A 115,343-nucleotide genomic window follows, 5' to 3' on the forward strand; every position below is an offset into this window, starting at 1 on the left:
TGAACAGGATCAGGTTCTTTATCTCCTAAAATCCCTGCTAATAATATAGGTCCATAAAACACTGCTCTCCGATCTGGATTATCAGGCATTGATTCAGTATATAAATATTCAGTGGTTAAATACGATATTTTGTCGTTGTTTTTCCAAGTTCTGGTTAGGTTCAAATAGCCATATTCATCTTGAATAAGTTGTTGTGGAACACCATTAACTAAGACTTTTGTGTCTTTAGCCCATTTTGGTTTCCGTAAGTTAATGGTAAAATAAGAAGGTTTGTTAAGACTTAAAACAAATGTAGTTTCATTACCAGAGGGTAAACTAGTTCCTTGTGTTAATTTTAACCCTTTTTCTTTCCAATTTAAAACTGATGGAATAAACAAGTTAACATATAAACTGCCATTTTCTCCTTTAAAATAAATACTCTCATTGTACTTTACATGATTTTCCATTCCAGTACCCACACAACAGGTAAAAGTGTTAAATTTATCACTGTATTCTTTTTTACCACCCATTCTCAATGGCACAAAATAACAAGTCATGCCATTTTCATGGTTTTGAGATGCCAAGATATGATTGTATAGCGCTCTTTCATAATAATCGAAAAACGCTGCCGAAGGGTTTTGTGTAAATAAATGACCTGTAAGTTTTAACATATTATAAGTGTTACAGGTCTCTGTGGTATTTTCTGTGAGCTTATCATTTAATTGATTAGGTTCACTCAAATACTCGTAATTACTATTTCCACCAGTTACATAAGAATGTTCGTATACTACGGTTTTCCAAAAGAAATCGGCAATAGCCTTATCATTTTTATCACCAGTAAGCTCATATCTTCTTGCGCTTGCAATAATTTTAGGAATTTGTGTGTTGGAATGCTTTCCTGGTAGTATATCTTTTTGCTCAGACAAAGGATCAAGAATACGTTTATCATAAAACTTATACGATAAATTGAGGAACTTCTGATTTGCAGTAATTGCATAAAGATTGGTTAAAGTTTCAGCCATACCACCATATTCGCAAATGAGCATCTTCTGTAAAAGTTCATCGTTTAATCCCTTGATTGTAGTTTCTGTCCAATTAGCTAGACCGATGCATTCAGCAAGTGCCTTTTTGTTGTTGGTATATAAATAGGCATCAAGCAGGCCAGCCATTATTTTGTGTACAGTATACCAAGGCGCCCAACCACCATTTAAGTCAAAGCCACCTGTTTTGATATTGCCCTTAGCTACTTCGCCCCAAATCTTGTCTTCATTGGCAAATGCTCCCAAGTAGCCATTTCCCCTTGCTTTCTGGCATTCTTCTAACTGATTGATAATGTAATTTACTTTCTGTAGTAAAACAGGATTCCTACTAGACGAAAATTGCATCGAGAGCGCCGAGAGATAATGACCTAAAGAATGTCCAGCTAAACCTCCGTCTTCCCAACCCCCATATATTTTCGCCTTAGGAGTCAAACCCGCATTCGCTCTGAAACCAGACAATAAGCGATCTGGATCGATTGTAAGCAAATAAGCCTCATCTGCTTTCATCGCTGTTTTGAAAATGCTTTCAGATAACGTTACCTCCGAAAGGTCAAATGCATACGTTTTAATAGGTATGCTAGGCTTAACCTTCATCCTAGAATCATTAAGCTGTGGTAAGTAATTTTGAGCATTGCCATTCAAACTAACGAATAATGCGCTGCTTAAAATGTATACAAATACTGTTTTCTTCATTAATAGATTTACTTTATTTTCCATTCATGTATTCCAGATGATTGTTCAACAGGTAGTTGGATTTCAAGCTTAATGCCCTTAGCTGAAACAGGCTTAAAGTCAACGATGTTAAACTTATCTTTAGCAATTCTAGTATCGTTAATCACCTCAACTGGGATCCATTTTTCACCTTTAAGATAGAAGATTTTATAAGAGAGTGGAATTCTACATCCACCCCAAGGACCATCATCATACCAATATACATTAGATTGGCTTATTGTTTCTTCATTAGCAAAATCATATTGAACAAATTCTGTAGAATTTTTCTTTGGCCACCAGTGCAGATATGGATAATTAGTATCCTTTGAATCTGCTGGCTCATACTGATCATTGATGGATTGTAGCAGTTTAGGATTATTCAAAGATGAACTAACCTTACTTTTGGAAGCAATGGTTGGTGCGGCTTGTGGTCTTGCTGCAGAAACTTCATAAGGTATCCACACAGCCATGTCGCTTGATCCGCGATTGGCCCAAGCATAATAAGGAATAGCCACTACTTTTTGATTTGTTTGTATCAATTCATCAGTGTTTACCTGCCTTTTAGTTCCTATTCCATCTACCAATATCTCTTCAATTCCATTCAATTTAGCATTATTCATATATGCATTAGGATTGGCATCTTTAGAAACCATAATATTTTGAACTTGACCATCTTTATTGTCTGGTCCTTCCAAGCAATAAACTATTGGTCCCTTTTGAAAAGCAAATCGCCCAATATCATCTTTAACCTTTTGGTTAGCCACCACTTTGTGAATATCCATTGGCAATTCTAATGTAATTTGATCATCTTTCTGCCATCTACGCTCTATAACTGCATAGCCTTTCACTAGCTGATAGTTTATAGGTTTACCGTTGAGTAATAATTTAAAGGGAGCATCCTTTGCCTTAAGGTAGCTATATAAATCTCCTGGTACTGGAGTGTTTGTAGCCCATCCTGGAATACGTAGGTGAACCTTAAAAGTAGCAGACTTGACAGGATTAATTGCTATTTTGATATTTCCTTTCCAAGGATATTCGGTGAATTGAGTAACATTTACCTCCGTTGAATTCAATTTGATATCAGCTTTATTTGCCATAAACAAGTTCACATACAAATTATTCCCATCGTGTGCATAAACATATCCAGGTAGTGACGGCAAAAATCGAGTCATATTGGAAATACAACAAGCACAAGCAAACCATCCACTACGTTGATGTTGATGCATGGAGGCTAACGGATTGGGATAGAAAAACCGATCTCCGCTTAATGAAACTCCAGATAGTAAACCATTGTAAAGAGTTCTCTCCAATATATCGATATATTTAGAATCACCATGGAGTTGGAACATTCTACTATTCCAATAAATATTTGCGATTGCGGCACATGTTTCTGCGTAGGCAGACATGTTAGGTAGTTGATAAGCATCTCCAAAAGCTTCACCATTGCCAGTAGCGCCAATACCTCCAGTAATATAAAGTTTCTTACCTACAACATCTTCCCAAATATTATCTATTGCGTTTAAATAAGCAGCATCGCCTGTAAGCGCAGCAACATCTGCCATTCCAGTGTACATATAAGTTGCACGTACAGCATGTCCAACTGCAGTTTTTTGATCTACTACTTTTGCATGCGCTTGATTGTATTGATCTCCATTTGGACCTCTTACATCAAGAAAAAACTTTGCTAAGTCAAGATATTTTTGGTTACCGGTAACACGATATAACTTAACCAACCCAATCTCTACAATTTGATGACCTGGATAAATCTGTAGTTTACCTGGCCCGAAGACTGTTGCCAATAAATCGGCATTTTTAATAGCGATATTAAGAAAATTACGCTTTCCAGTAGCTTCATAATGCGCTACGGCAGCTTCAAATAGATGTCCAGAATTATAAAGTTCATGGCTAAGTTCTTCTTCTTTCTCCCATCGTTTAGCTCCTACCCATTCATGTAACGGCTTAATGTTTGCCGTACGAAAGGTGTACAAATAACCATCTTTTTCTTGGGCATTCGCAATCATACTAATCAGTGAATCGATATACATTTCCAATTTGAAATCTCGCTCTACCTGCAAAGCATACGAAGCGCCTTCTATTGCCTTGTAAACATCAGTGTCATCAAAAGTAAACTGCGTAAGTTTACCCCCAGTTACTGTGTGCGCTGCTAGTAAAAAATTATTCATCCTACCATTTTCTTTGCACATTCGGAAAATATATGGAATAGTTACCTTAGCATTTACCATTAATTTCGGAGCCCAAAATTTATCATTGATATGGACATGAGTAAATGGAACAGGCACAATTGGATAGTCTTTCCTTTTTTGTGCTTTTACCTGTAAAGCTGCTATAGTTGCTAAGCAAAAAAAAGACAGAATAATTTTTATTCGTTTCATTGGATTAGGTTAGTCATTATTCATTATTCATGGTTATTTATTTGGCAGGAGTTAACCAGTTCAATCTTACAATTGACAAATCATATATCGAATGTATAAAAAGAATATTAAACGTCAAAATAACGTTTATAATTAATAAAATAATTAACTTTAATTTTCTATTCTTCCAAATTATAAACTTTATGAAATTAAATCGTGTGTATACTTACACTTGTCTCCTATTAGCGCTTTCATCTCAAACTTTTGCGCAAACTGCAAAAATATTAAAGGTTAAAACAGATCAATCAATTGCAAAAGTTGAACCCAACATGTGGGGTGTGTTTTTTGAGGATATTAATTTTGGAGCCGATGGTGGTATTTATGCTGAATTAATTAAAAATAGATCATTCGAGTTTACAAAGCCTTTGATGGGATGGAGTATCCAACAAAATAAATCAAATGAAGGTGAAGTGTTGGTCGTTAATCGCAAAGAAGTAAATGAGACCAACCCAAGATATTTACAAATAAAAAAAGAAGGAGACAATTTAGAACTTGCTAACGAAGGTTTTAAAGGAATGGGAATTAAAAAAGGGCTGCGCTATGATTTTTCGATGCTTTATCGCATGCCTGTATCTGGAATTAAATTGGTGCTCAACTTAAAAAACTCTCAAAATAAGGTAATTGGACAAACAACTTTAACACCAAAGCAAACCGATAACAGTTGGCAAAAACAAGCAATAAGTTTCACTGCAACAGAGACTGACCTTAAAGCTAAGTTTACGATACAATTTGAAGGTAAGGGAAATATTGATTTAGATATGATTTCTTTGTTCCCTCAAGATACCTGGAAAAATAGACCACAGGGATTAAGAGCCGATATGGTTCAGATGCTGGCTGATATGAAGCCTGGTTTTATTCGTTTTCCTGGAGGATGCATTGTTGAAGGAACAGATTTAGCGAACCGCTATCAATGGAAAAATACAATCGGCCCAATCGAAAACAGAAAACTGATTATGAACCGATGGAATATCGAGTTCGCTCATCGCCCTGCGCCAGATTATTTCCAAAGTTTCGGATTAGGCTTTTTCGAATATTTTCAACTTGCAGAAGATATTGGATCAGATGCATTACCCATTTTAAATTGTGGCATGGCTTGCCAATATAACAGTGGTGAAGTTGTTGCTTTAAACGAATTAGATCCTTATGTGCAGGATGCTTTAGATTTAATCGAATTTGCAAATGGAGATATAACCACCAAATGGGGAAAAAAAAGAGCTGAATTAGGCCATCCAAAACCTTTTAACCTAAAAATGATGGGCATTGGAAATGAAAACTGGGGTCCACAATATTTAGAACGTTTAGCAATTTTTACGAAAGCGATTAAAGCGAAATATCCCGATTTTAAACTCATTACTAGCTCTGGTACCGCTCCAGATGGTGATCGATTCGATTTATTAAATACTTCCCTTAGAAAAAGTAAAGCCGATTTTATAGACGAGCATTATTACCGGTCAGCTGATTGGTTTTTAAAAAACGCTGGGCATTACGATAACTACCCAAGAAATGAATCAAAGGTTTTTGTAGGTGAATATGCTGTTCATGCTGATTCGAAAATTATAGGTGCGAACAGAAATAATTGGCAAAGTGCCTTAGCTGCTGCTGCTTTAATGACAGGCTTAGAACGCAATGCGGATGTAGTTCAAATGGCGTCCTACGCTCCTCTTTTTGCTCATGTTGATGCTTGGCAATGGGCTCCAGATATGATTTGGGTCGATAATCTAAAAGTATATGGCACACCCGATTATTACGTTCAAAAGCTATTCGCTACCAATAAAGGAACGGATGTGGTTTTGATAACTGCCAACCAAAAGAATTTAATTGGACAAGATGGTTTATATGCATCAGCGGTAGTAGATAAAGCCACTAATGAATTGATTATTAAGATTGTAAACACCGAAAATAAGGCTCAAACCATTGACTTAGATCTTGATGGGAAGAAAAAAATTAAATCAACAGGATTTATCGATGAGTTAGAAAACGGCAATTTAAATCAGCTTAACTCTATAGAAAATCCTCAAACAGTAGCGCCTAAAAGGACAACCATTTCAATAAAAGGAAAAAAAGTAAACTTGGTTTTAAAACCCTATTCATTTAATGTAATCAGGATACCTTTTAGCGCCTAACGAAATAGAAAAACCTTACTTGCATGTGGCTCAATTTGCTGAGAAAAATTACTGTTTGTGCCTTTAAAAGTTTCACCTGTCCATAATTCTTTAACTTTATATTTTGTATTAACCCCAAGTTCTTTTAGATTAACAGAAATCGTTGCCGCATCTTTATCTCCGATATTAAATAATGCAAGATAACGTTCACCTGTTTTGCTATTTCTGGAAGTTACCGCAACTTTTCCATTCTCCATAAATAACTGACGTACTTCTGTCCCTTCCCTATGCATTTTTAGGATGTCTTTATTATTGAGCAAGGAAAGTGTAAATGCATCATTGGAAGGCATATCGCCACCAAACATCAAGGGCGACCGAAAAATAGTAAAAAAGGTCATTAATGAAACTTGTTCTTCTTTTTTTAAGCGTGTCATACGGTCTACTCCGCGTTCTCCACGAATCGCTATCCTTCCTAGCGGAATCATATCACAATCAGGCCAAGTGCCTGGAGCCGAATACGCATACCATCCTTTAGCCACATTCATTAAATGTATTAAATCCTTCCAAACATCCCATACATCATCAACCATACGCCACATATTGGCATGTTCTTTTACATGTTCTGCATCTTTAATGGGTGTTTCGCCAGGGGAAGTACTTAAAACGATTGGTCTTCCGGTGCGATCAATTGCTTTTCTTATGAGTTCGATTTCCCCTTGATGATAAGGGCGTGAAAGATCATCAACTTTAATAAAATCTACCCCCCATGAAGCATATAATTCCAAAATAGAGTTATAGTATTCCTGTGCACCTGGTTTATTGGCCACAACAGTATAATTATCCGTAAGCCACTTGCATTGCAAATCTGTGGTATACACCTGATCGGCAGTGATTCCATTTGTACCTTTAATAGGAAGTTTTCGTTTTACTGCTTCAACTGGGATACCTCGCATAATATGAATACCGAATTTTAAACCTTTACTATGAATATAATCGGCAAGTGCCTTAAAACCCTTTCCGCCTGCGGCTGATGGAAAACGTCCACTATAAGGTAAATATCTTCCATACTCATCCATCACATAGCGTGGATCGGTTTGGTTATATCCCCCAGCTTTATCATTTTCTACAAACCAACGAATATCGACCACAATATACTGCCACCCTACTTTTTTAAGATTAGTCGCCATATAATCGGCATTGGCTTTCACTTCGGCCTCGGTAACTGTAGAACCATAACAATCCCAACTATTCCAACCCATTGGAGGGGTTTGCGCCCAGTTTTTGAAAGAAGTTTGGCCTTGTGCAGTATGTATAATCGTAAGTAATACAATACAGATAAATGCTTTTTTTAACATAACTATTTGGTTTTTAATCTTAATACTGTAAATGAATAGGCAGGCAAATCGAGAGGAGTTTCTGCACTTATATTTATTTCTGATACTATTGGCTTAGTATTTTTATCAACTGGATTTCCTGTAATTACTGTTTTAGCTGCTTTTACATTCAATACACCAATTTCATTAAAGTTAAAGCTTGTATTTACAGTTACCGGAAGTAGGTTAACTAGTTTAATAATTAAATCATTGGTTTTACTATCTCTTACAATGGAATAAGCAATTCGTTTCGATACATTTTCTTCCGTAGTAGAAAGGTTTATTTGTGAAGGAATATATGTATCGCCAGCATTTTGCCCGTAAAGCTGTTGAACAAAATAGCCAGTGGTTGGCATCACTTCACTGTTATTAAAATAGATCAGATCCGGATTCCATTGGGTATGACCTACTTTAGCGATTAATGGTGCATAAGATGCCATGCTTACTACATCTCCGTTTCGCTCTAAGGAAGTTAAGTACAGTGCTTCTGCCAATGCCGTTTCTAAATTTGTTTTATTGCCGCCGGGCAAGCTTGCAGCATATTCGCCCAAATAAATTTTAGATTTATTACGGTCGTAATTATCGTAAAAATCTTGATTATTAATGAACCATCCGGGCGATTGATAATAATGTTCATCGATTAGTGGCACCTGCAAATCGGACGCAATTTTCCAGCCCTCTACATAATCCGTTCCTTCGAAGAATGGACCTGCAGATCCTATTATTGTTATTTCTGGATGCGCTTTCTTTAAAGCATGATAAATCAGAGTAAACCTTTCTTTAAATACTTCAGTAATCTGGTCTTCGTTGCCAATACCAATATATTTAAGGTTAAAAGGTTTTGGATGGCCAGCTTCCGCTCGTTTCTTTCCCCAAGTAGACGTTACTGGTCCATTTGCATATTCAACCAAGTCGATAATATCTTGAATGTACTTCTCCATTTCGGCCATAGGTATTCCACCTTGTTGACCACCGCCTCCAGTTGATGAATTTTGACAAGGTACTCCGGCAGCAATTACCGGAACAGGTGCTGCACCAATATCTTCACAAAACTGAAAATATTCGAAATAGCCCAATCCCATCGTTTGATGATAGCCCCATAAGTTGCGATCTGGCTTACGGGATTCTAAAGGTCCAATTGAATTTTTCCATTTATAAATATTCTCGATTCCATCACCATGTGCTACACAACCACCCGGAAAACGTACAAAGCGTGGATGAATAGCTGCAATTGCTTGTGCAAGATCGGGCCTCAATCCATTTTTATGCCCATTAAATGTTTTTTGAGGGAATAAAGACACCATATCGAAAGCAATTTTACCTGCATTAATCAATCGTATCTCTAGTTTAGCATCTACAGCATCGGCTGATGAAATTAATTGTGTGGTTAATTGTTTCCAGTTTTGCACAGAAATTTTGAGTTTTGATTTGGCAATGACGCCAATTTTATCGCTCACTAAGCATACTTCGAGTTCTGTAGCTTTCCCTTTAAAATTTTTCAAGAATGCCGAAAAATTGTAGGAATCTCCCTTTTTAATCGCAATTCCATCAAAGCCAGCATTAATTAAAGCTGCACCAGGCAATCTGGTCTCAATTACGGCATAATGCAAATTATTAGGATGTATTGGTGCAAGCGAATCGATAGTAATTGAGGCTTTTTCTCCTTTTAACGCCCAAGAATGCATACTGTTCCAGTTTTTATCGTTATCGCTTTTATCACTTGTTTTATACTCAAAGTCCCGGTTTTGGATCATTTCGGCATATAAACCACCATCAGCTGCATAATTTATATCTTCGAAAAATACACCTGTTAAGAGGGTGCTAATTGGTTTCGATTTTTTAGGTTGCAGTGTAATTTTTGCAGTTACATTCTTCAATCCAGCAAAACGATTTACATCCTCTTTTGTAGTTTCACTACTTAATATGGATCTGTATTTTTGAACCTCGTAGGCATTTTTAAGTTTAGTGATCATCGTCCATGGCACACGTTGCAGGTTCCCTTTAGCATCTCCACCGATATTAATTTTTATACTTTCATTAGCGTATTCAGAGACCTTTACTTCAACAGCATTAGTATAGTTTTTAAAGTCTTTTGTGACAACTTGAAAGTATTTACCATCTGAATCGGTGTAGGTTACTTTATAGTCGTCTGTAACCTTATTATAGGTTATAATTGGTAGTAACACATTTTTTCCTTGGTTTACATACGGATAACTTTGCGGACCCCAGTTCACTAAATCGGTTGAGGTTGCCAAGGCAAATTGCGGCGTACGATTATTTAATTCCCATACACATACCCATTGCCCCTTTCGTCCTTGAATTAAGTATGGGGCATACATTTTTTTTTCAGTCCCCCATCTTCCATAATCGCACTTTAAATAAATGTGTCCGTTAGCAATTGAGGTATAATTTTGTTTATCTACACTCCAGGCAAAACGTAAGCCATTAGCACCATGTGCAAAAAGATAAACTGAATCAGGCTCGTTTGTAGATTTGATAGTACTTGCATCGATATTGCCAATTTGTAAGAATATACATACTGCAAATAATATAAATTTTCTGGCCATACGTTTAAGCTGGGTATTTGGTTAAATCAAAAATAAAAAAATAAACGTTAAACAAACGCTTATTTTAGAAAAAATATAACTCTTATCTATTATGATTATATTGGGCTTCCAAATTTTTAAAAGATGAATTCGAATAGGTATCAAAATATGCAATACAACCGATGCGGAAATAGCGGTTTAAAATTGCCTGCAATTTCTTTAGGTTTATGGCATAATTTCGGGGATGTAGACGATCCATCTAATTTTCGTGATATTCTTTTACATGCATTTGATAGTGGAATAACACATTTTGATTTGGCTAATAATTATGGTCCACCTCCTGGATCAGCCGAAACAAATTTTGGAAATTTATTAGCTACCGATTTAAAATCTCATCGAGATGAATTAATTATTTCAACTAAAGCAGGCTATACCATGTGGGATGGCCCTTATGGTGATTGGGGTTCAAAAAAATACTTAGTTTCGAGTTTAGATCAAAGTTTAAAGCGAATGGGAATTTCGTATGTGGATATATTTTATCACCACAGACCAGATCCTGATACACCTTTAGAAGAAACGATGAGCGCATTAGACCTTATCGTAAGACAAGGGAAAGCGCTTTATGTTGGTCTTTCTAATTATAAGCCAAAAGAAGCTAAAGAAGCTATCGGAATATTAAAGCAATTAGGTACGCCTTGTATCATTCATCAGCCTAAATATTCAATGTTTGAACGTAGCCCAGAAGAAGGCTTATTTTCGGCACTGGAGGATGAAAAAGTAGGCTGTATTCCTTTTTCTCCTTTGGCGCAAGGAATGTTAACGAATAAATATTTAAAAGGCATTCCTGAAACTTCGAGAGCTGCTAAAGCAACTGGTTTTCTTCAAACAACGGCAATTACATCAGAAAAATTAAGTCAAATTAATCGATTAAATGAAATTGCAATTACTCGTAATCAATCTTTGGCGCAAATGGCTTTAGCTTGGGTTTTACGACAAAAATGTGTAACCTCGGTATTAGTTGGAGCTAGTAGTGCAGCTCAGTTGGCCGATTCAATCAAAACATTGGAAAACTTGGAATTTTCTGCTGAAGAACTTTTACAAGTTGAAGATATTTTGAGAATTTAATAGAAATCTATAAAATCAACTTCGTTCCATCACCTGTTTCTACCTCGTATGCATCTAATTTTATGAGGAATTCTTTTTGATATGCTTTTTGTAATTTTTCAATAAACTCTTCGACCTTTTTAGTTGCTACAATATTTAATGTACAACCTCCAAAACCTCCACCCATCATCCTAGCTCCTAACACATAAGGTAGTTTTTTCACAGAATCGACTAAAAAATCGAGTTCTTCACAACTTACACGATAGGCTCTACTTAATCCATAATGGGTTTGAAACATCGCTAGACCAAGGTTTTTTAAATCGCCATTTTTCAATTGTTCAGCTGCTTGAAGTACGCGATCGTTTTCCTCTATTACAAATCTGCATTTTTGATACACATCAATATCTTTCGGTTTAACATATTTATCAAGCATTTTCAAGTCAACATCACGCAATGTATTTACTTTGCTCACTTTTGCTTTTACCCAAGCAACCCCTTGTTCACACTGCTGCCTCCTTCGGTTATAGGCCGAATCAACAAGAGCATGTTTAACATTTGTATTCAACAAAACCAATGTATATCCATCAAGTTTTAGTGGAATATACTCGTGCTTCATACTTTTACAATCGAGCAGCAAAGCATGATTTTTTTTCCCAAAAACAGAAGTAAACTGATCCATAATTCCACAGTTAACTCCCGCAAAAGTTTGTTCAGCTTTTTGTGCAATTTTGGCGATATCTAATTTTGGAACTGATAAAGAAAAAAGTTCGATTAATGCATAAGCTGTCGCACATTCTACAGCTGCTGATGATGAAAGACCAGCACCCAAAGGTACATCTCCATCAATATAAAGATTAAATCCACCAATGTTATAACCCCATTTCTGCAATTGATCTGCAACGCCAAGAATATAATTAGCCCAGCTTTTTTCAGATTTAATTAAATTACAAATAGTAGTTTGAACACTTTCGCTATAACTTTCAGCATAAAGATGAATTTCATTATCGCTTCGTCTGGAAACCGCTGCATAAATGGCTTTATTTATTGCTGCAGGCATTACATATCCATCATTGTAATCAGTATGTTCGCCAATAATATTAATTCTCCCTGGCGCTTTTACGATGATGGGTTCATGATTGAACTGTTTTATAAATGCTAATTTGATAGATTCGGTATTCATCTTATTTTTTCTGATAAACCCTTACATAATCTACTTCCATTCTATTTGGAAACTTAGTTTCTGCTAAATCACCACCATTTAATCCGCCAATAGCTAGGTCAAAAAGTAGATAGTGTTTCTGTTTAAATGGATTTAAGCCTTGTTGATCTTCATTTTGCAATTCGCTTAATGGCACTTTTAGGTAAAGTCTATCATCCACAAAAAGGCTAATATTTTCAACATCCCAATCCATTCGCCAAACATGAAATTGCTTAGCCCAAACGGCATCAACTTTTTTTGCAGTACTAAACCATTTCGGTTTACGGTTATTTCCCATACAGGCGATATTTGAAAGAATTTTCCCTTTGTAATACTCCATAATATCTATTTCGCCATTTGCTGGCCATCCACCCTTCTCGCCCAAGGTCCAAAATGCAGGCCATAACCCTGCACTTATATCTATTTTTCCACGCATTTCAAAACGTCCATATTGCCAACTTTGCAATCCTCTGCTAATTAAGCAAGCACTAGTGTATTCGATATTCCTTCTGTTTTTACGCCAATCTTTACTTCCTTCTACATAAAATGGATTTACACGTTGCTCTTTTCTTGCTTCGATTATCAGCAATCCATCTTTACAAAATGCATTTTCAGGTTGATACCATTGCAGTTCTTCATTGCGTACAAATCCCTTCTCATAAGTCCAATTTTTCGGATTTGGAATGCCATCTTGTTCAAATTCATCAGCCCAAACGAGTTGATAACCTTCGGTACTATAGTCTATTTTCTTATCACCCCTTTGGTTTTGAGCATAACAAGATTGCAAGCAAATTAAACCTAGTATAAAAATTACACAACTATTTTGCCTCAACTTCAACATTCTCCTTATCTACTAATTTTATGATATAACTGTAGCTGTATTTTTTATCCAACAATCGATATTGACGATGTGGATAAGCACCCCAGCTATCGTCGCCACCAACACCACGTTGCTTAAGATCGATGTTTAAGAACACATTTCTCCTTACGGGAAGATCAGTTGGATGTTGTTGTTTTTTGGTTAATCCTGGATCCAAATCTTCAGTAGAGTGATTAATAGCAGTGAATGATATTGGTTGTAAACCTTCAATTTTAATACCTTTTCCTTGCTCGTCTGTTAAGCTTAACCATCTTACATCGGTCTTATTCCCACTTTCTTGTGGTCTGATGTATCCTTTGTAATATTGATTTTCTACTTTGTCGGTGTATACGCCAATAAGAGAACCAAAATTTCTATCACTGTAATTTTCGTGTGGACCTCGACCGTAATAAGTCAAATTATCATATTGCTGTGGTAATTCTGTACGCATACCAAATCGTGGTAATTCTGGTAAATCTCTACCTGTCATATCTATAGAAGCTGTAACTTTTACTGCTCCATTAGCTGTAATTAAATAATCTACGGTGTAGGGTACAGTTACATTACTTAACTCGTATTTAACTCGAATAAATTGTCCACTATCTGCTTGTTTTGCAACATTAACGCTAATTAGTTTTCTGTTTTCATGAGCTGCTCGCCAAATCCCTAATCTCGATGGCATTTCATTTCCAAAGTCATTATCAGTTGGAGCTCTCCAAAAATAAGGTTCTGGAAAACTGTTCAACCTACCGCCTTCATTTTGGTTATAGCGAGTAAATCGTCCTGCTTTGATATCAAATTCACCATGTACATTACCTGCATCAAATGTTAATTTATAACCCTGTGTATTCACTTTAAGTGTTCCATTATTCTCTGAAGCCTTTGCAAAGAAATCTCCAGCATATTTAAATTGTTCTTTTGCAACTTCAAATCCTGCAGGAAGCAAGGCAGTTGCATTTTTATTATAAGCATAAACGTTTAAGTAAAACTCTGTGCCTTCCAATGCTTTAATCATTGGTAAGTTAAGTTTTACTTCTTTCTTTAAATGAGGCGCCAAACTAACATCGAATGTACCTTCTTTAAAAATTTTACCGTTGCTTAAAATTTCCCATTTAAATGCATACTGATCTAAATTGGTAAAATCATATACGTTTTCAATTGTAATATTTCCTTTCGCAACATCTTTATCTGCAAATAAAATATATTGATAACCTTTTTTAATTTCATAAGCTCCTGGATCTGGTGTTCTATCGGAGCTAATCATACCATCGGCAACACCATTTTCGTCATTTTGCCAATAAAAACCTCCTAAATCGCCACCATACGCCCAAAACGTTTTACCATTGGCATCTTTAGTTTTTATACCTTGATCTACCCAATCCCATATAAAACCGCCTTGCATGTGTTTGCTGCTCCTTATAATATCAAAATATTCTTGAAAATTACCATTGCTATTTCCCATCGCATGAGCATATTCACACATAATATATGGACGTTTTTTGGTGGTATCAGCAGCATATTTTTTCATGTTAGCAATGCTTGGATACATAGGACAAACGATATCGGTATTCCAATCCTCTCCTGCTTGTTCAAACTGTATTGGACGGGTATTATCTCTTTGTTTAATCCATTTATAATTATCATGAAATACTGGACCATTACCAGATTCATTTCCTAACGACCAGATGATAATCGAAGCGTGATTTTTATCCCGTTCTACCATTCTAACAGTTCTGTCTACATGTGCTGCAGCCCATTCTGGCAAATAAGCTGGGTGTTTGGTTTTATCAAACCAGCTTTGCCACTCAGCTCCCATTCCGTGGGTTTCTATATTTGCTTCGTCAACTAAATAAAGACCGTACTGATCACATAATTTGTACCAAAGTGGATCGTTCGGGTAATGTGATAATCGCACTGCGTTGATATTAAATTCTTTCATTAAGCGAATGTCTTTTAACATTAACTCCTTTGTAGTGGTGTGACCATTTACATCATCATGTTCGTGTCTATTTACCCCATGTACGGAAGCCTCTACACCATTAATTAATAATTGTGCATTTTTAATTTCTACCTTTCTGAAACCGATTTTTGCACCTGTAACGGCTAATGATTTTCCGTTGTTATCTTTTAATGTGATGATACAATCGTATAAATTGGGTTGTTCGGCATTCCATTTTAAAGGGTTTTTAAGCGTGCCATTTATATTCACGGTATGTAGAGAATCGGCAATGGCAGTAAAGGTTTGGGTTTTTTGGAATACTGTTTTTCCGTTTTTATCAATCAGTGAAACCAAAACTGAACCTCCAGAAAGTGCTGTTTTGTTAAATTTTCGCACATCAATTGCTGCACTAAATACTCCATTTGTATAGGTTTGATCTAAATCACCCTTTAAGAAAAAGTCCCATATCGTTTGTTTTGGCATTGAATAGAGATAAACATCTCGCTCAATACCACTTAAACGCCAAAAATCTTGATCTTCTAGATAACTTCCATCGTGCCAACGAAATACCTGAACGGCTAATTGGTTATTTCCTTTTTTAAGAAATGGAGTGATGTTAAATTCTGAAGGTAATTTCGAAGCCTTCGTCATCCCAACCTTTTTTCCATTTACATAAATAAAAGCACAGCCAGAAATAGAACCAAAATGAAGTAACGTTTCTCTACTTTCCCAGTTTTCTGGAACATTAAATGTTCTTCTATAAGTACCCACAGGATTATTATCACCAATAAAAGGCGGTGTTTTAGGATGTGGGTAAGTAATATTGGTGTAAATCGGAATACCAAAACCGTTAAGTTCCCAATTAGATGGTACTGTTAAATTTGCCCAACCATTATCATTTAAATCGGTTCGATAAAAATCTTTAACTCTATCTGCATGCTTATCTACGTAATTAAATTTCCAAGTTCCATTTAACGATTTATAATAGGATGATTTGGAGTAATCGTCTTGAATTACATCTTTTTCCGAATCGAAAAGCATAAACGTTACATGTGCTTTTTCTTTGCCTAGATCTATTAATTGGGGATTTTCCCAATCGTTATTCTGAGCCACTATACGTGTCGAAAAAAGTAATGCTATTAAAGATAGAGGGAGCAGTATTCTGAACTTCATTGTGTATTAATTTGTGTGTGTATTTAAGGGTTGTAAGAGCCGCTTGTAGCAGTAGGTAATCCGTCTTTTCTCATGGCTTCTATTAAAATGCAGTTGTATACATAATCCCAACTAGAGGTTACTTCAGAATTTTGGTTTAATCCAAAAGGCCACCAATGTTGAGTATCACCACTTAATTGTTCTGTAGTACTATTTTTTATTTTTTTCAACAGTTCATTTGTATACTGTCCTTGAAATTTACCACCAACAACTTTACTTGTCCACCAACTGGTAGTACCTGTACCAAGCGTATGATTCATTTCGTGTAGCATTGTTCTTAAATTCTGATAGCTAGAACTCACGCCAAAACGCATCCAACCTTCATTATTTGCATCGGCAGTTGGCGTACCTTCCACATAATTTATGTAAACGTGCTTTGTAGCAGAAGTATAATTGCTTAAGTACCAAGCAGCACTATCTGCAGCTACCTGCAAACGAGCATATGCTGCAATCTGTTCAGCATTTGGGTTTGTAGCTTTATTAAAAGTATAAGTAATATTTCCTTTTGGGATGGTTTTAAAAGTGATATTACTGCTATAACTTACTCCTTTAGCATTAATGGCATAACCACGAACATAATAATTTGTCCGTTCTAAAAGCCCTTTCATCATTAACCTATATTTGCCTGCACCAGTACTATTGTGCTTAACTTTGATATCAGTTATGATTGGATTTTCATTGAGCCCGTAAACCAAACCACGTTCGGTAACTTGATCTCCACCATCGTTAATAATATCAACATCGCATGTGGCAAGTGTAGCACCAACAATAAACATCGGAGTGATATTAAAACTCGCATTGCCGATAGCGGTAGTTGTAAAAGAAATTTCATTTCCATAACCAACTCCATTCTTATTCACGGCAAAAGCTCTTACATAATATTTTGTCCCTGCCTTAAGTGCACTAATTTCACTAACAAAGTCTCCAGCACCTGTAACACTAACGGTTCCGATTTTAGTATTTGCTGTAGTTGGTTCTGGGTTTAAACCGAGTACAATACCACGCTCAGTAACCGTATTTCCACCGTTATCGACAACGGTACCACCACTTTGTGCAGTAATTGTAGTAATATTTTTAATGATGTTTGTTTGTACCTTTGGCGCTGTACCATTGTTTACAACTGGAGTAACTACCGTTGTATTAGTTGGCTTATCTGTCTTTTTACAGTTCATAAGCAGAACTGTAAAAACTATTAAAATAAGGTGATTAATTTTCATATGTTTTTAGGACCAATTGAGATGAACAATCGTTTCATAGTTCTTTTTTTACCTGGTTTTGGTACAAAAGGTTTACGATTGGTGCGTTGAAACAATCTATAGGATGTTAAACTCCTATAGATTGTTAAAAAATTGATTTTATAGATAGGTTATTTTATAGAGTTTAACCGAGGCTATTTTTGCATACATACCAGTACTGCTTGTACCAGTTAAGGTAGCAGCAAATCCGAGTGAAACTTGCTTAGCTTGATCTAAATTAAAGTTAAGTGTTTTGCTTTCTAAGTTTGAGAATGCAATGCTTGAACTCGTGATACTAGCTACATTTGGTATCGTAGTACCTTCAGCTACAGACATGTATCTTGATCCGCCTGCATTGAAATCGTTCATTACAATTTCCATTCTATAACTACCAGCAGGTAGATTTATAGTTTGATAGATTTTACCATCAGTAACATTTGGTAGTCCCCAACCTGCTTCTAATGAAATAAAGCCAACATTACTCCTTTTTTCGTAGCCACCAAAACCACTCGCGTTTTTAACAGAAGTACTGGTAATCCAATCATTTAAAATACCCCATCTATTTGCACTATTAATTGAAGAGTAGGTAACATTAGGTCCAACATTCTTTAAGTAAGTAGAAGTTATATCTACTTTACTAAATTTAGGGATATACATATTTTCATATGCAGTATAGAAGGTATCAACACTTAATGAATCTGGCAAAAACAACGTACGGAATTTGATTGTTCCCTTTTCTTTAAAATTGGGAATTGTGTAATTATTCACATCAATAGGAATTCTAACTGTTTTCTCCGCGTTTGCGTTATCGGTGTAAACCATTTCTGTTGCAAATACGCCACTTACTCTATCCATTCCACCCCATTCTATTGTAGAAACACCACTTTCATTGGTAAATGCAGAGTTTATACCTCTATTAGATAAAGTAGATTGATATCTGTCTCCATAAACTCTTCCTGTTTTATAAACGGGAATTGATTTATTACCAGCAGCATCATACGTATAAATGACAAAATTCTGTACGCCCTCTGTAATGTTGTTGATGAATATCTTAAGCGTATCGACTTTGTCTGTTCTTGTAACTGGTAACACAAGAGAATCAACTTTGTTATTCCAATATATTACACATTTTTTAACTTTTGGATCTGCAAGGAACAAACCATTTAACAATACGCGGTATCTTCCAGAGTTAATTTTAATTGAATCAAGTTTACCTGTATACGATATCTCCCCTCCTTTTGTAAATTTTTTATAGTCATCCATTTTAGCGCATGACGATATGATGCCAACCAATAGAATGGCCAAGGTTGCAAACAGCAGTTCCTTGTTTAATTTTTTAATATTATTTTTCATCTTAATATTCATTTAAGCGTTTATATTATCTTGGATCACCATATACTTGAAGCTCGCCGATTGACATAAATGTTGTTCCTTGCCAATTCTTTAAACTCTTGATACGTAAATACCTAACCTTAGGTATACCTGCATCAAACGTATAGTTTAAACCAGCTTGGCCAGCAGCAATATCTTCTGTTGTATTTGCTCCATAGGCAGCACCAGAAGGTTTCTTAGCTTTAAATGTTCCAAGCTTAGTCCAATTGGTAAAACTTCCATCAGATGGTGGGTTATCGGTTCCCCAAATCTCGAAATCTAATAAATTACCGCCATAGAAATAGGTACGTCCGTTTAGATATTCTGGGTAATCCCATATTACAATACGGCTTAGTGCAGAAAGTTTACCGATATCGAATGTAATCCATTGTGGTGTTAATACTGCCGAACTAGTCATTGTTACCCTTGGCCAATTTAATAGATCTTCATCCCACATTCCAGTTAATGCTGTTGAAGGGTGAAGTGCAACATCTCCAGGTAACGTAACACCTTTATAACCTGATTTAGGAATTTCAGCCTCAAATAAAGGTATAAGTGTGGTGTAAAGTGTATCGCTATAATTTAACCATCTATCTCTAATGGTGATGGCAAACTTCCGTTGAACTGGATCATAGCCACGAATTGCCTGATCAATATCTACTGTTGAGGTATAGATATTTTTAGTAGTTGGCATCATTCGACCTTTGCTATCTTCAGTTAATATTTCGATTGCCAAATCTGCTTTTGCTGGGTTGGTTGCAGTAAATCTTAATCCGCCAAAATCTGCTAGGGCTTTCATGCTTCTAAAAACACCCCAAATTGAATTTTCTAAGGGTTTTACTTTAATAGAAACTGGTGTAGACGCTATCTCGCTTCGATTTACAGCGTACAATTTTACTTCATGTTCATTTGTATCACCAAAGCCTTCTACTGTTAAAGTGTTACCATAATAAGAAGCTTTAACCTCCATCACACGACCACTTGCCAAAGTATAAACAGCTTTAATATACAGCAAATCCTTATCGGTTGGCAATGCGTAAGTTATGATTGCGTTTCCAGGGCCAGCTGTAAAATTTACATTTGATATAGGGCCAGGCGCATTCGTATTTTTTTCGAGTGGTTCGATTTTATCAACCTTACAACTCGACACTATTGCAACTATTAAAGCTAGCATTAGTGAGAAACTTATTTTAATTGTTTTCATATAGAAAATTTAATTAGTTAGTGATTACCACCCTGGATTTTGAACCAGTTTAGGGTTTACAGTTATATCGTAGTTTCTAATTGGCGCTAAATAATCTCTTGGTGCCACAAAGTTTTGAGTATAAATAGTTCTAGGTCTATAATAATCTGCAGTATTGGCCTGAAAAACACTCCATCCTGTAATAGGTTGATTAAATGCGTCTGCAGCTTTTTTCCATCTTTTCAAATCCCAGTAACGGCTACCTTCAAAGGCCATTTCTATGCCTCTTTCTTGGTGGATAATTTCTCTTAAACCCTCTTTGGTTGTTGGTTTACTTGGATTATTAGAATAACTGTTCCATGATTCTACTACGCCTTTTAAGCCAGCACGTTTTCTAATACGATCAACATATTCAAAGACATCATTAACTGGCCCTTGTGATTCATTTAATGCCTCTGCGTACATTAGATATAAATCTGCCAAACGAATTTGTGGCCAAGGATAATCACGATAAGAAACTCCATTAGAACTATTTGTCATGTTCCAATCCACTACTTTCTTCAAATAATATCCGGTTTCATTATAATAACCTACGTGTGTAGCACCAGCTAGTTGAGTATATTTTCCTTCTACAACCCAAGTATTTTCATCAGAATTACTAGGACTATCATATTTATACCAAACTCCACCATCAAAACCTAAATCTGCATAGAAACGAGGTTCTCTATCAAAATTTAAGCGAGCAGTTTCATAACCTTCTTTGACAAAGAAACGTTCACTTTTAAGTGCGGTTCTTAAGGTGTATTTATTAGAAAAATTAATTAGTTTGTCTTCATTTATCGGAACTCCATTGCTAGAATAAAACATTTCAGCAATCTTTAATGGTGCAGCCAATTGCATTCTTGCATCTCCACTCCCACCACCAGCTGCTAATTTTGGCATGGCTACACGTTGTAAAAAATCTGCTCTACTATTTGGGTTTGCCCAAACATGTTCAACATTCCAACGTTCGGTAATTGCAGAACGCAAAGTCAATTGCAAATTTGTAGTATCAGATAGTTTAAATGTAGATCCAGGGAAAACATATAGCTTTGATCCTGCTTGTTCTGCAGCATCAATTGCAATTTTAGCAGCGTCTGCAGCTTTCTTCCACTTATCTGCACTAAAAGTTGCTGGAAATAAACTCACTCCATCGTGATCTTTGAAACCTACATAGTCTGAATTTCCATTAAACAACGGACTTGCAGCCATTAAAAGTAGTTTAGCTTTTACTGCAAGTGCAACAGGTTTTGTAATTCTACCAAGTTCTGTTGTTCTATCAGTAATAATTGGTGGTAAGTTAGTCGCAGCTTCATCTAAAAGCCCAGAAATATAAGCAACACATTCATCAAAAGGCATTCTTTTCACGCGTACATCAGCCTCTGGAGCACTGATATCTATGTTTTTATCAACTAATGGAATAGGTCCATACATGCGAAGCAAATAAAAGTGATAGTATGCTTTTAAGAAAGTAACTTCTGCTATCCATCTCGCACGCTCATCAGATCTTAAATCACGAACCTTGGTTTCGTCTTTCACATTTTCTAAAAAAATGTTACAGTTTCTAATTCCTTTCCAAAGTCCAAAAAGATCACCTGGTCCACCACCTTGATAATTCCCATCCCACGCATTCATGTAAGGATTAGCTGCATTCTGGCCACCTCTTGCTCCACGCCATGCATAGGATACAAAATCCCATTCTTGAGTGGGTACCCAAAGCTCATCACCAGATAGATTACCCACGTTAAAAATTGGATCTCCATCTTTTGGCAAGAACGAATAGCAAGTGAACAGGTATTTTTCTGCCTCTGTTCTCATGGTAAAGGCATTATCAATTGTCGCTACATTATCTGGTATAATGTCCAAATATTTTTTACAAGCAGACAAATTGAATAAGGTCGTAGCAAAACATGAAATGATTACCATGCTTTTTACACTTCCTTTAATCTTATTGATTGTTATATTTTTAAATTTCATTTTATTTTCTTTAACAATGTCCTAATTAAAATGACGCTCTAACTCCTAAGTTATAAGTACCTTGAATTGGATAACCTAAACCGTTACCGCCCATCTCTGGATCCCAGGTATTAAAACTACTTATGTAACCTACATTTGTAGCGCTTAGATAAATTCGCAATGATTTGAAACCTATTTTTTGATTTAATTTCTGTGGAGTATTATAAGCTACTTCAACACTTCTCAATCTTAAAAAATTACCATTTCTCATCCACCATGTTGATGTTCTATTGTTATTAGGAACAAAATTTGGACTTAGACGAGGCCATAATGCGTAAACATTTCTATTCTCTTCAGACCAGTAACTATCTGCGATAGATTTTAACAATCCGTTCTGGCTACCACCGTTAAGTACAAATGGTGCTATATTTTGAGAGTTGATAAAGAATGAAGAACGGGCAGAGCCTTGAAAAAAGAAACTAAAGTCAACACTTTTATATCCCACAGTTCCACCGAAACCGTAAATAATTTCTGGGGAAGTAGGCAAGCCTATTGGCACAATATCTTGATCATTTACCAAACCATCATTATTGATATCTCTGTATTTGATATCTCCACCACCATAAGTTAAACCAGCGGTTCCATCAAACTGCGGCGGGGCATTTTTAGCTTCATTATCATCAATAAATAAACGTTCTGCAATTAAGCCATAACCTTGCGTGGTCGAATTCCCAACGGTTGAACGATAGAGCTCGCCAGCTGGGTAACTCGGTTCATCGTTAATTAAGATTTTACTTTTTGCATAAGTAAAGTTTCCTCTCAATTGCATAGACCAGCCTCTTCCAAATGATTTGTTATAAGCAGCAGCAAAGTCTAAACCTTCACTTTCAGCTTTGTTGGTGTTTGCCCTTACCGTAGCCTGTAACCCCATTGTAGTAGGAATATAGGTACGTCCGGTTAAAATATTTGAACGTGTATTTTTATAGATATCGATATTAACATCTAGGGCATTCAAAAACCTAAAATCTGCTCCTAAATTTATTTGTTCAGATTCCTCCCAAGTAATTAGTGGATTAGCATATCTAGTTACCAAAACACCTGCTTTAGAATAGCCATATTGCTCCCCGAAAGTAGATCCATAAAGGCCAGAATTCATGTTAACTTCAGACATGTAGAAGAAACGATCGCCATCATTACCAATTTGGTCATTACCTACTAAACCATACGTTGCTCTTAGCTTTAAGCTGTTAATTACGCTTAACAATGGTTTAAAGAAATTTTCATTTGAAACTACATAACCTAAACCAACAGAAGGGAAAAATCCAAAACGATTATTTTCTGCAAAACGTTCAGAGCCGTTGTAACCAAAATTAAATTCGACTAAATATTTACTGTCATACCCATAAGTAGCCCTACCAGAAACCCCTTGGTTACGAGAAGGTAATGAAGCTTGTAAACTTCCTGCATTTCCTGAAAGATAGTTCCGAAGCGTTGTAATTAGCATTCCTCCTACGGCATGTTTTTCTCCAAATACTCTGTTATAAGACAAAGCAAGCTCAGCATAAAAAGTAGAATTTAAGCGTTTTAACCCTTCAGAATAACCTAAGTACTCCGTTCCAGTAGTACCAATTGAGCCTTGTCCACCAGGATTTAATACCGATACACCTACGCTACCATTTGGTTGTTCGGTTGCCGTGTAGTAAAATGGATTATAACTTCTAGATACATCAAAATAAGAATATCTTCTAGCATAAGTCATCAATCTGGCATTTAAACCTTTAACCAGTTTATTTAAATCTTGCTTAAGTTCAATTTGTGTTTGTAATGTTGATGAATTATATTCTGAATAACCTTTAACCATCTCTGCATAAGGATTTACATATAATCCATTATTTGGAGTAACCGCATTACCGAATAAAGCATGGGTAGCAAAGGGAGATAATGAAGCCGGATAAACAGCTGGAAATAAAACAGGGTTAGACCAGATTGTTTGGTTAAAAATTCGCTGACCACCATTTACAGGATTACCATTTCCATCGTAACCTAATAGTGGGCCAGAATAATCATCAAATTGACCATATACTCTAATTGCTGCAGTTGTAGTTTTGGTTAAATTGATATCAACATTAGAACGTACTGAATAATTTTTCAGTTTTACGTTGTTATTGAAGTTGTTCAAACCTTCAACTTTCAATACGCCGTTGTCAATATTATAAGTTCCAGCAACGTAATATCTTGCTTTTTCGCCACCACCTTGAACGCTGATGTTATTACGATAGTTGACTGTATAATCTTTGATCAATTGGTCTATCCAATTATTACTTGGATACAATAAAGGATTATCGCCCCTAGCTGTTGCATCAATTTTGGTTTGCAAATAAGGTAATGCAGCTGTTGGGTTTCTAGTTAACGCCGCTTCATTAGCCAACTTCATGTAAGTAATATTATCAGCAAACTGAAAGTTTTTTGTATTGGATGACATGGCAGATTCAGATCTAACTGTAAAATTGGTCATGCCGGCCTCGCCAGATTTTGTAGTGATTAAGACAACGCCATTTGCACCACGAGCACCATAAACTGCAGAAGCCGTAGCATCTTTTAAAACACTAAAAGATGCAATATCATCTGCTTGCAAACGTGCCATATCATTTTGGGTAGATTCAATACCATCAATTAAAATCAATGGATCTTGTTTACCTGTTCCAAATGTTCCTAAACCACGAATAAAGAATTGAGCATTATCTGCTCCAGGTTCTCCACTTCTTTGATAAGCAATCATACCAGCAACACGGCCTTGCATCATAGTCGTTAAATTACTTGTTGGTCCTTTTAATTCTTTCGGATTAATCGTGGTAATGGAACTAATCATACTTGCTTTTTTCTGAGTACCAAAACCCACTACAGCAACTTCATCTAATGCATTTACGTCGTTTTCTAACGTAAGGTTAATAACATAAACGCCTTCTGCATTTGGTAAATAGTCGGCAACAGTTACTGTTTTAGGTTTGCAACCTATTGCTGTAAAAAGCAATCTTCCAGATCTTGGTAATGTAACGGTGTATTTACCTTCTGCATCTGAGTTAGTACCTCTGTTGGTTCCAGAAACCTTGATGTTCACTCCAGGTAAACCACCAATAGTATCTTTAACAGTACCTCTAACGGTTACATCTGTTTGTGCCCAAGATTTTATACTGCATGTAACTAAAACAAAAAACAAGAGTAGCTTAAAACTAGATTTAAGTTTACTTGTAAGAAATTGTGGTTGAATTTGATTGAGTAGCTTTCTCATCATATTAAAATAAATTTAGATTGATGACTAGATTGAATTGTACAAGACATGAGCTGTCTTTTTGATGGATAACATAAAGAGATTTCTGTACAAACGGAATCCCTAATCTTTAATAACATTTTGAGCATTCGATTTAATATTTGGTTAGTAATTGATTTAATGATTTTATATAATTCAAGTTGCGTTGGTTTTCACTTTAGCTTATATAAAAACTTGTTGGTTTACTTGTTAAAACTTGAGGAAGTCAAAACTTCTTAGGTTAGCTTTATTCATATAAATTTAATTTGGTTTAAAACAAAGTAACCATTAAAACCACTCTGTTAGTGAGGGGTAATACAGTATTTATAAGGGGTTAAATCGTTATTTTGACTTAAAAACCCTGTTATTTGATAATAATTAAATAATACTGAGGTACAGATTAATAATTTAAATCTGTGAGATTTTGAAACATTATAGGATTGTTTTCTATAACCATTTCAAGTTATGATACAGGTGTATCACATCGAACTGATGAGTGTTAAATTTTGATTTTATAGAATTTAAAAATCGTAATAGGTCATACTGATTTAGACACAAAAATCTGTGTATATACGGCAGAAAAGAAACTAGAAGAATTTAGCTCTACTTGGACTTAAAAATATTTAAATTCCATTCATCCATCCAAGAAATCTCTATGCGATTGTCTTTGAATTGAATAGGCAACCAAAGATATCTTCCATCAATTGCATTTTTAGGTTTCCAGATATCGGCCATAAAAATAAACTCACCTTTTTTGTTCGGCGCTGGCAATACGAAAGTGCTTTGTCCGCCAAATGTTTTTTCTGCGCCTTTGCCTACACATGGATTGCCCATAAATGTCCATGGTCCCCATATTGATTTTGCAGTAAACCAACGTGGTGGGTTTGGCGCCCAACCAGTACATCCAGAACCTATCATGTAATACACATCATCTTTTTTGAACAATGCTGGAGCTTCAGTTTGATGACCAACATATATTCTTGTAAACTTACCAGTGTGGCTTAAATAATCTGGTGTCAACTCGGCTATGTGCAAGGTAAAGTTCTCTTCAGAAGAAAAAACATGATACGCTTTTCCATCATCATCTACATAAACCGTCATGTCGCGTGCCATTTGACCACCAGCAAAATCACGGCAAAAAAAGCCATCACTTTGATTTTTAGGCGTTGCACAATTTAGTTTTTCACTTTCTGGTGTATTAGCTGTATAAATGGGCATAATACCTGCATTTGGTCTATAACTTTTGATAAACGTATAAGGTCCAGTAACTTTATCGGCGACCGCAACACCAGCTCTAGCTGCCGCATAACCTTTATCTTTAAGTTCTAGATGAAACCACATCACAAACTTCTTTGTTTTTTTGTTATAAACCACTTTTGGTCTTTCTATCACACTCCCTTTAACAATATCACTTTTTGGATCATTGCTTACAGGCAGCGCAATTCCCTCATCTTTCCAATTATATAAGTCTTTTGAGACGTAAACATGTACACCAACTTGTGCAGTATTCCCAATTTCACCTTCTACTTTATGTTCGCCAAACCAATAATAAATACCCTTGTGCATTACAATACCTCCGCCATGCGCATTTATGTGAATGCCTTTATCATCATTCCAAATTTTTCCTGGCGTGAAAACTGTTAATTTTGCTTGCTGGGCAACTGATTTTACTCCATTACCAAAAAGCATCACAATTAATATTAAACAGATAGTTAAAGACTTATAAAATAGGTGTTTCATAATCTACTTTTATACTGGTTTAAATAAATATTAAGTTAACATTTATTAATTCTAAAAATAGAGATAAAGATGGTCTTTTTTAGAACTTTATTGATGATTAATTGGCGGATATTAACAATATATTAAGTTAATTTTTACCAAAAGATATTTTAAAAGATTTGAAAAGAAAATCTCTATAATTATTAATGTTAGTCCTTTTTGTAGCACAAAGAAATGCTTCTACCTCTTCCAAGTAAGCACTTGTACTTTAGTTGGTGTAGCATTTGCCTTTCCTTCGCCATCAACTTGTTCTACTTTTTGAACAAACAAGTCTAATCGTTTTTTAGCTATCCAAAGTTCGGTGTCAAAAGTAGGTTCCCACTCTCCAACACTAAACGAAGTAAGGTCGTTACAAACCCAATCTTCTTTTGTAATATCTTGGCTTATGGCAATAGAAACCTTATTTCCTCTTTCGATATCTCTAAAAACAAGTGCACAAGAAATTGTATTTTTTGATGACCAACTAATTAATTGTGGTCTTGATATTGGGATTTTTTTTGTTCCACCACCGCTTAAGCTGAATGCAGTTTTTCGGAAAGCTAAAGTATTTACAGCCCAATTTTTTCCTGTTTTATACACAATGTGATATTGCAGAATGCTTTCGCCTTGGTTTCTCCAATAAGTAGCAATAAAAGGATTTCCATTTTCATCTGCAAACATGGAGGTTTGGTTAATCAGCTCACTATTTTGAGGGATTTTCAAAGCATATTCTGCATTTGCAGCATTAATTGGTAATTGATATTTAACACCGTCAGAGTTCTGCCAAGTTAAACCACCATCGGTAGATTTTGCATAACACAAATCGTGATTACTTGCTACATCAGGGCTTTCTCGCCAAACCCACGACAGATGAATTGTTCCCTTTGCATCAATTGCAGTTTGTAAATAAACGTTTCTTTTGCCTTCTCCATCAATCAAGTTATCTTGCAATCTTTTCCACGTTTTCGTTTGTACATCATATCGATTGATCATCAAATTTCCATTCCCAGAACCTCCATCGCGATAAAAGAATAGTAAATTTCCATTAGCCAACTTATAAAACTCTGGGTAACTTACTTTGTTTTCCTTTAAACCTAACATTGTTTCTTTATTTCCGAATACCAAACTTTCGGGTTTTACTGATCTTGCATAATTGAGATTATTGTTGTGTTGTCCCCAAGCAAGGTGTAAATAACCAGCCCCATCAATCATAATACTGATAGATTTATGTGCATCCGTTGCATCGCCTTTGTATTGCGTTTTAGCAATCTCCCATGTTTGCGAATTGAGCTTCCGCTTTGCTAAAACCACAAACTGATCTAAATCATAATACGCAGCATATTGATTGTTCTTAAAAGTGGTTAAAGAATTTTTCCTAAAAACTACAGTATTAACAGAATTATTTGCCCAACCATTTGTAGCAATGGTACTTAAAATAGATTTTTCTTGACTTTTAACGGATAGATTTAAACAAAAAATCAACAAGAAAACAGCTAAAACTCTACTCATTTTATCTTAAATCCACACTGTGATCATTTGGAAAATCTTCTCCACTCCATATTTTTTGAGCACTCCATTTTGCAGCTGGATTTGACCAAAAAGGATCAGTTTCTGGTAAACCTAAAGGTAAAAATATGTTGGTACAGATATAAGGGCTTCCTTGATTATTATAAAAATCTCCCAAATCAGGTTGATCGCCATACAAACCAATGGTTAACCAACCGTTTTTATAAGTTGTTGGACTTTCTAATGTTTTTTTAATTACTGCAGTTAAGGCGCAACGTACTTGCTCTGGACTTAATTGCTTTGGTAACAACTTCTTATAGGCCATATCGGCTAGGTGATGAAATGCTCCACCACGATAAATAATTGATCTACCTGTTGCTGGGTAAGTACCATCTGTATTAATTAATCGTTCTTGAATAATGGCATATCGTTCATTACGTTTTCTAATCTTATCGAACATTGCATTATAAGCGGTTGTTTTTTTACCAATAATATCCGCCAATGTGCCTAAATATGGATGAATTACATAGCTATTGTAATAATCAAAAGCATAGCTACTACCATCTTTGTACATACCATCGCCTACATACCATTGTTCCATTTGTTGCAAGGCATAATCAACACGCATTACATCCCAATCATACCCAAACTTTGCCCTAAAAGCTTCGTTTACAGCCGAAAAAAGCAACCAATTTGAAAATACAGGTTTAAATTTTCTGGTAGTAGCAATAGATTTCATCATCAATTCTTGATTTTTTTTATCTAAATTCTCCCAAAGCCAAGGCGCACGTATAAATGCCAGCGCAACATAAGAAGCGTCAACCAATTGTTGTCCGCCAATATCGTAATTCATGAAATCCTTAGCATTCGAATCCAAAGAATTTTTTAAACCTTGTATAACCCATTCGCGGTATTGTTTACGCAATACGATTTCGGCTGCTAAGCCACCTTCTAACTGTAACCAAGGAGCAATTCCACTTAAAACTCTACCCAAAACTTCAACATATTGCACTTTAATGCGGTGTTCTTTATTATCTATATGAATGGAAGTAACTTTTGGCATTACAATCCGTAAACTATCTTTAGCCAAATTGTAAATAACTGGTCTAACCATTTTATCCATTTCCTGTAACCAAACTTGCCTGTCAGTTAAAGGAGTAGTTTTTACATTTTTACTTTTCTTTTGTGCTGCCACCTTCCCTACGCCTAAACAAAGGATAAAAAAAACAGCAGCGATACTTTTTAATGATAATTTCATGTTTATTTTGTGTGTGTTATAAATCTATACATTTCGCAATTTGCCAATAAAAATGCACCTACACCGAAATTAGCGGTCGAGTTTGCATCTACTACTTGACCTGGAATTGCTTTTTCTCCAATTGGTTGTACGTAACCCACTTTTCCACTTTCTTGAAGCGCAGTTTTGGTGAGGTATTGATATCCTTTTTTTGCTGCTGGAAGGTATTTACTTTCCTTAAGCAAACCATTATTTATTCCCCATAATAAACCATAGGTGAAAAAAGCCGTTCCACTGGTTTCTGGTCCAGGTGCATGTTGTGGATCGAGTATACTTCTAGTCCAATAACCTTCTAATTGCTGACTTTTCAAAATCGCTTTAGCCATGCATTTATACTTAGTTACATATTCATCACGATGTGGATCATTTATTGGCAAATCTTTTAATACTTTGGCCAATCCAGCGAAAACCCAACCATCGCCCCTGGCCCAAAAATCTTTTTTTCCATTTGCACTTTTGTGTTTTGGATAAACATATTTAGCATCTCGATAATAAAGCTTTTCCTTTTTATCGTACATGATACTATTGGCGTACATGAAATACTCGTACAATTTATCTAAATATTGTTGATTACCAGTTACCTTATACATTTTAGTCATAACGGGCATAACCATGTACAAACCATCGGCCCACCACCAATAGTCATTCTCTGGGGTACTCATTTCATATTCCATTACCTCTTTGGCACGGGCTATTTTATAATCTTCTGGCTTTAAATTATACAAATCGATATACGTTTGAAAGCAAATCTGCCAATCGCCAAACAATACGTATTCATCGGTTTCACCATATTTATACTTCCATTTACTTTTATCTATACCTTTTGCACCCATCCATTTGTTGTAGTTAGCCCAAGTTTCTGAATAGGTTTTATAAGCTTCGTTTTTTGTAAGCTCGTAAGCTTCCATATTCCCAGTATGATAGGCTGCATGGTCCCAAAAAGCCCTAACTTCTGGTTTGTTATTACTTTGCCAATAGGTGTTCGCTTTATTTAGTGTAGCAATTACTTCTTCTTTTGAAGGTAAAGTTTGTGCATTCCCTATCTTACAAACGATTAGTAATACAATGAACCAGCCGTACTTAATTGTCATCTGTTATTTTAATTTATCAATTCCTTTTAAAGTCGGAATTACTTTTCTAATGCTTCCATCTTCATTAAATTCCATTTTATCGATACAAGTTTCTCGATTAAAACCTGCTGCATCACCCATTGTAATTCCTTTAGGCCGCGTAAAACGATGATAAATAATATACCATTCATCTTTACCTGGAATTTGGATTACGCTGTTGTGTCCGGTTCCATAAACTCCTTGTGCTATATCTTTCGCTAAGACTAAATTATTTTCTGGAATAGTAATTTTCCCTGTTGGACTATCAGAATAACCATATCTTACTCGATAATTTTCGCTCCTTGTATCATCTTCAGACCACATAAAATAATACTTCCCTTTGCGATAAAAAACCTCTGTGCCTTCTCTGAAAGAAGAATTTGGGGTAATAATTTTAATTGCAGCGGTATCTATCGACATCATGTCTTCATTTAATGGTGCTACGGCCATATACATATTTCCCCAATACAAATAACTTTTGCCTGTTTTGGGATCCGTGAATACATCGGGGTCAATTTCTTGTCCACCTTTTATACCATTAGGCTTATGCGAAATTAATGGAACACCTAAATCTGTGAATGGGCCAGTAGGATGATCGGCCACGGCTACTCCTATCTTTTGTGCTGCCGTAAAGTAGTAGAAGTATTTATATACTCCATTTATTTTTTTTTCGATAATGGTTGGTGCCCAAGCATTCTTTTTTGCCCATTTGGTATGTGTAGGTAAATCCAGAATTACACCTTCATCTTTCCAATCTACCAAATTTGTTGATGAAAAAGTTTTGAAATACGTACCACTCCAACCATTAAAACCATCACTTGTAGGATATATATAATATTTACCTGTTTGTTTTGAATATAGAATTTCTGGGTCGGCATAATAGCCATCTAAAACGGGATTATTATTTACAGCAGCGCTAATAAGATAAGTTTCCTTTGTTTTTCCATTAGTAGCTGTAATTTTTACTGGGCCTTTGCTAAAATCATAAGGTGCTTTTGGCGAGATGCTAATATTTGGTAAATCTAAAAAATTGGGGTTAAATGCTTTGAGATTTGTGCCGCTTTTAACTGGTAAAAAAATTGTCTTCTTACTAGTATCTGTAACTACGTTTATCTTTTTAATAGCTGATGATTTTGCTCCAAAAAGCGTCCGCTCAGGTTGATACCATTTATCCATTAAACGTTTTGCTTCTTGCGCTGTTATAGGCATTATGGTTCCATGGCGGGGATGAAAATCCATACTAATATCGCTATCTATAACACTAAACTTTTTAAAATCGGTGGTTTTGGTAAACTGGTATTTACCGCTCATGTAACGATCGTACATTAAAATATAGCCTTCTCCAGTATTCAATTTAAACACACCAGCACCTTCAACAGGGTCTTTAGTTTGCTGTACCGCCCCATCTTGTAAAACATAACCTTTTGTAAGTTCATTAGAAATGGCTAATCGAATTCCTAAACCCGAACCTTCTGTTTTATAAAATAAGTGATATTTTCCTTGATGATAAATAATCTCTCCATCAATAGCAGCTCCATTTGTCGGACTAAAATATAGTTGTTTTGGTTCAGTTGTAAAATCTGTAAAATCAGCGTTGGTGTAGGCGTAATAAATTTTATCGGGGTCATTACCATGTTTCATCGACCAATAAACCATGTATTTACCAACTTTTTCATCGTAAATGGTTTGTGGTGCCCAAACTCGCTTTAAATTTTCATTACCAGCAAATCTTTTTTGAATGTTCACGATACTGGATGTCCAATTTATTAAATCGGTAGACTTTAGCAAAACCATTGCTCTATTTGAATCCCAACCTTTTGCCGAAACCATATCGGTTACCACCATATAAAAAGTTTTCCCATCAGCCCCCCTTAAAATATGTGGATCTCTTACTCCGCCAGTTTCACTAATTGCACTTGATGAGATAATTGGCTGATTATTATTTAGCGCCCTAAATGTATAGCCATCTTTACTAATGGCAAAACGGATAGACTCTTCGGCACCTGAATTTCCCGTAAAATAGGTGAATAAATATGCTGTATTTTGGGCCTTTGCCAAATAATTTGCACAAACTAAGAATACAAGTGTAATTAAAACCGTTTTAAAAAAGCGAGGTATGTTCATTTTATAATATTCAGTAAGCTAAGTACATTTATTTTATTCGTTTTACTAGGGGGGATAATGATAATTATAGGGGGTTATTTAATTCAAATTCGTATTAATGTTGTACTGTTTATGGAATGTTTTGCGATGTTTCTTAATAAAAGCCGATGGAGTAAGTTTAAACTGATTTTGAAATTGTATCCTAAAGTATTTAAGATCATTTATCCCTACTCTAAAAGCTACTTCGTTAATATTAAGGTTAGTATTGATCAACAATTCAGCAGCTTTTCTTAAACGCGTAAAACGAACAAAACTATTAATAGACAAACCTGATGTAGCTTTTATTCTTTTATAAAGGTTAGAATGACTCATGCTTAACTCTGATGCTAATATTTTCACATTGAAATTGGATTCCATTAATCTATCTTCTATAATTACTATAGCTTTTTGAATAAAACTCTTGTCTTCTTGCGAAATCTTATTTCTTTCAGACTTCAAAGTTACCTCGTTATAAAAATAGGACTGTAAATTACTCCTGTTTTTTATTACTCCATTAATTTTTGCAGTAAACAATTCTTTATCAAATGGTTTGCTAATAAAATCGTAAGCACCAACTTCGATACCTTGTAATTTGAGCTCTGCACTTGGATCGGCTGTGAGCAAAATTACTGGAATATGGCTCAGTGTTTGATCGGCTTTTATCTCCCTGCAAAATTCTATTCCATTCAATTCATCCATATTTACATCCGAAATGATAATATCAGGCAGGTGTTCTCGAGCTTGTTCTAATCCTTCTAAACCATTAAGCGCTTTATAAATTTTGAAGTTTTGATGAAAAATTTGATGTATGTACTCGATAATCTGCTCATTATCATCCACCACCAAAATAGAATGGAAATCAGAAATAAGCAATTCGAGATTTGTAATTACTTCCTTTTCACTTTCTTCTTCTTCTTTAGCAATCAGTTCATTCACGTAATTAAGTTGTTCTTTCTCTTCTATAAATCCTGTAGATTCTTCAATTAAATCACCCTTTGGCAAAGCAATCAAAAATGTAGTTCCTTCATCAGGTTTAGAGGTGTACGAAATCTTGCCCTTATGCAACTCTACAAAATTCTTAACTAAATATAAGCCAATTCCAAAGCCAATTTTTATTGAACTTTTATTCATTACCTTATAAAACTTATCAAATAACTTCTCGCCTACTTCATCAGGTATTCCTGAGCCACTATCGGCTACCTGTATTTCTATTGTATCATTAATTAGCTGTATGGTGAGCGATACTTTTCCACCTTTTGGTGTAAACTTTAAGGCATTAGATAGGAGATTAAATAAAATGATTTCTAATTTATCCCGGTCTGCATGGATAACAAGTTCTTCATCATCACATTCGAAAGTATAACTGATATTGTTGTTGTTTGCTAAATAGCTGAAACACAAAAATATTTCTTTTGCAAATTTGAAAAGGTTAATTCTAACTAGTTTTAGCGGTTCGTTCTCATTTTCAGTTTTTCTAAAAAGTAATAATTGATCTACCAAACTCAATAAACGCCTAGAATTTCGGTATACCACATTCAAATCATTCTTTTCTTGCCCTGCTTCTTTAGTGCCTAAAATATCTTTTATCGGATTCACAATCAAAGTAAGCGGCGTTCTTAATTCATGAGAGATATTCGTGAAAAAGTTCAGTTTTTTCTCGTTCAAATCTTTTTCTCGTTCAATTTTTAAGTTTGCAATCTCTACTTCGTGCTTTAACCGATCTTGTCTCCTTCTATATTTTACAAAAGTGATATACAATGCAATAATTGACAAAAAGTACAAAGTATAAGCCCACCAAGTACGATACCATGGAGGTAAAACTTCAATGATAATAATTTTCTCATTTTTTGCCCAAACGCCTTCAGTATCGGTGCTTTTAAGATGAAGTTTATATTTGCCTTCGTTTAAACGCGAATAGTAAGCATTGTTTAGTTTATCAGTATAATTCCAATTTCTGTCCCATCCTTCCAGGTAATAGGCATATTTTATCTGATCTTGAAAAGAAAATTCGATAGCCGAAAAGTTAACCGAAATTACAGCCGCATTATAAGGAATTGAAATTTTCTCAATCCCTACTACAGATAGTTCATTCTGATAATCAGGATCTTCGTCAATTGGAATATTATTAACCCTAAAATCAGTAATTACTATTTTTGGCACACGTTTATTGATTTGGATGCTATCCGGGGAAAACTTATTGAACCCATTTATTCCTCCAAATAATAATTCTCCATTTCGTAAGCGTAAAGCAGCATTGTAATTAAATTGATTACTTTGTAAACCATCTGTTGCAAAATAATTCTTAACCTTAAATGTTTTGCTATTAAATTTTGAAAGCCCATTGTAAGTACTACACCAAAGATTACCATTATTGTCTTCCAAAATATTTAAAATAGAATTACTTGGTAAGCCATCCGCCTGAATGTACCTTACAAATTTCTTGGTTTTTCGATCTAATTTCAACAATCCTCCGCCTTCAGTTCCAATCCAAAGTTGTTGATAGCGATCTTCATGGATAGCTCTTATTGCACTATTAATAGTGATGTAATTGTGTTTTTTATGCGCAACATCTATTTGTATAAGATGGGTATAATTACCAGCCCAAAGAGTTCCTTCGCTATCTTGATAAAGCGTATGAATATCTTTTAATCTAGCATCAAAAAGCTCAAATTTATCTGAACTAACATTATATAAATAGAGTGCACCACCTTTTGTAGTGCCGGCCCAAATCCGATTGCTTCGATCTTGAAAAATTTTCCAAACATTAGGTTCTTCTTCACCTTTTGCACTATTATAACAATTATAATGTTTAAAGCTTTTAGTCTGTTTATTAAAGCGATCTATCCCTCCGTTAAAAGTAGTTATCCAAATATTTTGCTGATGATCGTTAATGATGCTGGTTACAAAATTGCTCGATAAAGAAGTTGCTTCTTCGGGATGATGAACATAATTTGTATACGTATTTTGCTTAGGATTCCACAAACTTAGTCCGCCTCCATCAGTACCAATCCATATATTTCCATTTTCATCTTCACAAAATGATAAAATGAAATTATTTACTAACGTATTGCTGTGAAACGGATCACTTTTTATCGTTCTGAATTGTGCTTCTTTATTGTCTATGATATTTACGCCACCTCTTAAAGTAGCAATCCACTTTCTCGCTTCTCGATCTACATAAACAGCACCAACAGAATTACTACTTAGCATTCCCTTTTCTCTCGAGGCATTTAAGAAACTTGAAGTATTTTTTTCAAGATCAATAATGGTAATTCCTCCTCCATCGGTAGCTACCCAAAGTTTTCCTTGCTGATCGAAAGTTAAACCCATGATATTATTATCACTTAACTTAACTTCCAAACGATTTAATTTTCCAGTAACTTTATTGTAGGTATACAACCCTCGCTCTGTACCAATTAACAATTCATTATTCAGTGCATTTAAAATTGTAGTTACTGAATTAATTTTAGAATTGACAAGTGTAAAGTTCTTCGTGGTTTCGTTATAATTGCATAAACCAACATCTTTTACAAAGGTCCAAAGGTTAGCTTTTTCGTCAAAAGCTAGTCCACGAGTTGTAAAATTTAATGTTTTACCAAAGGGAACTCGAGTTGCTATATCAGCTCCTTTTTTAATTAGAAATAAACCATTTTCGTCTGTTGCTAGATAGGCAGAACCATTTTTACCAACAGCGATTGAGGTAATTGGAGCAGTAATTTTAACTTTTTTGCCTTTCTCTATATAAAAAAATGAATGTATTCTAGAGTTCGAATAATCAAAAAGTGAAATTCCTTTTTGTGTTCCAATCCATATTCTATTTTCATCATCGCCATTTAATGCGGTGATATGGTTATTAATGAGTGAGTTTTCATCATCCCATTTATTTCTGAAAATCTTGAAATCATAGCCATCATAACGGTTAAGTCCATCATAGGTACCCATCCACATAAAACCAAACCGATCTTGATAAAGGGAATTGACTACATTATTTGAAAGACCTTGTTCTACGCCAATATATTTAATGGATTTGCCATTTAATTGCGCTAAACAAATACTGAAACTCAACAAGAAGTAAGTAATCCCTATAATTGACTTGAGGAAGTAATGCTTTGACATTGGCTAAATAGACTCAGATATTTGGTTTTCCTAAGGTACAAAATTAATAAACGTTACAAAGACATTTATCTATTTTATTATAAACACAAAATGCAAGTTACCAAAAAGCCCTTTACAATCTACAAACCCAATATTTTAGCAATATCCAATTAAAAACATCTAGCTCATTCTCAACTATGGAATTTGATTAACAGCTTTTATTTTTCCTGGAGAAGTAGAAGTTCCTTCAAAACCAATTAACTTTAGACCAGTTACATTTTTTGTATTAATGGCATTTGTATAATAAACTGGAAGGTTTTTACCCCATGTTACCGAACTATTTCTTAAACTAATATTAGTCGCATTCTCAAAATAAAATGCAGCGATATTACTTTTAACAAGTCCTTCTACCTGGCTTGGTCTTCTATCATACACGCCTCCACTAATGTTGGTAGTTTTGTTAATCTGCACATCTACTTGATCGAAATAAATACCATCTATTTTATCAGCAGATTCGGCACTAACATATACTCCGCTTTCGCCTGTACATTTAATATTTGAGAAATAAATGTTCTTCACCGTTCCTACTTTTCCAACTGTTGCTCCTTTCGGAAAACGCCAATTTGCATCTTTATTATTGCCATTAGCTCTGCGGTAGGCAGTGATATAAATCGGCTCTGCTTTACCCCACCATACATCGCTAAAAAAATGACTCTCTACCAAAATATTTGAAAAAACAATATCTTCTACAGTTCCCTCATCCCGATTTTGAATACCAATACCTCGGTTGCTTGCTTTGATAATACAATTAGTAAAAACAGCTTTACTGATTTTATCCATATTTTCGGATCCGATTTTAACGGCGCATGAGCGAGAAACCATTATGCAATTACTTACAGTTATACTTTCGCAAGGGCCATATTCTTCGTACTCTCTCCTATTTTTCAAACAAATTGCATCATCTCCAGATTCGATATAACAATTTGTAATGCGCACATTTCTACTATGGTCTATATCAATACCATCACCATTTCTCACCTTTAGATTATTTAAAAGCGTAATATCTGTAATGGCAACATCATTACAACCTACTAAATGAATGGTCCAATAAGCGGAATTTCTAATATTAATGTTGTGAATTCGAATATTTTCACCACCAATTATTGTTAATAAATGAGGTCTAGGATCAACAATATTGAAAGGTTTTAGTTCAAAAGAATCCTCCAATTCTGCTCCCATAAAAGAAATGCCATTACCATCAATAATTCCACCACCAGTAATAGTTACCAGTTTAACATCATTGGCGCTAATCCATAAAGTACCCTCTCCTTTATTGGCACGGAAAGCACTTTCTGTATATACTTTTTCATTGGGATTAGCCAATAACTTTGCGTTTAAAGCAACATAAAATTCAACATAAGATTTAAGTTTAAAAGGACCAGCTAAATACGTTTTACCAGATGGCACAACCACTCTTCCTCCACCCGCAGTTGTGCATGCATCAATTGCTTTTTGTATAGCTACAGCATCGTCTGTTTTTCCATCGCCTTTGGCTCCAAAATCATTAATATTGTACTCTTTAATTAGGCTAATTGAAGTATTTTTTACATTGGCCAATATTTTTGTAGGCATTGCAAAAGCGACTAAAATACCCCAAAATAGGATATACATTTTCATTTGATTGTTGTTATTCATCTGATGATTAATTTCTTTGTTTAATATGTTTAAGTACCATTAAAGTCCAGCTGGTTGATTTTTTACATCTTTTCCCCATTGTGATGGTTGATCTTTTAAAAAGAATTCTAGTTTACCACCTTTCATTAAGTCCGAATGTTTGATATAAGTTTTCAAGTAAGGTTTACCATTTAGCTTCATACTCTTTATATAAGAAGATTTTGCTGTTTTTTGATGCTTTACAATTTCGAAAATGCGGTTGCTATTTAATTTAATTTTAGTGTTGTTAAATGTAGGCACAACAACTAAATATTCGCCAGAAACTGGATCTACTGGATAAAAACCCATTGATGCAAATACATACCAGGCCGACATTTGACCTGCATCGTCGTTCCCACTTAAACCGCCTGGCCCATCATTATATTCTTCATTTAAAATTCGATGAACTTCTTTTGAGGCTTTCCAAGGTGATGCTGTATAATTATACATAAAAGGAATTTGATGTCCCGGTTCGTTTCCATGCCAGTATTCGTCTTTTTCAAATAAACTATCCAACGCCTTTTCTAGTTCAAATTGACCACCCATTAATGTAGCTAAACCAGGCACATCATGAGGCACATAAAAAGTATATTGTCTTGGTGTACCCTCTGTAATATAAGGTTCTCTAACATTTGCATTAAATGGCTGATACCAAGTACCATCGGCATTTCTTCCTCTCACCATTTTAACATTAGGATCGAAAACATTCTCATAGTTTTTTGAGCGGGCAAGCAAAATGTTGTAATCTTCAGTTTTACCAAGCGACTTTGCAATTTTAGCCAAAGCATAATCATCATAGGCATATTCTAATGTCCTGCTCACTTGTTCCTTTTTATGAAAAGCATCAGGAACACTATCCTGCATAGGAATATAGCCATACTTTAGATAAGATGGAAGTGCTCTGCGCCCCATACCATTTTTATAATCTGCTATATTAGCTATATCAAAAGCATTTTGACGCATTAAACGATACGCCTCATTAATATCATAGTTTTTTATTCCTTTAGTATATGCCGATGAGATAAAAGCAGTTACATGATCGCCAATCATAGCTGCAGTGTAATTATTCCAACACGGAAATATGGGCAACCAACTCCCTTGAGTTCCCTTTAAAACCATAGATCCGATCCAATTATTCACCAAATTCGGTTTTAAAATCTCCATTAATGGTAATTGAGCCCGATAAATATCCCACATGGAAAAATCATCATAGTAATTGCCATTTTTTAGTTTTTCGATCTCGTAATTACCAGCAAAACGAGGATATCTTCCATCTATATCATTATATAAACGTGGGTGTTGCATAGAATGATAAAGTGCAGTATAAAATATCCGTTTATCTTTTTCTTTTTGCGATTGAATTGTGATTTGACTTAAGGAATTTTGCCAAACAGCGCTGTTTTTTTTAACCAAAGTCTCAAAATCCCAATTTGAAATTTCTGCAGCTAAATTTTTTCTTGCCCCTTCGATATCAGTAAAAGAAGTACCTACTTTGATGCGTAACACTTCTCCTTTTTTTAGTTTGAAACCTAAATATGCCCCCAAATTTTCTTTATTGCTGATCATGTCTTTAGCTAAAACCTGATCATTACTAAAAGTACCTGAGGTAGTAAATAATTTTTCAATCTTGATGACAAAATAACCACTAAAGCCAGCTGGCTTTCCCCAGCCCTGATAAATTCGATGAACGGGATTATATCCGTAAACTTCACCTCTTTTTTGATCAACCTTGATAAACCCCTTATTTTGATCGCTATTTGGCATAATTAACAGATATAAACTATCTGTTTTAGCAACAGTAAACTGCAACATTGCACTTCGCAAAGTAGCTGTCATTTCTGTTTTTAAGTTATAACGCGGTATTTTTACTTGATAAAATGCAGGTGTGCTTATTTCATCTTGGTGAGAAAAGTTAGCTGCATAAGCTGATTCTTTTGTTTGCAACTTACCAGTAATCGGCATCACTGTAAAACTGCCATAATCTTGCATACAAGAGCCACTAATCCAATGTGTGGCCCTAAAACCACTTAATTTATTGCTTTTATAAAGATAGGGAGGTAAGCATTTGGCTTCGCCAGTTTGAGTTTGTGCGGTCCATTGAGTCATCCCGAAAGGCAAACCAACACTTGGTATAGTATTTGCATTTTTTTCACTACTCCCGCCTTCACTATGCTTTAATGCCGTAAGCGTAGTAGACGCCGCCGTACCTGATAAAGGTTGTACATAAGGCAATAGATTTTGCGCATACGCCCCCGATATCGCTAAACACAGAATCACACTTGTTAATGTACTTTTTTTTAACTTATAAAATTTGATTTCCTTATAGATCATTATGATGCTGATGCAATCCGTATTTTTAATAAAATAGATTTTCATTCTAATCGAAAATGAGAATTTTAGCTTTCAATTTGTCATAAAGAGACATTTTTATTTACTTAATCGATTTCGTAAAAACCTTTTAAGCAATGGTTGATCGCCTAACTATTAAACTCGAAGGAATAACTATACTTTCTTCACTTAATATTAAATACTTTTTCTCAAGTGCTTTAAACAGAATGGTTGCCGCTTGTTTGCCGATATCGAAAGCTGGTTGTGTAATTGTTGTTAATGAAGGATTTAAAATTGCCGCAGTAGATTCATTAGAGAAACAGACAACCTTCAATTCCTGAGGGATATTAATCCCTAATTCCATAGCCACCAAGTAGATATCCATTGTCATTTTACTAACTGTAGCTAAAATACCATCTGGTCTATCTGGCTTACTCATCAATGCTGTAATTAGCTCATGATTTTTTTCGCTATCATCTCCGTAGGATATATTTAATTCAGGTTCATATGGAATGCCATTATCCTCTAATGCTTGCAAGTATCCATTCATCCGTTTAGAACTGATAGAAAGCGAGTTTGAAATAGTTAAGATAGAAATCCGTTTACAACCGCAATCGATTAAATGTTGAGTGGCTTGATAACCACACTCATAATCGTTTGTTGTAATTTTAGCAGTATCTACTTCATCACAAACTCTATCGAAAAAAACCAAAGGGATTTTATGGTTTAATGCTTTAATATGTTCGAAAGAAGTGGTTTTCATAGTGATAGACATCAATACACCATCAACACGACCAAACTCTAGGTCTTTTAAGATCTGAATTTCGCGATCTACGCTCTCATGTGTGAGATAGATTAATGCATGATAACCCTTTTGGATAGCAATTGCCTCTATCCCATTTAAAGCCAAAGAAAAAAAGCTATCTGCCACTTCTGGAATAACCACAGCAATCGTTTTACTTCGTTTTTCGCGTAAACTTCCAGCATATGGGTGTGGTACATAAGCCAACTCATTCGCTAAACTTATAACGCGTTTTTTGGTCACTTCACTTATTTCATGACTATCTCTTAATGCTTTGGAAACTGCAGCAGTAGAAAGATTTAGTTGTTTAGCTAAAATTTTTAAAGTGACTTTACTCATGTTAAAAAATTGGTTGTATGATTTGTAATGTCAATCTTAAAATTTATATCTCATATCAAATGAACTACCTAGAAAGAGGCTATGTATTGGCAACTCTATTCGAAAATCGTTCATCGTTTTTAATTCTTGGCAAAACTAAATTTTAGTTCGCAACCTAAACTTAACGAATTACAAACGTTAATACAACAGTTATTGGCATTATTTGCATTTAAAGGCCATTTTACTATCAAAAACCTCGAATTTACTTAAACGATTAAGTAAATAAATTAAGTAAAATATGAAAATCTAACCTTTCAAAACAACAACTTTAATTATTAGAAACGAATTGTTTTTATTTATTCTAACCAAATAATTAATCGAATGAGCATCACCGACAACACCTTCGCAAATGAAAACAACAGTCCATTGGATAACCTAGACCAATGGGAAAATGATGTTTTAGACCGCTACCCAGATCCAGCTTCCATTAACAAAGACAAAAAAGAAGAGGAATTCAGAAATTATGAAGAAACTAGCAAAGATGGCGTTAAAGAATTTTATCGACTAAATCACAAATATCAAACCTATGACTTCGTTTTGGAGAAAAAAGCTGATTATTTGAAGTTTGATAAAAGAGAGATGCCGATTTGGAATGCCTTTGATTTTTTAAATGAATTGGTAGATGATTCAGATCCTGATACCGACTTGGATCAAATGCAACATTTAGTACAAACCTCTGAAGCGATTAGAAATGATGGACACCCAGATTGGATGGTGCTTGTTGGCTTAATACACGATATGGGAAAAGTACTATGTTTATTTGGCGAACCACAATGGGGAGTTGTAGGCGATACTTTTCCGGTAGGTTGTGCTTATTCTGACAAGATTGTGTATCCAGAATTTTTTAAAGCTAATCCAGATTATGACAATAAAAAATTCAATACCAAACTTGGTATCTATACCGAAAATTGCGGTCTAGATCAGGTGCATATGTCTTGGGGTCATGATGAATATGTTTACCATATGATGAAAGATTACATTCCAGAACCTGGCTTATACATGCTACGTTATCATTCATTTTATTCTCAACATAGAGAAAATGCCTACGACCATTTAATGAATGAGAAAGACCACGAAATGTTTAAATGGGTAGCTCTTTTTAATCCTTATGATTTATATTCTAAAAACCCAAATCAAAAAAGTTGGGAAGAATTAAAACCATACTATCAAGCTTTAGTTGCAAAATATTTACCCACGAACCTTAAATTTTAGCCAACATCTAAAAAACCTCTCAATTTCTAAAAAATAATATAACCAAATTTTAAACAAATCAATTATGAACTCTAAATTACAAAATTATGGGATTTAATTATACACTATTTCAGCGTAGCTGCATGTGTATGCTACTCTTATTAATTAGCCAATTTAACATCGCTCTGGCTCAAAATGAAAGAAAAATTACGGGTACTGTCGTCGATTCGGAAAGTATTCCGGCGGCAAGGGTATCTATTTTCGTAAAAGGAACTACAAAATCAACGGTAACAGGCACGGATGGTTCCTTTAGTGTTACAGCAAAAACTGGTGACATCCTGGTATTTAGCTCTTTAGGATTTAATACTAAAGAGGTTACTGTAACTGATCAGTCTGTTTACAAAGTAACTATTACCCAAATGACCACTACCCTTTCTGATGTAGTAGTTGTAGGTTATGGAAAAAGTTCCAGAAAAGCTTTAACCAGTTCGATAACTACTATAAAAGCTGATGAATTGAACAAAGGTGCCATTAGTGATGTTGGACAATTGCTTCAGGGCAAAGTAGCAGGTGTAAATATTAGCTCTAGTGGTGATCCTAACAAACCTGCCGCTGTAATATTGCGTGGTGCATCAACCGTTAATAGTCCAGGAGCACCATATTACGTAATAGATGGAATACCAGGTGCAGATATTGCTGCAATAGCACCAGCTGATATTGAATCGATAGATGTATTGAAAGATGCTGCAGCAACTGCTATTTATGGTAACCGAGCTGCAAGTGGAGTAATTATGGTAACTACTAAACGTGGCGCAAAAGGACAATCACGAATTACTTATAGTGGTTTTGGAGCTATAGAAAATGTTAGTAGCACCTTGGATTTAATGAATGCCGATCAATTGAGGAGCTTTCTCACAGCAAATGGTTCTGCATTTTCACCTAATGATGATAAAGGCGCAAATACCGACTGGATGAAAGCTATTCAGCGATCAACAGCTTATTCGCATAACCATAACCTATCTTTTAGTGGTGGATCAGAACATGGCACTTATAGCGCTAGTCTTAACTACTTTAATAAAGATGGTATTTTATCAGAAAGTTCACTTAATCGTATTATTGGTCGTTTAAACATTGATCAATATGCATTTAATGATAAAGTTAAGTTCAGTTTAAATTTATCTAATTCAACTAGTAAATCTATTAATGTGCCTTTGCAAAATATCGTTTTACTACAAGCAGCAAAGCACTCACCTGTATCGCCATTGTATAATGCTGATGGTACTTATTTTGAAAACTTAAACAATACAGGTTACTTTAATCCATTAGCTATTGTAGGTAATGCACAAGATGAAACCAAATACAATGTATTATTAGGTGGCTTTAATACCGAAATAAAATTACCATTTGGTTTTACCTATAATGTAAACCTATCTTATCAAAAAACAACCGCATCGCATGGCGAGTTCTATAGCAGTTATTTTGGTAAGTATCCAACATCAAATTTTTATAATAATCCAGATCCTGGTATTGGCATAGCGCATACGCTTATTGGCTCATTGTTTGGCTCTAATGGTTCGGCTTTGCGAAGTAACTACGAAAACTCGACAAAAACATTAGAAACATTTTTAACCTGGAATAAGAAAATTAACGATCACAGTATCAACGCTGTAATTGGCTACACTTATCAGGATAATGTATATGGTGATGGTTTCCAAACATCAAGCACTAATTTCCCTTCAGATAACATTGGTTTCTCAAACCTTACTTTGGGTAATCCGTATGCTATTTCATCTTACCGTATTAACCTAGGTAATGATCTCACCTATGGTAAAATATTAATGATATCTGATTTTGCAAGAGTAAACTACAGTTATAAAGATAAATACCTGTTCCAAGGATCTATTAGACGTGATGGAAGTTCAGTATTTGGTGAAAATAATCAATGGGGTTATTTCCCATCTGCTGGTGTAGCTTGGAGAGTAATTGAGGAAGATTTCATGAAAAATCAATCATTATTCAGCGATTTGAAAATACGTGCTAGTTACGGTGTAACAGGTAATTCTTCAGGTATTGGAGCGTACACAGGTAAATTAGTTTATGGCATTAGTGGTACATACTATAATAATGGAGTACAAGCTGCGGCTTATGCTCCAGTACAAGGATCAAACCCTAATTTAAAATGGGAAAGAACTGCAACCAAAAACCTAGGTGTTGATTTCGCTTTATTGAAGAACAAAATTAGTGGTAGTATAGATGTATATGACAAAAACACAACTGATATGCTTTTCAGATATAGTGTTTCTGCATCCTTAGTTCCAGGTGGTTCTATTTGGGCAAATGGTGGTAGCATCAACAACAAAGGTATTGAGGTTAGTTTAAGCTCTTCACCAGTTGTATCAAAAGACTTTTCTTGGTCAACTACCATCAACATGGCTTATAACAAAAACAAAATAACCAGCTTAAAAGGCCCTTATGCTAATGGCGATTCGGTTAGATATTCTGATCCAGAAGGACCAGGTCAAACCAATGCGACCTTACAAATCCTTAAAGTAGGTTATCCTTTAGGTCAATTCTTTTCGTTAAAATATGCAGGTAAAGATGCTAGTGGCAATTCATTGTTTTATAAACGTGATGGTTCTACAACAACTACACCTGCTATTGGTACCGATTATTTTTACCTAGGCAATGCACAACCAAAAGTATTAATGGGTTGGAGCAACACCTTCAAGTATAAAAATTTAGACCTGAATATATTTATAAGAGGTACTTTTGGCAACAAGATATTTAATGCTACAAGGGCTGATTTATCGTATACCGCAGGTGCTGCAATTAACAACATATTGGTTAGCGCTGCTAATGATAAAATATCTGATACTAGAAACTCATTCTATTCTGACAGGTATATTGAAGATGGATCTTACATTCGTTTAGATAATGCTACACTTGGTTATAATTTTAAAAGTCCTTTTGAAAAAGTAAGCAATATTAGGGTATATGCCTCTACAAATAACTTGTTCACCATCACAAAATACAAAGGAATTGATCCAGAGATTAACCAAGGCGGTGTTGCACCAGGTATAGATTATAATAACTTCTATCCTAAAACCCGCACATTTTTGTTAGGTGTTAACGTATCATTTTAAAAAGAGAAATTTAAAGACATGAAAAAGATATTAATTGGAATATTAGGTGTACTTATAAGTGCTTTAATATTCACTTCCTGCCAAAAACTTGATGTAGCTGTTACATCAGAACTTACACCCGACACATACCCCCAAACTGCCGCACAGCTTACTTCGGCATCTGGCCCAGTATACATTAATTTAAGAAGCGATTTTTCTACCACGTACTTTTTCCTGCAAAGTAGCTCAACTGACGAATCAGTATTGGCTACTTTCGGATCTGATTGGATTGATGGAAATAAATACCTTGAACTACACCGCCATACCTGGACAAAAGATAATGCTTGGGTAGCCGCAGGTTGGTCATATTTAACCAACATTATTGGTACAGCTAATCAAACTATTTCTATTATCGGCAAATCGGCTCCTCCGGGTGCATCTACAAATACCACTATGGCCGAGTTAAAAACCACACGTGCATTAGCTTATTTTATGATGATGGATTTGTACGGAAATGTGCCTTTAGATACTTTGTATGGAGCTACAGATTTAAAAGCAAAAGCACCAAGAACTGAGGTATTCAATTACGTAGAAAAAGAACTAAAAGCGGCTATCCCCTTTTTAAAATCAACAACTGGAGTAGCTACTTATGGTTTGCCAACTAAATATTTGGCTTATTCTATATTGGCAAAAATGTATTTAAATGCTGCAGTTTATACTGGTACAGCACGTTACGATGACTGTATAGCAGCCTGTGATCAGATTATTAATTCTGGTTTATACAGTATAGAGCCAATGGCTACTTACTTGCAAATGTTTTACCCAACTAATGGACCATCGCAAAAGGAGTTTATTTTTGCAATTCCGTACGACCCGTCTACATCTAACGGAACTATGTTTTATGCCAGATATGATCTAAATCGTAATTTAGGAATTCGCTATTTGTACTCTGGATCTACACCTGGTTCATTTACCAATCCCGTTATGAATTCGAGTAGTGGTGGTGGTTTATCTAACAATAAGCCAAGTGGTCCGCGTATGACAACTAGTGAGTTTTATGCAAACTTTGATGATGCTAATGATGTTCGTAACAAGCAATGGTTAACAGGTTTGCAAACTTGGCAAGATGGTAGCCCTCTAATGGTAAGCACTACTAATTTAGGTTATAATCAATTTTATACTGGCGGAAGCCCTGCAGCAGCATATACTTACCAGTTAAATTTAACACCACTTACTGCTTCTCGTCTTGGTGCTACTTCTTTCGATTTGGGTAAAGATGAAATTGCATGGAATGTAGGTTATCGTAATATTAAATTTTTACCTGATTATACCAATACCATTAGCAGAAACCAAAGTAATGATGTTCCATTATTCCGTTATTCGGATATTGTACTAATGAAAGCTGAATCTATTTTCCGTGGAGGAACGCCAACATTAGGCGCAACTGCACTATCGCTTGTAAATTCAGTAAGAACTAACCGTACAACCTCTGCGGCTTTAGGTGCAATTACATTAGATGTTTTATACAACGAACGCTCTAAAGAATTTGCATGGGAAACATGGCACCGTAATGATATGATTAGATTTGGTAAATATGAGGCTAGCTACGGTTTGTCTAAAACAAACAGCGAAACATTTCGCCGCATATTTCCAATACCAAGTACGGCAATGGCTACCAATCCTAAACTTGTTCAAAATACAGGATATCCTAACTAATCGTTTTTGATAAATCCTATTCTTAAATTTCCGAAGGCTTAACTGTCTTCGGAAATTTTATTAACATCACTCCTTTTGAAAAACCATTAAATTGCAATGAAAAAATTACTGCTTCGCATTTTAGTAGCTTACTTTATCGCATTGCCAATTTCTCAGGTAAACGCTCAAATTTTGCTAAGAAATCCATCGGCAAATGCCAAACCCACTAAAGACTTACTAAAATTAGATTCTTCTCTTAATTTTATTGCCATGGGCGATTGGGGAAGAAATGGAGCAGATCACCAAAAACAAGTAGCCGCACAAATGGGTAAAACCGCTTCAGATATTAAAGCTCAATTTGTGATTTCAACAGGCGATAATTTTTACCCAAGTGGTGTAATAAGCGATCAAGATCCACTCTTCAGGTATTCATTTGAAGATATTTATACAGCATTTTCCTTACAAGTAGATTGGTATCCTGTATTAGGGAACCACGATTATAAATCCAATCCAGATGCAGAGGTAGCTTACTCTAAAATTAGCAGACGTTGGAAAATGCCAGCCCGTTATTACAGTAAAAAATTTGCCATTGGTGGCGATACTTCAAAACAAGTGTTAATTGTTTTTATGGATACTAATCCTTTAATTAAAGAATTTTACACCAATGCTGAATATGGACCAAACGTTCGCGGGCAAGATACCACTCAGCAAAAAAACTGGCTCAATACAGTTCTCAACGATGCTTCTCCTTCTATTAAATGGAAAATTGTAGTTGGTCATCACCCTATGTACACAGGTGGAAGCCGTACAACTGGTTACGATACACGAGCTATCCGTAATTCTTTAAAATCAATATTAGATAAATACAGCGTAGATGTATACCTAACTGGTCATGAACATAGTTTACAACACTTAAAACCGCCAGGTAAAACCCATCATTTTATTTCGGGCGCAGCCTCAGAAAAAACACCTGTAAAATTAATTGAAGGGAGTGAAATGGTCGCTTCTGAATATGGTTTTATGCTTTTTTCGGTAACTAAAAATCAACTTCGAGTACAAACTATTAATGATGAGGGCGAAATAATTTATACCACAACTTTACAAAAACCAAATTGATGAAAATCGTCAACTAAAAAACAATGGAAGCAACAGAACATTCATCCTTATCTATATCAACCCCAAAAAGGCTACTTTCTTTAGATGCTTTACGTGGTTTTGACATGTTCTGGATTATTAGCGGCGAAGGAATTTTTCATAGTTTGGCTAACGTTGTGATGGAAAAACATGCGCTAATTCGTAACCCACAAGATTGGCAAATTGCGACCACGAACGATTTAAATTTAACAGAAAGAATACTTGTAGGCATTAGCAATCAGTTACATCATAGCCCGTGGAATGGTTTTACCTTTTACGATTTAATTTTTCCTTTATTTATTTTCATAGCTGGCGTATCTATGCCTTTTGCTTATGACCGTTACTTTCATTTAACCGAGGTAGCAGAGAGAAAGAAAGTCAAGAAAAAATTATATACTTCTTTAATTAAAAGAACTATACTATTACTCCTTTTAGGGATGATAATAAATGGGCTTTTTAAATGGCAAGATTATGAAAATATAAGATTTGCTAGTGTACTTGGACGAATTGGACTTGCCTGTTTTTTTGCAGCAATCATTTACTTAAATTGTTCTTTGAGGCAACAATTACTATGGTTTATACTCATATTATTAGGCTATTGGGCATTATTAACACTAGTTCCTGTACCTCAATTTGGTATTGGCAACCTCACACCCGAAGGTAACTTAGCTGCTTATTTTGATCGGTTGTACTTACCTGGAAAACTACACCGTATAGTGTATGATCCCGAAGGGCTACTCTCTACTTTACCTGCAATTGCATCAGCCTTAATGGGAATATTTACAGGGCAATATATAAAACTTGAGAAAAAAACAGGACCATTAAAACAATTCTTATTGCTAATTGCAGCTGGTGTAACTTTAATTTTTTTAGGTTTGATTTGGAATATAGTATTCCCGATTAATAAAAATATGTGGACCAGTTCTTTTGTATTATTTGCTGGCGGATGGAGTATTACATTGTTCGCTATTTTTTACGGAATAATTGACCTTGTTGGATTTAAAAAATGGAGCACACCTTTATTATGGATTGGGAGTAACTCTATTTTAATTTATGTAGCTGCGCATGGTTTAATTAGTTTTGAAGCGACTGCTAAATTTTTATTTGGTGGCTTAATTGAACAAACACAAGGTGCTTGGCAACAAGTAATCTTATGGGTCGGCATTTTAATTATTCAACTTACCCTACTACAGTTTTTATATCGAAAAAAGTGGTTTTTAAAACTGTAAAACTAAAAAACCAAAAATAAAAATAAACTAACCAAATAATGAACCAATTACAAACCGCAGATTACATTGTATTTTTCTTCTATTTTATTGTCGTATCCTCTTATGGTTATTACATTTATCATAAAAAGAAGTCGAAAAATATAAGTTCTAAGGACTTTTTCTTGGCAGAAGGTTCGCTTACCTGGTGGGCAATTGGAGCTTCCTTAATTGCTTCTAATATTTCTGCAGAGCATTTTATTGGTATGTCTGGCTCGGGTTTCGCCCTAGGTTTAGCCATTGCATCTTACGAGTGGATGGCAGCTGCTACCCTCATTATTGTGGCCATTTTTATTATCCCGGTATATCTTAAAAATAAGATTTTTACCATGCCACAGTTCCTTGCCACACGATATAATGATAAGGTGAGTACAATTATGGCAGTTTTTTGGCTATTGGTGTATGTATTTGTAAACCTTACTTCTATTATTTATCTCGGTGCATTGGCCATTTCTTCTATCTCTAACATTAGTTTTGAGTGGTGCATTGTTGGTCTCAGTATTTTCTCGATGATTGTAACCCTAGGCGGGATGAAAGTAATTGGTTATACCGATGTTATTCAGGTTTTGGTATTGATTATTGGCGGTCTAGTTACCACCTATTTGGCTCTTTCTTTACTTTCTAATGAGTATGGTTTTGGCAATGATATTTTTGCAGGACTTTCTGTACTCCGTAAAGAAGCGCCTGAACACTTTCACATGATTTTTAATTCGTCTGATAAATATTATGACAAATTACCTGGTCTATCTGTGCTTATTGGTGGTATGCTTATTAACAATTTAGCATATTGGGGATGCAACCAGTACATTGTACAACGTGCTTTGGGAGCTGATTTAAATACCGCCAGAAAAGGGATTTTATTCGCTGCATTTTTAAAGTTGCTTGTACCAGTTATTGCGGTGCTTCCAGGTATTGTAATGTTTGTATTGCATAATAAAGGCTTATTTCAAGCAGAAATGGCAAGTGATGGCGTAATAAAACCAGATCATGCTTATCCAACTTTAATGAATTTATTACCTCCCGGATTAAAAGGCGTTGCTTTTGCCGCACTTACTGCAGCCATTGTTGCCTCTTTAGCAGGTAAAGCTAATAGTATTTCAACTATTTTCTCGTTAGATATTTATAAGAAATTCTTCAACAAAGATGCATCAGATCGTAAAATGGTGAATGTTGGTCGCTGGGCAGTAGCTATCTCTATGACCATTGCTGCTATTGTAACTCCCGCATTAAAATCATTAGATCAGGCTTATCAATTTATTCAGGAATATGTGGGCTTTATTTCACCAGGCGTATTGGCTATTTTCTTGCTAGGCTTCTTCTGGAAACGTACAACTTCTGCTGCTGCAATGGTAGGTGCATTAATTACCATTCCGCTTTCTACGGTGTTAAAGTTTTTACCAGTATGGACAAATGGTGCTTTCCCAGATTTACCATTTTTTAATCGAATGGAAATCGATTTTGTAGTAATTGTACTTTTAATGATTGGTATTAGTTTAAGCAAACCACAAACCTTAACAAATGAACAGGCTATTGAAGTTGATACATCGATGTTTAAAATCAGTACCAGTTTTGCTATCGGCTCTCTTTTAATTGTAGGAATCCTCACCGCTTTATACACCATTTTTTGGTAAACACCGATTAGTTATGCTTTTAAAAAAATTCTTAGCTCTGCTCCTTTTAGTTTCACTTACTTATCACGCTAATGCACAGGCAGATTTGCAGGCTGCAAGAGCTTTAATTGATAGAACTATTCCGCTGTATAGTAAATCATTCTTAATCGAAAGTATAGCGCCAGTTGGTGGAAAAGATATTTTTGAAGTCGAAAGCCGCAACAACAAAATTGTATTGAGGGGAAGTAGTGGAGTGGCCATCTCATCAGCCTTATATTATTATTTAACCAATTATGCGCATTGTCAAATTACCTGGAATGGTACTAATTTAAAGCTTCCAGCAAAATTGCCATCAGTTAACAAAAAAATACACAAAGCAAGCCCGTATACTTATCGTTATTACCTCAATTATTGCACATTTAACTATACCATGAGTTGGTGGGATTGGGCAAGATGGGAAAAAGAAATAGACTGGATGGCATTGCATGGCATTAATATGCCTCTCGCCATTACGGGAGAAGAATACACATGGTATTTGGTATACAAGGAAATGGGTTTTAGCGATAAAGAACTCGAAGGTTTTTTCACAGGGCCTGCTTATTTCTCTTGGTTTTGGATGGGAAACATGGACGGTTGGGGTGGCCCCCTACCATTAACTTGGATGAAAAGCCACTTCGAACTACAAAAGAAAATTTTACAACGACAACGCTCCTTGGGCATGAAACCAGTTTTACCCGCCTTTACTGGTCACGTACCTGCTGCCTTCAAAAATAAATTCCCAAATGCTAAATTAAAAGCTACAAATTGGACAAACGGTTTTGCAGATACTTATATTTTAGATTCGGAAGATCCTATGTTTGCTGCTATCGGAAAAAAATTCTTACAACGACAAACCGAATTATTAGGTACCGATCATTTATATTCTGCAGATACGTTTAACGAAAACGAACCTCCTTCTGATGACCCTGAATTTTTAGGCAAGTTAAGTGCAAGAGTATATGATGGCATGTATCAAGCAGACACATCGGCAATTTGGGTAATGCAGGGTTGGCTTTTTTATAGCGACCGCAAATTTTGGAAAGCACCTCAAACCGAAGCTCTACTTAAAGCAGTACCCAACGATAAAATGATTATACTAGACTTGGCTACAGAGATAGAGCCTGTTTGGAAACGAACTGACGCATTTTATGGCAAACCTTGGATATGGAATATGCTACATAATTTTGGCGGTAATACCAATTTATTTGGCCGAATGGATGTTGTTGCCAAAGAACCTGCTGCAGCTTTACAAGATCCCAAAAGCGGAAAAATGATTGGAATTGGCCTTACCATGGAGGGTATTGAACAAAATCCTGTATTGTACGAATTAATGACCAATAACACTTGGCAAACTGAATCTATAGATCTCAATACTTGGCTCCCTCAATTTGTGCGTAACCGATACGGAAATATGAATCAATATGCGTTAAAAGCTTGGGATATTTTAAGAAAAACTGTGTATACAGTACCTAAGGATAAATACGTTCGAGATGGTGCCGAGTCTATTATTCAAGCACGACCAACTTTAGATTCATTAACAAGATGGGCAAGAACAACCTTAAATTACGACGCTAAAGATTTACTTCCAGCTTGGGATGCCTTAATTAAAGCTGCACCAACTTGCAAAAACAGCGATGGTTTTAACTACGATTTAGTTGATGTAACTCGACAAGTTTTGGCGAATTATGCCTTGCCCTTGCAACGAAAATTTGTAGCTGCATATCAACAAAAAGACTTGGTAACATTTAAACGTGAAAGCGCCAATTTTTTAGCATTAATTGATGATATGGATAAACTACTGGCTACCAGAAAAGATTTTATGTTAGGCCCATGGGTAGCTGATGCTAGACGATGGGGAACTACTGCACAGGAAAAGGCTTTGTATGAAATGAACGCTAAAGATTTAATTACCCTGTGGGGCGATGCCAAAAACCCACTTCATGAATATGCATGTAGGCAATGGAGCGGCTTACTGAGTGATTTTTATAAACCACGCTGGCAACAGTTCTTCGTTGTAGCAGAAAATTCTTTAAATCAAAAACGACCTATAGATTTTATTCAATTCGATAAAGAAATTAGCCAATGGGAATGGAAATGGGTTAACCAACGGAAAGATTATGCGATTAAACCCATTGGGAATGCGACTGAAATTGCAATTAAAATGCATAAAAAATATCGTTTAGCAATAAAATAACCTCATACAAAAACCACTGCGTTTAGAAGTTATCCGCATAAAATTTTGCAATTCAAAAAAAATAAACGTTAATTAGACATTTATTAATTTGTATGAACGAAGTGAACTATGTTATTGGCGTAGATTATGGTACCGACTCTGTTCGGTCTGTGTTGGTAGATACCAGCAATGGTAAAGAAATTTCATCGTCGGTATTCCTGTATCCGAGATGGCAAAAAGGGTTATATTGTAACGCCACCCTTAATCAATTTAGGCAACATCCATTAGATTATATCGAAGGTTTAACCTACACCATTAAAGAATGTATTGCAAAAGCTGGTGGCGATCAAATTGCTTCAAATGTAAAAGGAATTGCTGTAGACACTACAGGATCAAGCCCTATCGCCGTTAATGAAGCTGGAATCCCCCTATCTTTAACAGATGGTTTTGAAGAAAATCCAAATGCTATGTTTGTACTTTGGAAAGATCATTCTGCCACTAAAGAAGCTAGTGAGATTAATGCGCATGCAGAAAAATTTGATGTAAATTATCTTAAATATGTCGGCGGCGTTTATTCGTCAGAATGGTTTTGGTCTAAATTATTATTCATTTTAAGAACGGATAAAAAAGTTAGAAACCATACTGTTTCGTGGGTTGAACATTGCGATTGGATTCCTTTTCTATTATGCGGTGAAACTGACATCAAAAAAATGAAGCGGAGTCGTTGTGCAGCTGGACATAAAGCGTTGTGGGCCGAAGAATTTGACGGACTACCAAGCGATGAATTTTTCAGTAGCCTAGACCCTTTACTTAAAGGATATCGAGATCGTCTATTTACAGACACCTATACTTCCGATGTGCCAGCAGGTAACTTAAGTGCAGAATGGGCCAATAAATTAGGTTTAAACACCAATGTTATTATTGGTGTAGGCGCTTTTGATGCACATATGGGTGCTGTAGGCGGTGAAATTGAACCTTACTTTTTAAGTAAAGTAATGGGAACAAGTACCTGCGATATTTTAGTAGCACCCAATCAAGATATTGATGGAAAGCTAATTAAAGGAATATGCGGACAAGTAAATGGTTCGGTAATACCCAATATGGCGGGTCTAGAGGCTGGTCAATCAGCCTTTGGCGATGTTTATGCCTGGTTTAAAAATCTAATAAGCTGGCCATTAAATCATCTTTTATCAGAATCCAAACTTTTAGATCCTGAAACAGCATCAGCATTAAAAATAGAGCTTGAAGAAAAAATTATAGCCACTTTAAGTAAACAAGCTGAGGCCTTAGGCGACCATGATTACGAAGAATTAGCAATAGATTGGTTAAATGGTAGAAGAACACCCAATGCTAATCAAGAATTAAAGGGAGCAATTACAGGTTTTAGCTTAGGTACAGATGCACCAAGGATGTTTAGAGCTTTAGCTGAAGCTACTTGTTTTGGTGCAAAAAGTATAGTTGAATGTTTTAAAGATCAAGATGTACCTGTAAAAGGAATTATAGGAATTGGTGGGGTGGCTAAAAAATCACCTTATATTATGCAAATGATGTCCGATATTTTAGAAATGCCAATACGTATTCATCGTTTTGAACATACTTGTGCATTAGGTGCTGCTATGTTTGCCGCCGTTGCAGCAGGGATTTATCCTACTATAGAAGTGGCAATGAAAGCAATGGGAACAGGATTTGAAAAAGAATATAAGCCCAATAAGCGGAAACAAAAAATGTATCGTGAACATTTTCATCAATACCAAACCTTGGGCAGATATCTAGAAAAATATCATAAAAAAGATATTAAACCTTATCTATCATGAGCTATAAAAACATAAAAGAACAGGCATATGAGGCTAATATGCAATTACCAGCGTTAAATTTGGTGCTTTTTACTTTTGGAAATGTAAGTGCAGCAGATCAACAAAAAGGTGTATTTGCAATTAAACCAAGCGGTGTTCCATACGAGGATTTAACTGTTGATAAGATGGTTGTTGTAGATTTTGATGGAAATAGCATTGAAGGAAATCTACGCCCCTCTTCAGACACTAAAACCCATGCAGTATTGTATAAAAACTGGTCGGCCATAGAAGGAATTGTTCACACGCATTCCACTTATGCAACTTCTTGGGCGCAAGCACAACGTGCTATTCCTATTTACGGTACAACGCATGCCGATCATCTCACTGTTGATATTCCTTGCGCCCCACCAATGAGTGATGAGATGATTAAAGGAAATTACGAATATGAAACAGGCTTTCAAATCATTAAACACTTAGAAGCTTTAGGATTAAGCTATACAGAAATTGAAATGATTTTAGTAGGTAACCATGCCCCTTTTACTTGGGGGAAAACGGCTCAAAAAGCAGTTTATAATAGTGCTGTACTAGAAAGTATTGCACAAATGGCCTTATTTACCCAACAAATTAACCCACAAGCACCAAAACTTAAAGATTCCTTAATTAAAAAACATTTTGATAGGAAGCATGGAGATGGAGCTTATTATGGACAGGAATAATAAAATATAAAATGATAGATTTAAAAAAATTCGAAGTTTGGTTCATTACCGGTACACAACATTTGTATGGTGAAGAAACCTTAAAGCAAGTTGCAAATCACGCACAACAAGTTGCAGATTCGCTAAATCAACAAAGCAAAATATCAGTACGTGTAGTTTATAAACCTATTGTTAAAACACCTGAAGAGATTTTTGAAACTTTACAGCAAGCAAATGTTACCGAAAACTGTATTGGTGTAATTACATGGATGCATACCTTCTCTCCTGCAAAAATGTGGATTAGAGGCTTAAATATTCTTCAAAAACCATTATTGCATTTACACACACAATTTAACCGTGATATTCCATGGGATTCAATTGATATGGATTTTATGAACCTAAACCAAAGTGCACATGGTGATCGTGAATTTGGTTTTATGGTTTCGCGAATGCGTAAAGATCGCAAAGTGGTAGTTGGACATTGGCAGGATCAAGAAGTTGTGAGTGAAATTGATATATGGTGTAGAGCTGCTGCAGGTTGGAACGATTGGCAAGGTGCTAAATTTGCCCGTTTTGGTGATAATATGCGTTATGTTGCCGTAACAGATGGTGATAAAGTTGAAGCTGAACTAAAATTCGGTTTCTCTGTAAACACCTATGGCATTGGCGATTTAGTAGAAATCATAAACAGTAGTAGTGAGCAATCAATAAAGGAATTACTTACCGAATACGAAGATAGCTACCAAATGACAACCGATTTAAGAGTTGGTGGTGCAAGACATTCTTCAGTATTCGAGGCCGCGAAAATTGAAATCGGTTTACGTAAATTCTTAGTAGATGGCGGTTTTAAAGGCTTTTCAGATACGTTTGAAGATTTACACGGCATGGTTCAATTGCCAGGTATTGCTGCACAACGCTTAATGGCCGATGGTTATGGTTTTGCAGGTGAAGGCGATTGGAAAACAGCTGCTTTAGTTCGTGCTTGTAAAGTAATGGGTGCAGGTTTACCAGGTGGTAATGCTTTTATGGAAGACTATACCTATCATTTTGACCCAACAAACTCAATGGTTTTAGGCTCACATATGCTAGAAATTGATGCTTCATTAGCTAAAGGAAAAGCAAATTTAGAAGTTCATCCTTTAGGAATTGGCGGAAAAGCCGATCCTGCTCGTTTGGTATTTAATGTTGCCGGAGGCGATGCGCTAAACGCTTCATTAATTGATATGGGAAATCGTTTTCGTTTGCTCGTTAATGAGGTAAAAGCTGTTGAAGTAGAAAATGACCTACCTAACTTACCAGTTGCCAGAGTATTATGGAAACCGCTACCAGATATGAAAACAGGCTGTGCTGCTTGGATTTATGCAGGTGGAGCACATCATACTGCTTATAGTCAGAACTTAAGTACACAACATTTATTAGATTTCGCAAATATTGCTGCACTTGAATACATAAATATTGGCGCAGATACCAAAATAAATCAATTTAGAAACGAACTTCAATGGAACGAAGTCTATTATAAATAAACCCTAACCAAGGTTGTTCTTTACTCTCAAATAGAATAAAGAACAACCATTAAAAACCAAATAAAACTAGTATTATGAACAATTTCTCTGCGGTAGATATTGCCGTTTTTGTCTTTTATTTTATCCTCATTTCAGGATATGGCTACTGGATTTACAGTCGCAAAAAAAATAAAGAAGTTTCAGGAAGCCATGATTTTTTCTTGGCCGAAGGATCTTTAACCTGGTGGGCCATTGGTGCCTCATTAATCGCCTCAAACATTTCGGCTGAACAATTTATTGGGATGAGCGGAAATGGGTTTGTTGTAGGTATTGCTGTAGCGGCTTATGAATGGGTAGCAGCAATCGCATTAATCATTGTAGCAGTGTGGTTTATACCAATTTACCTAAAGAATAAAATCTTTACCATGCCGCAATTTTTGCAAACTCGTTACAACGAAACGGTGAGTTTAATTATGGCTATATTTTGGTTATTTTTATACATTTTCGTTAACCTAACCTCTATCCTATACCTTGGAGCAATTGCTATAAGTAGCATGATTAGTCCCGATTATTTTGGAGTAGTGATGATTGGTCTCGCTGTTTTTGCACTCATAATTACCCTTGGTGGGATGAAAGTAATTGGCTTTACGGATGTAATTCAAGTTGTTGTACTCATAATTGGTGGTTTGGCTACTACTTATATTGCCTTAACACTTGTAAGTGAGCATTTTGGATTAGGTAAAGACGCAATTGCAGGTTTAAAAATGATGATGAAAGATGCACCAGATCACTTTCACATGATTTTGGATAAACCAGGTCCAGGTAGCACTCAAGCTGATATCAATAAATACTTAATGTTACCAGGTATTGCCATGTATTTTGCTGGTCAATGGATTGTGAACCTAAACTATTGGGGCTGTAACCAATACATTACCCAACGTGCTTTAGGGGCCGATTTAAAGACAGCCCGAACAGGCATATTATTTGCTGGTTTCTTAAAATTAGGAATGCCAATTATCGTAATGCTTCCAGGTATTGCAGCCTATGTATTGCATAAAAATGGCGCACTTCAAGCAGAAATGGCACCAGGTGGTCATTTTAATTCTGATAATGCCTACTCTGCTATTTTAGGTTTTTTACCTACTGGATTAAAGGGACTATCTGTAGCAGCTTTAACTGCAGCTATTGTAGCTTCTTTAGCGGGTAAAGCAAATAGTATTTCAACCATTTTCACCTTGGATATTTACAAAAAGTATATCAATAAAAATGCTGAAGACAAGAAATTAGTAACCGTTGGTCGTATTACCATTTTACTGGCTATCGTTTTATCTATTCTATTAACATGGAATGATTTGCTAGGCATTGGTGGCGAAGGTGGTTTCACTTTCATCCAAAAATATACAGGCTTTATTAGTCCGGGTGTATTTGCCATGTTTATTTTAGGGATGTTCTGGAAACGTACTACTGGGACTGCAGCTATTGCAGGTTTATTAACTGGATTTGGCTTATCTGTAATCTTCAATAATTATGCGCCAGGTTGGTTTGGTAACGAAACCTTCTTATATACTGCCTATCCTAACGGCAAAGGCGGATTCGAAATTCCATTCCTAATTTGTATGGGATTATCGTTTGCATTTACCATGTTGGTGATGATTGTGTTAAGCTTAGCTGGACCAAAAGTTAATCCTAAAGCATTCGAAATCGATAGAAAAATGTTTAAAATAGAGCCATCAACTTTGGTACTAATTGTAGTTACCTTGATGATTTTAGCAATGATCTATGTGAAATTCTGGTAGCAGAATTAAATTATCGTCATCGGATGAGTATTTGTAACATACTTATACTCATTCGATGACGATATATATTATACTCAAAAATTACTTTAAAAATTTATACGTTGTACTTGTAGTATAAGTTTGCCCAGGTTTTAAAACCGTTGACGCAAAATTAGCATGATTAGGAGCATCAGGAAAATGTTGCGTTTCTAAGCAAAACGCCGAACGATGCGGATAAGATTTACCACCTTTTCCATCTTTATCAACCCCCGTCATAAAGTTACCGCTATAAAATTGAAGACCAGGTTCGGTTGTGTATATTTCCATTATAACACCCGAAACAGGGCTTTTAACTCTAGCTACAGCTGTCTTTCCATCGTTTTTAACCAATGCGAAATTATGATCATAACCTTTTCCGAATTTCAATTGTTCATCAACATTTTCAATTTCTTTTCCGATTACTTTAGGCGTAGTAAAATCGAATGGAGTGCTTTTAACTGGCTGTAATTTTCCAGTGGGAATAAGTGTTGAATCTACTGGCGTGTAGATATCAGCTGCAATCATCAATTCGTGATCTAAAATTGTTGGACTACCTTCACCGCTTAAGTTAAAATAGGTATGATTGGTTAAATTTACAACCGTAGTCTTATCCGTTGTTGCGGTATAATCGATTTTAAGTGCATTATCATCAGTTAATGTATAAATCACTTTAACAGTTAAGTTTCCAGGATATCCTGCCTCTCCATCTTTCGATAAATAATTTAACTCCAGTTTTTGTCCGTCTTGTTTGGCGTCCCAAACTTTAGAGAAAAAACCGTCTTTACCCCCATGCAAGCTATTTGGACCATTATTTATTTGCAGTTGATATTCTTTTCCTTCTAAAGTAAATTTGCCTTTTCCAATTCTATTGCCATAACGACCAATTAATGCACCGAAAAATGGTTCTCCTTCTTTGTAATATGACTTTAAACTATCATAACCTAAGGCAATATCAACCATTTTATTGTCCTTATTTGGAACTAGAATAGAAACCACTCGGCCGCCATAATTGGTAATTGAAACTGATACCCCATTCTTGTTTTTTAAGGTATACAGCTGTAAAGCTTTTCCATCAATGGTAGTTGTAAAATTTGAATCGCTTTTTGCACCATCTTGACCAGAAGTTGAGGTATTAGAATTGCATGAAGATAAGATTACAGCGAAACCGATAACGGGAAATAAAATTGATTTTAAAAGTGGGTGTTTCATGAGATTTATTTTGATTAAAGCTAATGTAAGAAATATAAATTAACGTTACATTAACGATTATAATTTATATTTTAGTCCTTGATATGCAAAATACAGATTTTAAACCAAAAGCTTTTCTATTTGATTTAAATGGAACCATGATTAATGATATGAAATACCATGCTGATGCTTGGCATTCGATTATCACTGAAAAACTGGGGTTAAACATTTCTTATGCCGATGTTAAAAAAGAAATGTACGGAAAAAATGAGGAGTTATTAGTTCGTCTCTTTGGAGAAAATCACTTTACTCCAACGGAGGTTGAAAATATTTCGATAGAAAAAGAAAGAAGATATCAAAAAACCTATCTTCCCACCTTAGCATTAATGAATGGATTGCATCAATTTTTAGCAAAAGCCAAAGATACTGGGATAAAAATGGCAATTGGGTCGGCTGCTATTCCTTTTAATATCGATTTTGTACTTGATGGACTTCAGATTAGGCCGTTTTTTGATACGATTGTTAGTGCTCACGATGTAAAGCTAAGTAAGCCAGATCCCGAGACATTTATAAATGCTGCAATTGCATTAGGCATCAAGCCTGAAGAATGCATTGTTTTTGAGGATGTACCTAAAGGTGTTGAATCTGCAAGTAGAGCGGGAATGAAATGTTTTGTACTTACCACTACGCATAATAGAGAAGAATTTGATAATTTCGACAATATTTTAGGATATATTGCAGATTATAAAGACCCTATTTTAACACATTTGTTTTAAGCATGAAATACCTTAATCAAAAACCACTCCTAGTAGCTGTAGATTGTATTATTTTCGGTTACGATGGTGAAGATTTGAAATTATTAATCATTAAAAGACCAATTGAACCTGTTAGCGACCAATGGAGTTTAATGGGTGGCTTTGTGGGTGCTGATGAAGATTTAGACGGTGCCGCTAAAAGAATACTCTTATCACTTACTGGTTTACACGATGTTTATCTCGAACAATTACTAGCCTATGGCGATCCAAATCGAGATCCAATAGAGAGGACTATTTCTATTGCTTATTTTGCGTTAATCGACATTAAAAAATATAGTAAGCAAATTAATAACCTTTATCATGCAGAATGGTTTAAGCTGAAAGAAGTACCGGAATTAATTTTCGATCATAGCCAAATGGTTAAAGCTGCTTTAGACAAAATTCGTTACCAGGCAGCCCTCCACCCTATATTGTTTGAATTATTACCCAAAAAATTCACCATTCCGCAGCTACAGGCATTATACGAACAAGTGTATGATTCGCCTATAGACAATCGAAATTTCATTCGCAAAATCACATCAAGTGGGATGTTAATAAAGCAGAGCGAAAAAGATAAATCAAGCTCCAGACGAGGAGCCTTTTACTTTAAATTAGATAAATTGAAGCATCGTTCTCAGTTTCAATCGTTTTTGAATTTTATTCCTAAATAGAGCTTTCACCCATCAAAAAATACCAAAAAGAATTAAGGTTTTGTATTATCCCAATTATCTGTTCTAAATGGTGCTGATGGTAAGCCCTCTACATTGTACAAATTACCAACGGCATTATCTTTAAAAGCATAGCGAACTGCAACGGGTTTTTTAACACTTTCGCTTTTTACCACTACTGTTTTGCCAGATATTGCTGCATCAGCTGGATAAAAAACCTTATCCTCTCCAGCAATTTCAAATGATTTGAGTTTTTGATCGAATGCTGTTAAACCAGTGGGAATTTGATCAAAACTTAGTATTACTTTATCATCTGTTATTTTAAGTGATTTATAAACTGGGCCCATATAAGCTATGCCTTCTTTGCCATAGGTTTTTGCTAAAGCCCAATATGCTAAACGTTTACTTATAATGGTTTTATTTGGTGGGTGTATGGTAGTTTGACTACCTGCATCTACACTTACTACCATGCCAGAGTTTGGTATAAGTGTCATTGCTTGTGCTTGTGCTTCGTATAACAAAGGGATCTCTTCTTTATGATCGTTATATACGTTTGGTGCTATTTGCACGTAATAAAATGGCCATTGGTTGGTTGCCCATTGTGTTCGCCATTCTTTTACCATTGCAGCCATTTTTTGAGCATATGTTAATGGATTCATACGATTATTTTCGCCTTGATACCATAGTACTCCTTTAATGTTGTAACCGATAATTGGGATAATCATAGCGTTAAACAATACAGCTGGGTCATTTTTAATTACTTTAGCAGAATCGGCAGGTGTTTTAAAATCTGTAAATCCTGTTAAGCTATTTTTGGTCATCCATGCTTCTATATCTGTACCACCATAGGCAGATTGGATAATCCCGACAGGGACTTTTAACTTTTGTTGTAGCATGCGTGCAAATTGGTAACCTATTGCACTAAATTCTTTTACAGTTACGGCATTAGCGTGCTCCCATTTGTTGGTTACGTCTGCTACTGGCGTTCTGCTCATGTTTTTTTCTATTCTAAATAATCTCACTCCTGGTTCTTCTGCATCTAGCAGGATATCATTTGAGTTTAATATAGGTTGATTACCAAAACCTTTGATGGGCATTTCCATATTAGATTGCCCTGAGCATAACCAAACTTCGCCTATTAATATATCTGATAAGGTGATTTTATTTCCATCATTAAAAGTAATTGAATATGGACCACCGGCAGTTGGGGTAGCTATTGTTGTTTTCCAGTTTCCGCTGGCATTTGTTTTTACGGTATAGGTTTTATTATTCCACGATGTGGTAATAAGTACATTTGCATTGAGTTTTGCTTTACCCCAAACCTTAACATTTTCTTTTTGTTGTAATACCATTCCGTTTCCAAAAATGGCAGGTAAAACTACATTGGCTTTTATACTTTGTATACCACAAAGTAGTAATAGGGATACTACTGTAAGATATCTTTTCATGATTTATAGTTGTTATTTTTAAGTTTTACTTTTAATTTTTACTGCAAATAAAGACCAAGTTGCAATTAACATTATTACTGCAGCAACTTGATACACAATGGCAAGATCTACTTTTGCATCTTTAAGTGCACCACCTACGTAGACCATTAATCCGCCTACAATTGTACTTAAAAAATTAAGTAATCCGTATCCTGTTGCAATGTATCTACTATCTGCTACCTGACGCAATATTGGCATAAGGTTAGAGTCGTTAAATCCTCTGGCCAAACCAAATACTAGCATGGCGATGACTGCTATTGCGAAAACATTGGTTGATGCCATTAAAAAAAGGAATGGTGCACCTAGTGTAAATCCAATGATTAACATATATAAGCGACCTTTTGGGTTTTTACGTGTCCAGCGGTCGGCTAAAATTCCCCCAGCAATTACACCTATAAATGAGCCTATTTGAATATAGCCTGTTGCAGAAAAACCTGCTGCACCCAAATCTAATTTAAAATGATCTTTTAAGAATGTGGGTAACCAGCCGTATACTAGCCAATTTACCATTCCTAATACTGCAAAATAAAATAGAATGATATAGAATGAGGTTTCGCGAAATAAAACTTTTAAGGCACCTATTGCGGTTATGTTTTCGCTTGTGGTTTCTTGTATTTCGGCCTCAGTATCTGTGCTTGTGGCTTTATAATCTTTTAATACGTATACTAATATAAATGAATAGAGAATACCGAATACGCCAAATACATGAAAACCCAATCGCCAACCCCAAGCGGTTGCAATATAACCACCAAGACCACCTAAAGCTAAACCTGCATATAAACCACTCATGTGTAAACCTGTAGCTAAAGAACGAGTGCGGCCTTTGTGATAATCTGTAATTAATGCTAGTGCTGCTGGTATATAACAAGCTTCGCTAATACCCATTAAAAAACGAGTGAACAATAGCTCATTAAAAGAACTGGCATAGCCTGTCCATAAGGTAACAACGGACCAAACCATTACACTAAATACAATTACTTTTTTTCTGCTGTATTTATCGGCAATAAAACCGCCAAATGGGCTAAAAGTACCGTAAGACCAAAGAAAAACTGCGGTAAGTAATCCGAATTGCGCATCTGTTAGGGAAAAATCTGCTACAATAGGATCTCGCATAGAGGTAATTAGAATGCGATCTAAGTAATTTAAAAAAGCAACTACCCATAACATGGCTACAACAATCCATGAATAGCGAGAAACTATAGTTTTTGTGTTGTTCATTTACGGTTATTTTATGGATTGGTGAGGTGTTGCCATTAACACATTTGGGGTACGGGTTGCTGGTCTGACTTCGCCACTTGGCAAAATAACATTACCGTGCCATACTGTTAATGTAGTAGTTACTGGCGCCCATGTGCTTTGGTTTGGATTACTGATTGCGTCGTTTTTCTTTTCAGTGATTACTTTTCCAGCTTTTACCCAGGAGTTGGTTGAGGTATGGTAGCTTAAAATTTGGTTGGAAAAGCCTGGGTGTTGTTCTTTTAAGGTTGCTGCATTTGGTGCATCTGTTCCATCATCGCCACCAAAGACCATTAAATGATTTTTACCATAGGCATAGGCTGGTGTTGGCGCTGCTGCTACTGCATTTGGCAGGTCTGCTATTTTTGCCCACCCTGTTTTGGGCGAATACTGATACGCATCTTTTAAATATCGTCTGTTACCATTTATTAATTCTACTCCACTAAAAAGATAGATTGATCCATTTTGAGCACCAGCCACACTTAGCATTCTTGCTACGCCTGGCCATGTTTGTAACGTTTTCCATTCTTTGTTTTTTGCAGCTAAATCTAATGACCAAAAGTTTTGACTTGCTGTTTTAGAATCTGGATTTTCAATACCTCCAATTACATAAATTACATCGCCCAGCAACACTGCACACGTATTAGCAATTGGGTGTGGTAGATTGGGAAGTTTACTAATTTCGATTGCTCCATTTTTGTAGTTTAACATTAACACATCGGCATAATGTCCTTTTTCGTTGCTCCCACCTAAAATTATTAATGCATTTTTATAATTTATAGATGCACCATAACCTAACGCTTGTGGTAATTCACCTACTGTTTTCCATTGTGCATTCAGTTGTTCTAAAACGAAAATCTGATTAGACCATGCTTTTACAGATCCTGTCCATGGTGCTCCACCATCTGGGAAATTTGCCCCGCCAGCTACAATTAAAGCGCCATTGGCTACGCCAGCAAATGAACCAGCAAAACCAATTTTATTTGGAATAGGTGATAATTTACTCCATTTGAATTGAGCAGTCTCTTGCGCTTGTACCACGCTTTTATTTAACGTTGTAAACATAAATAGTAGTAGAAATAGGAGGATTGATTTGTGCATTATTATCTAATTTTCATCATCTCAATTTTATACAGCGACAACACTATTCACTACATTAAAGAAATCTATGGCTTCTAAAGCGGCTTTAAAATTAGTTTCATCTTGTTGACTAAGCGGAACTAATGGTAATCTGCACTTACCCAATTCAAAACCTTTCATTTTCATAATTGCTCTTTGAGCAGGTATTGATGGATATTTAACTAAACAACGGACCATGCTAACTGCATGCATTTGCATTGCTGCTGCTTCTTCACTTTTACCTTCTTGATACAATTGTATTACCTTAAGATATAATGGTGCTGCAAAAGTATAGGTACTGCCAATTGCTCCTTTTGCACCTACTGCGAGGGCTGGTAATAACATTTCATCATAACCAAATAAGATATCGAACTTGCCGTTTTTATAGTTTAAGCATGCTTGATATTCTTGCAAGGTTGAAGCAGTATACTTTATTCCAGCTAGATTTGGTATTACATTTTCTGCTTGTTCTAAGAAATCAATCATATCCATTGCTACGCCTGTAAGTGTTGGAATATTATAATAGTAAAACGGTGTATTTGGCGCTGCCGAAGCTATTTCTGCCATGCTATTTACCAAATTCTGAACTGAAGATGGTTTGAAGTAAAATGCAGCTACTGAAGAAATAGCATCTGCCCCAATTCTTTCTGCATGACTTGCCAGTTTTCTACATTCTGCAATAGAGCTATGCCCTACATGCACCAATACCAAAATACGTTTGTTGGCTGCTTTTACATATGCTTCGGCAATTAGCATCCTTTCTTCTATTGTTAAATTGGGTCCTTCGCCGTTGGTGCCACAAATAAAAACTCCAGCTAAGCCGTCGTTAACCATTTTATCTACGATAGTTGGGATAAGTGCTAAATTGATGCTACCATCTTCATTGTATGCTGCAAATGTTGCGGCTATTAAGCCTGTTATTTTGTTCATTTCTTTTATCTAAATACTAATTAATTAAAGCAGATCTTTTATTTTAATTGCCTGAAAAACCAAATCTGCTTGACTGCTTTCATACAATACCCCAATGGTATCTTCGTCTATGCTGGTTAAACAAGAGTATCCTCTGCCTTTCCATTCGTCTAATAATATTTTCTTTTGCCAGGTTTTTCCATCATCAGTACTTGTTTTAATGGAGATGTAATTTCTAGCGGTTTTTGAATCTGGATTACAGAATACCAAGAGTGATTTTTTCGCTCCATTTTGAGTATAATCATGCCTAATGATGCTCGCCATACAGGTTGGTTCTTGCAAGGCGTTATGCGAAGTTGGGTGAATTGTCCAACTGTTGCCCAAATTTGTAGTAACTGCAATGGCTCTTCCATTGTGGTTGCTTGTATCTGTACGATTGGCGTTGGAGCGCATATTTAACATGATTGTACCATCAGAAAGTTCGACCGCCATATTTTCTGTAGTAGATTCTTCGGTTGCGGCTACGCTAGTTTGCCAAGTTTGTCCGTGGTCTTTACTATATGTGATGTTAGAAAAAGCTTTACCTTTTGCATTTCTGCCTTGTGTTGGAAAAACCAGAGTTCCATCTTTAAGGGTAATGCCTGCTCCTGGCGCTGGTGCCCATAACCACCACTCCTCTTTTTTACACATTTTGGTAAGGTTAACTGGTTTACCCCAAGTTTTACCGTTATCTGTACTTTTTACAATTAGAAATTGTGCGGTTTGTTTTACATCAAAACCTGGTTGAGAACCTTTATCTCTCCACTGATGATTCCAATCGGTACTTTGCTCATTTAATCCCTCAATCCATTTACCATCTTTATCTAAAACACCGTACATCCATAAACCTGCAACATAAATATCTCCAGAGTTTTTATCTACCAAAATACAAGCATCTGATACGCCGTTAAATTTTTGAAGTAATCCGCCCCACTCTCCCATATCTAATACCACTTGCATTGGCAACCATGTTTTTCCTTTATCAATACTTCTTGATAAACCAATATCAATATCTCCTTGCAAATCACCTCCTTTTGTTCTTCGAGCATCATACGTAGCTAATAAACTACCATCTTTTGCGGTTGCTAAACCTGGAATGCGATGTGTATGAACATTTTCTTGATTGTGTTGACGTAATGCTATCGCTACATTTTGATTAATTGATTGTCGAGGTTCATCAACTTTGTGTTTTTTGCTGTTTAGTACTACAGAACTTATGGTGAGATTTAAGCTATGTTGTAAATCTGCATTCGATTTAAGTTTAAGGGTTAACCAAAAGTAATTCTGACCTACTTTTAGTTTTAAATTTCCTTTTAGTTGAAGTTCTTTTGATTTTATGCCATCTGCTTTAGCAAAAACAACTGCTTTTTGCAATTTTGCATCTGTTATTAAAGTTGAATCTTGATCTAAAGTAAACAGTTGGACATTTTCTATATCTGTTACATTAGCAGGGATATTGATAGTCAAGCCATTTAAAATACTTTCTGTTGTTGCGTTAATGGTTAAGCGCAATACAGGGTTAAGGTCCTTTCCTATTAATAAAGGCAGTTGATATTTTTGCTGGGTTATTTTCTCTTGTGCATTTGCTTTAACAAATAGCAGTGCCAGACATAAAGCAAATATATAGTTGAGTCTTTTGTTCATCGTATTTATTTAAAACCTGAAATTATTACCACAGATTAAAACATTAGCAGACAAAATATAACCAGAAGTGATATTGATTTTTTTGTTCATAACAATTAATATTTAGTCTTTATGTAGTACATATCAAATGTGAGAAGTATTTTTTATAAATCCAAATACAATTTGAGTTATCATAGAAATGTTTAACAAAAAAGCCCATAAACAATGCTTACAGGTTCTTTTTAATTATAATTAAAGAGGTTATTTCAACCGATCAAAGTGTGGTTGTAAATGTGCTTGCATTCCTTTTTTAAAATCTTCTACTGTTCCGTTCTTTAAAATTTCTACCAATCCTAAATGATCAACCAATCCACGGGTTGGTTTTTTTTCTAAAGTAACTACGTAATCAAAGATAGGCAGCAACATAATCTGAAATCTTTTGAGAGTATCATTGCCAGACATTTCATATAATTTGCCATGGAAAGCAATTTCATTTTTAATGCGGAAAGAGTTATCGTTATTAACTTCTTTTTTGGCAATGCTTTCTAATTCTGCAATGTCTTTATTGGTTTTGTTGATATATAACAATTCTGCTAGTCCCATTTCTAAAACTAATCTCAGCTCAAAAATATCTTGTAGCGTATTTTTATCAATAATTAAAGGGTCTAAAACACGTTCAAATGCGCCTAATATATCAGGTCTGGCGAGTACCATTCCTCGCTTTTTCTTACTTTCTATCATACCAAGCATGCGCAAGCGACTTAATGCTTCTCTCAAAACATTTCTACTTACGCCCAAAGCTTCTGCTAATTCTAATTCCTTTGGAAGTGCATCACCTGGTTTAAAAGATTTTTTCTTTAAATACTCTCTTAGTTTAACTTCCACAACATCGGCCATTGTATTGGAAATGATTGGAGCTAAATCTTTACTTAAGTCGTTAATATCCATAAAGTCTAATATCGTTCAAAATTGAGATATTTTTTCATTAACATGTAGTACATGTAAAATATTATTTCACATTAGTGAAAAATACTTCCTAATTCATGCTATTAAAAGCTCTTTACCTCATTCTAAAATGGAATTTACATTTGTGTAAACTTATTTCAGCATGAGGCAAGAACATATATAATTAGTTGAAAATTATTTTCTAATAGCCAAAGGTTTGCACCATTTTAAAGTTTTTATTGACTTCACTTTGTGGCAATGGAAGTAAATTATAGCGAGCTTGCCAAGCACGAGTACTAGTTCTGGTGCGCACATAATAGGCGGTGCTATTTAAACTGGTACCAGTAAATACATTCATTCCTGTAAAATCTCCACCTTGTCTACCTTCTGGAGCTGTAGCAATTTTCCATCTACGTACATCAAAAAAGCGATGCCCTTCATAAGCCATTTCAATACATCTTTCTCTTTGGATTAATGTGCGCATAGTAGCTTGATCAAATACACCAACCAATGCTGGGATGCCTGCTCTTGTGCGAATAGCATTTAAGTAAATTAGTATATCTGCATTGCCTGGATTAGATTCATTTAGTGCTTCTGCATAATTTAAATAAAGCTCGCCCAAACGGATATACATAGCCGGACGCACCACATTACCTGCATTACTTTGCAGATTTCTGCTCACATTGGTATTTTTACGTACCAAATAACCTGTTTTAGGATACATTGTCTGGCTTCCATTTGCATTTCCAGAATTACCAGTAGGCCAAAATTCAACACTGGTTAAACCAGTTTTAGGTACAAACGGAACTGTTGACCCATTAAATGTTACATTGGCATAAAATCTAGGTTCTCTATTCACATACATATTTGAAGTTCCAGCTACATAGAAGTTAGCTTTCGCTGTTGCTGTAAAACCAGATTCAACATATGCACTTCCTGTTTCGTCTATGTTTTTCCCATTAATCATTCTATACTTGTCAACCATTTCTTGAGGTAATGAAAGAACAGCATTTGTTTTAGTGCCATTTGCCGCACGAGGAGCTGAATCTTCTTCCCAAACTGCATATGCTGTAACTGTTCTTAACCAAATACCTTCATCGCTCCAACCTGTTAAATATAAGCCTCTAACAGAATTTACGGCAGCTAAAAACGGATCAGCATTGGTTACTTTATAAAGCTTTTTACCCATTGTATTGGCATGATCTATTGCTATTTTTGCAGCATCTGCAGCCTTAGCCCACTTGCTAGGATCGGCAGTAAGATTCATCAATTGTTTACCATCGGTATTCTTGAAATTAGCAAAATCGGCATTACCATTAAATAACGGACTTGCATCATACAAAAGCACTTGACTTTTTACCGATTCGACAATAAGCTTGGTAATTCTTCCTGTTTGTGAAAGATCATCTGCTCCAGATGAAGCCACAACATGTTTCTCAGGAACTAAAGCTTTTGCCGCTTCCATTTCCGTTAGGATATAATTAATACATTCGCTCCATGTATTTCTTGGTAATTGAAAATTATCATCCACATCTGCAACCCTATCACCTACAAGAACTACTGGTCCGTACAATTTAATGAGCATCCAGTAATAATAAGCTCTCAAAAACCGAGCTTCTCCAGTATATTGTTGAATTAATTCGACACCATTTGGCTCGTTAAGCAAATTAGTTTTGCTATTGTTGATATTGGCCATAAAAATATTGGCCAACCTAATTGCTTGATAATAATTAGTATATACATTAATTGCACTCTGACTGGTTAATGTTCCCGCTGCTATAATTGAAGGTGATGAAAGTTCCAACTCATCGGTCAGCTCTGCCAAGCCTCTGGCAGTAACACTACCGTCTGCCCAAACATCTGGTAATCTATTATACACTCCTGAAAGCCAATTTTCTGCTTCTAATTTACTTTGAAAAACCATATCTATGGTTTGTAAATCTTTTGGAGCCGAATCAAAGTAGCCCTTTTTACACCCAGTTGGCAACAACACTGAAAAAGCAACTACTGTTGTCAGTATAATTTTAGTGGTATATTTTTTTATGTTATGTCTCATGATCTTAATCTTTTTTGGTTTAAAATGTTACCCTTGCACCTAGATTATAGGCTTTTATGTTTGGATAAGACTCTCCTCGACTGTAATTATTTGAACTTGTACCTGTATCATTCAACTCAGGATCCCAGAATTTCCATTTCGAAAGCGTGATGAGGTTGGTACCATTAATGAATACTCTCACGTTTTTTATTCCGTATCTTTTTATGAAAGATTGATTGAGCGTATAGCCAATTTCTGCACTCTTTAATCTGATGAAATCTGCAGATTTAAGCCACCATGTACTGTTTAAATAATTTAAGTTTGGATCTTGATTGGTATTTAATCTTGGGTAAAATGCATTTGGGTTGGGATTACTCTCTGTCCATCTATCTGCTACCATACTCATTAACCCACCGCTAATTGGTCCAGATGCAAATGGCCTAGTTCCATCACCAATACCATAATTAAGATAAACTTTACCAGTACCTTGTATAAATGCACCAAAATCAAATCCTTTAATTCCAAAAGCTAGGTTAATACCATACATCATTTTTGGTGTACCAGATACATCTATTCTGGCAACATCATTTGCATCAATAATTCCATCTTTATTTAAATCGCTGTATTTAATATCCCCTGGTCTGGTATCTCCAGATTGAAAGGCCGATGCAGCCACTTCTGCCTGATCTTTAAAAAGTCCTTCGGCAATGTAAAGGGTTTTAGCATCCACTTCCTTACCTTTCCATTCCATCCAAGGATACCTTTGCGGTGGCAAACCATCTTCTAAATTGGTGTTATCGTTATACGTAAACGTGCTAGTAATATTTATCCATTTACGATTTGATAAACTTTTATTATAAGTTAGCGTTACATCTATTCCTTTATTTAACACGATACCAATGTTACGCGTTGGATTAACTCCGCCAAAGCCAGAAAGCCCAGGAATAGTTTGATCTGCTCTTAAAATTCCTTTGCGTTTTTCTCTAAAAAGCTCTGTTACTAATTTCAAATCGTTTTTAAAGAAGTTCAATTCTATACCTAAATTATGTCTATAAGATGTTTCCCAAGAAGGATCTGTTGCGATTTGAGATTCTGCATAACCACTATACGCTGGTGAAAGAGAAGAAGGAATTCCGAATTGATAGCCAGTAGCTGTAGTTTTAGCCAGTTGTGTGAGGTATAAAAATCGAGTACTGAAACCACCGTTTCCAGTAAGACCATAACTATATCTCAACTTAAAATAGGGAACAACTGATTTAATGGCATCATAAAATTTCTCGTTAGATACGATATAGCCAACACCAACAGATGGGAAGAACCCAAAACGTTTTGCAGGGCTAAAGTTTTCAGATCCGGTATAACCGAAATTACCTTCTACGAAATATCGATTGTTATACCCATAAGTTGCTCTACCTGTAATACCACGATTGCGAAAAGGAACTGAGGAAATAAACGTAGCTGCGTTGCCATCAATATATTCTGATTGGTTGAAAAGTAGTAGACCGCCAACCTCATGTTTGCCAAACGTTCTTCCGTAGTTTAAAGATGCTTCTGTGTACATCCTTCTAGTAGAACTTCTAGCTGATGAAAATGTGTATGTTCCGCTTGCATCTCTTGTGGTTTGAAGGATTAGATTTCCATTTGCATCTCTTTCTGTTGCATAATAAGATGGATCTGCAAGGCCAGTGCCAGTTGAGCCATCCGTATAAATATCAAAAGAAAATAAGCCAGAAATTGATAATCCTTTGGTAAGAATTCCTAAATCTTGTTTAACTCTAATGTTAGGACGGATGGTAGCAGAATAATCGTTTTTTGAACCAAAATTAAATGCAACTTTAGTAGGACTACTAAATCCGCCTGGATATTGGGTGTAAACCCCATTGCTGTATCTCCCAGGAATTACATGCGGTGGAACACGTAGTACTTGCGCAAATAAATTATTCAACGCATTTGTTTCACTACTTGCAGGACCATTTCTTTGATCAATAATAGATGAAATACCTAAATCTAGTTTAGTGGTATTGGTTACATTTACACCAATATTCGCGGTGAAATTATAGCGTTTATAAAATGAGCTTACATCGTAATTTTTACTATCTGGATTTTCCTTAAGTAAACCTGTTTCTCGATAATAGCCAGCAGAGATGTAATAAGTAGATTTATCTGAACCACCACTAATATTTAAGTTTGCTCTTTGACTAACTCCTGATTTTCTAAAAATTTCATCATACCAATTTACATTAGGATACAAATCTGGATCGGCACCAGTTCTATGTAAATTAATGCGCTCATCTGTATACAAAGCTGCCCTGCCCCTAGTTGTTAGCGCTTCATTGTACAAAGTCATCCATGTAGGTGCATCTAGCAATTCGGGCACTTGTACAAATTGAGAAACACCCTGATTAAGTTCGAAATTTACAGCTGGTTTACCTATAGTTCCTTTTTTAGTATTGATGATAATTACACCATTTGCTCCCCTTGTTCCATAAACTGCTGTTGATACTGCATCTTTTAGCACAGTAAAGGTTTGGATATCTTCTGGGTCAATATCATTCAATGTTCTATCTGGCACACCGTCTATAATAATTAATGGCGTACGTGTGCTCGTTCCAAATGTGGATACTCCACGCACTAAAAACCCAGAATTATCTTCGCCTGGCCCTCCTCCTCTTGAGGTTGTAATCATCCCTGAAATTCTACCTCCTAGCATTCCTGCAATATCTCTAACAGGTAATTTAAGGTCTTTTGCTTCTAATGTAGATTGAGCTCCAATTACACTGATTTTCTTTTGTTGACCATAACCAACAATACTCACCTCATTTAATCCACCAGCATCAGCTTCAAGCTTTACATTTAGATCAACTCTGTTTCTAACTGCTAGTTTTACAGTTTTATAACCTACAAAAGAAAATTCGAGTGAATCAGTTGGGGCTACAGAAATCTGGTATTTTCCTTCATTATCACTTACCACACCTAATCTTGTTCCTGCAATTTTAATATTTGCACCGATAACAGGGCCATCAAGTTCGTCTGTAATTTTTCCAGAAACCTTCAAAATCCGTTCCTGAGCAAATAAACTCGAGCTTAAGAGAAAAGCGAGCATAAAAAAAATCGTTCTTAGGATACCCCTAAGGCCATAACGTAGTTTTGTGTTCATAATTGGTTTATATTGGTTTATCTTAATTAGCCCTTATGTGGTACATATTTTTTGAGACAAAACATGGGAACATCCCCCATTTCACTCATTCAAAAAGTATTCAGTTTTATAAAATCGATTTTAGTTCTTAAAATCTTTCTCGTCTTTTATTCTTCAATTTGTACATAGTATGAAAACTCTTAAAGATCAAAATAACTTATATAAAATATTTGATTATATATAGTTATGTACTACATATCAAATGTCTAAAGTATTTTTTATATTTCCAAATATATTTTTTGTAGTTATAGAAAAAAGTGTCTTCAATTAATTTAAATCAATAAATTGATAGAAAATTTAATGATTTTCTCCTCTCCTAGAAATGTCAAAATCATAAAAAACGAAACGTATTAGATTTTTATTGGGCTTTTACATGCCAGAAGATTAGAAACATAATCTATAAGTTACAAATGCAAAAAGTCTTATATTGCTGTAAGGCTTTTTGATTTAAACTTATTATTACTCGAGTTGAGCTATCTATACTAAAGAACACTTACTAATACAAGCAGAATACTAAGACTTAATAGGGATTTTATAGGGAGTATATAGGGATTTATCCGAGTTTAGTCCCTGTAAAGTCCCTGTTAACCCCCTATTAAGTCCCTGTTTATTATAAATCTTTTATGCTCTATAATCTAAAATGTTTTAATTATTGACAGTCAATTTCTACCTCTCTTATTGTCGCATTCATACTGTAATAGAGTGACTTTTGTTCTCGAGATTTGTATCAGACAAAACCAATTAAAAAAAAATACAACATAAATTATAACAGGAGGAGAATGTCATGAGAAAAATAATTGTTTTATCGATGATTACATTAGATGGAGTTATGCAAGGACCAGGTGGACCAGAAGAAGATACATCGGGTGGTTTTAAATATGGTGGTTGGACAGCACCGTATGGTGACGAAGCTTATAATAAGGCTATGGAAAAAGAACTGCAACCTGCAGATTATCTTTTGGGAAGAAAAACATTTGATATTTGGGAAAACTATTGGCCAACGCATGGAGATTTTTGGCCAAGTATAAATGAAGGCACAAAATATGTCCTATCTACAACTAGAGAAAAGTCAAATTGGAAAAATTCAGTTTTTCTTAAGGACTTAGCTGATATTAAAAAGCTTAAAAACTCTGATGGTGCTGATATTCATGTTTGGGGTAGTAGTGAACTTATTCAGCTATTACTTAAAAATGATTTAGTAGATGAACTTCGTTTAAAAATTCATCCATTAACACTTGGTAAAGGAAAAAACTTATTTGCTAATGGCCCTATTCCAGCTGCATTTACACTAATAGATAGTTCTATTACAACAAAGGGAGTAATTCTAGCTAATTATAAACGAGCTGGAGAAGTAAAAACTGGTAATGTTGAAGTTTAAGAAAAAATAAACAAGAATAGTTTATCAGCTAGATTCTAACCGAATAGCCTTGCAGAATATGTTGGGCTATTTTGTTTTAGTTTAAAATATTCTGTTATATTTATTCATGCATTATTAGATATGATTTTTCCTTTCTCTGTAAGCTTTAATAGACAATTAAAAACAACAATAACATTTGATAACCACCAGAATATATTGCAATATATAATGAAAAGTATATTAGATGATAAAGCAAATAACGTTGCTATCGAAGATACACATGTAACTTATAAAGGTTCTACATCTAATTGGAGAGGGTCTTTATTCGGAAGCGTTGACAATGGCAGCTTTATTTTAATCAACAAAGACAACAACTGGTGGTTAAATTACCAAATCAATATGGGTAAGCTTTTTATCGGTACAGCAATATTATCAAGTATTATGGGCCTTTTTATACTAGCAAATGGCGGTCCATGGTGGGTGGGCATTGTTGGTTTTTTATGGTTGTGTGGTGCCAATTGGATTATCAACTTGATTAGACACGGGTTTGTAGCTACCAATATCGCTGAAGGAATTGATGAATTGATTTGTGGTAAAACACAACAACCTCCTGAACAGGATAAAATGACAGGCAAACTTAAAAGCTGGTTTTAACGATCAAAAAATTAAGCTTATAAAAACTTGATTTAACAAGATTACAACAAACTAAGTGAAGAACCCATCAAAGTCAAAATTTCAACTTTGTGTGTATCATTCAAACCGCTTTCATCTCGTTCCTTTTGAAACTGAAGAAAAGAAGGAACTGTTAATATTTCTTGCTGTACTTCTTCGTTTTCGTACATGGAAACATGTAAAAAGGTTAACCCATCTTCTTGGAGATAAACGGTGTATAGAAATTTTTTGTCTACTAACCTTTTAAAATCTGACAGAAACGTATTAATGTTTTGCTTGTTTTGAGCTACAAATTCCGGTTTTACGGTATAGCTTACTTTTACTGAAATCATTTTTGACAAGGGATTATTTTAGTAAACATTATGCGTAATAAATGTACAAAATTTTAGTTAGCGATAATTAAAGATTTATCAACCTCAAAATACAATTATAGCATCATTATAATTTAGTGATAACAAAAAAAGACCCTGCCGTAGCAAGGTCTTTCTTTGTAATGATTAAGCTCAAAAGCTTATTTAGCGCTGTTTTTTTTCTCAGTCACTTCAGTACGAATATCTTGTGCTAAACCTTTAAGGTCTTGCATTGCTTTACGTACTCTAGTTCCTGCTGCTGCGTTACCACCATTATAAAATTTTTCTGCATCTGCTTCAATTGCAGCGATTACTTCTTTAACTTTTGAGAATTTTTCCATTTTTTAAGTTTTAATTTGATTTCAAATATATCATTTAAACACAATAAACAAGTATGTGTTGAAATATTTATAATTGGTTTATGAGTATGCTAAGCCACTTTTCAGTTAAAAATACCTGAATCGCAATTTGTTAGCTTTATCGTTTCTGTTAAAAAATATTTTAAAAAAGAGTATCAAATAGCTATTTAACCATTGTTAAAAGGCAAATACAATCATTAATTGCTTTTGCTTTAAACGATAATAGCTGATGTAAAGTTAGTAATTCTCCTTTTTTCAATTCAATAGAATTACCCATACTTTCGAACGATAAACTACCATCAATTAACTGTAAACTCATAATCGCTTCCCCTTCTTCGCTTCCAGGCCTGATGGTTTCTCCTTCTTTTAAGGCAATTAAAGTAATGGTTACCTGCTCAGATTTAAAAACTGTAATTGCATTTTTCCCATTCTTTCCATAGGCTTCTTCCTGTTTAATTTGATCAATGTATTTCGGAATATTTATTGGAATTATGCCTGCATCTAAAGGCCTAGCGCCATCTGGCCTTTGTCGAGTAGCATTGTTGTGTTTCTCTTCCATTTTATTTCAGTTTTAGTAAAAACAGCAATCAACTAATTTGTTTCAGCATTCGTAAATGTTTATAAAAATGCAAATTAAAAATTAATAAAAACACTTTCTTTGTAATTCTTATGGCTTTATTTATCAGCTCACTTAATACAGGTAGTAACGGAAATTGTTTTTATATCGGCAACGAAGAAGAAGCCATTTTGGTTGATGCTGGCTTAAGTTGTAAGGAAACAGAAATTCGCATGCAGAGATTAGCATTGAGCATGCGCAAAGTAAAAGCTATTTTTATTTCTCACGAGCATAGCGATCATATTCGTGGTTTGCCTGTACTTGCTAAAAAATATCAATTGCCTGTTTATATTACTCAAAGTACATTATTGAGTGGCAGACAGCAAATTCAACCAAATTTACTAAACTCATTTGTCGCTTACTCGCCTATTCAAGTTGGTAATTTACAGATTACTGCATTTCCAAAATTACATGATGCCGCAGAGCCACATAGTTTTACCATTAGTTGTGCTGGTGTAAAAGTTGGGGTTTTTACAGATATTGGGAATAATTGCGAAAATGTAATTCATAATTTCAAGGAATGTCACGCTGCTTTTTTAGAAGCTAATTATGATGAGGAAATGTTAGACAAAGGTCGATATCCTTATTTCTTAAAAAATAGAATTCGAGGTGGACATGGGCATTTATCGAATAAACAGGCTTTAGATTTATTTATTGCACACAAACCTTCGTACATGAGTCATCTTTTTCTTTCTCATTTAAGTAAGGATAACAATTGTCCAAACTTAGTTCATGATTTATTTCAGCAACATGCCAATGGTACGGAGATTATTGTGGCTTCGCGATTGCAAGAAACAGCAGTTTATTATATTAGTGCTTAGTAAGCGATTATTCGTCATTCCCAACTTGATTGGGAACCACGAAGTGCTCAGCGCAGCTAATCGTAATGCAATAAGAGGTTTTTTTACGCATTACGATTCCCGTTTTCACGGGAAGGACGGCAGTTACTGACCCTTCCTTCATCTGAATGACAAAATGTATTAAATTTCCTCGAGTTTACTTCCTTCCACTCTTACATCAAGTACGTGTTTAACTCCGCATTTTAAAGCGAAATTAGCTCTTTGATGCCCTACAGGGAAATCAAAACAAACTGGATAATCATATTCCTTTACTTTATCTAAAACTATTTCAACTAAGGTTTTACCAAATTCCTCTCCGGCATCATCAGGTTTTACTTTAAAACCTCCAACAATTAATCCTCTTAACTTTTCTAATTTTCCGCTACGCTTGAGGTTATAAAACATTCTATCAATACTATATAAATACTCTCCGGTATCTTCTACAAAAAGAATTTTATCGTCAGTTTCAATCTCAGATTTACTACCACCTAAATTTTCAATACACCGTAAATTCCCACCAATTAATTCACCTTGCATTGTTCCCATTCTGTTACTGGTGTTATATGGAGCAAAATATTTCATCTTTTCTCCTTTAAGCGCTTGCTGAATAGAGTTTATTGTTTCGACTTGAATAGGCTCAGCCAAAGCCCAATCTGATGGAAAACTATTACACATTTTAGAATGAATGGTAGCAACTCTATAATTACCGTTAATATGAGAATGCAAAATTGTAATGTCACTAAAACCAATTAACCATTTTGGTGATGCTTTATACAAACTAAAATCAAGCTGATCTACAATTCTGATTGCTCCATACCCTCCTCTTGCACACATAATTGCTTTTATATTCGGATCGTTTAGCATTTGTTGCAAATCTGTTAAGCGCTCTTGATCTGTACCGCCAAAAGTGAAATCTTTAGCGCCAACCGTTTTGCCAACCACAACATTAAATCCCCAGCTTTTCATTTGAATAATTGATGGATCAATCTCTGCCTGAGTAATATAACCAGCCGGACAAGTAATACCAATAGTATCTCCAGGTAAAAGGTAGGGCGGTATTTTTATGCGTTTAGGTTCATCAGTTAAAGAAGAAATTACATCAGCTTTGCTACTTAATGAACTTAAAAGAAGTGAGGTTGGAATAATTGAGGATAGAAAATATTTACGATTCATGATGAAGCAATATAAACAAATACCCTAAATCTTCAAATCTTTACGTCATATCGAACTGAGCACACTTGTCCCGACTTCTTCGGGAGCGAGGAGATATCTTACCCTCAAGAGCACATAGCTGAAAGATTTCTCCGCTACGGTCGAAATGACGAAATTTTAATTTAAACTGCTGTGGGAACTTCCGCCAACTGCGCAGAAAGCCCTACTCCTGCTACTAAAAGTTCTTGTGTAATGGTTTTGGTATAATCTGCAATTTCAGCCTTAAAATCAGTTACTGATGCCCCAGAACGAATTTCTTCTAATCGCTTTTCCCATTGACCGGTTAACTCTGCTTGTGCGATTTTCTTGTCCTTTACTACTTCATAAACCGCCAAGCCTTTAGTAGTTGGAATTAAATTTCGTTTATCACGAACAATATATTCTCTAGTTAGTAAGGTTTCTATAATTGCAGCACGTGTTGCAGGCGTACCCAAACCACTGTCTTTCATCGCATAACGTAATTCTTCATCTTCAATCTCCTTACCCGAAGTTTCTAAGGCTTTTAATAAGGATGCTTCGTTATACAAAGGTTTTGGCTTGGTTTGTTTTTCTAATAAAGCTTTATTTACAATCGGCAATAACTCTCCAACTTTTAATTTTGGCAAAGCTGGATTTTCCTCATCCTTTTTTTCATCTTCAGTTTCATTAAACACCGAACGCCAACCCGCAGAGCGGATAACTGTACCATTTGCGGTAAATACAGAACCTGATTCGATGGTAATTTTAGTGATTTCCTTTACACATTCTTGATGAAATGCTTCTAACATTCGACCCGCAACCATATCGTAAATCGCTTGATGATCTTTACTTAAATTGTATGGTTTAACGCCCGTTGGCAAAACCGCATGGTGATCGGTAACTTTCTTCGCATTTACACTCCTTTTGTTTAAAGTTGCAGTTTGTAAAAAATTAGCCTGATTACCAAAAGTTGGATGATCAGTTAAAGTACTAATCAATTGTGGAACAGTTGCAAAAACATCATCGCCAATATATCTACTTCCAGTACGAGGGTAAGAAACTAATTTACTTTCGTATAAGTTTTGTAGCAGGTTTAGGGTCTGATCTGCTGTAAAGCCATTTTTCTTATTGGCTTCTTGCTGTAAACTACTTAAATCGTGCAAAAGTGGTGGTGGTTCTTTTCTTGGTTTGGCTTCAACTGCGGTAATATTTCCACCCGTTGCAAAACCAGATGCAACATCTTCGACTTTGTCAAATATTGCTTGTGCTTCTGGTTGAGTTTTGAAATTAGCATTAGAAATAGCTTTGAACAATTGTCCGTCTTTATCTAATTGAATAGCAATTTGATAAAACGTTTGAGGCACAAAGTTCTTGCTTTCAATAAAGCGAGCGCAAATCATAGCTAATGTTGGAGTTTGTACCCTACCTAAAGAAAGCACACTTTTAGAACCAGCAGAAATACTTAAAGCTTGCGTAGCATTCATGCCCACCAGCCAATCTGATTCGGAACGGCAATGTGCAGAATTAAACAAGGTATCGTAATCTGAGCCCGGCTTCAGATTTCTAAAACCGTCTTTTATAGCTTCATCAGTTTGCGAAGAAATCCATAAGCGTTTAAATGGTTTTTTACATTTAAGGAAGTAATAAATATACCTAAAAATCAATTCTCCTTCACGCCCAGCATCCGTTGCTACAATAATTTCTGTAGCTTCATCAAACAGTTTTTTAATAATATCTAACTGTTTTCGAACACCAGGATCTTCTACAAAACCATCCTTAGTTTTAATCTTACGGATAGCTAGTTTAAATTTAGCAGGTAACATGGGTAAATGCTGCTTACGCCAACCTATAAAACCATAATCTTGTGGTGGTGCTAATTGCAATAAATGTCCAAAAGCCCATGTAAATGAATAGCCTTTGCCTTCAATATAGCCATCTTTCCTGGTTGTTGCACCAAACACTTTAGCTAACTCACGACCAACGGATGGCTTTTCGGCAATAACAATTTTCATTCTTAGAATTCCTTTTAGAACCCTAAATATCTAAAAAAATATTGGACAAGGCAGTCAATTTTTAGCGATTGTTAGTATATAATTGGATGTGAACAGCTTGCAAAAATTAAGATTTCTTCGGCTTTGCCCCCATGTAAAAAGTCAGTTTTCCACCAGATGTGATATCGCCATGCTTAATAAATGGCTTAGTCAACTCTTTTCCATTCAATAAAACTTTCTGTACATATACATTTTTATCGCTCTGATTAATTGCTTCAACCGTAAATGTTTTCCCGTTTTCTAAACTTAAGCTAGCATTATTAACTGATGGCGAACCCAATGCATATTCATCGCCACCTGGCGAAACAGGGTAAAAACCTAAAGAAGAAAACATATACCACGCACTCATCTGACCACAATCATCATTACCGCCCAAACCATCTGGAGTTGGTTTATATTGCATTCTTAAAATATGACGCACTTGAGCCTGAGTTTTATAAGCTTGATCTGCCCAGTTATAAAAGTAAGCAACATGATGCGCTGGTTCATTTCCATGCACATAACCGCCAATAATTCCATCACGAGTAATATCTTCAGTTTCTGCGAAAAATTCATCAGGCAAATGCATCGTAAATAAAGTATCTAATCTTAATGCAAATCGTTTTTTCCCTCCCATCAATTCCATTAAAGCAGCTGGATCTTGGGGAACAAAAAAGCTGTAATTCCAACTATTGCCTTCAATAAAGCCTTGTCCATTTGTACTTAATGGATCAAATCCTTTTTTAAATGTACCATCAGCTAATTTAGGGCGCATAAAACCAGTTGCTTTATCGTAATTGTTTTTCCAGTTTCCAGAACGTTTAATAAATTCATCGTAAATATCTTGGCGGTTTAGCTTTTTAGCCATTTGTGCGATTGCCCAATCATCGTATGCATATTCTAGTGTGTTAGAAACAGAAACACCGCTACGTTCTGCAGGGATATAACCTAAATCCATGTAATAGCCAATTCCTTCGTAATTACGATGTTTTGCTGTTGTAATACAAGCATCTAAGGCTTTGTTTGCATCGCCATTGTAAACTCCTTTTACAACTGCATCTGCAATTACAGAAACGCTGTGATAACCACTCATACACCAATTATCATTCGCATAATGCGACCATATTGGCAACATTTGCAAACTACTTTGATCGTAATGCGCTAACATAGATTTCACCATATCATTGTTTCTACTTGGTTGTATAATGTTAAAAAATGGATGCAAAGCTCTATACGTATCCCACAAAGAAAATGTAGTGTAATTAGTAAAACCGCTTGCGGTGTGTACACCTTGATCTAAGCCTTTATATTGTCCATTTACATCTATGTAGGTTGTTGGATTGATAAAAGCGTGATACATTGCGGTGTAAAAATTGGTTTTATCATCTTCTGCAGCTGAAATATTTATTTTATTCAGCTCTTTATTCCATGTAGTTTGTGCTTGTGCTTTAACTTTTTCAAAATCCCATCCGGTAATTTCAGTTCGCATATTTTGCAGTGCATTTTCTTGACTTACTGGAGATAAAGCAAACTTGATTTTAATTTTTTCACCTTCATTGGTATCGAAATCAAAGTACATTCTTACTTTTCTACCTGCTATTTCTGGGAAGTTTTTAGTTTGATCAAATTTACCCCAGAAACCACGATAAGCCTGTTTAGCATCGTAATTCTTTTGTCCGTAACTTTTAAATGGTTTAGAAAAACTCATCGAAAAATACACCGTACGTGTACGAGCCCAGCCATACGTTTGGCGGTAACCTGTTACTAAAGTATCGTTAACCACACGAACATACGTCCACACAGTTTTTTCATCGTAATTATAAATTCCAGCCATTAAATCTAAAATAATATGGCTTTGATTAGATTTCGGGAAAGTATATTGATGCATACCTACACGAGTTGTAGCCGTCATTTCTGCAGTAATGTTATCATCATCTAATTTCACTTTGTAATAACCAGCTTCTGCAACTTCATTGGCATGAGAAAAAGCAGAGCGAAAACCAGTTTTAGTATCACTTGCAATACCTGGGTTTAGTTGTAATTTACCTTGCGTAGGCATAATTAAAAAATCTCCCAAGTCAGAATGGCCAGTTCCACTAAAATGTGTATGACTAAATCCAACTATTGTTTTATCCTCATATTTATATCCTGCACAATATTTATATACATCGCCATTGTATTTTCCATTTACCTCATAAGGAATAGTATCCGTTTCTGGACTTAATTGCACCGCTCCAAAAGGAACCGTTGCACCCGGATAGGTATGCCCCATTTTCTCGGTACCGATTAATGGTTTTACATATTTAACCAGATTTTGTTGTGCATTAGCAACGATTGAAAAGAATAATAAGCAATAAAATAAAGTCTGTTTCATAATTTTATATAGCAGAATAATTAATAGAAAATCTAAGGTATTAATTTTAGATGAAATGTATGATATCATTAATAAAACTACAACTAAAAGGTTTTAGTAAACCCTTATAATTCGTAGAATCAAGTTCTCCTAAAACGTCAGAAATTCGTACCTTAGCAATTAATACCATAACACTAATTGATGAACACTAATATCACCTTACGAGATATTGCCAAAGCGTTAAACTTATCTGTTTCTACCGTATCTAGAGCATTAACAGATAGTTATCAAATTGGAGATGAAACTAAGCAAAAGGTTGTTGCCTATGCTAAGGAGCATCATTATATCCCAAATCGGATGGCTAAAAGTTTAAAAGAAGGCAAAAGTAGATCTATTGGTGTGGTGGTTTGTTCGATTGATAACAATTTTGTGGCACAAATGCTAGATGGTATTGATCAGCATTGTACAGATCATAATTATCAATTGATTATTATGCAAAGCAAGGAATCCTTTGAACAAGAAAAAGCTTGCGTAAACTTATTATATGCTGGCGGAATTGATGGTTTACTAATCTCCCCCGCTTTCCAAACAACAGATTTTGATTATTTAATTAGCTTGCAAAAAACTGGTTTACCTATTGTATTATTTGATAGGTTAAGTGAGCATATTGAAACACATAAAGTTGCAGCAGATAATTTTAAAGGCGCTTATGATGCTACTATGCACTTGATTAATAACGGTTATACTAGTATTGCGCACATTAGTAGTAACACCAAACTAAGCATGGCTACTGATCGTTTTGAAGGATATAAGAAAGCTTTGCGTGAATCAGGTTTAGCTTATCAAGAAGAGTTAGTTAAATTTTGTGATACACCTAATGCAGTTTCTTTAAATCAAAATTTAGAGAAAGCCATACAAGAATTAATGGCCTTAAAAAGCAAACCAACGGCTATTTTTACGGCTACCGATCAATTAACTACAAAATGTTTGTCGCTACTTAATCAACTTGGTTATAAAATTCCAACTGATGTTGCTTTAATTGGTTTTAGCAATACAGATTTGGCCGACGCCTTATACCCTTCTCTAAGCACAATTCATCAACCAGCTTTTGAAATTGGTAATTTGGCTACAAAACAATTATTAGCATTGATAGATAATAAAGAAAGTCAGCCTTACGAAACCGTACTTTTAAATACAACGATTCAAGAAAGAGCATCTAGCCAAAAAACTAAATAGCCTTTTTACATTGTTCAGACTACCTCGAATAATTAATTCATCAAAAACCCGTATTTTTGCATCCTTTAATTTAAGTAATGAGTAAACACGGTAGAATTTTGGTGGCCATGAGTGGCGGGGTTGATAGTTCGGTTGCAGCAGTAATGTTGCACGAGCAAGGGTACGAAGTAATTGGCCTTACCATGAAGACCTGGGATTATGCCACATCTGGTGGAAGTAGTAAAGAAACTGGTTGTTGCAGCTTAGATAGCATTAATGATGCTCGTACGTTGGCTGTAAACTATGGTTTCCCTCATTATATTTTAGATATTCGTGATGAATTTGGCGATTTTGTAATCGACAATTTTGTAGATGAATATTTAGCTGGTCGCACACCAAATCCTTGTGTTTTGTGTAATACCCACATCAAGTGGGAAGCTTTATTAAAACGTGCTAACAAACTAGATTGCGAATTTATTGCAACAGGTCATTATGCAAATATTCGCCAATTAGAAACAGGTAGACACGTAATTTCTAAAGGAAAAGACGAGAATAAAGATCAATCATATGTGCTTTGGGGCGTTTCTCAAGAAAACTTATCACGTACTAAATTCCCGTTAGGTAGTTTTGCAAAAGCTGATATCCGCCAAATGGCGATGGATATGGGACAAGAAGAATTGGCAAAGAAATCTGAGAGTTATGAAATTTGTTTCGTTCCTGACAATGATTACAGAGCATTTTTAAAGCACAAAGTTGAAGATTTAGAAGATAGAGTTGCTGGCGGAAATTTCGTAAACAGTAACGGAATGATTATCGGCCAACATAAAGGCTATCCGTTTTACACTATTGGACAACGTAAAGGTTTAGGCGTTGCTTTTGGCGAACCTATGTTTGTTACTCAGATTTTACCTGAAAGTAATACAGTTGTGTTAGGCAGAGCCGATGAATTGGAACGTAAAGAAGCTATGGTTAGAAATCTTAACCTAATTAAATATGAAAACATTAACGAACCGATGGATAATGTGATTACTAAAATCCGTTATAAAGATGCAGGGATGTTAAGTACAATTGTTCAAGAAAAAGATCAAATGCGTGTGGTTTTTGATCATAATGTTTCTGCAATAGCTCCAGGTCAATCAGCTGTTTTTTATGAAGGCAATGATTTGTTGGGGGGTGGATTTTTGATATAACTAATTATACAAAATAAATAAAGCCGCAGATTTGCAGATTGAAATAATAATCTGCAAATCTGCGGCTTTTTTCTGTTCTTAAAGCTTAAAAAGCCTTATAAATTACTAACGATAGCTGGATCTAATGGTTTTACAGCAGAGCGATAACGGTGTACCAACTCTCCTTTTTCATTAATTAAGAATTTTTCGAAATTCCATTTAATATCACCTTTAAAATCTGGGTTTTCTTGCGTGGTTAAAAACTTAAACAATGGTGTGATATCATCTCCCTTAACACTACTTTTTTCGGCTAAAAGAAAACTTACGCTGTATTTACCAGTACAAAACTCTTTAATTTCGGCATTTGTACCTAATTCTTGTCCGCCAAAATTTCCTTCAGGAAAACCAATTAGCACTACATCTTTACCATATTGTTTATGCAGTTTCTCTAAATCTTCATATTGTGGCGTATACCCACATTTAGAAGCAGTATTTACAATTAATATTTTCTTTCCTCTAAATTTCGAAAGTTTTATGGTTTTACCATCAATGCTTTTAAAAGAAAAATCGTAAACAGTTTTAGGAGGCGTTGGCGCAGTCCATAAACTAAATAGTATTAATAAGGTGTTGATCATGATGTTTATTTTTAGAATATACTAACGAAGATAGTTAGAAATTGGTTTGGGAAAATAATTTTATGGTAAAGAAATTGAGAGATTTATTAAATAACTTAGTAATTATAAATAAACCTCTATGAAAGTAAAACCAATACTAACATTACTTGTTTTTTCCCTCATTGGTTATTCTTGTAAAAAAGAAAAAAGTGATTCGCTAAGCTTATTAACAAGTAAGAAATGGAGAACAACTAGATCAGTATATGAAGGTCCATCAAAACTTTCAATGTTTAGTGAGTGTGAAATAGGTGATATTTATACTTTTAGTGCAAATTCCTTAACAGTAAAACAGAGTCAACCAAACTGCAGCACTCGTCAGTTCACAACCACTTCAGGCTTTAATTACACTTTAGATTTCACTTCGAATACTATTATATCGGAAGATGGAATATATTATTACATTTCTAGTTTAACGACTGATACACTTAAAATGCATCAAAAAATCTCTTATGGAACTAGCACAGTAAAAATTCAATATATTTTTATCCACTAATTTAATTATAGGTCAATATTCCAAAGTTTATTTGATTCGAAAAGATGTTTGTACAGAAATTATATCTGCATATCGATTTGGTTATCAAGCAAGTAAAAGGTAATTATAAAATATTTCGACAATAAAAGTAAGCAGAGGATTTACTTATAAAATGTAGCTAAATAGCAGTCATTAATTTTCTTTTTTTCAATTAAAAGCAAAACCAATTTTGATTTTAGACTTATTTATAGTTTTATTTGCAGAAAAACGTTCTGAATGGCAAAAAATTTACTAATAGTCGAATCACCTGCAAAAGCTAAAACCATAGAGGGGTATTTAGGAAAAGATTTCTTGGTTAAGTCTAGTTATGGTCATATCCGCGATTTAGTAAAAGGAGATATGGGAATAGATACTGATAATAATTTTTCCCAAACCTATGAGGTTCCTGCCGATAAAAAACAAGTCGTTGCCGAATTAAAGAAACTAGCTAAAGAAGCCGAAATGGTATGGCTAGCATCCGATGAGGATCGTGAGGGGGAAGCTATTTCTTGGCACTTATATGAAACGTTGGGCTTAAAAGAAAGCAATACAAAACGTATTGTTTTTCATGAAATTACCAAACCTGCTATATTAAAGGCTATCGATAATCCTCGTACTATTGATTATAATTTAGTTTTTGCTCAACAAGCCCGTCGTGTTCTAGATAGATTAGTAGGTTTTGAACTTTCTCCAGTATTATGGAAAAAAGTTAAGCCTTTCCTATCTGCTGGCCGTGTACAATCTGTCGCAGTGCGATTAATTGTTGATCGCGAACGTGAAGTAAATAAATTTAATAGCACAGCTGCATTTAAAATTACCGCTCAATTTACTACTGGAAAAGGTAAAGAAATTGTAAAAGCAGAATTGCCACAACGTTTTGAAAAAGCAGCTGATGCTGAAAAATTCTTACAGGATTGTGTTAACGCAAATTTTGCAGTAAGTAGTTTGGAAGTTAAACCTGCAAAGAGAAATCCAGCAGCACCATTTACAACATCTACACTACAACAAGAAGCCTCGCGTAAGCTTGGTTTTTCAGTTGCTAGAACAATGCAAATAGCTCAAAAGCTATATGAAAGTGGTAAAATTACATACATGAGAACGGATTCGGTAAATTTATCTCAAACGGCTATTGATGCAGCATCAGCTGAAATTAGATCTGCTTGGGGAGATAAATATCATCAACCTAGAGTTTACAAAACAAAATCTGCAGGTGCACAAGAAGCTCACGAGGCTATCCGTCCTACTTATTTTAATCAACACAGTGTGGATGGAGATAACTCCGAAAAACGTTTATACGATTTAATTTGGAAACGTGCCATCGCTTCACAAATGAGTGAAGCTATTTTTGAAAAGACAAACGTTAATATTAATATATCTACCAGAAAAGAAGAATTATTAGCCGAAGGCGAAGTTTTGAAGTTCGATGGTTTCTTAAAAGTTTATCTAGAATCAACTGATGACGAGGATGAAGAAAATGAGGACAACAATTTGCTTCCACCATTGGCAAAAGGGCAATCGTTAATATTAAAGGAATTAGCAGCAACTGAACGTTTTTCTCGTCCACCTGCAAGATATACAGAGGCAAGTTTAGTTAAGAAATTAGAAGAACTAGGCATTGGCCGACCGTCTACTTATGCGCCAACTATTTCTACGGTTCAAAATCGTGGTTATGTGGTTAAGGAAGATAAAGATGGTAAAAAAAGAGAATTTGTAAGTATGGTTTTGGCTAATGGAAACATTAGTAAAGTAACCAAATCTGAAATAACTGGAGCTGAAAAATCTAAACTCTTCCCTACTGATATTGGTGAAGTTGTAAATGATTTTTTAGTAGAACATTTTAAAGGAATTGTAGATTTTAACTTTACTGCTAAAGTAGAAAAACAGTTCGATGAGATTGCGCAAGGTTTACAAGAATGGACAAAAATGCTCCACTCTTTTTATACTCCTTTCCATAGTGAAGTAGAAAATACGTTAGAAAATGCAGATCGTGCAAATGGAGAACGTTTATTAGGTATTGATCCAACTACTGGTAAAAATGTGTATGCTAAAGTTGGACGTTATGGTCCTTTAGTTCAAATAGGTGAGATATCTGATGATGAGGAAGATAAACCTCGTTATGCAAGTTTAGGCAAATCTCAATCTGTTGGAACAGTTACTTTAGAAGAAGCTTTAGATCAATTCAAATTACCTTTCCAACTAGAAGATTATGAAGGTAAAGAAGTTTCGGTTGGTGTTGGTCGTTTTGGTCCTTATGTGAAATGGGGCGATGCTTTTATTTCTATTCCGAAAAACGAAGATCCTTTAACTGTTGATCAAGTTAGAGCACTAGAAATTATTGGAGAAAAAGTTACTGCTGATGCTCCAGTTGCAGAATATGAAGGTTTACCTGTAACGAAAGGAACTGGAAGATTTGGTCCTTTTATTAAATGGAATAGTTTATTTATCAATGTACCAAAAGCTTATAATTTCGATGCTTTATCTGCAAATGATATTAAGGAATTGATTGAGAAAAAGATTGAGAAAGAGAACAATCGTTATATCCAGCAATGGGAAACTGAGAAAATTGCGATTGAAAACGGTCGTTGGGGACCTTTCATCCGTTTCGGTAAAGAAATGTTGAAATTGAGAAACAATCCTAAAACCAAAGCAAAATATACAGCAGAAGAATTAGCGGAAATTCCATTGGATGATGTTAAAAAACTAATTGTAGAACAATTACCAAAAGCTTTTGATGCTAAGAAAAAAGCACCTGCAAAGAAGAAGGTTGTAGCGAAAAAGAAATAGATCAGGATTAAGGGATTTTAAGATTTTCAAGATTAGATTTGTCATCCAGACTTGTGCCGATTTCACATCGGTAGCGCAGTGAAGGATCTCTAAAATTAAATTCAAAATGAGATTCTTCGCTCCTCGGAAGGACAAAGAATATTGGGTTATGAAAGCAGATTTACCAGAAAATATTGTTGAAGATATTGCTATTGCAGTTGCTTTAGTTGGTGAAACGCCTGAAGTTGGTAGTTGGACTGTTTATGTGGTGAACTTTAAAAATGAACCAATAACCAACGTTTTAATTACATCTAAAGGTTATGGTGAAAAAGACGGTAAACCAGTAAAAACTTCACTTCTTAGACATTTTATTGGCGATTTAAATGCAAATTCTTTTGCAGGTGTTGAAGCTATTGATCCAGCTGTTTTTGGCTTAACTAATGAGTATTGGTTGAGTTATTATATTGGTAAAGAAATCTACGATAAGAAATTCATCTTCCTTCCAGAAAGTATTGTAGAGAATAATTTAATAAGAGTTCCGGTATTGAATATGCCTGGAGTGATGATAAAGTAGTCTTGCCTATTGCGAACTACCTTAGTCCGTCATACCCAACTCGATTGGATATCGTAATGCGAAACATTTTTTCTTATCAGTTAAAGTTCTCTCTTATACTGGAATGAGCATTTACTTTACTAACAATCATCATTAATAGTTGATAAATAATTCATTTTATCATTTCTTTTTTAGCTAATTTTCATACCACATTTACCAATGTAATCTCGTATGAAAAACACATCTAATTCAATTTCTTCAAAAAGTAAGAAATTCGTTCTCTTTGGAGCTATAGCCCTTATTTTAGGCGTTGCTTCATTCTACTTTTTCAAAAACAAAAAGCAACAAGACAATCAGGCGTATGCCAAGTATGTAGAATCGTATACTTCTGGGACAATTTCTAAGAAAAGTTTTATCAGAGTTCATCTAGCTAGTGCTGTAAAAAGTTTAAGTGACATGGGCAAACCTGATGAAAGGGAGCTATTCGATTTCTCTCCAAATATTAAGGGAAAAACTTATTGGGTAGATGCGCAAACTCTTGAATTTAGACCAGATGAGCAACTTAAACCTGATCAGAAATATGATGCTACGTTAAATTTATCGGCCATTACAGCGACTGAGAAAGGTTTAGAAGAATTTGATTTCGATTTTAAAGTAATTAAACCAGGTTTAAACTTAAGTCAAAATGGACTAGTTTCTCAAAACAATACTTCTTTAACTTACATGAAGCTAAGTGGTGAAATTAATACTGCTGATGTTGAAGAGCAAACCAATATTGAAAAAACAATTAGCCTAGATTTTGGTCAGAAACTGAAAATAAAATGGCAGCATGATCCAGAAAAACATCGTTCTACTTTCGTAATTGATAGTATTAAAAAAACAAATCAGGAGCAAAATTTACTTGTAAAGTGGAGCGGTGATGTGTTTGGTGCTGACGATACTAAGGGCGAGGAAAAGATTGTTGTGCCGGCGCAAGGTGTTTTTAAAGTACTTGATATTAAAGCTATTCAGGGTTTAGAAGATTATGCTTTAATTCAGTGTTCGGAACCTGTAAATGTAGCGCAAGATTTGAATGGATTAATACAGGTTGGCAGTTTACAAGATCTTCGTTTTACGATAGACGCAAGTCAGATTAAAGTTTATGCACCAGATGTATTAGAAGGAAATTATGGTGTAACAGTAAATTCGACGATTACCAATATTGATGGCAAGGCTTTACAAAGCACTAAAACAGCAAATATCGTTTTCGAAAACAAATTACCTTCTGTAACTATTGCTGGTTCGGGTACTATTTTACCTAATTCTGGCAAGTTGGTTTTACCTTTTGAAGCTGTAAATTTAAAAGCAGTTGATGTAACGGTAATCAAGATTTATGAGAATAATATTCCTCAGTTTTTTCAGGTAAATAATTATAAAGAAGGAAATGAGTTGAGAAGAGTTGCAAAACCAGTTGTACAGAAAACAATTCGTTTGGATGAAGATAAAGGCGTTAATCTGCATAAGAAAACTCGTTTTACTTTAGATTTAGATAAACTGATTCGGACTGAACCCGGAGCAATGTATCGCGTTACAATTGGTTTTAGACAGGCATATAATGTTTACGATTGCAAAGAAAATACTGAAACAGTTGATGATGGTGATGAAGAAAGTTATGATAGTTATGGCGATAAAATAGATGAAGATGATGAGTTTTGGGAGCAATACGATAGTTATTATCCAAATCATTATAGGTGGAGTGATAAAAATAATCCTTGCACCCCATCCTATTACACTAACGAACGTTGGGCAAGTCGCAATTTATTAGCATCCAACATCGGCTTGGTAGCCAAAAGAGGAAATGATAACAGTATGCTTATTGTTGCTACCGATTTATTAACCGCAAAACCTTTAAGCGGCGTAAGTTTAGAATTATTGGATTATCAGCGTCAATTATTAACAACTGTAAAAACAGATGGTGATGGATTGGCAACTTTGGATTTAAAACGGAAACCATTCTTGCTAATTGCTAAAAAAGGAAATGAGCGTGGTTATTTAAAATTAGATGATGGAAATTCGCTACCATTAAGTCGTTTTGATGTAAGCGGAGATGTAGTTCAGAATGGAATTAAAGGATTTATTTATGGCGAACGTGGCGTTTGGCGACCTGGAGATAGTGTGTATTTATCGTTCATTTTAGAAGATAAATTGAAGAAACTTCCAGAAAACTATCCAGTTACTTTCGAGTTTTATAATCCAAAAGGTCAGTTGGCAAAACGAATGGTGAGTGCACAAGCTTTAAACGGATTTTACACATTTAAAACTGCTACAGAAAATACAGCACCGACTGGCAATTGGTTAGCAAAAGTTAAGGTTGGTGGCGCATCTTTCTCTAAAACTATTAAAGTAGAAACCATTATGCCAAATCGCTTAAAAATCAATTTTGATTTAGGCGGAAAAACGTATTTAGGCAATGGTGCATCATCTGCCACTACCCTATCTGCAAAGTGGTTATTTGGTACTCCTGCACAAAATTTAAAAGCCAAGGTCGATGTAAATTTAAATACTACTGAAACTAAGTTTAAAGGGTTTGATGATTATACATTTGATAATCCTACGGTTAAGTTTCAATCACAACTTAAAACCATATTTGAAGGTACATTAAATGCCGCAGGAACTGCTGTAGTAAACACAAATTTAAGTGAAAGCAATACTGCTCCAGGGGTGTTGAGAGCCAATTTCACCACTAAAGTTTTTGAACCAGGAGGTAATTTTAGCATTGATAATTTTAGCATTCCTTATCATGTTTATACTAGTTATTTAGGGATTAAAACTCCGAAGGGAGATCATTTAAGTGGTTTATTATTAACTGGACAAGATCATAAAATTGAAGTTGTAAATGTAAATAGAGATGGTCGTTTATTAGGCGGAAGCAAAAGGGTTCAAGTAGAATTATACAAAGTCCAGTGGCGTTGGTGGTGGGAACAAGATAACCAAGATAGCTATGCAAATTTCACTCAAAATGAGTATAATAAGCTCATTAAGAAAGAAAGTATATCCTTAAGTAATGGAAAAGGTTCTTGGAGTTTCAGAATTAATGAACCAGAATGGGGACGTTATTTAATTTTAATTCGTGATGAAAATGGCGGTCATACAACTGGGAAATCTGTTTATATAGATTGGCCAGGTTGGGCGCAACGTGAGCAGGCAAATAACCCTACCGATGCATCAATGTTATCATTTACTGCTAATAAAGAGAAATTTAATGTTGGTGAAGATATTACATTAACCATCCCTACTGGAGAAAATGGTAGAGCTTTAATTTCAATTGAAAATGGAAGTCGCGTGTTAAAAACGTATTGGATTGATACAGAAAAAGGTCAAACACAGTTTAAGTTTAAGGCGGAGAAAAATATGGCGCCGAATGTATTTGCGAACATCACATTGTTGCAACCACATGCACAAACGCTAAATGATTTACCGATTAGGATGTATGGTGCAATTCCATTAACAATTGAAGATCCAGAAACCATATTAAAACCAGTTATAAAAATGGCAAATACGCTTAAACCAGAGGTTGAAAGTAGTATTACCGTAGGTGAAGCAAATGGTAAAGCGATGACGTATACAATTGCTTTGGTAGATGAAGGATTGTTAGATTTAACTCGTTTTAAAACTCCAGATCCGCATAGTATATTTTATGCAAGAGAAGGTTTGGGCGTTAAAACATGGGATTTATTTGATCAGGTTTTAGGCGCATGGGGCGGAAATTTAGAACGCATTTTAAGTATTGGCGGCGACGGTTCTATTAACAAAAACTTAAATCCTGCTAAGGCAAATAGATTTAAAGCTGTTGTTAAATTTATGGGACCATTTTCTTTAGCCAAAGGCGAAAATAAAACACATAAATTCACCTTACCACAATACATTGGTTCGGTAAGAGCAATGGTTATTGCTGGTGATAATGGCGCTTATGGCTATGCAGAAAAAGCGGTTGAAGTTAAAAAACCGTTAATGGTTTTAGCTACTTTACCACGAGTAATTGGACCAGGAGAAAGCTTTACATTGCCAGTAAACGTTTTCGCAACCAATAACAATTTAAAGAATGTGAGTGTGCAATTACAAAGCACTAACTTGATTATTGATGGTGCAAAAACACATCAATTAACCTTTAAACAAGCTGGTGAGCAAATGACTTACTTTAATATTGTTGCACCAAACACAGTTGGTATAGCAAAAGTTAAAATAATTGCACAAAGTGGATCAGAAAAAACTGTTTATGATGTTGAAATGGATATTCGTAATCCAAACCCGTACATAACTAATGTAGTTTCTGCTACCATACAGCCTAAGCAAACTTGGAAAACAAGTTATGCTCCAATTGGAATGGCAGGCACAAATGCCGGGACTGTAGAAATTTCTTCAATCCCTCCTATTGATTTGAATAAAAGATTGAGTTATCTAATTCAATATCCGCATGGTTGCGTAGAACAAACTACATCGAGTATTTTTCCTCAATTAATGTTAGATAAATTAACTCCACTCACTACTCAGAAAAAAACTGAAGTAGAACGAAATATTAAGTTGGGTATTAATAGATTAAAAGGCTTTCAAGCTACCGATGGTGGATTAAGTTACTGGCCAGGAGAAGGTTCATCTGATGAATGGGGAACGAATTATGCTGGACATTTCTTAGTAGAAGCACAAAATGCAGGTTACACTTTACCAGTTGGACTTTTAGATGAATTAATTCGTTATCAGAAAACAAAAGCAACGAATTGGGCACCAAATAACACTAATTTTTACGGTGGCGATTTAAGTCAAGCGTATCGTTTATACGTTTTGGCTTTGGCGAAAAAACCAGAAATGGCGGCGATGAATAGATTACGAGCTTTTGAATATCTTTCAGTTAGTGCAAAATGGAGATTAGCAGCGGCGTATCAATTAGCTGGACAATCTGCGGCAGCAAATGGTTTAATTAATGGTTTAGCCCAAACTGTACAGCCTTATACACAATTGGGTGGTACTTATGGTTCTGACTTAAGAGATGAGGCCATGATTATGGAAACCTTAACCTTAATGGGGCAAAAAGGTAAAGCTGCCCAATTATTGCAAACAGTTGCTGCTCGCCTTGGTCAAAATACGTGGTATAGTACACAAACAACTGCTTATAGTTTATTGGCTATCGCTAAATTCTGTGGACAAAATAATGCTTCAAATAAGTTGCAATATAATTATGTTTTAGATGGACAAAAAGGAAATATCAATAGTGAGCAATACTTAAATAGCACAACGCTTAATTTTAAAAACAATACTGCGAGTATTACGAACACTGGTAATAATGTGTTGTTTGTGCGTTTAATTTTACAAGGTCAACCAGTTGCAGGGCAAAATAATTTCTTACCAAATAAACCTGATATATTGGATATGAATGTGAGTTATAAATCTTTAAAAGGGCAAGTTATTAATCCAACTATTTTAAAACAAGGCACAGATTTTTATGCAGAAGTAACCGTTAAAAATCCTGGAAAGATGGGTTATTATGAGCAAATGGCATTAACACAAATCTTCCCATCGGGTTGGGAAATTATTAATACTCGACTAAATGATAATGAAAGTGCATTGGCTTCAGCCGCTTACACCTATCGTGATGTGAGAGATGATAGAGTATTTACCTATTTCAATATCCGTGAAAATGAAACGTTAACCTACAAAGTATTACTAAATGCATCTTATTTGGGCAAATATTATTTATCGGCTGTGCAATGCGAAGCGATGTACAATAATAATATTAGCGCCACGCAAGCTGGTAAATGGGTACAAGTTGTGAAATAGATAAAATAATAAAGAACAAGGATAGAAGATATCGTCGTCATTGCGAGCAAAGCGAAGCAATCTTTCATGCAGAATAGATTGCTTCGCCCGGTAAAAAATCGGGACTCGCAATGACGAATTTTTCAACTAAAACTTACAATCTTGGCCAAATATTTATCATTAAAAAACGAATAAACCCAAAAGCTAATCTCAAAAAAGTAATTATTTTTTCCATAACGATATGTTTTGATGTAAATCAAAATTATCTTAGAAATGTTACCCCTATAAAATCAAATAATGAATAAACAACAAAAAGCTGTACTAATTTCCGATAGCATTTGCTTTTTGTTTTGTTTGGTTTTTCTGTTTTCCTTGCCAAAACAATTGTTTAAATCGCCTACATCTTATGTGATAGAAGCGAGTAATGGCGAGTTATTAAGTGCAGCTATTGCCAGCGATGGCCAATGGCGCTTCCCTATTGCAGATACCATTCCTGATAAATTTATAAAATGTATTACTGCTTTTGAAGATCAACGTTTTTTCCTGCATTTCGGAGTTGATCCTGTTGCCATGAGCAGAGCGATGAAACAAAATATCAAAGCTGGCGGTGTGGTAAGTGGTGGAAGTACATTAAGCATGCAAGTTATTCGTTTATCGCGTAGGCAAAATCGCAGTATTTGGCAAAAGATAACAGAAATGTGGTTGGCTATGCGATTAGAGTTTCGTTATTCTAAACAAGAAATTATTAGTTTATATGCATCCAATGCTCCGTTTGGCAGTAATGTGGTAGGTTTAGATGCAGCAAGCTGGCGATATTTTGGCAGGAAAGCAGAAAATTTATCTTGGGGTGAAATGGCTACATTAGCGGTGTTGCCAAATAGTCCGTCGCTCGTTCATCCTGGCAAGAATTCTAGTCGTTTAATTAAAAAACGTAACGACTTATTGGATAAATTAACAAAGCTGAATATTATTGATCAAGCCACAGCAGAATTATCTAAATCTGAACCAATTCCTGGTAAACCTTTACCGCTGCCGCAAAATGCACCTCATCTTCTTAATCGTTTTAAGGAAGAAAAAAACTCATTACAAGTAAAATCAACCAGTTTAACAACTACCATAGATTATGATTTACAATTAAAGATTAACGAATTATTGAAGCGATATAACAATCGGTACAAAGCGAACGACATTAACAATATTGCTGCTTTAGTGCTTGATGTGAAGAATGGAACTGTAAAAAGCTATGTAGGCAATTGTTATCAGCCTGAAAATGCGGCATTAGAGAGCCATGTGGATATGATTAAAGCGCCGCGTAGCCCTGGAAGCACATTAAAACCCTTATTGTATGCGAGTATGTTAAGTGATGGAATGCTACTGCCGCATACGTTGGTTCCAGATGTTCCGACACAAATTGGCGGTTATTCTCCTCAAAATTATGATTTAGGCTATGATGGAGCTATTTCGGCAGATAAGGCTTTAAGTAGATCCTTAAATATTCCGGCAGTTAAAATGCTACAACAATATAAATATGAACGATTTTACGATAAACTTAAAAAACTTGGTTTTACAACTTTAAATCAACCTGCAGATCATTATGGTTTATCTTTAATTTTAGGTGGTAGCGAAGTTACCATGTGGGATTTGGCGAAAAGTTATTTGGGCATGGCTAGAACTTTAAACCATTTTAACGATTATCAAGGTAAATATAATCCGCATGATTATGATACTCCTATTTACAGTAAATCCGTTCAATCATCCGTAAAAAAAGGAGAAACAGAGTTGAATTCTATAGTTGACCACGGTGCAATTTGGGCAACTTTTAATGCAATGGAAGAAGTAATGCGACCTGGTGATGAAGGCTTATGGGAGCAATTTTCCTCATCGCAGCGAGTAGCTTGGAAAACAGGAACTAGTTTTGGTTTTAGAGATGCTTGGGCAATTGGTTTAACGCCAAATTATGTAGTTTGTGTTTGGGTAGGCAATGCCGATGGAGAAGGTAGACCAGGTTTAATGGGCATTGAAGTTGCTGCACCAGTATTATTTGATATTTTTAGACAATTACCTTCATCAAAGTGGTTTGAAACTCCAAAAACCAAGCTTAAAAAAATAGTAGTTTGTAAACAAAGTGGATTTAAAGCTGGAGAATATTGTACAGATAAAATTACTGAATTGGTACCTGTTGCAGGCGAGAAAACTATAGTTTGTCCTTATCATAAATTAGTGCATTTAAATGCTTCAGCTACATTTAGAGTAACTGATAAATGTGAAAGCACTGCACAAATGCAACATAAAAACTGGTTTATTCTTCCGCCAGCAATGGAATATTATTACAAAATAAAAAATAGCGATTATAAAATATTACCTCCTTTTAAACCAGGTTGTGATGATGCAGGCGGAAATGTGGTGATGGATATGATTTACCCTAAAAATAACGCAGTAATTTATATCCCATTGGAGCTAGATGGAACTAGAGGAAAAGTTATTTTAAATGCTGCACACAGAAATCCTGAAACCAAAATCTATTGGCATATTGATGCCGAATTTGTGGGCAGTACAAAATCATTTCATCAATTAGCAATTAGTCCATCGCCAGGAAAACATACCTTAACTTTAGTTGATGAAAATGGTGAACGTTTGGTGCAAGTTTTTACAGTTTTAGATAAGGATAAAAAGAAATCCACTAATTAGATTCAGTTTCTATTACCGAATGTTTCTTTAATTTTCTTTCTACTGCCCCCACTGTAATTAAATATTGAGCAGCCATGTAAGTCGCCATAATTGGTATTCCAGCAAATTCAAAAGGAATAACGAATTTATTAAAAGCTAAAAGTGAGTCTGAAATCAAAAACAATATAGCACCCCAAAAAATCAGATTAAAACTAAAGGTATTCACTCTTCCCTTTCTATTTACAGCCATAATTGCCATAAACGATATCACAAAAGAATAAATTAGTACAGGAATTTTCATCTCGTTTAAATGTGGTCTTAAATACAGGTAAAAGCCTAAACAGAAAAGTCCAAATACAACTAAGGCAATTTTTGTGTATTTCTTTTCTATGGAAGGATACCATTTGTAATCTAAATAAAATGCACTGATATAGGCAATATGGCCAATTAAAAATGAGATCAATCCAAACATAAAGAATGAGGAATCAACATCATTAAACATCAAGAAACAATCGCCAGCTAAACCAAATACTAACCCAATAAATATCCTTTTAGCAAATCTTCCTCTTAGCTGAGTATGATAGCCTAAGAAAATCATTAAAGAAATAGTAATTAATGGCTTAATGATATAGTGGAAATCTGCTAAAACCAGCTTTGCACTTTTTGGATCTGTCTCAACTAATATTTGAAAAAAGAAAACTACGAAAAATGCAAAGCTAAACTGAAGGTGTCTTTTGAACATGAAGAAGAGAGTTTTGTAAATAATAAAACCAAATTGACGAGCAAATTTGGATGCTAAGTACACTTATAGCAAGTGCATTAAAAATGGCTATATCCTTAAATAAATATAGCGCTACGATACTTAAAGTTAGTCGGCTATATTCAAAATGTCTTAGCCAAGGTTTATTTTCTAAAAGTGCGCCACAGCTTAATAAAGTAAAAATTGTAAAAGTTGCAGCGCAGATAATAGCTACCATTTCTAATTTAGGATATAAAAATAGCAATGAAGAGCCAGCTGCTAATGCAACAATAAATTGCACTAACACATATAAAATCACATTTTTACTGTAATTAGCATCGAATTTTTTATAATTAAGCGTATCAATTTCTGGTGGTGATTTAAATCCACCTAGTTTTGCAGGAAACCATCCTGGTGGTTTTATAAACACTTTAATTTTATCAGAAATGCTATCTGATTTTTTAGCCGTATCCCAAAGTTCTGCCCAGTAATGCACATTTGCCCAAACGGGATTCCAACTCGCTAAAGGCGTTGTAATTCCATAATAAACTTCCTCTTCTTCTTTTTGAAAAGTACCGAACATTTTATCCCAAATAATTAAGGAACCAGCGTGGTTTTTATCAATATATTTCGGATTAGTACCATGATGAACTCTATGATGTGATGGCGTATTTATAATGTATTCTAAAAAACCCATGCTTTTAATGGTACGTGTATGTATCCAAAACTGATATAACGTATTAAAAGCGCTTAAGGTTACAAACATTAGTGGATCGAAACCTATTAAAGCCAACGGAAGATAAAATACCCAAGAAAACCAGCTTTGAAACCAAGATTGACGTAAAGCAACTGTTAAATTGTATTCTTCAGATTGATGATGAACAATATGTGCTGCCCATAACGCATTAATTTCATGACTCATTCTATGAAACCAGTAATAGAAAAAATCTACCCCGATGAATAGAATAATCCAAACCCAAATGGTATCGGCTAAAGTAAATAATCGCCAATGTTCGAAAATATAGGTATAACCAAAAAACAGTACAGTTTTCATAAACAAACCTGTAATCTGTTGCCCAATACCTTGACTTAAATTCGCAATAGAATCATTTATACGATAATATCCTAGTTTTTTATAGAAAGTATACGCCAGTTCTATTCCTATTAGGATAAAAAAAACTGGAATAGATAGAGCGATATAATCTACTTTCATTTTACTAATTTATAATAAATAATGGTCTATTTCCATATTATAGTGGAGTAGAAACAAAATCATTATAAGTTATTGAAATTCAAGCACAAAAAAATTGCGGACAAAAATCCGCAATGCTTTTATAAGGTTGAAACTTATGAAACTAAGTTTCAGATAAGAAATATTAATCCGTAAAAATCCTTTAGCCAATTAGACTTTAAAAGCCAAAGGAATACTACTTTTTAGTAACTACGCTCTCTGCTGTTGTTACGTTTAAAGCCACCACCTGCGTTACCGCCACCAGTGTTAGGTTTTTCTTGCGCTTCAGCAACTTTAATTCTGTTACCGTTGTAATCTCCGCCGTTCATTCTTTTGATAGCTTCTTTAGCTTCTTCATCATTAGGCATCTCTACAAAACCAAAGCCACGGCTCTGATTAGTTTCGCGGTCTTTAATAATTCTAAGTGATTTTACTTGACCGAAATCACCAAATACGGCTGTTAATTCATCTTCCCCTACTTCTAAAGGAAGGCCTGTAATAAATATCTTCATTAATGTTTAAAAATTTGCACAAAGATACAAAAAATTATGGTTATTTTGCTATCTAAGTGTCAGTAAATCCTATTTATAAGTAATTGTTTTTCAATAATGTTAAGAAAACAAATCACTTAATTTATAAACAAACTAACACTGCAAATTGTGTTGAGAGATTTGAAATGATTATTATCATACTCGATTATCCCCTTCCAGCCATTTTTATCATTCTATGTGCTAAATCTTTTCCTAAATAACCATCTATAATTCCATGCACTAAATATAAAATTGGTGTCATTGCTAACGCGATAACAAACTTATAAATATAACCAACCAAGCCAATTGCTGCTACCATTTGCCAACTCCAATGATACATTGGATTTAAGTAGAAAGCGATAAATATCACTACAAAACTATCTATCAATTGAGAAATTACGGTAGAACCTGTAGCTCGTAACCATAGTGCTTTTTCGCCAGTAAACTTTTTAATTCGATGAAAAATCAAAACATCCACCATCTGACCAATTAAAAAAGCAGTAATAGAGCCCACAATAATCCACATACCTTGACCAAAAATCGCATCGAAAGCAGTAGTCATATTTATATTTTGGCCATCTACATGTTGCATAACCCAAAAATCTGATGGTTGTAATTTCATAGCCAACCAAACGACTAAAAATGCAAAGCCAATTAAAATACTAGTCAAAATAGATAAAAAACGAACCTGTTTTACACCAAAGTATTCATTAATAATATCTGTCATGATAAAAATAATGGGCCAGGTTAACACACCAGCAGACATATTAAAAGAAAGATTTTTTACACCGAACAAATTAATATCAAATTTCTGAAGGCCTAATGTACCTTCAACTGAAAAAATTTTTACTCCAATAAACTCTGATAAAATGGCATTTGCCACAAAAAATGCACCTAGAACAAGTAGCAATCGGCTTTCTTTGGTTTTAAAAGTCATGTAGCTAAAATACGACTATTTTGATAGAAACGAAATTTTAGGCATTTAGCATCAAACTCAAACTACTATTTCTCTCTTTTTGACAAACTTTAGACGACTAAAAACTTTCAAATCCTCATCTTTGCGCCTCTTTAAAATCATACACATGGCTAAATCTAAATCATTTTTTCTCATCCTAATTTTAGGATCACTTGCTGCTTTAGGTCCATTTTCTATTGATATGTATTTGCCTGGTTTTAAAGCTATTGCACAAGATTTAAATACAGGTGTACCAAATGTTTCGTTGTCATTATCAAGTTTCTTTATCGGCATTTCTGCTGGTCAATTATTGTATGGACCATTATTAGATAAATTCGGCAGAAAAAAGCCTTTATATTTTGGATTAGCACTTTATATATTATCCTCATTAGGTTGTTTATTGGTTACTTCGATAGACCAATTAATTGTGTTGAGATTTGTACAAGCAATTGGAAGTTGCGCCACAGCCGTTGCATCTGTAGCTATGGTAAGAGATTTATTTACAGTTAAAGAAAGTCCAAAGGTTTTTGCCTCTTTAATGTTAGTTATTGCGGTATCGCCAATGTTAGCGCCAACAGCTGGTGGTTATCTTATAGCGGCTTTAGGCTGGCAATCGGTATTTGTATTTTTAAGTTTTATGGCTTTATTAATGCTATTAGCATGTATTTGGTGGTTACCAGAAAGTTATAAACCAGATCCAACTTATTCTTTAAAACCAAAACCTATTTTAAGTAATTTCTTATTGGTACTTAAAGAACCAGGCTTTTACACTTATGCATTGGTAAGCGCCATCACTTTTAGTGGCTTATTTGCTTATGTATCATCATCACCTGTGGTTTTTATGGATTTATACCAAGTAACCGAAACAGGTTACGGTTGGATTTTCGCTTTGCTATCAGTTTCATTTATCGGATTTAGTCAAGTAAACAGCATTATTTTAAAATGGTTTACCAGTAAAAACATTGTCTTTTGGGCACTAATAGCGCAGTGTATTTTTAGTATATTATTTTTATCAGCAGCGCTGAATGACCTTTTAAATTTATACACTACAATTGGTTTTATCGCCTTATTTTTAGGCTGTTTAGGTTTTATCAATCCAAATGCTTCGGCACTTGCCCTCGCTCCCTTCAGTAAAAATGCAGGAAGCGCATCAGCTTTAATGGGAGCTTTACAAATGGGTTTAGGCGCATTAGCATCTGCAGTAATTAGTCTATTTGCAGCCGATGTAGTTTGGCCAATGCCAGCTGTAATGACAATTGCCGCTTTAATCGCATTATTTTGTTTACTTATCGGAAAAAATAAAATTCGTCCAGTTTCTGCAAATCAATAAATCAGGTATCATTCTATTAAAAATGGCTATAATTTTATAGGATTATTGCTAATTTCGTAGTGCATGATACTTCTTAATTCTAAACTACCAACTGTTGGCACCACGATATTTTCGGTGATGTCTAAATTAGCTCAACAACACAATGCGATTAACCTTTCACAAGGTTTTCCAGATTTCGCAACCAACCCAAAGCTTATAAATTTTGTAGCCGATGCGATGAAAGATGGTCATAACCAATATGCACCAATGCAAGGTTTACAAGTGCTACGTGAATTAGTTGCCGAAAAAATGGCTACAATTTACGGTGCAAATTATCATCCAGAAACTGAAATAACCATTACTGCAGGTGGTACTCAAGCTATTTTTACAGCATTAGCAGCGGTAATTAATCCAGGAGATGAGGTAATTATTTTTGAACCAGCTTACGATTGTTACTCACCAACTGTAAAATTATTGGGCGGTTTGGTGAAACCATTCGAATTACACGCACCAGATTATGCGATAGATTGGGAAATGGTAAAAAAGCTTTTTACAGCAAATACCAGAATGATTATTTTAAATAGTCCTCATAATCCAACTGGCAGTATTTTAAGCAAAGCTGATATCGATGCACTAATTAAACTCACAAAAAATACAGACATCTTACTTTTAAGTGATGAGGTGTATGAGCATATCATTTTTGATGGAGAAAAACATCAAAGTGTTGCGCTATATCCCGAATTACAAGAACGTAGTTTTATTGTAGCTTCTTTTGGAAAACTGTTACACACTACTGGTTGGAAATTAGGATATTGTCTTGCTCCTGCTAAACTAATGGCTGAGTTTAGGAAAATACATCAATTTAATGTTTTTAGTGTAAATACACCCATGCAAGTTGGGATAGCTAACTACTTAAAAAGCGAAAATATTTATGAAACTATACCCGCTTTTTTCCAACAGAAAAGAGATTTATTCCGATCTCTTTTAAGTGAGACTAAATTTAAATTATTACCTTGTAAAGGTTCTTATTTTCAATGTGTAAGCTATAGTGGCATCAGCGATGAAAAAGATGTTGATATGGCTAAACGATTAGTAACCGATTTTGGCGTTGCCGGAATACCTGTTTCTGCATTTTACACTAAGGCCACAGATGATAAGATATTACGATTTTGTTTTGCAAAAGAACAAGATACCTTGGAAAAAGCCGTTGAAAGACTATTAAATATATAATTTTCAGATTCTAAAAGAATTATAAAATGGAAAGTCCACAATACTTAAACATACAGAACCTAAAAATAACCGTTTTTCAGGCCTATTTGTTTTGGGAAAACATTGATAAAAATTTACAGAATATTTCTTTGCGATTATCTGGCGGAGTACGTGAAAAAACAGATTTAATCGTTTTGCCCGAAATGTTTAACACTGGTTTTACCATGAAAGCCGAAGAAATGGCTGAAGAAATGGGTGGTAAAACAATGCAATGGCTTCAAAAAACAGCCGAAAACTACGATTGTGTAATTACTGGAAGTTTAATTATTAAAGAAAAAGGCAAATTTTATAATCGAATGATTTGGATGTTGCCAACTGGCGAATATCAATTTTATGATAAACATCACCTATTTGGTATGGGCGATGAGGATACAAATTATACTGCCGGAAAAAAACAATTAATAGTTGAATTGAAAGGATGGAAAATCAGATTAGCAGTTTGTTATGATTTACGTTTTCCAGTATGGTTACGTAATAAAAATGCCGAATACGACATTTTATTACTTGTAGCCAGCTGGCCAGATAAAAGATCTGCTCATTGGCGTACTCTAATTCATGCTCGTGCGGTAGAAAATCAAAGTTATGTAATTGCGGTAAATCGAGTTGGTCACGATGGTAATCAGGTATACCACAGCGGTCATTCTATGTGTATAGATCCTTATGGAAACACGGTTTATTACAAACCTGAAGATGAAGATTTGTATACATTTAGCATCAATTACCCAGATTTAGAGAAAATACGTAGACAATTTCCATTTTTAAAAGACGCAGATAGCTTTACCATAAGTTAATAATTTACCATAAATATGTTCAATAGAAGAAAATTTATAAAAGCATCTGCGCTATCTGCAGGTTTGCTAGCTGTAAATAAAAATAGCATAGCTGAAGTTTTGCCAAAAGGTAAATCAGGAAATATAAATAAGCCAATCGTAATTTCCACATGGGATTTTGGAGTAGCGGCAAACGCTGATGCATGGAAAGTTTTAAGTAAAAACGGTAGATCTTTAGACGCAGTTGAACAAGGTGTTTGGGTGCCAGAAGCTGATGAAAATAACCAATCTGTGGGTTATGGCGGTTTGCCAGACCGCGATGGAAAAGTAACCTTAGATGCTTGTATCATGGATGAGCTAGGAAATTGTGGAGCTGTTTTAGCTTTAGAACATATTAAACATCCTATTTCTGTTGCTCGCAAAGTGATGGAAAAAACACCTCATGTAATGTTAGCGGGAGATGGAGCTTTACAATTTGCTTTAGAACAAGGCTTTAAAAAAGAGAATTTATTGACCGCCAAAAGTGAAAAAGACTGGAAAGAATGGCTGAAAACTGCTAAATATGAGCCTGTTATCAATATAGAAAATAAATTGTACGATAAAGCAGCTCCTCAAAAACTTCCAGGAAACCAATACAATCATGATACCATAGGTATGATAGCAATGGATGCTCAAGGAAATCTTTCTGGCGCCTGCACAACCAGCGGAATGGCTTATAAACTACATGGGCGTATTGGCGATAGTCCGATTATTGGGGCTGGTTTATATATTGATAATGAGATTGGTGGCGCAACATCAACTGGTGTTGGCGAAGAAGTGGTAAGAAATGTTGGTTCTTTTTTAGTAGTTGAGTTAATGCGACAAGGTTATACACCAGAAGATGCTTGTAAAGAGGCCGTAATGCGTATCATCAAAAAGAAACCTGAAACTGCCAAGAAAATTCAAGTTGGGTTTTTAGCCATGAATAAAAAAGGAGAATATGGTGCTTACGCAATTCAGCAAGGGTTTAGTTATGCAGTTTGCGATAGCCAAAAACAAGATTTAGTCATCAAAGGAAAAAGCTATTATTAACCCCTTAATCCCCTAAAGGGGAATTGCAAACCGAACAATCAATTGCAAAATATATGACGACTTTAATATGAACATAATATATGCGAAGTCCCCTTTAGGGGGTTGGGGGTTAGAAGTTTGCGCTAACTCTTTTGCATCAGCTTTAGTAGCCGAAAAAGGCGGTGCAATTCGTGTTGAACTATGCGAAAACATGGCTGAAGGTGGTACTACACCAAGCTATGCAACTATAAAACTTTCTAAAGAACGATTAACTATTCAAGTTTGGCCAATTATTCGTCCACGTGGTGGAGATTTTTTGTACAGTGATGATGAATTTGAGCTGATGAAAGAAGACATCAAAATCTGTAAAGCGTTAAATTGTGATGGCATAGTAACTGGCATCCTTTTAGCCAATGGCGAAATAGATAAAAAACGTTGCGCTGAATTAATTGAGTTAGCTTATCCAATGCCAATGGCTTTTCATCGTGCCTTTGATATGAGTAATAATATGGAAAAAGCATTGGAAGATTTGATTGAATTAGGTTTTGTTCGTGTTTTAACTTCTGGCGGAGCCGAAAATGCATATCATGGAATTGAAATTTTAGCGAAATTAATAGACCAAGCTAATGGAAGAATAGAAGTTATGCCTGGAGCTGGAATCAATCCCGAAAACATCTTAGAAATTGCATCCAAAACTGGAGCAAAATCGTTTCATTCTTCGGCCAGAATAAAAATTAATAGTAAAATGCAATACCGTAACCAAGCTAGTAAAATGGGTAGCGTAGCTGATGAATTTCAATACGAGCAAACGTCTTTGGCTTTGGTAAAACAAATGACCGAAAAACTCAATGCAAATCCATGAAAATAACAAAGCTCACCCTATTCTTTCTGATTTTATTTTTCTCAGCACAAGCTCAAAACACTAAAAATAGAGCCCCAGAATTTGTTTTAGGCAATTTTATAGATGATTACGGAATTACGTATTCAATAAATGATACACTTTGGGTTCAAAGTCCGACTACAAAATATCATATCATTAAATGGAATCCAGAGAAGCAATACCTGGTTGCTAAAAATGATTCAGCAAACAAGACCGACGGCAATAAATATACACGAATAGATTATATGACTTTTAACGGAATGGAGCCTTGGCGATGGGGTTTCTGTTTAACGGTTTATGATGCCGAAACAGACGTTATCGCCGAACAAACTGCTTATGTAGATAGACAAAATCCTAAAAAAGGATGTAACGGCTATCCATTCTCTCGAATGAAAAAACTTGAACCAAAATCACCTACAAACTAACATAAATGAAACTTTCAAAGTTATTCCTAACTCTTTTAATAGTAACAAATTTTGCGTCTGCACAAACAAAAAAGGATTATAATCAGTATGTTAACCCATTTATAGGCACTGGAGGACACGGGCATACCTACCCTGGCCCAGCACTTCCATTCGGTATGATTCAACCTGGTCCAGATACTCGATTAGATGGTTGGGATGGCTGTTCGGGTTATCATTATACAGATTCAGTAGTGTATGGTTTTTCGCAAACGCATTTAAGTGGCGTTGGAATTGAAGATTATTGCGATTTTTTATTCATGCCTACCGTTGGCAAACCACAATTTATAAATAAACAATACGCCTCTCCTTTTCAAAAGAAAAACGAAAAAGCAAGTCCAGGATATTACAGCACTTTTTTAGATAAATACAAGATTAAAGCGGAAATCACCACAACAAGAAGAGCTGGTTTGTACAAGTTTACTTATCCAAAATCTAAAGAATCTAACATTATTATTGATTTAAAACACCGCGATAAAGTTTTAGATAGTTGGGTAGAAATTGTAAATAATAGAGAAATTAAAGGGTATAGAAAATCGAGTTCGTGGGCTAAAGGACAAGAATTATATTTCCATGTTAGATACAACAAACCTTTTAAATCGTATGGCATTGTTATAAACGATGAAATACAACCTGGGTTAAAGAAAGCTAAAGGCACAAATCTTAAGGTATATATCCAATTTGAAACAGCTGACCAGGAAAGTATATTATCTCAAGTTGCTATTTCTGCTGTTGATGATGCTGGTGCATTGAAAAATTTAAACAATGAAAAAGATGGTTTTGATTTTACAAAAACACTAGCTAAAGCTAAAATAACTTGGAATAAAGAACTTTCTAAAATTGATGCAGAAAGCGGAAATAAAAAACAACTAACTACTTTTTATACAGCACTATATCATAGTTTACTTAATCCAAATTTATACATGGATGTTGATGGTAGGTATCGTGGTTTAGACAAAAAAGTACACATTGCAAAAGACTTCGAATATTACAGTGTTTTCTCCCTATGGGATACCTATAGAACAGAAGACCCTCTATTAACTTTAATTGATAGAAAAAGAGTTTTAGACTTTATTAAAACGTTTTTGGCTATGCACAAAGAAGGCGGATTATTGCCTATTTGGCCTTTAGCAAACGATGAAACTTTTTGTATGATTGGTAATCATGCTATTCCTGTAATAACTGATGCCTATGCTAAAGGAATTAGAGGTTTTGATACTAAATTGGCATTAGAAGCGATGAAACATGCTGTTAATCGTAAACAATTTGGTATAGATGATTATGCAAAATATGGGGCTGTTATGGCAGATTTTGAACATGAAAGCGCATCAAAAACTGTAGAATATGCATATGATGATTGGTGTGTGGCGCAATTTGCAAAAATGATTGGAGCAGAAGCCGATTATCAAACTTACATTACTAGAGCTCAGAATTGGAAAAATGTGTATGATCCGTCAACGGGACATATTAGAGCTAGAAATAATGGTGGTTGGTGGAAACCTTTTAATCCGACAGAAGTAAATAATAATTATACCGAAGGAAACTCGTGGCATTATAGTTTTAGCACTCAACAAGATGTAAATGGGCATATAGATTTGATGGGTGGAGAAAAAGCTTATCAAGCAAAATTAGATGAATTATTTACCACAAAACAAGGTTTAACAGGTCGCGATCAAAGCGATATTACGGGTTTAATTGGGCAATATGCGCATGGAAATGAACCAAGTCATCATATGGCTTATTTATTCAATTTCACTTCTCATCCAGAAAAAACTCAATATTACATTAACAAAATCATGAATGAGCAATACCATGATCAACCAGATGGACTGGCTGGAAACGAAGATTGTGGGCAAATGAGTGCGTGGTTAGTCATGAGTGCAATGGGAATTTACCCAGTTTCGCCAGGAAATAATATGTACAATATTGGTACGCCATGGTTTAAGAAAATGACGATTAGTTTAGAGAATGGCAAGAAAATAATCATCTCTGCTCCTGCTAAAACTGATGCAAATTATTACCTAAAAGGGATTTCATTAAATGGAAAAGCATATAATAAGTTGTTTTTAAACTTTAATGATTTATCAAATGGAGCGAATTTAAGCTTTGCTTTATCGGCTACACCAGATTTAAAATATCTGAGTAGCTTGCAAAAACCTGTAATGAAAATTACAGAAAATCTGATTGTTCCAAATCCAATTATTGATGGCCCACAAGAAACTTTTAAAGACAAGGCCGAAGTCAATATTACTTCTGCCCTACCAAATACAGAAATTTACTACACATTAGATGGTTCAATACCTAATCAGAATTCGACTAAATATATTGCTCCTTTTAGTATCGATAAAGATGTAACTATTAAAGCAATTGCTTATAAAAAAGGTTTTAAAACGAGTTATGTGAGTACAGCGATCTATAAAAAAATCACAAATAACTATACCATAAAGATTAATAGTGAAATTAATAAAAGTTTTACTGGCGGAGGGAATGATGCATTAATTGATGGCGTTAGAGGTGCGATAAACTGGAGAGTTGGTAATAGATGGCAAGGTTTCTGGGGTATAGATTTTGAAGGAATTTTAGATTTAGGCAAAACACAACTAGTTAATTCAGTTAGTATTGGTGCTTTACAAGATACACAAGCATGGATTATTTTCCCATCAGAAACTGAGTTTTATATTGCTGGCGATGATATGAATTTTAAATTAGTTGGCGACGTAAAAGCTCCAGTTGATGCAAAAGATTATACTATTCAAATTAAAGAATTATCAGCTAAAGTAAATGCACAATGCCGATACATAAAAATTAAAGCGAAAAACTATGGTATACTTCCTGCTTGGCATGAAGGTGCAGGTGGTAAAGCGCATACATTTTTTGATGAGATAACGGTTAAATAACTTATCGTCATTGCGAGGAACGAAGCAATTTTTCCTTACTAGATAGATTGCTTCGTCGTTTCACTTCTCGCAATGACGAGTTTTATTAATCACCCCGCAACCTTCAATATTACCACAAATTTTTGTTCTTTAACTGGATTCAAGTGACATCCTTTTTTGTCATGCTGAGCTTGTCGAAGCACAAAAAAGATATAGTGTAAAGCCAGTCTGAATGAGCAAAAGAACCACTGAAATTGCTTTTCAAATCTTTACCTAAAAAACCTATCTTTGCAGCAAAGATGAAGCACATACGTAATTTTTGCATAATTGCACATATAGACCACGGCAAAAGCACTTTAGCCGATAGGTTGTTAGAATATACAGCGACGATTTCTCAACGCGAATCTCAAGCGCAATTGCTTGATAATATGGATTTGGAGCGTGAACGTGGAATCACAATTAAAAGTCACGCGATACAAATGAATTTCAAAATTGATGGTCAGGAGTACAATTTTAACCTAATTGACACACCAGGACACGTTGATTTTAGTTATGAAGTTTCTCGTTCTATTGCTGCTTGCGAAGGCGCTTTATTAATTGTAGATGCATCGCAAGGCATACAGGCTCAGACTATTTCTAACCTTTATTTGGCATTGGAACACGATTTAGAGATCATTCCGATTTTAAATAAAATGGATTTGCCTGGGGCGATGCCTGAAGAGGTAAAAGATCAAATTATTGATTTAATCGGTTGTAAACGTGAAGAAATTATTCCTGCATCTGGTAAAACCGGAATGGGAATTCCTGAGATTTTGCAAGCGATTGTAGACCGTGTTCCTGCGCCAGTTGGCGATCCAGAAGCACCATTACAGGCTTTAATTTTTGATAGCGTTTTCAATTCTTTTAGAGGAATTATCGCTTATTACAAAGTTGTTAATGGTGAAATTAAAAAAGGTGATAAAGTAAAATTCATTAATACTGGCAAAGAATATTTAGCTGATGAAGTAGGTATTTTGAAATTAGATATGTCGCCAAGAAATTCTGTAAAAACTGGAGATGTTGGTTATATTATTTCTGGAATTAAAGAAGCTCGTGAAGTAAAAGTTGGTGATACCATTACAACAGTTGGCAGACCATCTTTAGATGCTATTCAAGGTTTTGAGGAAGTTAAACCAATGGTGTTTGCTGGTATTTATCCAGTTGATACTGATGAGTTTGAAGAACTTAGAGAAGCAATGCACAAGTTGCAATTGAATGATGCCTCTATCGTTTTTGAGCCAGAAAGTTCTGCGGCATTAGGCTTTGGTTTCCGTTGCGGTTTCTTAGGAATGTTACACATGGAGATTATACAAGAGCGTTTGGAGCGTGAATTCGATATGACGGTAATTACTACGGTTCCCAACGTATCATACATTGCTCACACTACCAAAGGCGATGAATTTGTAGTAAATAACCCATCTGATTTGCCTGACCCAAGTAAATTAGACTCTGTTGAAGAACCATTTATTAAAGCAAATATTATTACCAAAGCTGATTTTGTTGGACCAGTAATGTCACTTTGTATTCAAAAAAGAGGAACAATTGTAAATCAATCATACTTAACATCTGATAGGGTTGAATTAGTTTTCGAAATCCCGATGGCAGAAATTGTTTTTGATTTTTATGATAAGTTAAAAACGATATCTAAAGGTTATGCATCTTTCGATTATCACCAAATTGGTTACCGTAAATCTGATTTAGTGCGTTTGGATTTGTTAATTAACGATGAACCAGTTGATGCTTTATCTTCATTAATACATCGCAGCAGTGCTTATGATTTTGGTAAAAAAATCTGCGAAAAATTGAGAGAACTAATTCCTCGTCAGCAATTTGAGATTAAAATACAAGCTTCGATCGGCGCAAAAGTTATCGCTCGTGAAACTTTAAGTGCTTTACGTAAAGATGTAACTGCTAAATGTTATGGTGGTGATATTTCTCGTAAACGCAAGTTATTGGAGAAACAGAAAAAAGGTAAAAAACGTATGCGCCAAGTTGGAAACGTAGAAATTCCACAATCGGCATTTATGGCAGTTTTAAAATTAGACTAAAATAGTATTTAGATGTTAGTTGTTAGTATTTAGACAGCTAGACATTAATTTAAATACTAATTACTAAATACTATATACTTACAATGCAGCTACTCGACGGCAAATTCGCATC

At 35.1% G+C, this 115,343-nt stretch carries 75 protein-coding genes (2 of these 75 cut by a window edge); 34 read left to right on the forward strand and 41 right to left on the reverse strand.

Annotated elements, in window-relative coordinates:
* Both GM921_RS05270 and GM921_RS05275 read right to left on the reverse strand, forming a co-directional pair.
* On the reverse strand, positions 1 to 1,712 hold the 5' portion of the coding sequence (locus GM921_RS05270) for a beta-L-arabinofuranosidase domain-containing protein (RefSeq protein ID WP_182921551.1). It extends 655 nt beyond the left edge of the window; the window shows 1,712 of its 2,367 coding nt (coding positions 1–1,712); it begins with the start codon at positions 1,710 to 1,712; its stop codon lies off the left edge, out of view.
* 8 nt (positions 1,713 to 1,720) lie between these two features.
* On the reverse strand, positions 1,721 to 4,123 hold the full coding sequence (locus tag GM921_RS05275) for a glycoside hydrolase family 127 protein (RefSeq protein ID WP_182921552.1): 2,403 nt from the start codon (positions 4,121 to 4,123) through the stop codon (positions 1,721 to 1,723).
* Between the two features lie 182 nt (positions 4,124 to 4,305).
* On the opposite strand from GM921_RS05275, the gene GM921_RS05280 reads away from it, so the two are divergent.
* Positions 4,306 to 6,285: an alpha-L-arabinofuranosidase C-terminal domain-containing protein gene (locus GM921_RS05280; RefSeq protein ID WP_182921553.1), complete on the forward strand. Its 1,980-nt coding sequence runs from the start codon at positions 4,306 to 4,308 to the stop codon at positions 6,283 to 6,285.
* Here the strand turns inward: GM921_RS05280 and GM921_RS05285 are convergent.
* Together GM921_RS05285 and GM921_RS05290 are read right to left on the reverse strand one after the other, a co-directional pair.
* Positions 6,282 to 7,619: a glycoside hydrolase family 27 protein gene (locus GM921_RS05285; RefSeq protein WP_182921554.1), complete on the reverse strand. Its 1,338-nt coding sequence runs from the start codon at positions 7,617 to 7,619 to the stop codon at positions 6,282 to 6,284. The genes GM921_RS05280 and GM921_RS05285 overlap by 4 nt on opposite strands.
* Positions 7,620 to 7,621: 2 nt before the next feature.
* Positions 7,622 to 10,204 (reverse strand): alpha-L-arabinofuranosidase C-terminal domain-containing protein, encoded by a 2,583-nt coding sequence (locus tag GM921_RS05290; RefSeq protein WP_182921555.1) that lies wholly within the window; start codon positions 10,202 to 10,204, stop codon positions 7,622 to 7,624.
* 123 nt (positions 10,205 to 10,327) lie between these two features.
* On the opposite strand from GM921_RS05290, the gene GM921_RS05295 reads away from it, so the two are divergent.
* Complete coding sequence (locus GM921_RS05295; protein WP_182921556.1) at positions 10,328 to 11,308, forward strand: aldo/keto reductase; 981 nt, start codon at positions 10,328 to 10,330, stop codon at positions 11,306 to 11,308.
* A 7-nt stretch (positions 11,309 to 11,315) separates the two neighbouring features.
* Here GM921_RS05295 and GM921_RS05300 read toward each other — a convergent pair whose 3' ends face one another.
* From GM921_RS05300 to GM921_RS05380, 17 genes are all read right to left on the reverse strand, one after another.
* Positions 11,316 to 12,467 carry a galactokinase gene (locus GM921_RS05300; protein WP_182921557.1) on the reverse strand — a complete coding sequence of 384 codons (1,152 nt, stop codon included), beginning with the start codon at positions 12,465 to 12,467 and terminating at the stop codon, positions 11,316 to 11,318.
* A 1-nt stretch (position 12,468) separates the two neighbouring features.
* On the reverse strand, positions 12,469 to 13,326 hold the full coding sequence (locus GM921_RS05305) for a glycoside hydrolase family 16 protein (protein WP_182921558.1): 858 nt from the start codon (positions 13,324 to 13,326) through the stop codon (positions 12,469 to 12,471).
* The gene (locus GM921_RS05310) at positions 13,304 to 16,456 is read right to left on the reverse strand and encodes a glycoside hydrolase family 2 TIM barrel-domain containing protein (protein ID WP_182921559.1); all 3,153 of its coding nucleotides are present in this window, start codon (positions 16,454 to 16,456) and stop codon (positions 13,304 to 13,306) included. Before GM921_RS05310 ends, GM921_RS05305 begins: the two co-directional genes overlap by 23 nt.
* Positions 16,457 to 16,479: 23 nt before the next feature.
* On the reverse strand, positions 16,480 to 17,667 hold the full coding sequence (locus tag GM921_RS05315) for a hypothetical protein (protein WP_182921560.1): 1,188 nt from the start codon (positions 17,665 to 17,667) through the stop codon (positions 16,480 to 16,482).
* Between the two features lie 183 nt (positions 17,668 to 17,850).
* On the reverse strand, positions 17,851 to 19,083 hold the full coding sequence (locus tag GM921_RS05320) for a DUF4998 domain-containing protein (protein WP_182921561.1): 1,233 nt from the start codon (positions 19,081 to 19,083) through the stop codon (positions 17,851 to 17,853).
* Positions 19,084 to 19,108: 25 nt separating this feature from the next.
* Positions 19,109 to 20,305 carry a DUF5000 domain-containing lipoprotein gene (locus GM921_RS05325; protein WP_182921562.1) on the reverse strand — a complete coding sequence of 399 codons (1,197 nt, stop codon included), beginning with the start codon at positions 20,303 to 20,305 and terminating at the stop codon, positions 19,109 to 19,111.
* Positions 20,306 to 20,329: 24 nt separating this feature from the next.
* Complete coding sequence (locus GM921_RS05330; RefSeq protein WP_235969781.1) at positions 20,330 to 22,300, reverse strand: RagB/SusD family nutrient uptake outer membrane protein; 1,971 nt, start codon at positions 22,298 to 22,300, stop codon at positions 20,330 to 20,332.
* Positions 22,301 to 22,325: 25 nt separating this feature from the next.
* Entirely contained in the window at positions 22,326 to 25,571 is a 3,246-nt protein-coding gene (locus GM921_RS05335; protein ID WP_202985631.1) for a SusC/RagA family TonB-linked outer membrane protein, read from the reverse strand.
* Between the two features lie 618 nt (positions 25,572 to 26,189).
* On the reverse strand, positions 26,190 to 27,326 hold the full coding sequence (locus tag GM921_RS05340) for a glycoside hydrolase family 43 protein (protein ID WP_182921563.1): 1,137 nt from the start codon (positions 27,324 to 27,326) through the stop codon (positions 26,190 to 26,192).
* A gap of 219 nt (positions 27,327 to 27,545) precedes the next feature.
* A complete protein-coding gene (locus tag GM921_RS05345; RefSeq protein ID WP_182921564.1) occupies positions 27,546 to 28,853 on the reverse strand; it encodes a BNR repeat-containing protein in 1,308 nt (435 codons plus the stop codon).
* A 1-nt stretch (position 28,854) separates the two neighbouring features.
* On the reverse strand, positions 28,855 to 30,108 hold the full coding sequence (locus GM921_RS05350; RefSeq protein WP_182921565.1) for a DUF2264 domain-containing protein: 1,254 nt from the start codon (positions 30,106 to 30,108) through the stop codon (positions 28,855 to 28,857).
* Positions 30,109 to 30,110: 2 nt separating this feature from the next.
* Positions 30,111 to 31,238 carry a glycoside hydrolase family 88/105 protein gene (locus tag GM921_RS05355; protein ID WP_182921566.1) on the reverse strand — a complete coding sequence of 376 codons (1,128 nt, stop codon included), beginning with the start codon at positions 31,236 to 31,238 and terminating at the stop codon, positions 30,111 to 30,113.
* A 3-nt stretch (positions 31,239 to 31,241) separates the two neighbouring features.
* Positions 31,242 to 33,380, reverse strand: coding sequence for a family 43 glycosylhydrolase (locus tag GM921_RS05360; protein WP_182921567.1), 2,139 nt, complete (start codon positions 33,378 to 33,380; stop codon positions 31,242 to 31,244).
* Positions 33,381 to 33,458: 78 nt separating this feature from the next.
* Positions 33,459 to 37,514, reverse strand: coding sequence for a hybrid sensor histidine kinase/response regulator transcription factor (locus GM921_RS05365; protein ID WP_182921568.1), 4,056 nt, complete (start codon positions 37,512 to 37,514; stop codon positions 33,459 to 33,461).
* A 174-nt stretch (positions 37,515 to 37,688) separates the two neighbouring features.
* Positions 37,689 to 39,188, reverse strand: a complete 1,500-nt coding sequence (locus GM921_RS05370) for a glycoside hydrolase family 28 protein (protein WP_235969782.1) — start codon at positions 39,186 to 39,188, stop codon at positions 37,689 to 37,691.
* Positions 39,189 to 39,227: 39 nt separating this feature from the next.
* Entirely contained in the window at positions 39,228 to 41,582 is a 2,355-nt protein-coding gene (locus GM921_RS05375) for a GH92 family glycosyl hydrolase (RefSeq protein WP_235969783.1), read from the reverse strand.
* Between the two features lie 82 nt (positions 41,583 to 41,664).
* Entirely contained in the window at positions 41,665 to 42,675 is a 1,011-nt protein-coding gene (locus tag GM921_RS05380; protein ID WP_182921569.1) for a LacI family DNA-binding transcriptional regulator, read from the reverse strand.
* A gap of 360 nt (positions 42,676 to 43,035) precedes the next feature.
* Here GM921_RS05380 and GM921_RS05385 point away from each other — a divergent pair, with 360 nt between their 5' ends.
* The 11 genes from GM921_RS05385 (at position 43,036) to GM921_RS05435 (ending at position 60,729) form a co-directional block, all read left to right on the forward strand.
* Entirely contained in the window at positions 43,036 to 43,926 is an 891-nt protein-coding gene (locus GM921_RS05385) for an inositol oxygenase family protein (RefSeq protein WP_182921570.1), read from the forward strand.
* 86 nt (positions 43,927 to 44,012) lie between these two features.
* A complete protein-coding gene (locus GM921_RS05390; protein ID WP_182921571.1) occupies positions 44,013 to 47,048 on the forward strand; it encodes a SusC/RagA family TonB-linked outer membrane protein in 3,036 nt (1,011 codons plus the stop codon).
* Between the two features lie 18 nt (positions 47,049 to 47,066).
* Entirely contained in the window at positions 47,067 to 48,743 is a 1,677-nt protein-coding gene (locus GM921_RS05395) for a RagB/SusD family nutrient uptake outer membrane protein (RefSeq protein WP_182921572.1), read from the forward strand.
* Positions 48,744 to 48,839: 96 nt separating this feature from the next.
* The gene (locus GM921_RS05400; protein WP_182921573.1) at positions 48,840 to 49,838 is read left to right on the forward strand and encodes a purple acid phosphatase family protein; all 999 of its coding nucleotides are present in this window, start codon (positions 48,840 to 48,842) and stop codon (positions 49,836 to 49,838) included.
* Between the two features lie 23 nt (positions 49,839 to 49,861).
* A complete protein-coding gene (locus GM921_RS05405; RefSeq protein ID WP_182921574.1) occupies positions 49,862 to 51,085 on the forward strand; it encodes an acyltransferase family protein in 1,224 nt (407 codons plus the stop codon).
* A gap of 38 nt (positions 51,086 to 51,123) precedes the next feature.
* Entirely contained in the window at positions 51,124 to 52,752 is a 1,629-nt protein-coding gene (locus GM921_RS05410) for a sodium/sugar symporter (RefSeq protein WP_182921575.1), read from the forward strand.
* A 13-nt stretch (positions 52,753 to 52,765) separates the two neighbouring features.
* Positions 52,766 to 54,964, forward strand: coding sequence for an alpha-N-acetylglucosaminidase (locus GM921_RS05415; RefSeq protein WP_182921576.1), 2,199 nt, complete (start codon positions 52,766 to 52,768; stop codon positions 54,962 to 54,964).
* 92 nt (positions 54,965 to 55,056) lie between these two features.
* A complete protein-coding gene (locus GM921_RS05420) occupies positions 55,057 to 56,757 on the forward strand; it encodes a ribulokinase (RefSeq protein ID WP_182921577.1) in 1,701 nt (566 codons plus the stop codon).
* The gene (locus tag GM921_RS05425) at positions 56,754 to 57,452 is read left to right on the forward strand and encodes an L-ribulose-5-phosphate 4-epimerase (protein ID WP_182921578.1); all 699 of its coding nucleotides are present in this window, start codon (positions 56,754 to 56,756) and stop codon (positions 57,450 to 57,452) included. The genes GM921_RS05420 and GM921_RS05425 overlap by 4 nt, the downstream gene beginning before the upstream one ends.
* Before the next feature lie 11 nt (positions 57,453 to 57,463).
* On the forward strand, positions 57,464 to 58,954 hold the full coding sequence (gene araA, locus GM921_RS05430; protein ID WP_182921579.1) for an L-arabinose isomerase: 1,491 nt from the start codon (positions 57,464 to 57,466) through the stop codon (positions 58,952 to 58,954).
* Positions 58,955 to 59,028: 74 nt separating this feature from the next.
* Positions 59,029 to 60,729, forward strand: coding sequence for a sodium/sugar symporter (locus GM921_RS05435; protein WP_182921580.1), 1,701 nt, complete (start codon positions 59,029 to 59,031; stop codon positions 60,727 to 60,729).
* An 81-nt stretch (positions 60,730 to 60,810) separates the two neighbouring features.
* On the opposite strand, the gene GM921_RS05440 is transcribed toward GM921_RS05435, so the two are convergent.
* On the reverse strand, positions 60,811 to 61,956 hold the full coding sequence (locus GM921_RS05440) for an aldose epimerase family protein (protein ID WP_182921581.1): 1,146 nt from the start codon (positions 61,954 to 61,956) through the stop codon (positions 60,811 to 60,813).
* An 83-nt stretch (positions 61,957 to 62,039) separates the two neighbouring features.
* Between GM921_RS05440 and GM921_RS05445 the strand changes: the two genes are divergently transcribed.
* Entirely contained in the window at positions 62,040 to 62,711 is a 672-nt protein-coding gene (locus GM921_RS05445; RefSeq protein ID WP_182921582.1) for an HAD family hydrolase, read from the forward strand.
* A 2-nt stretch (positions 62,712 to 62,713) separates the two neighbouring features.
* The gene (locus tag GM921_RS05450) at positions 62,714 to 63,400 is read left to right on the forward strand and encodes an NUDIX hydrolase (RefSeq protein WP_182921583.1); all 687 of its coding nucleotides are present in this window, start codon (positions 62,714 to 62,716) and stop codon (positions 63,398 to 63,400) included.
* A gap of 32 nt (positions 63,401 to 63,432) precedes the next feature.
* Here GM921_RS05450 and GM921_RS05455 read toward each other — a convergent pair whose 3' ends face one another.
* The 8 genes from GM921_RS05455 to GM921_RS05490 form a co-directional block, all read right to left on the reverse strand.
* On the reverse strand, positions 63,433 to 64,845 hold the full coding sequence (locus GM921_RS05455) for a sialate O-acetylesterase (RefSeq protein WP_182921584.1): 1,413 nt from the start codon (positions 64,843 to 64,845) through the stop codon (positions 63,433 to 63,435).
* A gap of 18 nt (positions 64,846 to 64,863) precedes the next feature.
* Positions 64,864 to 66,102, reverse strand: a complete 1,239-nt coding sequence (locus GM921_RS05460; RefSeq protein ID WP_182921585.1) for an MFS transporter — start codon at positions 66,100 to 66,102, stop codon at positions 64,864 to 64,866.
* 6 nt (positions 66,103 to 66,108) lie between these two features.
* Positions 66,109 to 67,221: a Kelch repeat-containing protein gene (locus GM921_RS05465; RefSeq protein ID WP_182921586.1), complete on the reverse strand. Its 1,113-nt coding sequence runs from the start codon at positions 67,219 to 67,221 to the stop codon at positions 66,109 to 66,111.
* 27 nt (positions 67,222 to 67,248) lie between these two features.
* Entirely contained in the window at positions 67,249 to 68,169 is a 921-nt protein-coding gene (locus tag GM921_RS05470) for a dihydrodipicolinate synthase family protein (protein ID WP_182921587.1), read from the reverse strand.
* A gap of 24 nt (positions 68,170 to 68,193) precedes the next feature.
* Entirely contained in the window at positions 68,194 to 69,831 is a 1,638-nt protein-coding gene (locus GM921_RS05475; protein ID WP_182921588.1) for a sialidase family protein, read from the reverse strand.
* Between the two features lie 240 nt (positions 69,832 to 70,071).
* Positions 70,072 to 70,758 (reverse strand): FadR/GntR family transcriptional regulator, encoded by a 687-nt coding sequence (locus GM921_RS05480; RefSeq protein ID WP_182921589.1) that lies wholly within the window; start codon positions 70,756 to 70,758, stop codon positions 70,072 to 70,074.
* A 199-nt stretch (positions 70,759 to 70,957) separates the two neighbouring features.
* Positions 70,958 to 72,811, reverse strand: a complete 1,854-nt coding sequence (locus tag GM921_RS05485; protein WP_182921590.1) for a RagB/SusD family nutrient uptake outer membrane protein — start codon at positions 72,809 to 72,811, stop codon at positions 70,958 to 70,960.
* A 19-nt stretch (positions 72,812 to 72,830) separates the two neighbouring features.
* The gene (locus GM921_RS05490) at positions 72,831 to 75,947 is read right to left on the reverse strand and encodes a SusC/RagA family TonB-linked outer membrane protein (RefSeq protein WP_182921591.1); all 3,117 of its coding nucleotides are present in this window, start codon (positions 75,945 to 75,947) and stop codon (positions 72,831 to 72,833) included.
* Between the two features lie 823 nt (positions 75,948 to 76,770).
* Between GM921_RS05490 and GM921_RS05495 the strand changes: the two genes are divergently transcribed.
* Both GM921_RS05495 and GM921_RS05500 read left to right on the forward strand, forming a co-directional pair.
* Positions 76,771 to 77,364 carry a dihydrofolate reductase family protein gene (locus GM921_RS05495; RefSeq protein ID WP_182921592.1) on the forward strand — a complete coding sequence of 198 codons (594 nt, stop codon included), beginning with the start codon at positions 76,771 to 76,773 and terminating at the stop codon, positions 77,362 to 77,364.
* Positions 77,365 to 77,571: 207 nt separating this feature from the next.
* A complete protein-coding gene (locus tag GM921_RS05500; RefSeq protein WP_182921593.1) occupies positions 77,572 to 77,997 on the forward strand; it encodes a hypothetical protein in 426 nt (141 codons plus the stop codon).
* A gap of 41 nt (positions 77,998 to 78,038) precedes the next feature.
* Here GM921_RS05500 and GM921_RS05505 read toward each other — a convergent pair whose 3' ends face one another.
* The 3 genes from GM921_RS05505 to GM921_RS05515 all read right to left on the reverse strand — a co-directional run bounded on the left by GM921_RS05505 (position 78,039) and on the right by GM921_RS05515 (position 79,283).
* Positions 78,039 to 78,347, reverse strand: coding sequence for a hypothetical protein (locus GM921_RS05505; RefSeq protein ID WP_182921594.1), 309 nt, complete (start codon positions 78,345 to 78,347; stop codon positions 78,039 to 78,041).
* Positions 78,348 to 78,526: 179 nt separating this feature from the next.
* Positions 78,527 to 78,706, reverse strand: a complete 180-nt coding sequence (locus GM921_RS05510) for a histone H1 (protein ID WP_182921595.1) — start codon at positions 78,704 to 78,706, stop codon at positions 78,527 to 78,529.
* Between the two features lie 181 nt (positions 78,707 to 78,887).
* Positions 78,888 to 79,283: a cupin domain-containing protein gene (locus GM921_RS05515; protein ID WP_182921596.1), complete on the reverse strand. Its 396-nt coding sequence runs from the start codon at positions 79,281 to 79,283 to the stop codon at positions 78,888 to 78,890.
* Positions 79,284 to 79,393: 110 nt separating this feature from the next.
* Between GM921_RS05515 and GM921_RS05520 the strand changes: the two genes are divergently transcribed.
* Positions 79,394 to 80,161 carry an MBL fold metallo-hydrolase gene (locus GM921_RS05520; protein ID WP_182921597.1) on the forward strand — a complete coding sequence of 256 codons (768 nt, stop codon included), beginning with the start codon at positions 79,394 to 79,396 and terminating at the stop codon, positions 80,159 to 80,161.
* A 159-nt stretch (positions 80,162 to 80,320) separates the two neighbouring features.
* On the opposite strand, the gene GM921_RS05525 is transcribed toward GM921_RS05520, so the two are convergent.
* From GM921_RS05525 to GM921_RS05535, 3 genes are all read right to left on the reverse strand, one after another.
* Positions 80,321 to 81,352 (reverse strand): S66 peptidase family protein, encoded by a 1,032-nt coding sequence (locus GM921_RS05525; RefSeq protein WP_182921598.1) that lies wholly within the window; start codon positions 81,350 to 81,352, stop codon positions 80,321 to 80,323.
* A gap of 161 nt (positions 81,353 to 81,513) precedes the next feature.
* Positions 81,514 to 83,361: a DNA topoisomerase gene (locus GM921_RS05530; protein WP_182921599.1), complete on the reverse strand. Its 1,848-nt coding sequence runs from the start codon at positions 83,359 to 83,361 to the stop codon at positions 81,514 to 81,516.
* A gap of 106 nt (positions 83,362 to 83,467) precedes the next feature.
* Positions 83,468 to 85,753: a GH92 family glycosyl hydrolase gene (locus GM921_RS05535; protein ID WP_182921600.1), complete on the reverse strand. Its 2,286-nt coding sequence runs from the start codon at positions 85,751 to 85,753 to the stop codon at positions 83,468 to 83,470.
* Positions 85,754 to 85,933: 180 nt separating this feature from the next.
* On the opposite strand from GM921_RS05535, the gene GM921_RS05540 reads away from it, so the two are divergent.
* Both GM921_RS05540 and mnmA read left to right on the forward strand, forming a co-directional pair.
* Positions 85,934 to 86,968, forward strand: coding sequence for a LacI family DNA-binding transcriptional regulator (locus GM921_RS05540; protein WP_182921601.1), 1,035 nt, complete (start codon positions 85,934 to 85,936; stop codon positions 86,966 to 86,968).
* A gap of 77 nt (positions 86,969 to 87,045) precedes the next feature.
* Complete coding sequence (mnmA, locus tag GM921_RS05545; protein WP_182921602.1) at positions 87,046 to 88,137, forward strand: tRNA 2-thiouridine(34) synthase MnmA; 1,092 nt, start codon at positions 87,046 to 87,048, stop codon at positions 88,135 to 88,137.
* A 95-nt stretch (positions 88,138 to 88,232) separates the two neighbouring features.
* Here mnmA and GM921_RS05550 read toward each other — a convergent pair whose 3' ends face one another.
* Positions 88,233 to 88,751: a glutathione peroxidase gene (locus GM921_RS05550; protein WP_182921603.1), complete on the reverse strand. Its 519-nt coding sequence runs from the start codon at positions 88,749 to 88,751 to the stop codon at positions 88,233 to 88,235.
* A gap of 118 nt (positions 88,752 to 88,869) precedes the next feature.
* Between GM921_RS05550 and GM921_RS05555 the strand changes: the two genes are divergently transcribed.
* The 5 genes from GM921_RS05555 to pbpC all read left to right on the forward strand — a co-directional run bounded on the left by GM921_RS05555 (position 88,870) and on the right by pbpC (position 101,095).
* On the forward strand, positions 88,870 to 89,283 hold the full coding sequence (locus GM921_RS05555) for a lipocalin-like domain-containing protein (protein WP_182921604.1): 414 nt from the start codon (positions 88,870 to 88,872) through the stop codon (positions 89,281 to 89,283).
* Between the two features lie 255 nt (positions 89,284 to 89,538).
* On the forward strand, positions 89,539 to 92,085 hold the full coding sequence (topA, locus tag GM921_RS05560; protein WP_182921605.1) for a type I DNA topoisomerase: 2,547 nt from the start codon (positions 89,539 to 89,541) through the stop codon (positions 92,083 to 92,085).
* Positions 92,086 to 92,233: 148 nt separating this feature from the next.
* Positions 92,234 to 92,638 carry a hypothetical protein gene (locus GM921_RS05565; protein WP_182921606.1) on the forward strand — a complete coding sequence of 135 codons (405 nt, stop codon included), beginning with the start codon at positions 92,234 to 92,236 and terminating at the stop codon, positions 92,636 to 92,638.
* Between the two features lie 210 nt (positions 92,639 to 92,848).
* Entirely contained in the window at positions 92,849 to 98,428 is a 5,580-nt protein-coding gene (locus tag GM921_RS05570; protein WP_182921607.1) for an alpha-2-macroglobulin family protein, read from the forward strand.
* A 276-nt stretch (positions 98,429 to 98,704) separates the two neighbouring features.
* On the forward strand, positions 98,705 to 101,095 hold the full coding sequence (gene pbpC, locus GM921_RS05575) for a penicillin-binding protein 1C (protein ID WP_182921608.1): 2,391 nt from the start codon (positions 98,705 to 98,707) through the stop codon (positions 101,093 to 101,095).
* Here pbpC and GM921_RS05580 read toward each other — a convergent pair.
* From GM921_RS05580 to GM921_RS05595, 4 genes are all read right to left on the reverse strand, one after another.
* Complete coding sequence (locus tag GM921_RS05580; protein ID WP_182921609.1) at positions 101,088 to 101,816, reverse strand: lysoplasmalogenase; 729 nt, start codon at positions 101,814 to 101,816, stop codon at positions 101,088 to 101,090. The genes pbpC and GM921_RS05580 overlap by 8 nt on opposite strands.
* A complete protein-coding gene (locus GM921_RS05585; RefSeq protein ID WP_182921610.1) occupies positions 101,791 to 103,026 on the reverse strand; it encodes a sterol desaturase family protein in 1,236 nt (411 codons plus the stop codon). The genes GM921_RS05580 and GM921_RS05585 overlap by 26 nt, the downstream gene beginning before the upstream one ends.
* A gap of 221 nt (positions 103,027 to 103,247) precedes the next feature.
* A complete protein-coding gene (locus GM921_RS05590) occupies positions 103,248 to 103,556 on the reverse strand; it encodes an RNA recognition motif domain-containing protein (protein ID WP_173268933.1) in 309 nt (102 codons plus the stop codon).
* Between the two features lie 184 nt (positions 103,557 to 103,740).
* Positions 103,741 to 104,511 (reverse strand): queuosine precursor transporter, encoded by a 771-nt coding sequence (locus GM921_RS05595; protein WP_182921611.1) that lies wholly within the window; start codon positions 104,509 to 104,511, stop codon positions 103,741 to 103,743.
* A gap of 145 nt (positions 104,512 to 104,656) precedes the next feature.
* Between GM921_RS05595 and GM921_RS05600 the strand changes: the two genes are divergently transcribed.
* From GM921_RS05600 to GM921_RS05640, 9 genes are all read left to right on the forward strand, one after another.
* On the forward strand, positions 104,657 to 105,859 hold the full coding sequence (locus GM921_RS05600; protein ID WP_182921612.1) for a multidrug effflux MFS transporter: 1,203 nt from the start codon (positions 104,657 to 104,659) through the stop codon (positions 105,857 to 105,859).
* Between the two features lie 63 nt (positions 105,860 to 105,922).
* Complete coding sequence (locus GM921_RS05605; protein WP_182921613.1) at positions 105,923 to 107,068, forward strand: methionine aminotransferase; 1,146 nt, start codon at positions 105,923 to 105,925, stop codon at positions 107,066 to 107,068.
* A 26-nt stretch (positions 107,069 to 107,094) separates the two neighbouring features.
* The gene (locus tag GM921_RS05610; RefSeq protein ID WP_182921614.1) at positions 107,095 to 107,898 is read left to right on the forward strand and encodes a nitrilase family protein; all 804 of its coding nucleotides are present in this window, start codon (positions 107,095 to 107,097) and stop codon (positions 107,896 to 107,898) included.
* Between the two features lie 15 nt (positions 107,899 to 107,913).
* Positions 107,914 to 108,948: a N(4)-(beta-N-acetylglucosaminyl)-L-asparaginase gene (locus GM921_RS05615; protein ID WP_182921615.1), complete on the forward strand. Its 1,035-nt coding sequence runs from the start codon at positions 107,914 to 107,916 to the stop codon at positions 108,946 to 108,948.
* Positions 108,949 to 109,015: 67 nt separating this feature from the next.
* A complete protein-coding gene (locus tag GM921_RS05620; RefSeq protein WP_182921616.1) occupies positions 109,016 to 109,789 on the forward strand; it encodes a copper homeostasis protein CutC in 774 nt (257 codons plus the stop codon).
* Positions 109,786 to 110,232, forward strand: coding sequence for a hypothetical protein (locus GM921_RS05625; protein WP_182921617.1), 447 nt, complete (start codon positions 109,786 to 109,788; stop codon positions 110,230 to 110,232). The genes GM921_RS05620 and GM921_RS05625 overlap by 4 nt, the downstream gene beginning before the upstream one ends.
* A 5-nt stretch (positions 110,233 to 110,237) precedes the next feature.
* Positions 110,238 to 113,165 carry a GH92 family glycosyl hydrolase gene (locus GM921_RS05630; RefSeq protein ID WP_182921618.1) on the forward strand — a complete coding sequence of 976 codons (2,928 nt, stop codon included), beginning with the start codon at positions 110,238 to 110,240 and terminating at the stop codon, positions 113,163 to 113,165.
* A 278-nt stretch (positions 113,166 to 113,443) separates the two neighbouring features.
* Positions 113,444 to 115,231: a translation elongation factor 4 gene (gene lepA, locus GM921_RS05635; RefSeq protein WP_182921619.1), complete on the forward strand. Its 1,788-nt coding sequence runs from the start codon at positions 113,444 to 113,446 to the stop codon at positions 115,229 to 115,231.
* An 83-nt stretch (positions 115,232 to 115,314) separates the two neighbouring features.
* Positions 115,315 to 115,343: the 5' end (the start) of a bifunctional 5,10-methylenetetrahydrofolate dehydrogenase/5,10-methenyltetrahydrofolate cyclohydrolase gene (locus GM921_RS05640; protein WP_182921620.1), read on the forward strand. Its footprint extends 853 nt past the window's final position; 29 of the gene's 882 nt are visible here — the first part of the coding sequence; the start codon lies at positions 115,315 to 115,317; the stop codon falls past the right edge of the window.

The sequence above is a fragment of the Pedobacter planticolens genome (genome assembly GCF_014172375.1).
GTDB lineage: Bacteria > Bacteroidota > Bacteroidia > Sphingobacteriales > Sphingobacteriaceae > Pedobacter > Pedobacter planticolens.

What these genes read in the sequence shown, in the direction of transcription:
- GM921_RS05275 (WP_182921552.1), bottom strand. Translation starts at nt 4,123, where the DNA reads ATGAAACGAATAAAAATTATTCTGTCTTTTTTTTGCTTAGCAACTATA.
- GM921_RS05280 (WP_182921553.1), top strand. Translation starts at nt 4,306, where the DNA reads ATGAAATTAAATCGTGTGTATACTTACACTTGTCTCCTATTAGCGCTT.
- GM921_RS05285 (WP_182921554.1), bottom strand. Translation starts at nt 7,619, where the DNA reads ATGTTAAAAAAAGCATTTATCTGTATTGTATTACTTACGATTATACAT.
- GM921_RS05290 (WP_182921555.1), bottom strand. Translation starts at nt 10,204, where the DNA reads ATGGCCAGAAAATTTATATTATTTGCAGTATGTATATTCTTACAAATT.
- GM921_RS05295 (WP_182921556.1), top strand. Translation starts at nt 10,328, where the DNA reads ATGAATTCGAATAGGTATCAAAATATGCAATACAACCGATGCGGAAAT.
- GM921_RS05300 (WP_182921557.1), bottom strand. Translation starts at nt 12,467, where the DNA reads ATGAATACCGAATCTATCAAATTAGCATTTATAAAACAGTTCAATCAT.
- GM921_RS05305 (WP_182921558.1), bottom strand. Translation starts at nt 13,326, where the DNA reads ATGTTGAAGTTGAGGCAAAATAGTTGTGTAATTTTTATACTAGGTTTA.
- GM921_RS05310 (WP_182921559.1), bottom strand. Translation starts at nt 16,456, where the DNA reads ATGAAGTTCAGAATACTGCTCCCTCTATCTTTAATAGCATTACTTTTT.
- GM921_RS05315 (WP_182921560.1), bottom strand. Translation starts at nt 17,667, where the DNA reads ATGAACTGTAAAAAGACAGATAAGCCAACTAATACAACGGTAGTTACT.
- GM921_RS05320 (WP_182921561.1), bottom strand. Translation starts at nt 19,083, where the DNA reads ATGAAAAATAATATTAAAAAATTAAACAAGGAACTGCTGTTTGCAACC.
- GM921_RS05325 (WP_182921562.1), bottom strand. Translation starts at nt 20,305, where the DNA reads ATGAAAACAATTAAAATAAGTTTCTCACTAATGCTAGCTTTAATAGTT.
- GM921_RS05330 (WP_235969781.1), bottom strand. Translation starts at nt 22,300, where the DNA reads ATGAAATTTAAAAATATAACAATCAATAAGATTAAAGGAAGTGTAAAA.
- GM921_RS05335 (WP_202985631.1), bottom strand. Translation starts at nt 25,571, where the DNA reads ATGATGAGAAAGCTACTCAATCAAATTCAACCACAATTTCTTACAAGT.
- GM921_RS05340 (WP_182921563.1), bottom strand. Translation starts at nt 27,326, where the DNA reads ATGAAACACCTATTTTATAAGTCTTTAACTATCTGTTTAATATTAATT.
- GM921_RS05345 (WP_182921564.1), bottom strand. Translation starts at nt 28,853, where the DNA reads ATGAGTAGAGTTTTAGCTGTTTTCTTGTTGATTTTTTGTTTAAATCTA.
- GM921_RS05350 (WP_182921565.1), bottom strand. Translation starts at nt 30,108, where the DNA reads ATGAAATTATCATTAAAAAGTATCGCTGCTGTTTTTTTTATCCTTTGT.
- GM921_RS05355 (WP_182921566.1), bottom strand. Translation starts at nt 31,238, where the DNA reads ATGACAATTAAGTACGGCTGGTTCATTGTATTACTAATCGTTTGTAAG.
- GM921_RS05360 (WP_182921567.1), bottom strand. Translation starts at nt 33,380, where the DNA reads ATGAACATACCTCGCTTTTTTAAAACGGTTTTAATTACACTTGTATTC.
- GM921_RS05365 (WP_182921568.1), bottom strand. Translation starts at nt 37,514, where the DNA reads ATGTCAAAGCATTACTTCCTCAAGTCAATTATAGGGATTACTTACTTC.
- GM921_RS05370 (WP_235969782.1), bottom strand. Translation starts at nt 39,188, where the DNA reads ATGAATAACAACAATCAAATGAAAATGTATATCCTATTTTGGGGTATT.
- GM921_RS05375 (WP_235969783.1), bottom strand. Translation starts at nt 41,582, where the DNA reads ATGAAAATCTATTTTATTAAAAATACGGATTGCATCAGCATCATAATG.
- GM921_RS05380 (WP_182921569.1), bottom strand. Translation starts at nt 42,675, where the DNA reads ATGAGTAAAGTCACTTTAAAAATTTTAGCTAAACAACTAAATCTTTCT.
- GM921_RS05385 (WP_182921570.1), top strand. Translation starts at nt 43,036, where the DNA reads ATGAGCATCACCGACAACACCTTCGCAAATGAAAACAACAGTCCATTG.
- GM921_RS05390 (WP_182921571.1), top strand. Translation starts at nt 44,013, where the DNA reads ATGGGATTTAATTATACACTATTTCAGCGTAGCTGCATGTGTATGCTA.
- GM921_RS05395 (WP_182921572.1), top strand. Translation starts at nt 47,067, where the DNA reads ATGAAAAAGATATTAATTGGAATATTAGGTGTACTTATAAGTGCTTTA.
- GM921_RS05400 (WP_182921573.1), top strand. Translation starts at nt 48,840, where the DNA reads ATGAAAAAATTACTGCTTCGCATTTTAGTAGCTTACTTTATCGCATTG.
- GM921_RS05405 (WP_182921574.1), top strand. Translation starts at nt 49,862, where the DNA reads ATGGAAGCAACAGAACATTCATCCTTATCTATATCAACCCCAAAAAGG.
- GM921_RS05410 (WP_182921575.1), top strand. Translation starts at nt 51,124, where the DNA reads ATGAACCAATTACAAACCGCAGATTACATTGTATTTTTCTTCTATTTT.
- GM921_RS05415 (WP_182921576.1), top strand. Translation starts at nt 52,766, where the DNA reads ATGCTTTTAAAAAAATTCTTAGCTCTGCTCCTTTTAGTTTCACTTACT.
- GM921_RS05420 (WP_182921577.1), top strand. Translation starts at nt 55,057, where the DNA reads ATGAACGAAGTGAACTATGTTATTGGCGTAGATTATGGTACCGACTCT.
- GM921_RS05425 (WP_182921578.1), top strand. Translation starts at nt 56,754, where the DNA reads ATGAGCTATAAAAACATAAAAGAACAGGCATATGAGGCTAATATGCAA.
- araA (WP_182921579.1), top strand. Translation starts at nt 57,464, where the DNA reads ATGATAGATTTAAAAAAATTCGAAGTTTGGTTCATTACCGGTACACAA.
- GM921_RS05435 (WP_182921580.1), top strand. Translation starts at nt 59,029, where the DNA reads ATGAACAATTTCTCTGCGGTAGATATTGCCGTTTTTGTCTTTTATTTT.
- GM921_RS05440 (WP_182921581.1), bottom strand. Translation starts at nt 61,956, where the DNA reads ATGAAACACCCACTTTTAAAATCAATTTTATTTCCCGTTATCGGTTTC.
- GM921_RS05445 (WP_182921582.1), top strand. Translation starts at nt 62,040, where the DNA reads ATGCAAAATACAGATTTTAAACCAAAAGCTTTTCTATTTGATTTAAAT.
- GM921_RS05450 (WP_182921583.1), top strand. Translation starts at nt 62,714, where the DNA reads ATGAAATACCTTAATCAAAAACCACTCCTAGTAGCTGTAGATTGTATT.
- GM921_RS05455 (WP_182921584.1), bottom strand. Translation starts at nt 64,845, where the DNA reads ATGAAAAGATATCTTACAGTAGTATCCCTATTACTACTTTGTGGTATA.
- GM921_RS05460 (WP_182921585.1), bottom strand. Translation starts at nt 66,102, where the DNA reads ATGAACAACACAAAAACTATAGTTTCTCGCTATTCATGGATTGTTGTA.
- GM921_RS05465 (WP_182921586.1), bottom strand. Translation starts at nt 67,221, where the DNA reads ATGCACAAATCAATCCTCCTATTTCTACTACTATTTATGTTTACAACG.
- GM921_RS05470 (WP_182921587.1), bottom strand. Translation starts at nt 68,169, where the DNA reads ATGAACAAAATAACAGGCTTAATAGCCGCAACATTTGCAGCATACAAT.
- GM921_RS05475 (WP_182921588.1), bottom strand. Translation starts at nt 69,831, where the DNA reads ATGAACAAAAGACTCAACTATATATTTGCTTTATGTCTGGCACTGCTA.
- GM921_RS05480 (WP_182921589.1), bottom strand. Translation starts at nt 70,758, where the DNA reads ATGGATATTAACGACTTAAGTAAAGATTTAGCTCCAATCATTTCCAAT.
- GM921_RS05485 (WP_182921590.1), bottom strand. Translation starts at nt 72,811, where the DNA reads ATGAGACATAACATAAAAAAATATACCACTAAAATTATACTGACAACA.
- GM921_RS05490 (WP_182921591.1), bottom strand. Translation starts at nt 75,947, where the DNA reads ATGAACACAAAACTACGTTATGGCCTTAGGGGTATCCTAAGAACGATT.
- GM921_RS05495 (WP_182921592.1), top strand. Translation starts at nt 76,771, where the DNA reads ATGAGAAAAATAATTGTTTTATCGATGATTACATTAGATGGAGTTATG.
- GM921_RS05500 (WP_182921593.1), top strand. Translation starts at nt 77,572, where the DNA reads ATGAAAAGTATATTAGATGATAAAGCAAATAACGTTGCTATCGAAGAT.
- GM921_RS05505 (WP_182921594.1), bottom strand. Translation starts at nt 78,347, where the DNA reads ATGATTTCAGTAAAAGTAAGCTATACCGTAAAACCGGAATTTGTAGCT.
- GM921_RS05510 (WP_182921595.1), bottom strand. Translation starts at nt 78,706, where the DNA reads ATGGAAAAATTCTCAAAAGTTAAAGAAGTAATCGCTGCAATTGAAGCA.
- GM921_RS05515 (WP_182921596.1), bottom strand. Translation starts at nt 79,283, where the DNA reads ATGGAAGAGAAACACAACAATGCTACTCGACAAAGGCCAGATGGCGCT.
- GM921_RS05520 (WP_182921597.1), top strand. Translation starts at nt 79,394, where the DNA reads ATGGCTTTATTTATCAGCTCACTTAATACAGGTAGTAACGGAAATTGT.
- GM921_RS05525 (WP_182921598.1), bottom strand. Translation starts at nt 81,352, where the DNA reads ATGAATCGTAAATATTTTCTATCCTCAATTATTCCAACCTCACTTCTT.
- GM921_RS05530 (WP_182921599.1), bottom strand. Translation starts at nt 83,361, where the DNA reads ATGAAAATTGTTATTGCCGAAAAGCCATCCGTTGGTCGTGAGTTAGCT.
- GM921_RS05535 (WP_182921600.1), bottom strand. Translation starts at nt 85,753, where the DNA reads ATGAAACAGACTTTATTTTATTGCTTATTATTCTTTTCAATCGTTGCT.
- GM921_RS05540 (WP_182921601.1), top strand. Translation starts at nt 85,934, where the DNA reads ATGAACACTAATATCACCTTACGAGATATTGCCAAAGCGTTAAACTTA.
- mnmA (WP_182921602.1), top strand. Translation starts at nt 87,046, where the DNA reads ATGAGTAAACACGGTAGAATTTTGGTGGCCATGAGTGGCGGGGTTGAT.
- GM921_RS05550 (WP_182921603.1), bottom strand. Translation starts at nt 88,751, where the DNA reads ATGATCAACACCTTATTAATACTATTTAGTTTATGGACTGCGCCAACG.
- GM921_RS05555 (WP_182921604.1), top strand. Translation starts at nt 88,870, where the DNA reads ATGAAAGTAAAACCAATACTAACATTACTTGTTTTTTCCCTCATTGGT.
- topA (WP_182921605.1), top strand. Translation starts at nt 89,539, where the DNA reads ATGGCAAAAAATTTACTAATAGTCGAATCACCTGCAAAAGCTAAAACC.
- GM921_RS05565 (WP_182921606.1), top strand. Translation starts at nt 92,234, where the DNA reads ATGAAAGCAGATTTACCAGAAAATATTGTTGAAGATATTGCTATTGCA.
- GM921_RS05570 (WP_182921607.1), top strand. Translation starts at nt 92,849, where the DNA reads ATGAAAAACACATCTAATTCAATTTCTTCAAAAAGTAAGAAATTCGTT.
- pbpC (WP_182921608.1), top strand. Translation starts at nt 98,705, where the DNA reads ATGAATAAACAACAAAAAGCTGTACTAATTTCCGATAGCATTTGCTTT.
- GM921_RS05580 (WP_182921609.1), bottom strand. Translation starts at nt 101,816, where the DNA reads ATGTTCAAAAGACACCTTCAGTTTAGCTTTGCATTTTTCGTAGTTTTC.
- GM921_RS05585 (WP_182921610.1), bottom strand. Translation starts at nt 103,026, where the DNA reads ATGAAAGTAGATTATATCGCTCTATCTATTCCAGTTTTTTTTATCCTA.
- GM921_RS05590 (WP_173268933.1), bottom strand. Translation starts at nt 103,556, where the DNA reads ATGAAGATATTTATTACAGGCCTTCCTTTAGAAGTAGGGGAAGATGAA.
- GM921_RS05595 (WP_182921611.1), bottom strand. Translation starts at nt 104,511, where the DNA reads ATGACTTTTAAAACCAAAGAAAGCCGATTGCTACTTGTTCTAGGTGCA.
- GM921_RS05600 (WP_182921612.1), top strand. Translation starts at nt 104,657, where the DNA reads ATGGCTAAATCTAAATCATTTTTTCTCATCCTAATTTTAGGATCACTT.
- GM921_RS05605 (WP_182921613.1), top strand. Translation starts at nt 105,923, where the DNA reads ATGATACTTCTTAATTCTAAACTACCAACTGTTGGCACCACGATATTT.
- GM921_RS05610 (WP_182921614.1), top strand. Translation starts at nt 107,095, where the DNA reads ATGGAAAGTCCACAATACTTAAACATACAGAACCTAAAAATAACCGTT.
- GM921_RS05615 (WP_182921615.1), top strand. Translation starts at nt 107,914, where the DNA reads ATGTTCAATAGAAGAAAATTTATAAAAGCATCTGCGCTATCTGCAGGT.
- GM921_RS05620 (WP_182921616.1), top strand. Translation starts at nt 109,016, where the DNA reads ATGAACATAATATATGCGAAGTCCCCTTTAGGGGGTTGGGGGTTAGAA.
- GM921_RS05625 (WP_182921617.1), top strand. Translation starts at nt 109,786, where the DNA reads ATGAAAATAACAAAGCTCACCCTATTCTTTCTGATTTTATTTTTCTCA.
- GM921_RS05630 (WP_182921618.1), top strand. Translation starts at nt 110,238, where the DNA reads ATGAAACTTTCAAAGTTATTCCTAACTCTTTTAATAGTAACAAATTTT.
- lepA (WP_182921619.1), top strand. Translation starts at nt 113,444, where the DNA reads ATGAAGCACATACGTAATTTTTGCATAATTGCACATATAGACCACGGC.